Origin of the sequence: Streptomyces sp. NPDC052107 (assembly GCF_040680215.1) — a bacterium.
Taxonomy (GTDB): domain Bacteria; phylum Actinomycetota; class Actinomycetes; order Streptomycetales; family Streptomycetaceae; genus Streptomyces.
Map to the genome: position 1 here is coordinate 103,755 of NZ_JBFAWG010000007.1, position 113,779 is coordinate 217,533.

Below are 113,779 nucleotides of genomic sequence, written 5' to 3' on the forward strand. Positions count from 1 at the left end.
CCGGAGCCGACGTAGTCGACGGCGGAAGGGGATGCGGGCGCGGGAGAGGCCGAGGCGGGCTCGGGGTCGTGGGCGGGCGGTCCGGAGCCGACGTCATCGACGGCGGAAGGGGATGCGGGCGCGGGAGAGGCCGAGGCGGGCTCGGGGTCGTGGGCGGGCGGTCCGGAGCCGACGTCGTCGACGGCGGGGGGAGGCAGAGGTGCGGGCCAGACCGAATCTGGAAGCGAGGCGGCTGCCACAGGGGACTGTTCAGGGCGGTCGGACGCCGGTGCCGTCGGCAGGGAGGGGGCCGGGGGTGGCTGCCGGTCGGATGGTGCCGACGGTGTCGGGGCCGGTTCCGGGGGCCTGGGGGCCGGGGCGAACGTCGACGGGGTCGGGGGTGCGGCCGGCGGAGGCTCCCAGGGCGACCGCGGCCGGGGTGGCGCGCCGGTCGCCGCGCCGGGAGCGGGAGGCGGAGCGGAGGGAGTCGCCGGAGCCGGGGGGGCGGGCGGCGGGGTGACTGGTCGCGGGGTGACGGGGTCCTGGGCCGCGCGTTGCGTCGGCACCGCGGGCTCCCGGGACTCCGTTCCCCCCGCCCCTCCGGCACCTCGGTCCGCGCCCCCAGCGCCCGGGTCCGCGCCACCGTCGTCGTTCCGCCTGCCCCGCGCCGGATCTCGCAACGGCACCGGATCGCGCTGCGGCCCGGCCTCGCGGGGCGGTGTCGTGCCCGGCAGGTCCGTCACCGTGTGCTTCGCCGAGGCGAAGCGGTCGTCCAGGGAATCGGGCGCGGCCGCGGGTCCCGTGTCCTCAGTGGAGTCGTCGTACAGCTGTCCCCACCAGTCGTCCTCAGGACGGGCGGGCCTTCCCCCCTGCTGGCTCATGCCTCTGATTGTCCACCGCACGGGCCGTATGAAAACGGGGCATCAGGAAAATCCGGCGCACCCGGCCGCGTCGAACGGCGTGTCGGGTGAGGGAGTGAACAGCCGTACGAGAGAGGGCTGATGGTCGCCGGGCGGCCCCACCCCCCACGGGAGGACCGCCCGGCGACGTCCAGGTGACCCGGCCCCGGATCCCCTTCCCGTGGCTCGCACGCGTCCGGGCCCGGGCCACGGACCAGGGCGACCGGGCCGTGACGGGGCACCGGTCGGATGGCCGGATTGTGGCTTGGTTTCCTGGGACCCGGCCGTGAATCGAGAGAACTGCCCGAGTCCCGCGATGCTGCCACCTTGGCAGACCCGCCTCCGGTACGGCGATGATGTTTCGCGGCGGGTTTGCGCCGTGGCCGGTTTCCGCCAGGCCGGGCCCGTCGTGGTGGCTGGTTGGTGGCGGGTTCCGGGCCCTGGATTCCAGGCCGGTTCCAGGGGAGGGACGTGGGCCGATGCTGGCGGCGATAGGGCTGGACGACACGCACGAGGCGGCGTACCGGGCGCTGGTGTCCGTGGGCGCGGCCGACGTGACCGATCTGGCGCGGCGCCTGACGCTGTCCGAGCCGGACGCCGAGCGGGCGCTGCGCCGGCTGGAGCGGCAGGGGCTCGCCGCCCAGTCCCCGGCCCGGCCGGGCCGCTGGGTGGCGGCCCCGCCCGGGGTGGCGCTGGGCGCGCTGCTCACCCAGCAGCGGCACGAGCTGGAGCAGGCGGAGCTGGCGGCGGCGCTGCTCGCGGAGGAGTACCGGGCGGCGGCGGCCGAGCCCGCGGTGCACGACCTGGTGGAGGTGGTCACCGGTGCCTCGGCGGTGGCCCAGCGCTTTCTGCAGCTGCAGCTGGGGGCGGCCGAGGAGGTGTGCGCCCTGGTGACCGGCAATCCGGTGGTCGTGTCCGGCGTGGAGAACGAGGCGGAGGCGCAGGCGGCCGGGCGCGGGGTGCGCTACCGGGTGGTGGTGGAGCGCGCGGTGCTGGAGCCACCGCACGGGCTGACCGAGCTGACGGCGGCGCTCGGCCGGGAGGAGCAGGTGCGGGCGGTGGACCGGGTGCCGACGAAGCTGGTGATCGCCGACCGTGCGCTCGCGATGGTGCCGCTGACCTCGCGCACGGCGGAGCCGGCCGCGCTGGTGGTGCACGCCAGCGGGCTGCTGGAGCTGCTGGCCGGGCTGTTCGAGTCGGTGTGGCGGGAGGCGCTGCCGCTGCGGCTGGGGGCGTCGGGGGTGGTCGAGGAGCAGCCGGACGGCCCTGACGCCACCGATCTGGAGGTGCTGTCGTTGCTGCTGGCCGGGCTGACCGACGCGAGCGTGGCCAAGCAGCTCGACCTGGGCCTGCGGACCGTGCAGCGCCGGGTGCGGCGGCTGATGGAACTGGCCGGGGTGACGACCCGGCTGCAGCTGGGCTGGCACGCGTACGAGCGGGGCTGGGTCACGCGCTCGTAGGCTCCGGCCCGCCCGGCACCACCCGCCGTCACCCGCCGTCGCCTGCCCTCGCCCGCCTTCTCGGGCACTCTGGGCAGATGGGAGTGTGGGAACTCCTGCTGGTCGGTGTGGTCGTCGCGCTCGGCCTGTGCGGAGTGCTGGTGCCCGGGGTGCCGGGGTCGTGGCTGGTGTGGGCCGCGGTGCTGTGGTGGGCGCTGACGGATCCGCGGCCACTGACCTGGGCGGTCCTGACGGGGGCCAGCGCGGTGCTGCTGCTGTCGCTGGCGGTCCGCACGGCGCTGCCCCCGCGCCGGCTCCGCCAGAGCGGCGCCACACCGCGGATGGGGGTGTACGCGGGCGCCGGGGCGTTCCTCGGCTTCGTCCTGCTGCCGGTGCTGGGCGCGCTGCCGGGCTTTGTGGCCGGCATCTATCTCTACGAGCGGCTGCGCCTGGGCGGGCACGGCGAGGCGATGGCCGCCCTCCGCACGACGCTGCGCTCGGGCGGCTCCAGCGTGCTGACGGAACTGTTCGCCTGCCTGCTGATCGCGGGGGCGTGGCTGGGTGCGGTGCTGTGGGGTTGAGCGGTGACGCGGGAGCGGTCACGAGGGGGATTCGGCGAGCGCCCGCCGTACCGTCCCGGCCACCACGGTCATGCCGGTGTCGTTGAAGTGCAGGTGGTCGCCGGGATCGTAGGCGGGAAGGAGGCGGGTCGGGTCGGCCGTGTCGCGGAGGGCGGCGTCGGCGTCGGCGACCGCGTCGAAGGTGCCGCCGGTGCGGATGAAGGCGTTCACCCGCTGCCGTACCGCCTCGCGGGCGACCGTGTAGGCGGAGAAGCCCCGGTACGGGGTGAGGGTGACGCCGACGACCCGGACGCCCCGGACGTGGGCGCGGGCGACGAGTGCGCGGTAGGCGTCTGCGTAGGCCGTGACGTCGTCGGCCGTCGGTGTGCCCTTGATGTCGTTGATGCCCTCCAGGACCACCAGGACCCGTACCCCGGCCCGGTCCAGGGCGTCGGCGTCCAGGCGGGCGAGGGCGCGCGGTCCGGTGCCGTCGCGCAGCAGACGGTTTCCGGAGATTCCGGCGTTGAGGACGCCGAGCCGGTCCGCGTGCAGCTGTTCGGCGAGCCGGTCGGGCCAGCGGTGGTCGGTGTCGGGGGTGGAACCGTTTCCGTCGGTGAGGGAGTCGCCGAAGGCGACGATGCTGCCCGACGCGGCGCCGAGGACGTCGACGCCGGTGACGTAGTACCAGCTGCTGATGGTTCTGCTGTAGGCGGCGCCGTTCTCGTCGGCGGCCCGGCCCGCGCCGTCCCGGGCGACGTAGCTGGTCTGCAGGGCGGTCTGGTGGTAGGTGGCGGGCCCGCTGTCGTCGGGGGTGTACACGGTGACGAGGAGGTCGGCTGCGGCCGGGAGGGGCAGCGGCACCGGGTCGGTGACCGTGTCCTGGCCGGTCGGGACGGTGACCGTCCGGGCGCCGTGGAACGTGGCGGTGCGCAGGGTGCCGGGCACCGCGCTCGGGCCGGCCCCACGGCGCAGCGCGACGGTGACCGCGCCGAGCCGCAGGGGCGCGGTGCCGAAACGGTTGCCCAGCCGGATGCGGACGGCCGTGCCGCCGACGCTGAGGTGGACGACGTTGCGGATCGCGGCACCGGGCAGTGCGGAAGCGGTTCCCGACGGCGCGGTCTCCCAGCTGCCCGTCCAGGACGGCGGCGCCGGCTCCGCCACAGCCGGCGTGGTCGTGCCCGGCACCATCGCCAGCAGCAGCACCGCGAGGATCCGTCCGGCCCCGGCCATCTCCGCACCCGCCCTTCCCCGTTGCCCGTCCGAGCAGACCGTGCCACAGGGCCGGGCCGCACCACCGCACCCGCGACAGCGGTCCACCCGCTCGGCGCAACGGGGCGCGGGACGGCGGCCCTGGGACCGGTCGTCGAACTCCCCCCGCCTTCGGCCGGCACGCACCTGACGCCGCGGGGCCCGCCCTCCGGACGGACGACGGGCGTTCGACCACAGGACCTAGGACGCGGAGCCGATGTGCGGGGCGGCCCGGCGTGCTTGGCTGGCGTCATGACCGAATTCAGCGAGGCGGAGCGCACCTATCTGGCATCGCAGCGGCTGGGCCGCATGGCCACGGTCGACCCGCACGGCCAGCCGCAGGCGAACCCCGTGGGCTTCTTCGTCCAGGACGACGGCACGATCCTGGTCGGCGGCTACGCGATGGGTACGACGAAGAAGTGGCGCAATCTCCGGCACAACCCGAAGGTCGCCCTGGTCGTGGACGACATCGCGAGCATACGGCCCTGGCGGGTGCGCGGTGTCGACATCCGTGGCGAGGCAGAACTCCTCGTCGGTCCGCACGACTTGGGCCCGCACTTCAGCGAGGAGGTGATCCGCGTCCATCCCCGCAAGGTGCGCAGCTGGGGCCTGGAGGAGGAGCCTGGGACGGACGAGAGCTGAGCGAGCGCCGGCGGGCCGTGTCGGCCGGGCTCGGCATCAGCGTCCTGGCGGGCCGGTGCGACGCGGGGTCCGCCACCGCCGTCCTCGACTCCCACCGCCCTAACCGGTGAGCGCGCCCTCCAGGGTCAGCAGCCACACCTTGCGTTCGACTCCGCCCGCGTACCCCGTCATCGATCCGTCCGCGCCGATGACCCGGTGACACGGGCGCACGATCAGCAGGGGGTTGGCGCCGATCGCGCCACCGACGGCGCGAACCGCCGCGCGGGAGGCGCCGATCCGCGCGGCGATCTCCCCGTAGGTGACGGTGGCGCCGTACGGCACCGCGTCCAGCGCGGCCCACACCCGCTGCCGGAAGTCGGTGCCGTGCGGGCTCAACGGCAGCCGGAATTCCTTGAGTTCACCGGCGAAGTACGCGGCGAGCTGGTCCGCGGCGGCCCGGAACGGCCCGGCATCGTGCCGCCAGCCGTCCTGCACGCTCTGCCCGCCCTGCTGCCCGGGCACGGACAGCGAGGTGAGGGCCCCGTCCGCGTCGGCGGTGAGCAGCAACCGGCCCACCGGAGCGTCCAGTCGAGTCCAGTAAACGGTTGTCATCGGTCGTTCCACCCCCCTGCCACGCGCAGATGCTGGACGGCGTACGAGCGCCAGGGCCGCCAGCCGTCGGGCACCTCCGCCCCCGGCGGGGCGACGTCCGGATCGCCGAGCGCGCGGACGCGTACGGCGGCAGCTGTGGCCGGGTCCATCCCGGGCAGGGCACGCAGGGCCTCCTGCGCGTCGTCCCGGTCGGCGCCCGGGTCCAGCCGTACGGTGCCGTCGGCGAGGGCGGCGGCCAGCGCGCCCAGCGGCCCGTCCGGCTCGGCCTCGGCGAGGACGGCCGGCTCGGGGAAGAGATGGGTGAGGCTGCCGCAGGGCGCGTCGAGCACCTTGCCGTACCGCCGTACCAGCTCCCGAGCGCCTTCCTTCCCGACCAGAGCGCGTACGGCGGCCTCCGGCGGGTCCACGGCGCCGGGCGAGCGCAGCCCGGGCCGCGCGGAGACCAGCGGGCCCAGCCGGGAATCGGCGCCGAGCCGTTCGTCGACGGCGTACGGGTCGGCGTCGAGGTCGAACAGGCGGCGCAGCCGCTGCACCGCGGTGGTGAGGTCCCGGGGGTCGGTGAGGTGCAGCCGCGCGTCGAGCCAGCCGCCCGGATGGGTGCCGGTACCGGTCCTCGGCGCCCCGGTGCGCTCCTCGACGGCGACGATCCCGGTGCCGTACGGCAGCCGCAGGGTGCGCCGGTAGGTACGGCCGCCCGGCGCGCCGGAAACCTCCTCTACACCGGTTACCGCCTCCGCCGCGAGCTGGCCGAAGACGGCGGCGGCCTGGTAGGGGCCGCGGTAAGCGAGCCGTAGCGGTATCCCGGCGCCCGGAGCGGCCCGGCCCCGGCCCCGAGGGGCGGCGGCCCGCAGCTCGGTCGGCGTCGAGGCGTACACCTCCCGGACGGTGTCGTTGAACTGCCGCACGCTGGCGAACCCGGACGCGAACGCGATCTCGGTGACCGGCAGCTCGGTGGTCTGCAGCAGCACCCGCGCTGTGTGCGCCCGCTGGGCCCGGGCGAGCGCCACGGGCCCGGCGCCGAGTTCCGCGGTGAGCTGCCGCTGGACCTGCCGCGCGCTGTAGCCGAGCCGCGCGGCGAGCCCGGCGACGCCCTCGCGGTCCACGACGCCGTCGGCGATCAGCCGCATGGCCCTCCCGACGGCGTCCGCCCGCACGTTCCACTCCGCCGACCCCGGCACGGCGTCCGGCCGGCACCGCCGGCAGGCCCGGAACCCGGAGCCCTGCGCAGCGGCGGCCGTCGGGAAGAACCGCACGTTGTGCCGCTTCGGCGTCACCGCGGGGCAGCTGGGCCGGCAGTAGATCCCGGTGGTCTCGACGGCGAAGAAGAACACTCCGTCGAACCGCCCGTCCCGGCTCCGCACCGCCTCGTACCTGGTGTCTTCGTCCATCACATGTTCCAGTGTGGACCGGGGCGGGGGATGGGACTGGCGGAAATCGGACGTGGATCTGACGTTCGCTTTTGGGCTCGGGCCGGCAAGAACCAGCCCGTCCGGCTTTTGAGGACGAGGCCGTCAGGCCGAAGCGGGGGCACGGGGGCCGCAGCCCCCGGGCCCCCGCACCAGTACCGGGCACTACTGGAAACGCCCTCGCTTGGCCTCCATCGCCGCCCTCCCCTCGGCACCCTTCCTCCTCCAGTCCCGCCGAAGCTCCGCACGGACCCGCGCATCGGTCTTGGCCACGATCCACTGGTTCTCCCGCACCAGCTTCCGGTAGCTCTCCAGCCGTCGCCGAGGGAGCTCCCCGTCCTCCACGGCGGAGCGAACCGCGCAGTCCGGCTCAGTCTCGTGGGCGCAGTCGTGGAAACGGCACCGCTCGGCCAGTTCCTCGATCTCGGAGAACACCTGGCCGACCCCCGTCTCGGCGTCGTACAGGCCCACACCCCGCAGTCCGGGGGTGTCGATCAGCACCCCGCCCGACGGCAGGGCGAGCAGGTTGCGGGTGGTCGTGGTGTGCCGGCCCTTGCCGTCGACGTCCCGGGCTGCCCGTACGTCCATGACGTCCGCGCCGACGAGGGCGTTGGCCAGCGTGGACTTGCCCGCGCCGGACTGGCCGAGCAGCACGGACGTACCGGAGCCGACGAGCGCGACGAGGACGTCGAGCCCCTCGCCGTGCAGGGCGCTGACGGTGAGCACCGGCACACCGGGCGCGCTCGTCTCCACGTCCTGCACCAGGTGGGCCAGGGTGACCGGGTCCGGCACGAGGTCGGCCTTGGTGAGGACGACGACGGGCTGGGCGCCGGACTCCCAGGCCAGGGCGAGGAAGCGTTCGATCCGGCCGAGGTCGAGGTCGACGGCGAGGGACACGGCGACGACGGCGTGGTCGACGTTGGCGGCGAGGATCTGCCCGTCGGACCGCTTGGAGGAGGTGGAGCGCACGAAGGCGGTGCGGCGCGGCAGATACGCGCGGACGTATCGCGGGTCGCCGTCGGGGTCGACAGCGACCCAGTCCCCCGTGCACACGACCTTCATCGGGTCACGGGGCACGACGAACTCGGTGTCGGCACGGACGATCCCGTCGGCGGTGACGACGTCGCACTGGCCGCGGTCGACCCGGGCGACCCGGCCGGGCAGCAGTCCGTCGGCGGCGTGGGGCGCGAACGCGTCGGCCCAGGCCTCGTCCCAGCCGTAGGGAGCCAGCGCGGTGGAAACAGCAGAGGTGGAAGTCAAGGGAGACCCTTCACAAGGGTGGCCCCGGGCAGGCGCGTTCGGTGCGCGGTGGGTTCAGCCGGTGGCCACGGAGGTGGACTTGACGGATTCCTGGATGCGGGCAGCGCCCATCGCAATGACAGCCATCGGTCGACACCTCCTCGTCTCACTCGCGCATGCGCACACCACCTCGGCGTGCACGGAAACCGTAGCCCGCCGGAGGGGCGTCGCGTCAAACCATTTTCCGCGTGGCGCGCTTTCCGCGCCGCGTGTTTTCCGCGCCGCGTGTTTTCCGCGCCGCGTGTTTTCCGCGCCGCGTGTTTTCCGTACGGCGCGCTCAGTCGGCCGTGCAGGAGGCCCCGTTGAGCGTGAAACCGTACGGCGCCCGGTTTCTGCCCTGCCAGGTGCCGATGAACCCCACGGACAGCGTGCCGTGCGCGGCGACGGCCTTGTTGTAGTCGGCGGCGGTGGCGGTGACCCGGGCGCCGCTCTGGTGGACGGTGGCGTCCCACATCTGGCCGACCTGCTGGCCGTCGCGGAAGACCCAGGACAGGCTCCAGCCGTCGAGGGGCCGGGCGGTGGTGACGGTGACGGAGGCCTGGAAGCCGTCGGACCACTGGTCGACGAGGTCGTAGACGACGCGGCAGCCGGCCGAGGGGGCGCTGAAGCGGCCGGGGCCGGGGTGGTGCGCGGCCGAGGAGGTGCTGCCCTGGGGTTCGGGGTCGGGCTGCCTGAGGCCGGAGCCGGCCGTGGTCGGTGTCGCGGAGGGGGTGGCGGCGGGTGCCGTCGGCGAGCCGGACCGGGTGCTGGTGCTGGTCCGGGAGACGCTGGGGTCGGCGGCGACCGGCTGCCGGTCGTCGCGGGCGGCGGCGCTGTCCTCGCCGGAGCCGCCGAACGGCATCATCGACACGCCGAGCGCCAGCGCCGAGAGCAGCAGCACGGCGGCGGCGAGCAGGCCGCCGCGCAGGGCGCGGCTGCGACCGGTGCCCTCCTCCGGATCGCCGGCGGCGGGGTCGGCGCCGCCGGGGCGGCCCGCGCCGAGGCGGACCTCGGCGGCACGGCGGCGGCGTTCCAGGTAGGCGAGGCCGCCCCAGCCGATGACCCCGCCCGCCAGCGCGGCGGGCAGCCCGCCGCCGTGCAGGCGCAGACAGGCGGCGGCCTCGGCGCAGCGCACGCAGGTCGCGAGGTGCCGGGAGAGGTCGTCGGGGGTGTCGGCGGCCGGCGAGCGGGTGACCGCGTCCAGCAGGCGGGCGTAGGAGCGGCACTGCGCGTCCATCGGGGTGTCGAGGTGGGCGCGGTGGCAGCGGTCGCGGAACAGGGTGCGGACCTGGTCGAGTTCGTCGGCGACGGTGGCCGGGTCCAGGCCGAGCCGGCGGGCGACGGTGGGCAGGGGCAGCGCCTCCACCTCGGCCAGCCACAGCAGCGACGCGTCGGCCTCCTGCATGTCCCTGAGGCCGCGCAGCGCGACCGGGCGCTCCAGCGGCGGCCCCGAATAGCGAGCGGCCTTGGGGGAGTTGAGCCACAGCCGGAGGTCGGGGTCGAGCTTGTGGCCCTGCCCGTCGGCCTCCCAGGCGGCGGCGGTGTCGCGTACGGCGGTGAGCAGCGCCGGGATCGTGGGCAGCCGGGCGGTGCGGCGGCCCGCGCCGCGCACATGGGTGCTCGCGGCGGCGCGGACCTCACGCATGCCGAGCGTGAAGGCCTCGGTCGCCAGTTGATGAGCCGTCAGGGAACCGGAGGTGCACAGGTCCGCGTAGCTGAGCACTGCGTCCCAGCCCTCCGAGAACAGCGCTGACTCGGTGGCGTCCTTGGGGGTCGGCAGGTCGGGCATGGGACTCCTGCATCCACGAGCGAGGTCAACTCACCACAGAAGGAAGGGAGTTGCGGGGAACCTCGCGGCAGGGCACAGAGCCTTTCACGTCCTCGACACAACTGACAAGCGGCCTGTTCAGATCCGGTTACCGTTGGTGGCGGAGCGAATGCGTGACGCCACGAGCCCACAACTCCCACCTGAGTACGGATGCAGGCGCCGTTCCGCTCACCGTCCCGCCGGACCGGTGCGCGGAATCACACCTCGGCCGGCGCCTCCTCGGCGTCCACCGCCGACTCCTCCGCGGGCAGGCTGTCCATGAAGGAGCTGACGGAGAAGACCGCGCGGCCGGGTCCGGGCGGGCCGTAGCCGGGCGGGGAGGAGAGCCCGAAGTCCTCCATCGTCTGGCGATAGGCCTGGAGCAGCCGGATGTGGTACTCCAGCGGCGCGCCCTGCGGGTTGGCCTTGCCGAGCGGGGTGGTGGGCTCCGGGCACCAGGTGGTGAAGCGGGGCGTGATGCCGTGCGACATGAAGAAGCGCAGGCCCTCGGTGGTCGACGCGATCGCCTCGTCCACGGTCGCGAACCCGAACGGCTCGGCCATCTCCACGCCCGCCACGAAGTTGGGGATCACGTTGCGCGCGCCGAAGACCTCGGCGGAGTCCAGGATGCGCCTGTGCCACTCGTCGCGGCCGACGTAGCGCTCCTTGCCGGGGCAGTACAGCTCGAACAGCCGGCGGTCCCACACCTCGAAGTTGGGGTGGTAGATCTGCACGCCGTAGTCCTTGAACCGCTGCACGTCCGCCTTGGGCAGCGCCTGGGCGACGACCTTGCCGATCCAGCGGCCCGGGAAGCGCTCCTCGATGGCCTTGGCGTAGTGGCCGTAGAAGTCGGCCTCGTCCCGGCCGGCAACCGTTTTCGTAATCGCGCCGCCGGTCAGGGTGTAGGCGGTGGAGGCCTTCTGGGTGTCGTACCGGTCGATGATCTCCAGGGCCTCCAGCACCTCCTCGACGTCCTTCACGCCGGTGTACGGCCGCCCCGCCGCCTTGTGCTGGCGCCAGTTGTGGTTGATGTCGCAGTACTGGCACTCCTCCTTGGCACCGAAGTACTGGCAGACCCGGAAAACGGTGAGATAGATCAGGTAACCCCACTGGATGGTCGGGGCCACCTCCATCACGGACTTCCCGTTGGAGAGGGTGTGCCGGTAGTACTCCGGCATCGGCGGGACACCGACGTCCGCGATCCGCTTCCCGTCGAGGTAGAGCCCGAGCAGCCCCTCGTCGTCGGCGGCCACCCGGTACGGCGAGGCCGGGTTCACCCGTACGGAGACAACCGTACGCCGCAGGTCGTACGGCCCGCCGGTGAGGATGATCTCCTCCGGCGGGCGCCGCAGCGCGGCCTCGCCGAGCTCGGGCAGGGTGCCGTGGTCGAAGGAGAAGATGAAGTACGACTTCGGTTTGACCTCGCCGCTCTCGTTGTCGCTGAGGGCGGACGGGTCGAAGGCGACGCCGCCGCGGAGCAGATCCTCCTTGAAGACGGCTTCCCGTGGTACGTGCGGAAACCGCTCCATCAGATCCTCGACCAGCGCGGTACGACTGCCCATCCGTCTGTCTCCTCCCGGTTCAGGCGTACGTCTCACACCGTATGCCCCCGCCTGCGGCTCAGCCGTGCCGGGTCCCCGCACGGCGCGCGATGTGGTCCGGTACGGCGGTCCCGGCCGGCAGCGCCGGGTCGGGCTCCGGGGTGCCCCAGGCCGTGGTCAGCGGCAGGACCCCGGCCCACAGGCCGAGGGCCGCGTCGGGGCCGTCGCCGTCGTCCGGGGCGCCGGTGCGGATCTTGACGGAGGCCTCCTCCAGGGAGAGGGCGAGGAGGGTGGTGGCGGCCAGTTCCTTCCGGTTGGGGCGGCGGGCGTACGACCACTGGCCGGGCGCGGAGTGCTCGGTGAGCCGGCGCAGGCCCTCCAGCTTCTCCTCGGGGTCGGTGACCTTGCGAGCCGTGCCGTGGATCATGGCGCTGCGGTAGTTGACGCCGTGCTCGAAGACGGACCGGGCGAGCACGAGCCCGTCCACGTGGGTGACGGTCACGCACACCGGCGTGTCACCGGCGAGGCTGCGGCTGGCCACGGACCCGTGCAGATACAGCCACCGCTCGTCCCGCCCGTACACCGTGGGCACGACGAGCGGCCGCCCCTCGACCAGCACACCGAGATGACAGACGAAGGCGGCGTCGAGGATCGCCTCCAGCTCTGCCCGCTCCAGGCCGCCCTGCTCGCGCAGCCGGCGGTGACGGGTGCGGTCGGTGACGGGCAGGCGGGCGGGAAGCGGTTCCTGGGTCATGGATCGAAAAGGTATCGATATCGCAGTCTGCAGGCCAGCCAAATCCCGGATACGTTGATGAATACGGTTTCGGCGACGAAATCCGCAGATGGACTCCCCTCTGGGACACGGCGGATGAGAGGGTCGGCGTAGACGCACTCTCCGGGAGGGACGCAACTGTGGCAGGGACGGCCGAGACCGCCGGGACGGTCACCAACTGGGCGCGCACCGTCACCTACACCGCGCGCGAGTTGCACCGTCCGCGCACGCTCGACGGGCTCGCGGCGCTCGTGGCGCGCAGTGAGCGGGTGCGGGTGCTGGGCAGCGGGCACTCCTTCAACCGGATCGCCGACCCGGGACCGGACGGCGTGCTGCTGTCCACCGCCGGGCTGCCGCGGATGATCGACGTCGACACGGCGGCGCGCACGGTCCGGGTGGCGGGCGGGGTCCGCTACGCCGAACTGGCCCGCACGGTCCACGCGCACGGTCTCGCCCTGCCCAACATGGCCTCCCTGCCGCACATCTCGGTGGCCGGCTCGGTGGCGACGGGCACGCACGGCTCGGGCGTGGACAACGGCCCGCTGGCGTCGGCGGTCCGGGAGGTGGAGATGGTCGTCGCGGACGGCACGGCCGGGGCGATGGGCCGGGACGACCAGCGGTTCGACGGTGTCGTGGCCTCCCTCGGGGCACTCGGCGTCGTCACCGCGCTCACGCTCGATCTGGAGCCGGCGTACGAGGTGGAGCAGCGGGTCTACACCGAACTCCCAATGGAGGGGCTGGACTTCGATGCCGTGGCGGCTGCGGGGTACAGCGTGAGCCTGTTCACGGACTGGCGGAAGCCGGGCTTCAGGCAGGTGTGGGTCAAGCGGCGCACGGACCGGCCGGCGGTGGACTTCCCGTGGGCCGCGCCCGCCGCGGGCCCGCTGCACCCGGTGCCGGGCATGCCCGCGCAGAACTGCACCGAGCAGCTGGGCGTGCCCGGGCCGTGGCACGAGCGGCTGCCGCACTTCCGGGCGGAGTTCACGCCCAGCAGTGGGGAGGAGATCCAGTCGGAGTATCTGCTGCCGCGCTCGGCGGCCCTCGACGCGCTGTATGCGATCGACGGCATCCGGGAGACGGTCGCCGGGGTGCTGCAGACCTGTGAGGTGCGCACGGTCGCCGCCGACACGCAGTGGCTGAGCCCGGCCCACGGACGGGATTCGGTCGCGCTGCACTTCACCTGGGTGCGGGACGAGACGGCGGTGCTGCCGGTGGTGCGCCGGCTGGAGGAGGTGCTGGAGCCGTTCGACCCGCGCCCGCACTGGGGGAAGGTCTTCGAGATCCCCTCGTCCGTACTCCGCGGGCGGTACGAACGGTTCACCGATTTCCAGGCCCTGGTCCGCCACCTGGATCCTTCCGGCACGTTCACCAACGCCTTCCTGCGGGACCTCCTCGGCCTCCTGGACGACTGACGGCCGCTCGGACGAGGACTTTCTCCAGCCCCCTCTCCTTTCTCCAGCCCCTTTCCTAACCCCTTGTCGAAACCTCCTCCCAGCCCATAGCCTGGCGCCCGCGCCGGTGCCGATGCCGCCCCGGCCTGGTCCGGCTGGACGGGATGGGAGGGGCAGCCGCGTTGAAGCGCACATCACGTGACATCCGCACCGCGAACCGCTACGAGGTGCTGCGCCAGATCATCGCCGAGTCTCCCGCCTCCCGGCAGGAGCTGGCCGCCGCCACCGGACTGAGCCTGGCCACGGTCGCCACGCTTGTCGGCGAGCTGCTCGACCTCCGCATGATCACCGAAGTCGGGTTCGAGGACTCGGCCGGCGGCCGGCCCCGGGGCCTGGTGGCCGTCAACGCGTCGGGGGGCGCGTTGATCGGCGTCGACATCGCGGAGACGTACGTCCATGTCGAGCTGTTCGACCTGGCGTTGAACGTGCTGGCCCGCGCCGACGAGGACATGCGGCCCGGCGAGAGCCGCCCGGAGCAGGTGGTGGGGCATGTGGCCGCGGCCGTCGGCTCGGTGGTGGCACAGGCCGGGGTCGAGGCGGCCCGGGTGCTCGGCGTCGGGGTGAGCGTGCCGGGCCAGGTGGACCGGGACACCGGCCTCGCCGAGTACGCGCCCAACTGGGACTGGCACGAGGTGCCGTTGCTCGACCTGCTCGCCGAACACATCGCGTACCCCCTGTACTTGGACAATCCGCTGCGCGCCTGCGCGGTGGCCGAGCTGTGGTTCGGGGCCGCGCGGGGGCGCGGGGACGCGGTCGTGGTCAATCTGGGCACGGGGGTCGGCGCCGGGCTCGCCCTCGGCGGCGCGCTGCACCGGGGGGTGAGCAACAGCGCCGGCGAGTGGGGCCACACCACGCTCGTGCTGGACGGGCGGCTGTGCCACTGCGGCAATCACGGCTGTGTCGAGACGTACGTCGGCGCGCCCGGCATTATGCAGAACCTGCGCGAACTCAGCCCGCACTCCCCGCTGTTGCACCCCGAGGACCAGACCGCCACCATCGACGCCCTGGCCCGCGCGGTCGCCGCGAGCGATCCGGTCGCCCTCAAGGTGGTCCGGGACACCGCCCGTTATCTCGGCGCCGGCATCTCCGATCTGATCAACCTCCTCAACCCCGAAGTGGTCGTGCTCAGCAGCTGGGTTGCCGCCCGGCTGGGCGAGCCGCTGCTCGGCGAGGTCCGCCAGGCCGTGGCCCGGCACGCGCTGCGCCGGCCGCTGGCCGCCACCGAGATCGTCCTCTCCCCGATCCCCACCGACCCGGTGTCCCTGGGCGCGGCAACGTTCGCGCTGGAAGGGGCGCTGCAGTCCGTCGGGCAGAGGTCAGCACAACGCAGCAACGCAAGGAGCCGTACCGCACCGCCTTCATGACGACGGAAGGGATGCACGTGTCTCACCCCCGCAAGAGATTCCTGCTGCTGACAGCCTCCGCCGCACTGGCCGTCACCGGAGCCCTCCTCACCTCCCCGGCCGCGAGTGCCGACGCCGCCCCGGCCGCCGCCGAGGTCTCCCCCCACGCCGCCCAGACCATCGACAACATCGGCGCGTCCGGCGCCTGGTGGGTCAACGACCTCCAGCGCTTCGACCCGAAGGTCCAGGCCCGGGTCGCCCGACTCCTCTTCTCCCAGCAGGGGTTGGCGCTGAGCTCGTACCGCTACAACATCGGCGGCGGTGGTGTCGCGGTCACCACGCCGGCCCGCGCCGCCGAGGACTTCCTCGCCCCCGACGGCTCCTACGACTGGAGCAAGGACAAAGGTGGCCGGACCTTCCTGAAGTACGCCGCGCAGTACGGCGTGAAGGACCTGATCGGCTTCGTCAACAGCGCGCCGGCCCAGTGGACGACCAACGGCAAGAGCTGCGGCGGACAGCTGAAGGCCCAGAACGAGGGCGACTTCGCGAAGTACGTCGCCGACGTGACCGATCACTTCGCGCGGCAGGACGTGAAGCTGGACTACGTCAGCCCCTTCAACGAGCCGGACAACAGCTTCGCCGACTGCGGCCAGGAGGGCATGCCGGTGCCCGTCGGCCAGCGCGACGACATCGTGCGCGCGCTGGGCGCCGAGCAGCGGGCCCGGCACCAGAAGACGGGCCTCATCGCGGACGAGTCCAGCAAGACCACGCAGTTCACCAGCGAGGTCCCGCAGTGGATGGCGCAGCCCGGCACCGCGCAGTACGTGTCCAAGCTGGCCCATCACACGTACAACAACCCGGACGACGGCCAGCTCGGAAACGTTTACGAGACGGCGAAATCCGTCGGCAAGACGCCGTGGGCCACCGAGATCTGCTGCTTCGGCAAGGGCAGCACGGGCTGGAACCAGGAGTACGACCCCACCATCGACAACGCCCTGCTGATGTCGCGGATCATCCACAAGGACTTCGCGACCTCCCACGACTCGGCGTTCCAGTGGTGGGTGGCGCTCGCCAGCGGTTACGGCACCGATCCGAACACCAGGAACGACCAGGGCTGGAACGACGGCCTGATCTACTACGACCCCGGCTACGCGACGAACGGCAACCAGAGGCTGTACTTCACCAAGCGGTACTACGCGCTGGGCCAGTACAGCAGGTTCGTCCGGCCGGGCGCGGTCGCGCACAACGTGACCGGGGCTCCGGACGGCGTGGAGGTGTCGTCGTACGACCGGAACGGGCAGTGGGTGGTCGTGGTGAACAACCACAACACCACCGAGACCGCGCTGAACTTGCACTTCAACAGCAAGGCGCCGGTGCGGGCGACACAGGCGGTGCGGACCTCGGCGGACGAGAACTGGGCGAAGGTCGCCGAGCCGGCTGTCAGCGGCGGAACCGTTTCCACGACCCTGGCCGCCCGCTCCATCACGACCTACGTCCTCGACCAGCAGGACCAGGGCAGTACGGCGCTCACCGGCGCCCTGGCCGGCAAGCAGTCCGGCAAGTGCCTGACCGCCGACGCCTCGGGGGCCACGATCGCCTCCTGCACGGGCGCGCCGGGCCAGTCGTGGTCGTACGACGCCTTGGGCACCCTGAAGGACGCCAACGGCTACCTGACGGCGGGGAGTTCGGGCTTGACGGCGACCGCGGCCGCCACGGACGACGGCACTCAGCGGTGGCTGCTGAACGGCAACGGGCAGATCGTGAACGAGGCGTCGGGCCAGTGCCTGGACGTCAGCGGACAGGCGACCGCCGACGGCAGCAAGGTGATTCTGTACGGCTGCAACGGCGGCGCGAACGAGGCCTGGACCCGGCAGTAACCCCTGCTTCCGCTGACCGAGGGCCGCAGGCCACTCCCCTGACCCGGCGGCCCTCATCTCCCTTCCCCCTCCAGGTCGTTCGGAATTCCGAACTAGACACAACACTTCGAACAGAGCGGCGACGGTCAGTCCGGCGGCGGCCCGGAGTATCGAGGCTGCCGCCAAGCTCACCACCGGCAAGGTCAAGGGCGTGTACCTCGGCAACGACCTGCACGCCGTCGTCAACCCGCTGATCTGGTCCGCGGGCGCCGACACCCTCGACGACAAGAACCGGATCGCCTACCACACGCCCGCCGTCGCCGAGGGCCTGAAGAAGATGCGCAAGCTGTTCACCAGCGGCCATCTGCTCCTCGGCGCCCCCACCGACTACTGGGACCCCTCCTCGCTCAGCCAGGGCCTGTGTGCCATCCAGTTCTGCGGCATGTGGGCCATGCCGCAGTTCCAGAAGGCGCTCGGCGACGACCTCGGCGTCTTCCCCTTCCCGAAGACCGTCGACTCGGGCAAGCCCTCGGTCTACAACGGCGGCTGGTCGATGTTCGTCAACGCCAAGGGCGACAACGCCGACGCGGCCAAGGAGTACGTGAAGTGGCTGTGGATCGACCAGAAGAAGTACCAGGAGGACTGGGCGACGTCGTACGGCTTCCACATCCCGCCGCGCGCCTCGATCGCCGCGTCGGCCACCAAGCTCGAGTCCGGTCTGCCCGCGCAGGGTGTGAAGCTCTTCAACCAGTACGGGCACTTCGACAACATCGCCTGGACCCAGGCCATGATCAGCGCGTCGTGGGACGTCATGGCCGACTGCGTCCGCAAGGAAGGTGACCCGGAGGCGGCGCTCGACAAGTGCGACAAGGCCGTCAACCGCGAGCTCAAGAAGCTCTTCGGATAGGCCGGCGGACGGACCACGACATGTCGACGACCACCAAACCCGTCCTCGCGGGCCCCGCCCCGGCCAAGGCCGAACCGGCCCGGACCTGGCGGGGCCTGCGGGGCAGCCGCACGTTCAACTTCTGGCTCTTCCTCAGCCCCTTCCTCGTCGGGCTGATCGTCTTCATCTACGTGCCGATCGTCTGGAGCGTCTACCTCAGCTTCTTCGACGCGCGCTTCACCGTCACGCCGAGCAGGTTCATCGGCTTCGACAACTACACGTACATGCTGACGGACCCCAAGTTCGTCGACTCGCTCGGCACCTTCACGGTCTTCGCCGCGTTCATCGTGCCGACCACCTGGGCGGTGTCGCTGGGTCTCGCCCTGCTGGTGAACCGGCTCAGGTTCATGCGGGCGTTCTTCCGGTCGGTGTTCTTCCTGCCGACCGCGTGCAGTTATGTCGCGGCGTCGCTGATCTGGAAGATGTCCCTCTTCAGCGGCGTGCGCTTCGGCCTGATGAACACGGTCCTCGGCTGGTTCGGGATCGACAACATCGCCTGGCTGGCCAGCCCGGATCCACCCTGGTACTGGCTGGTCATCGTCTCGGCACGACTGTGGCTGCAGTCCGGTTTCTACATGATCCTCTTCCTGGCCGCGTTGCAGAACATCCCGGCCGAGCTGTACGAGGCCGCCGCCATCGACGGCGCCAAGCGGGGCTGGCAGACCTTCCGGCACATCACGCTGCCCCAGCTGCGCGCCACCTCGACCGCGGTGATCCTGCTGCTGCTCATCGCCGCCTACCAGGCCTTCGACGAGTTCTTCAACCTGCTCGACAAGACCACGTGGGGCCGGCCCCCGCTGGTCGAGCTGTACTACACCGCCCTGGGCCAGGAACAGGACTACGGCGCCGGCAGCGCGGGCGCCGTCATCCTGACCGCGCTCATCGTCGTCGTCACCCTGTTCCAGGGCAGGCTCATGGGCTTCGGAAGGGGGGACGAGTCCAAGTGACCGCCAAACGCGGGGGCGGGGTGATGGGCAACACCGGCCTCTACATCGCCACCGGTGTCGCCGCCGTCCTCTTCCTGGTCCCGTTCTACGTGCTGCTGCGCAACTCCCTGTCCACCGACGCCCGGATCACCGGAGAACACTGGGAGTTCCTTCCCACGCCCCCGCAGTGGGGCAACATCGGCGAGCTGTTCGACGACCCGGCGGTGCCGTTCGCCCGGTCGCTGCTGAACTCCGCGGTCGTCGCCGTCTCCATGACCGCCGGCATCCTGCTGGTGTGCTCGCTCGCGGGCTACGCCCTGGCCCGCATCCCGTACCGGCACGCCAACAAGATCTTCTACGTCGTGCTGGGCACCCTGATGGTCCCGACCTCGGTGACCTTCGTGCCCAGTTTCGTGCTGGTGTCGTCGCTCGGCTGGGTGGACACCTACCGGGGTCTGATCATTCCGGGGCTGTTCAGTGGTTTCACCTGCTTCCTGTTCCGGCAGTACTTCCTCGGGTTCCCCAAGGAGCTGGAGGAGGCGGCGCGCGTGGACGGGCTCGGCTACTGGGGCGCGTACTGGCGGGTCGTCGTCCCCAACTCGCTGAACTTCTTCGCGGCGATCGCGACGATCACGTTCATCAACGGCTGGAACGCCTTTCTGTGGCCGCTGGTCATCGGGCAGGACCCCAACTCGTGGACCGTCCAGGTCGCGCTCTCCTCGTACATCACCAACCAGACCGTCGTCTTCCACCAGATCTTCATGGCGGCCGCCATTTCCATCCTGCCGCTGCTGTTCGTGTTCCTCTTCCTCCAGCGCTGGCTGGTGCAGGGGATCGCGCAGACCGGCATCAAGGGCTGAGCTAGGAGACCGATGTCGTTGAGCACCCACACCGTCACCGATTACGTCGAGGACGTCTCGCCGGGCTCCGGGGCGCTGCCGCCCCGCGCCTGGTACACATCCTCCGACGCCAAGTCCCTTTCCCTGAACGGCAGCTGGCGTTTCCGGCTGTCGCCGACGGCCGACGCCGAGGACGACTCCTTCGCCGAGGAGGGATACGACGCCACCGGCTGGGCGGAGATCCCGGTCCCCGGCCACTGGGTCCTCCAGGGCCACGGCTCCCCGATCTACACCAACCACCTCTACCCATTCCCGGTCGACCCGCCACGGGTGCCGACCGAGAACCCGACCGGCGACCATCTGCGGGTCTTCGACCTGCCTCAGGACTGGCCGTCGGACGGGGGTGCCGTGCTGCGCTTCGACGGAGTGGAGTCCTGCGCCCGGGTGTGGCTGAACGGCACGGACCTCGGCGAGTTCAAGGGCTCCCGGCTGCCGCACGAGTTCGCCGTCGGCCATCTGCTGAAGACTGTCGACAATGTACTGGCGGTCCGCGTCCACCAGTGGTCGGCCGGCTCCTACCTGGAGGACCAGGACCAGTGGTGGCTGCCGGGCATCTTCCGTGACGTCACCCTGCTGCACCGCCCGGCGGGCGCCGCCCTCGACTTCTTCGTGCACGCCTCCTACGACCACCGCGCCGGCACCGGCACCCTGCGCGTCGACTCCGACGTGGACGGCCGGGTGACCGTGTCCGGGCTCGGCATCGACATCGCGACCGGCGAGAGCGTGACCGTGCCGGTCGAGCCGTGGTCGGCGGAGACGCCGAGGCTGTACGAGGGCACGCTCGCCACCCAGGGCGAGCGGGTGCCGCTGCGCATCGGTTTCCGTACCGTGGAGCTGGCGGACGGCCTGATCAAGGTCAACGGCAGGCCCGTGCTGTTCAAGGGCGTCAACCGGCACGAGTGGCATCCGGAGAAGGGCCGCGCGCTGGACCTCGCCACCATGCGCGAGGACGTGCAGCTGATGAAACGGCACAACGTCAACGCCGTCCGCACCTCCCACTACCCGCCGCACCCGGCCTTCCTCGACCTGTGCGACGAGTACGGGCTGTGGGTGATCGACGAGTGCGATCTGGAGACCCACGGCTTCACCGAGCAGGGCTGGCGGGACAACCCCGTCGACGATGACCGCTGGACCCCGGCCCTGCTGGACCGGGCGTCCCGCATGGTCGAACGGGACAAGAACCACCCGTCCGTCGTCGTCTGGTCGCTGGGCAACGAGGCCGGCACCGGCCGCGGCCTGACCGCGATGGCCGAGTGGATCCGCGGCCGGGACTCCTCCCGCCTGATCCACTACGAGGGCGACCACACCTGCCGTGACACGGACATGTACTCGCGGATGTACGCCGGCCACGCCGAGGTCGAGCGGATCGGCCAGGGCCTGGACGGCGGCAGCCTCAAGCGCCGCCGGCTGCCCTTCATCCTCTGCGAGTACGCGCACGCGATGGGCAACGGACCCGGCGGACTCGCCGACTACCAGCGGCTGTTCGAGTCGTACGACCGGCTGCAGGGCGCCTTCGTGTGGGAGTGGATCGACCACGGCATCGCCCATCCGGAGCTGGGCTACGCCTACGGCGGTGACTTCGGCGAGGAGCTGCACGACGGCAACTTCGTCTGCGACGGCCTGCTCTTCCCGGACCGGGAGCCCTCCCCCGGCCTGGTCGAGTTCAAGAAAGTGGTCGAACCGGTCGGCATCGCCGGCGACTTCGGCGACGGCACGGTCCGGGTCACCAACAAGCAGAACTTCGCCGGCCTGTCGGCGCTGGCATTCTCATGGTCGTACGAGGTCGACGGGGAGGCGGTGGAGTCAGGCACGCTATCGGTGCCGGCGCTGGCGCCCGGCGAGTCCGCCGACGTCAAGCTGCCCGCGCCACCGGCCGGGGCGCCGGCCGGCGAGGCCCTCTGGACGGTCCGGGCGGCGCTCGCGGCGGACACCGCCTGGGCGCCGAAGGGCCATGTCGTGGCCTGGGGCCAGGTCCCGGCATCCGAGCGCCGGGTGCCCGCGGTCGCGGCGACCGCCCGACCGGTGTCCGGCGACGGGGTGATCACCCTCGGCCCCGGCACCTTCGACGCCCGCACCGGCGCCCTCACGGCCGTCGGCGACGTGCCTGTCTCCGGGCTGCGCCTGGACGTGTGGCGGGCCACCACCGACAACGACGACGGTGCCCCCTGGCAGCCCGACCTGCGCTACGGGCTGCTGTGGCGGGGGCTCGGCCTGCACCGGATGCGGCACCGGCTGGACGCGGTGGAGACCGGCGAGCGCACCCTGACGGTCCGCACCCGGGTGGCTCCGGCCGCACGGGAGCTGGGGCTGTCGACCGTATACCGCTGGACCTCGGACGGAGACCGGCTGCAGTTGACCGTACGCACCGCCCCCGAGGGCGACTGGACCGTCCCTCTGCCCCGACTCGGCATCCGCTTCGGACTGTCCGCGGCCGACCGTGTGCAGTGGTACGGCGGCGGCCCAGGCGAGGCGTATCCGGACACCAGGACGGCGTCGGCGATCGGCCGTTGGCAGTCGACGGTGGACGGTATGCAGACGCCGTACGTCCGTCCCCAGGAGAACGGCGCCCGCATCGACGTCCGCTGGGCCGAGCTCGGCGGCCTGCGCATCGAGGGTGCCCCGGCGTTCTGGCTCACCGCCCGCCGCTGGACCACGGAACAGCTGGACGCCGCCGCGCACCGCACCGATCTCACCCCCGGCGACACAGTGTGGGTCAACCTGGACCACGGCCAGCACGGCATCGGCTCCCAGTCCTGCGGTCCGGCCCCGCTGCCCCAGTACCGCCTGCGGGCCGAACCGGCCGAGTTCTCCTTCGTGTTCTCCCCCGCCCCGGGCCCGGAGACCAGCTGACCGCCACGCTCCCGACACCCACCGCGGCCGGCCGGTTTCCACCCGGCCGGCCGCGCCGGCGTCGACCAGGTCCAACGCCCACGATCAAGATGCTCCGCCAGATCCCACTGGCGGAGCGGGTCGGGCCGTGCGGATCGGGGTGAGGAGGGCGGTGAGGGCGAGCAGGACGCAGGCGGTGCCCGCGGTCAGGGCGGCCGGTGTGGTGCCCCAGCGTTCGGCGGCCCAGGTGAGGAGGGCGGCGCCGACGGGGGCGGCGGAGTACTGCAGGGTCCAGTAGGCGGAGGTGACCCGGCCGAGCAGGTGCTCGGGGGTGACCTCCTGGCGCAGGGACATCGAGCAGGTGCCCGCGATGCCGACACCGGCCAGGAAGCCGGCGGCGAGGACGGCGACCGCGGGCACGGTACCGGCCCGGCCGAGGCCGGCACAGGCCAGCCCGCACAGCGCGGTTGCGCCGATCCAGGCGGTGCCGAAACCGAACCGGCCGCGGATCCTGGCGACGAGCAGGGACCCGGCGATGGTGCCGAGCGCACCGGCGGCCATGACGGTGCCGACCGTGCCGTCGTCGTGGCCGAGGTCGTGCTTGAGGTGGTAGATGACCAGGTCGTTCAGGCCCAGGGTGAGGAAGCTGAAGCCGAACAGCAGGGCTGTGAGCGAGCGCAGCAGGGGGTTGCGGTACAGGAAGGCGATTCCGGCGCGCAGGTCCTGCCGTACGGTACTGCGGCCGGGCGCCGGGGTGTCGTCGCCGGCCCGGGGGCGCAGTCGTACCCAGCGCATACAGACGGCGGAGGCGGCGAAGCTGGCCGCGTCGACGGCGACGGCGGCGGCCGGCCCGGTCCAGGCGGCGACCAGCCCCGCGCCCACCGGTCCGAGCACCCCGGCCGCCGCGGCGGTGGCGTTCAGCCGGCCGTTGGCCTCGGTGAGCCGGCCGGTGCCGACGAGGCCGCGGACGACCGTGACGTAGCCGACGGCGAAGAACATGCCGACGGCCTCGCAGACCGGCAGCACCGCGTACAGCAGCCAGATTCGCGGGCCGAAGGCCCACACGAGCGGGATCAGGCCGTACAGGACCATGCGGACGAGGTCACACGTGATGAGGAGCCGGCGTCGGTCGACGCGGTCCACCACGGTGCCCGCGAAGACGGCGGCGAGGACGGCGGCGGCCCCGCCGACCGCGGTGAGCAGCCCCATCCTCGCCACGGATCCAGTGGCCTCCAGGACCAGCAAGGGCAGCGCGATCAGGGCGAAGGAGTCGCCGAGGACGGAGAGGGTCTGGGCGGCCCAGAAGACCACGAAGTCCGGTCTGCGCCAGAGGGGTTGGGCCTCCTCGAGCTCGTCCGCGGCCCTGCGGCTGTGCCCCTTGCGTGTCTTGCGTCCCACCGCCCCCTCCCCGCGTCCGCCCACCCTACGCCGCAGCGCCTGGGCGGGCCGGTACCGGATCGGCCGTGTGCAGGGTGCGGATGGCCGGGATCGGCGACCGCAGCAGCCACAGCACGCACAGCGCTCCGCCGACGGCGGACACGGTGATCGTGCCCCGCAGTCCGACGAGGGTGGCGAGGCCGCCGCCGGCCAGCGCGCCCAGGGGCCGTACGCCGTAGTTGACGGTGGCGTGGGCGCCGGCGATCCGGCTGCGGAGGTCGTCCGAAGTCACCGCCGCGGTCAGGGAGTTGAGGTTGATGTCGAAGAGCATGACGCCGAGCGAGGACAGGAACTCGATGGCGGCCAGGGCCCCGGCACGGGCCCACAGCGGGCCGTCGGCGAGCCAGACGAGGGCGTAGGGCGCCGGGAAGAGGACGGCGCCCACGACCACGCTGCGGCCGACGCCGATCAGCCGTGAGACGGCGGGCGCGGCGACCGCGCCGAGGAGTCCGCCGACCGCCCCGATCCCGAAGACGACCCCGATCAGGCCGGGTGACAGCGTCAGTTCCCGCTCGGCGAACAGTACGAGCAGGCCGGTGCCGGTCAGGAAGGTGAAGAAGTTGACGGTGGCGGCGCAGCCGAGCGCGGCCCGCAGCACCGGGTGGCGCAGGAGGCGGGTGAGGCCCTCGCGGGCGCTGTGCAGCAGCCGGGGCGGGGCGGACCGGGTCGAGGGCAGTCCGGCGGCGGGCAACGGCCCGATGAGGAGGGCGCAGACGAGGAAGGACAGCGCGTCGGCGGCGACGGCGAGCGGTGCGCTCAGCACCTGGACCAGCCAGCCGCCGACCGCGGGGCCGGCGACGAAGGACACCGAACGGCTGGCGCTGAGTTTGCTGTTGGCGTCGATGTACGACGCCGGGGGCACGAGGTGCGCGAAATAGGACGGGTATGCGGTTCCGAACGCCACCGAGGCCAGGCCGGTCAGCACCGCCACCGCGTACAGCTGGGCCAGGGTGGGCGTGCCGAGCAGCGCGGCGGCCGGGACGGTGATCAGGAGGGCCGCGCGGACGAGGTCGGCGGCGACCATGACGGCCCGTTTCTCCTTCCGGCGGTCGACCCAGGAGCCCAGCAGGAACGCGAGGAGATTGGGCGTCCACACCAGCGCGGTCAGCCAGGACACCTGCACGGCGGAGGCGTGCAGGGTGGAGACCGCGAGCAAGGGTAACGCCAGTTCGGTGACGCGGTCGCCGAACTGGGAGACCGTCTGGCCGGCCCAGAAGCGACGGAAGGGGCGGTCCCGCCACAGGGTTCCGCTCACGTTTCCTGCTCCGGCTCCGCGCCGTCCGCCTCCGCTGTTTCCGCTGTTTCCGCTGTTTCGGGAAGCGCATACAGCAGCAGTCGTACCCCTCGGCTTCCCGCGGGCCGTTCGGCCGGGTCGCGGTTGATGTACCGGGCGAGGGCTTCCTCCAACGCATCGCGCAGGGCCGCCAGTTCGTCGGCCGACACCACGATGCGGGTGTCGGCCGTGCCGAGGGCGTGGATCCACTCCGGCTCCAGGGCGGGTGCGGTCTCGGTCAGCCAGCGCAGCGGGACTTCGGCGGCGCGCGCGAACATCTCGCCGGTGAGCGCCCGGGAGGCCGCCTGTCCGTCCTCGTCGGCCGGGTCGGTGGGGATGACGAAACGGAAGCCGCGGCCGACCGCCTCCCAACGCCGCTCGCGCCGGTCCGTCCCGCCCTCGGCGTCCCGGACCAGGCCGAAGCCCGCCAGATGACGCAGATGCCAGCTGGTGACGGACGGGGTGGCGCCGACGCGCGGGGAGAGCTGGGTCGCGGTGGCGGGGCCGTACCGCCGCAGCCGTTCGAGGATCGCGAGCCGCACCGGGTGGGCGAGGGCCCGCATGGCCTTGGGATCGGATATCTCCACATCGCCGAAGGGGTTGCCGGTCTCCATGGCGTGAGAGTGTTCTCTCAGAAGATGCGAGAGTCAACTCTCATGTAATCCATAAATGTTGAACAGTTTTCTCAACCATCCCCCGACGCCCGGCGGACCGCTTCAGCCCGGGACGGTTTCCTGGTATATCTAGTTTATAACCTAGAGAGCCTAGGTAACAGGGAGAGGCAGGATCCCATGGCCCGAGCGGGCCTCACCGTCGACCGTGTCGTCGCGGCCGCCGCCGAACTCGCCGACGAGGCGGGGTTCGAGAACGTCACCCTGTCCGCGCTGGCGCGCCGCTTCGGCGTGAAGGACGCGAGCATGTACTCGCACGTCCGGGGCCTCGCGGACCTGCGCACGCGGCTGGCGCTGTACGCGGGCGGCGAGCTGATCGACCGGATCGCGGTGGCCGTGGCGGGCCGCGCGGGCAAGGACGCGCTGGCCGCCTTCGCCGGCGCCTACCGTGCCTACGCCCTGGAGCACCCCGGCCGCTACGCGGCCACCCAGATCCGTATCGACCAGTCCCTGATCGCCGGCTCCCCGGCGATGCGCCGCACCGCCGAGATCACCTGCGGCATGCTGCGCGGCTACGGCCTTGAGGAACCCGACCTGACCGACGCCGTACGCCTGCTGCGCAGCACCTTCCACGGCTACTGCGCCCTGGAGTCCTCCGGCGGCTTCGGCGCGGACCGGGACGTACGGGCCTCCTGGGACAAGGCCGTCGACGCCCTTCACCTGGCCCTGACCCACTGGCCCCGGGAGACGAGGAACGATGACTGAACCGCTTCACTACGACGTCACGGGCAGCGGTCCCGTACTGCTGGTCCTGCCGGGCGGGGCCGGGCATCCGATGGGGCTCGGGCCGCTGACCGAGCGGCTGGCCGCGCAGTTCACCGTGGTGACGTACGACCCGCTGGGCCTCGCCCACGGCCGGCTCGGCCTGCCGGTACCCGAGCAGCGGGTGGCGGACTGGAGCGAGGGCGCGCGCCGGGTGCTGGAGACGGTGCTTCCGGAGGGCGGGTCCGGCTACGTCTTCGGGACCAGCTCCGGCGGCATCGCCGCCCTGGACCTGCTCGCCCGGCACCCCGGGCGGCTGGCGCACGTGGTCACGCACGAACCGCCGTGCGTGACGGTGCTGCCGGACGGGGAGGAGCGGCGGGCCGAGCTGATCGGACAGCTGGACGGCCCCGGACGCCCGCCCGCGGAAGGGGAAGCGGCCACACCGTACGGGGTCTTCCTGGCGCGCGTACTGCGCCCGTTCACGTCGTACCTGCCGTCCTTCACCGCTTCCCCGGGCGGTCTCACCCTCGCCGCCGGCACCGACTCGCGCGGCGGGTCGCTGTACCGGACGAGTGTGTCGCTCGCCGAGCGGCTGGACGGTGCGTTCGTCGAGTTCCCGGGCGGACACCTGGGCACGGTGGATCACCCGGTGGCGTTCGCGGACCTCCTCGCCGACACGCTGCGCTCCAGTGCGCGGACCTCGGCGTAGCCGGGGGTGGTTCCGTCCGGGGCGCGCCCGGCGGCGATGCCGACCGCCGCGTCCAGGGCCGCGCCGAGCGCCCGCCGGTAGAGCAGCGAGCCGAGGCTGATACGGCGGACGCCGAGGTCGGCGAGGTGGGACACGGTGGGGCCGGTGGGCGAGTAGAGGATGTTGAGCGGTGCGTCGAGGTGCCGGACGAGGGTGGCGATCCGCTCGGGGTCGGTGAGTCCCGGCACGAAGGCCCCGTCGGCTCCGGCCTGTTGGTAGGCGTCCAAGCGGCGCAGGGTGTCCGTCTCGTCGCCATCGCCCAGCCAGTAGGTGTCCGTACGGGCGTTGACGAACAGGCCGGGCACGGCCGCCTTCACCGCGGCGATCTTCGCGGCGTGCCGGTCCATGGGCCCCAGTCCGTCCTCAAGATTGATGCCGGCCGCTCCGACCGTCCACAACTCGCGGGCCAGCGCCGCCACTTCGTCCGGGTCGTCGGCGAACCCGTCCTCGGCGTCGACCGACAGCAGGTAGGGCTCCGAGCCCAGGGTGAGGGCGAGGCGCAGGGTGTGCTCGCGGGTCGCGCCCTGGCCGTCGGGCAGTCCCACGGCCGCAGCCACCGCGAGACTTGTCGTACCGATCGCGGGGAAGCCGTGCGCCGCGAGGGCGGCGGCCGAGGCATGGTCCCAGGCGTTGGGCAGGAGGAGCGGCTCGCCGGGGCGGTGATGAAGTCCGGCGAAGGTCACCATGGCGTCTGCGGTCATACGACCAGGCTGGGCCCGGATCACTTCGGCGCCGGCCGAACCATGCCGGCGTCGGGGTCCGGGGTGGAGCCCCCAGGCCCCGACACGGTGGTGCGCGCGGATCACCCGTGCCACCGCGGCGCCCCAGGACGGCACCCCACCTGGGCCTACGCGCCCGTCACCCCGTCCTACGCCACTCCTCTCACGGCCTTGCGAACCCGCCTGAAGCCTTGAGAACCGGTCCGTCCGCAGCCGTGAAGCCGAAGACACTTTCCGCACCGGACGCCCAGCGGACGCTCACCTCGTGCTCCTCCTCACCCACCCGCACGGACACCAGTTCCACGAGGGGCCGGGGGTCGGCCTCGCCGGTGAGCCGGGCGAGCGCCACGAACAGCGTGGCCTCGCCCGCCCCGGTCTGCCCCGTCAGCTCCTCCGACAGGCCCGACACCGGCAGGAGCTCGGCGCGCAGCCCGTCGGGGGCCGACCACGCCGTGATCCGCACCGGTGTTCCGGGCTCCGCCCCGGCCACGAGATGGGCGCGGACCTCCACCGCGCCCTCGGCGAGCACGAGGCTGGTGACGGTGATGCCGTCGCACACGGTGTGCCGGGAGGCGATCCACCCCTTGCCCGTGCCGAGCGGCTCGATCCCGGCGCGGCTCGGATCGCCGCCGACGATCACGCTGTTGTCGTACGACGCTCGGTCGGGCGTGGTCGCGGTCGAGTAGGCGAGCCGGGTGTAGTAGGGGTCGTAGCGGACGTCCTCGCTGCCGTGGTTGTGCAGCCGGACCAGTCCGTCCGAACGGGTGGACTGCAGCAGCCAGTTGGGCGCGTGGACGGGCCGCACCTCGTCGGCGCGGTCGACCGGGCCCGGTTCCTCGGTCGCCGTCCACACCTCGTGCTCCGCAGGCAGCAACAGGCCGAGAAACCCTTTACTGGCCCAGTACGGGGAGGCCGGGCCCGAGTAGTTCTGCACGAGCGACTCGTCGGGGCCGAGCCAGCCCAGGGGGAGCAGTCCGCGCTCGTCGACCGCGCCGCCGTCGAGGAAGTATCGGAGCGCACCGGATGCGAGGCGCCGCGTCTCCCCAGGGGTCAGGGGGGTCTGTCCGATCAGTGCGCCGAGCCAGAGCGGGGCGGTCGTCGCGAAGCGGTAGGTGAGGGAGCGGCCCTGGTGCAGGGGGGCGCCGTCGCCGCCGAACAGGCGGGCGTAGTCGGCGAGATGGCGTGACAGCCGTCGACCGTATACAGAAAGCAGTTCGCTGTCGTCCGCCAGCCATGCGTGCAGGACTGTATACAGGTGCATGGCCCAGCCGTTGTAGTAGTCGAACTTCCGGCCGTCGCCGTCGGTGTACCAGCCGTCTCCGAGGTACCAGCCCTCGATCCGCTCCAGACCGCGGTCGATCGCCTTGCGTGCCGCCTCCGGTCGGTGCCCGATCTCCGCCAGGAAGCCGCCGACGGTGACGGGGAACAACTCCCAGTTACACGGCCAGGGTTCGGCGGTGAGCGCGTCCGCCAGCCAGTCGGCGGTGCGCTGCCGTACGGAGTCGTCGAGCCGGTCCCACAGCAGTGGCCGGGTCAGCCGCAGGGCGAGCGCGATGGACGCGGCCTCGACGAGCGGCTGACCGCGGTCCTCGATGCGCGGCCACACCCCGCCGGGACCGGCGGCGAGGCCGTCGGCGTAGCGGCCGAGCGCGGTCTCCTCGCGGCGGAAGCCGGCCAGCAGCAGCGTACGGGCGTATCCCTCCAGGCCATCGGAGAGGTGGCCGGAATGGCTCACGTGGTCGCCGGGGAGGCGGTAGAGGGCACGGTCGGGGGTCACGTAGGGCTCGACGGCGGCCAGCAGGGCGTCGGCGGCGGCCTCCCAGTGGGCGCGGGTGTAGCCGGTGCACGGGCTCGACAGGCGGTCGTCGGCGGGCAGTTCGATCACGGCGGTGGCTCTTCCTGGCGGGGCCTGGGGCGCCCCGGTTCCGGTCGGGGCACCCCAGGGGCTCATCCCACCCGCACGGCGCCCTCGGGCACCAGATGCAGGGCGAGAAGCGCGTCGCGGACCAGGCCGGCGTAGACGGTGGCGCCGCTCTCGGAGGTGTGCGTGGTGTCGCGCTTCTCGTTGTAGAGGTAGATCGCCTTGGAGCCCTCCGGGCCGAGCGACTCCACCAGCGCCTTGGTCTTCGCCGTGAGGTCGATCAGCGGGACGTGTCCGGCGGCGGCGACGGACCGGACGACGGCCGGGAGGTCGACGCCGAGACCGTTCACCAGCAGGGCGGTGTTGTTGTCCAGGGTGCCGTCGGCATTGAACCAGCGGCGGACGACGGGCGTGACGAGCACCGGCTCGCCGCCCTTGTCCCGGATGCCCGCGACCAGGGTCTCCAGGTTGGCCCGGTAGGTGGCCTCGTCGGTGATCTTGTCGTTGTGGGCGAGCTGGACCAGCACGAGGTCGCCGGGGCGGACGAGCGGCCGGACGGTGGCCCTGAACTGGGGATTGGCCAGGTAGGTGACCGTACTCTCGCCGGAGTCGGCGTAGTTGGCGACGGACAGGCCCCTGGGCAGGTACCGGGGCAACTGCCGGCCCCGGCCGGAGTAGGGGTCGGCGGGCTGGTCGCAGACGGTGGAGTCGCCGATCAGGATGATCCGGCGGGCATGCCGGGACGGGGTGACCCGGATGCCGGCGAGGGCGGGGTCGGAGCCGCCGATCGTCAGGTCCAGGCCGGCAGTTCCGTCGGGGCCGGTCGGTTCGCCCTCGGGGGTGCGGACGTTCACGGTGAAGCTGCGGGTGGGGTGTTCGCCGGCCGGCACGGCGGTCTCCGGGAGCAGGGAGCGCCGGGTCTCCCCCGTGACGCCGGTGCTGGACGCCGTCTCGCCGCCGAGCCGGACTGTCACGTCGTACGTGCCCGGGGGGACGTCGAAGTGGCAGGCGGCCGCGGTGCGGTTCTCGATGCCGAGGGGACGGACGCCGTGGGCCAGGGCCGGGGTCGCGGTCAGCGTGGCACCCAGGGCGACCGGCGGCAGCGCGGCGGTTCCGACACGTCTCATGCGCGGCTCCTCCATCGATCCCATCGGCCGACCCGAGACCGTACCGGTTCGGGCAAGCGCTTTCTAGACCTAGACCCAAAATTCACTGGATTACTGAGTTCTCAACGACGCAAGGCCTTTCGCGAAGTGCATTCGACGGTCACTCTGCCAACGCCCGTAAACTTTCGGGGGCTCCGCGGCTTTGCCGCGCCTCGGAGCAGGGTTCCCGTGTTTCCGGGCGGGTTTCCGTTGATTCGGGGTTTTCACGGTTTTCGGTACATCGGGAAGCGGTGTGGCCATTCCGCTCGGGCCAGACGGACGTCCCCGTCGCGAGATACCGCTTTCCGCAGGTCGGGGCACAGGGCGGCGGGACGCTCACCACCCGGACACCGCGGTCCGTCGGCGTTCGGCTTCGACTAGCGTCGTGACATGACCAGCGACACCTCCCTCAGCCTCGCCGACGCCCTCGCCGCCGGGACGGTCGTGCTCGACGGCGGCATGTCCAACCAGCTGGAGTCGGCCGGGTACGACCTCAGCGACGAGCTGTGGTCGGCCCGGCTGCTCGCCGAGCGGCCGGAAGCGGTGACGCAGGCGCATCTCGCCTACTTCCGGGCGGGCGCGGACGTGGCCATCACCGCCGGCTACCAGGCCACCTTCGAGGGCTTCGCACGGCGCGGGATCGGCCATGACGACGCCGCCCGGCTGCTCACGCTGAGCGTGGACCTCGCGCGCGAGGCCGCCCGGCAGGCCGAGGACGAGGGCATCGACCGGCCGCTGTGGGTGGCGGCGTCGGTCGGGCCGTACGGCGCGATGCTCGCGGACGGCTCCGAGTACCGGGGCCGGTACGGGCTGAGCGTGGACGAGCTGGAGCGCTTTCACCGGCCGCGCATCGAGGTGCTGGCCGCCGCCGCGCCGGACGTCCTCGCGCTGGAGACGGTGCCGGACGCCGACGAGGGCGCCGCGCTGCTCAGGGTGGTGCGCGGGCTGGGGGTGCCGGCGTGGCTGTCGTATACGGTCGCCGGTCGGCGCACGCGGGCCGGGCAGCCGCTGGAGGAGGCCTTCACCCTGGCCGCCGACGTGGACGAGGTGATCGCGGTGGGCGTGAACTGCTGTGCGCCGGAGGACGTGTTGCCCGCGGTGGAGATCGCGGCGCGGGTCAGCGGCAAGCCGGTCGTGGTCTATCCGAACAGCGGCGAGGCCTGGGACGCCGAGGCGCGTGCCTGGACGGGGCGGACGAGGTTCACCGCCGGGCAGGTGAAGACCTGGCAGGACGCGGGTGCGCGGCTCGTCGGGGGGTGCTGTCGGGTGGGGCCGGAGGCGATCGCGTCGATCAGGCAGGCGTTGGGCACGGTCTGAGCGGCGCCCCGTCGTCGCCGAGGCCACCCGCAGGACGGCCGGACCGCCTCCGGTCGGGGCGGACCGGCGACGGCATGCCGACGACCATCCATCGTCGACTGACGACAGTCACCGGCGCCGCGCCCCCACCGACCGCCGCAAGCGCCGTACCGCCGCCGTCAGCTCCGCTCCCGGTGCACGGATGTCCGAGGCGGGGCCGGCTTCCCGGACGGTGGGTGCGGTCGACCAGAGGCCGATTTCCGCGTCCTGCGGACCGTATGCGGTATGCGGTGCGCCGTCGCCGAAGATCCGCACCGGATGCGACGCGTCCCAGGCCTGCCAGCCCGGATCCCCTGTCGTCGCGAAGCGTACCCAGGCCGCGTGCATCGCCTCGGCCAGTTCCTGCGGGGCGCCCTCACCCGCCAGTTTCTTCGCCTCGGGCAGATCACCGGAGTCGAAGACGAAACCGAGTTCCAGGGCGTGGCAGGCGCCGAGGCCGGGGAGGCGGGACGGCCAGGCGAACTCGTAGAGGTGGGAGGTGCCGGGGCGGGCGTCGGCGAGGCGGTGCAGCGGGAGGCGCAGCAGGTGGTCGGTGACCATCTGGCCGACGATCTCGGCGGTGCCGGCGTCGGGGTGCAGGGCGCGGTAGCCGCGGGGCACCTCGTGCCCGGCGCGGCAGCGGGCCATGGCTCCGGCGAGGGCGACGGGACCGAGCCGGTCGACGTGCTCCACCAGCCCGCCGGGCACGAGCCAGAGCCGGTACTCGTCCCGGGTCCAGCCCATCAGCAGCTCGACGCCCTGGGCGGCGTCGCCGTCGATCAGGGCCTGGAGGGGGTCGCGGCGCACGAGGTCGCCGTCCACGACGATGCCGAACGCGGGTCCGCCCAGGACCGGGCTGCTGAGCCGGCCGACCTCGGCCTGGGTGCGCAGCAGCAGGTCGCGGTCGACGGCGGCGAAGGCTTCGGCGGTGGCGGGGATCTTCAGCCGGGTGGCCATGCGGCGCACCATCCGCCGTACCTTGTCCCGTTCGGACGCCTCCGGGGCGCCGCTCTGCAGCACCGCGCGCCGGATCAGGCCCTGGGACGCGGGTGCGGCGAGCAGGGCGCCGACGCTGATGGCGCCGGCCGACTGGCCGCACAGGGTGACCTGGTCCGGGTCGCCGCCGAAGGCGCCGATCGCGTCGTGCACCCAGCGCAGGGCGGCGAGCTGGTCGCGCAGGCCGGGATTGGGCGGTGCGTCGGGGAACAGGCCGTAGCCCTCGACGCCCAGCCGGTAGTTGACGGAGACACAGACGACGCCGTCCCGGGCGAAGGTGGCGCCGTTGTAGACGGGCACGGCGGAGGATCCCCTGGTCAGGGCGCCGCCGTGAAGCCAGACGAGGACCGGGAGGCGGGCGCCGGGGTCCGGTTGCGGCGTCCACACGTTGAGGTTGAGGCAGTCGTCGCCGGCAATCTCCGGGTCGGACAGGTACTGCCCGAACGCCTCGGAGTACGGCGGTTTCGGCGCGGTGGGGCCGAAGGCACCGGCGTCGCGCACCCCGTCCCAGGGCTCGGGCGGCACGGGCGGGCGGAACCGCCGGGGGCCGAAGGGCGGGGCGGCGTACGGGATGCCGCGGAAGACCGCGACGCCCTGCTCGTACCGGCCCCGTACGGCCCCGTACGGCGTTCTGACCACGGGGTTCGCCTGGTCTGCCGTCATCGCTCACCAGCCCTTCGCCGCGCGCTCGTGCACCGTGCACCATCAGAGCACCACAAGAGCGCCCCGTATTCCGGCTGCACGGGCGCGCGGGAGGGCCGTTCGGGCTACCCCGGGACGGTGGGTGCCGGGGCGGTCACTTTCAGGACGACGGTTACTTGGCGTACATCAGGGTGCCGAAGCCGAGCTGGTCGTAGCCGCCGATGGTGGAGCCGTAGTCACCACCGCCGCCCTCGGGGGCGACGAGGTCGTCGTACATGGCGGAGATGTACTTGTCGTCGAGGTACAGACGGCGGTTGTAGTGGAAGTGGAGCATCGCCCACACCGGGCGGATCTGCCCGCGCGAGCCGGAGCCGATCGCCGTCTGCGACTGCTGGGCGCAGTTCTGGCCGCTACCTCAGGTGTAGGTCGTGTAGGGGACGTCCTGGCCGGTGTTGTACTTCGCGACGTACTGGGCGGCCTTCATGAAACGACGATCGTCGTACGAGTACAGGTCGTCTCCCTGGTTCCAGGCCATCTCGCACGGGCGCCCATCTGGCCCATGCCCATGATGGTGTGCCCCTGGTCGCGGCCGGACTCCTGCCACTGGCCGAGGGCGTAGCCGTCCGCGTCGGTGTACAGCTACGGCACCGCGTGCGCGATGGAACCGTTTCCGGCACCGGACTTGAAGTAGGTGACGGCCTGGTCGTACTTGGCGGCGGCGTCGGTGAGGATCCCGATGGCCATGGTCGAGGCCAAGGTGCACAGGTCCCAGTTCGCCCAGTAGTTGGTGATGCAGGCGTCGTTGTGGTTGGTCAGGAGGCTGTTGTTGAGCGGGTAGAGAACGCTCACCATCATCTCCTGGAAGGCGGCGAGGTCGAACCCGTCGTAGTCCCGCATGAGTTCGGCCGCGTCGGCGAACTCCCAGCCGTAGATGCCGGTGGCGAGGAAGCGGTCGGCGTTCCCGGTGACCGTGGTGAGGGTGGACGACCAGGCGACCGCCAGACCTGACTACGGAACGGCGCTCGAATCGTTCCGCGTGCGATCCTGTCCCGTCCCGCCGACGGCTTGGTAACCGATTTCCACTGACAGGCCGCCAACGTGAGCACGTCTCCATGCCGGCCTCCCCCGCAGTGCGCATACCCACCAACACCCGCCCAGCCGACAGCCGATTGACCGCCCTTTCCCGGCAGACATACGATAGAAGGCGCTTTCTGAAACTGTTTCCATCCCGCACCACACTCCCTCCCCCATCCCTCCCAGGAGAGCCATGCCCCGCCCTCAACCGCCGCGGGCCGTGTTCGCTATGGATCCGGTACACCTGCCGCAGCTGTTCCCCCCGCCGCTCATGGCCCGGCTGAGGCGGACGTCCGACATCGACGGCGAGCTCGTCGTACGGGACTTCGCCGATCCGGCGGCGGCCGAAGCCCTGGCCCAGGCCGAAGTACTGATCACCGGCTGGGGCTGCCCGCATCTGGATGCCGGAGTCCTGGCCACGGTCCCGAAGCTGCGTGCCGTCCTGCACGCCGCGGGCTCGGTCCGTTCCCTGGTCGGCGAGGCACTGTGGAAACACGGCATCACCGTGTCCAGCGCGGTCACCGGCAACGCCCTGCCGGTGGCCGAGTACACGCTCGCGATGATCCTGCTCGCCGGGAAGGACGCCTTCGCCCACCGCGAGCGCTACCGCCGCACCCACGCCGGCCCGCCCCTCGCCGAGACCGCGGGCACCGGCAACCTGGGCCGCCGCGTCGGGGTCGTCGGTGCCTCCCGCGTGGGCCGCCGGCTCATGGAGCTGCTGCGGCCGTTCGACCTCACGGTCCTGCTGCACGACCCCTACGTGAGCCCGGCCGAGGCCGCCGCCCTCGGGGCTGAACTGCTGTCACTGGAGGACCTGTTGCGGCGCAGCGACATCGTCAGCCTGCACGCTCCCGACATCCCCGAGACCCACCACATGCTCGACCGGGCCCGGCTCGCCCTCATCCGGGACGGCGGTGTGCTGATCAACACCGCGCGCGGTGCACTGGTCGACCACGAAGCGCTCACCGAGGAGCTGGTCTCGGGACGGCTGCGCGCGGTCCTCGACGTCACCGAGCCCGAGCCGCTGCCCACCGATTCCCCGCTGTACCGGCTGACCAACGTCTTCCTCACCCCGCACATCGCGGGATCATTGGGCAACGAACTGGAGCGGCTGGGCACGATCGTCGTGGAGGAGGTGGAGCGGCTGGCGGCAGGCCTGCCGCCCCTGCACGAGGTGCTGCACGCGGATCTGGCCCGGGTCGCCTGATGCCCGCGAGCGTGATGTGCGGAGCCGGTTCGGGCGCGGACGGTGACGGCACCCGGCGCGGCATCGTTCCCCGGGCATGAACCTCACCACGCGCACCGCAGCGGCCCTCGCCGTGGCCGCAGTCGCCCTGGTCACCGCCTACGGCACGGCCCACGCCGCCTGCCACACGCTCGCTCCGGGCCCGCACCGGGCCACCGTGACCGCACCCGGCGACGAGCACGACCCGAAGGATGACGTGGAACTCGACGAGAACGGCCGCCCCGACCTCGGCGAGGACTGAGGCACGAAGCACGGTAGGGCACTGGGGCACGAAGCACGGCGAGGACCGAGGCACGGAGCACGGCGGCGGCCGGGCACCTCGTGCGGGAGGTCCCCGGCCGCCGCCGTATGCGGGGGCGCGCCGGTGAGCGCGGTCAGTCCGCGACCCCGTGTCGGTGCGCGGCGCCCACGAGGGCCTCGACCACGTCCACGGCGCTGCCGTCGTGGTCGCTGCCGGCCGTGCCGCTGCCCGTCTGCACATTCGCCGCGCGGTCGACCTCCAGCCAGGAGTCGGCGTGGGAGTTGTCGACCACGGTGATCAGACTGCCGGACGCAACCGCCGGTGCCGCACCGGCCCCCAGCACGGCGACGGCGACCGCCGCCGCCCTCCCGAGCCGGGGTACGGCGCCGGTCACACGCCCACGCCCTCGGGGGTGAGCCGCTCGGGGGCGATGTTGCGCTCCAGCAGGCTGGTGGAGGCCTTCACGCCGATCCCGCTCGCGGGATCAACCTCGGGCAGCCGGCCGTCGGCCGCCTTCAGGCCGGCGAGCGCGGAGTCCATCGCCTCGTGTGCCGCGAACAGGCACGGGGTGCTGTAGATCGCGACGTCGACGCCGAGGTCGGACAGCTCACCGAGGGACAGGCGGGGCGACTTGCCGCCGGCGATCTGGTTGAACAGCAGCGGTTTGTCTCCGACGACCTCGCGGATGCGTTTGATCCACTCGACGCTGCGCACCCCGTCGACCAGCACCACATCGGCGTCGGTCGCGCCCAGCCGCTCGGCGCGGTGCAGGATGTCGTGCTCGTCGGTGGCGTCCGTACGGGCGACGACGACCAGGTCCTTGCGGGTCTCCAGGACCTTGTGCAGCTTCTCCAGGTACTCCTCCAGCGGCAGCACCTGCTTGCCGTCGGCGTGGCCGCAGCGGCGGGGCCGCTTCTGGTCCTCCAGGATCACTCCGGACGCACCGATGCGCTCCAGCCCCTCGACGACGTGGCAGGCGACCTCGGGGGCGACATACCCGTCGTCGATGTCGACCAGCAGGTGATGGTGCGGGAACGCGCCCCGCAGCCGCTGAACGAAGGCCACCATGTCGGGCCAGGCGATGAAACCGATGTCCGGCAGCCCGTAGTACGAGGCCGCGAAGCCGAAGCCCGAAACGAACATCCCGTCGTAGTGCTTGGCCGCGATCGACGCCGAGTACATGTCGTACACGCCGATCAGCGGTGTGGTCCCGGGCCCGGCGATGCGCTCGCGCAGCTTCTTACCGTAAGTCAAGGTCCGGCTCCTCCTGTGGGTGGGTGACGCGAGGCCGGATGGCCGACGCGTCTCGACGCCCTTTACCAAGACAAGAGCATGTCTAGATACCCACGTGACTCTCTATGTGCGCGAGCTTTGCTCACCCCAATGGTGGAACCGGTTCACCACAGAAACGTCACGATGGAAGCCGTCCCGCCCAGCGGAGCCCGCCGTCCAGGTGGGCCAGAAAGGTCGGATCGCGGTAGGCCTCGGCGGCGTGACCGAGTGCCGTGTAGAAAACGCGACCACCGCCCGCCCCGTCCTCACGGCACCAGGCCAGCGGATGGTCCGCGCCCATCCCGCCACCCTCGTACGACGTCTCGTCGGCGCTCAGCAGCACCCGCGCCCGGCCCCGGGGGCTGGCGTCGAAGTCGTACCACTCGTCGGTGAAGTCCCAGACGGCCGGCAGCCGTCGGGTCGCGGGGTGACCGGGATCCTCGACCACGGCCCGGCCCGGCTGGAAGGCGGGGTGCCGTACGAAGCGGGCGCCCAGGAGTTCCCCGTAGTACGGCCAGCCGTACTCGGTACAGGCCGCCGCGTGCACCCCGGCGAAACCGCCGCCCGAGTCCACATACCGCACGAGCCGCTCCCGCCCGGCCGGGGTCAGCACCTCGCCGCTGGTGGAGAGGAAGGCGACGACCGCGTACCCGTCCAGCGGCTTCTCGAGGTCCGCGGGATCCTCGGTGTGCTCGACGGCGAATTCCCCGAGCGCGCGCACGGCGGCGACGGCGTCGGGTATGGAGTCGTGGCGGTAGTCCGTGGTGCGGGTGTAGAGCAGCAGTCGCGCGGCCATACGACGACCCTAGGCCGCGGCGCCCCGCGTCCGCTTCAACCCCCTTGAAGCGCAGGCCCGCTGACCGTAGCCTCGCCGGGCATGAGCGCCGTACCCCCGTTCCTGGACCATCTCGTCCTCGCCACGCCCGACCTGGCGGCGACCGTCGCCGAGTTCGCGCGGCGGACCGGGGTGACGCCCGTGCCCGGTGGGGTGCATCTCGGCCTCGGCACGCGCAACCATCTGGTGGGGCTGGGCGGTCGGAGCTATCTGGAGATCCTCGGCCCCGACCCCGAGCAGCCCGAACCCGCCGCGCCGCGGCCGTTCGGGGTCGACCGGCTGACCGGGCCGCGCACGCTGACCTGGGCGATCAGCCCGCCCGACCTGGACGCGGCGATCGCGGCGGCCCGCGAGCGGGGCTACGATCCCGGGCCCGTGCACCCGATGAGCCGCCGCACTCCGGACGGCACCGTACTGCGGTGGCGACTGACCGACAGCGGCCATGCGCATCCCTCCGGCCTGGTGCCGTTCCTGATCGACTGGGGCGAGTCCCGCCACCCTGCGGCCTCGGGACTCCCGGTCACCCCGCTACTGGAGGTGTCCGGGGCGGTGCCGGACCCGGAGGGACTGCGCGGCCCGCTCGCGGCCCTGAACACCGGCCTGACACTCACCACGGGACCGGCCACGCTGTCCTTCACCGTGGACACACCCAACGGGCCCGTGACCTTCGGCTGAGGCGGGAACGCGGGGCGGGGGGAGGGGAGGGGAAGACAGGGCGGGGGCACGCGGGGAGCGGGAACGCGTCATGACGGGGTCTGTGCGCCATGAGTGGCCGATTTCTTCAAGACCGGCCGGCGACCGCCCGCCTACGGTGACGCCATGACTCCACGATTCGCCGTGATCGGCGTGGTGGCATCCGACATGGCCGCCGCGCTCGCCTTCTACCGTCGCCTCGGACTCGTCTTTCCCGAAGGGTCCGAAGAGCAGCCGCACGTCGAGGCCGAGCTGCCCGGCGGGCTGGTCTTCGCGCTGGACACCGAGGAGACCGTCCGTTCCTTCCATCCCGGCTGGCAGCCGCCCGGGGGCGGCGGCCGTGTCGGGCTTGCCTTCCGGTGCGACTCGCCCGCCGAGGTCGACGCCCTGTACGAGGACTTGGTGGCCGCCGGGTACCAAGGGGAGCTGAAGCCGTGGGACGCGTTCTGGGGGCAGCGGTACGCCACCGTGCACGACCCCGACGGCAACGGCGTCGACCTGTTCGCCCCGCTAGCCGCCGCCGAGTAGCTGCCCGAGCGGCATACCCGTCAACTCCCGGACCTCGCGGGCTAAATGGGGCTGGTCCGCGTACCCGGCGCGGACGGCCGTCTCGGCGTACGGCGTCCCGGAGCGCGCCAGCGCCAGCGCCCGTTGCAGACGCAGGATGCGGGCCAGGGTCTTCGGTCCGTAGCCGAACGCGCCCAGGCAGCGGCGGTGCAACGTCCTTGTGCCGATGCCGAGTTCGGCGGCCGTGGCCGACACCGGGCGGCCCTCGTCCAGGCGCCGCACCAGCCGGTGCAGCAGCGGGTCGGGGGCCGTGGTCCGCGCTGCCCGGTCCAGGGCGATGTCCTCCAGTGCCGTCGCCGGGTCGGGTGCCGCCTCGACACGCTCGCGCAGCCGCCGGACCCGGGCGGCGGGCCACAGGTCGGCCAAGTCGACCCGCAGGTCGCGCAGTTCGTGCGCGGGGACGCCGAGCAGGGCGGGCGCGGTGCCGGGGAAGAAGCGGACGCCGGCCCAGGAGCGGGGCGGACCCTCGGGGACGTACGGGCGGGTGTCGGGGCCCGCGACCAGCAGTCGGTCCTCGCTCCACAGCAGGTCCATGCAGCCGTCGGGCAGTACCGGCCCGCCCCCGGTCCCCTCCGGGGTGTTCGTCCACACGACCGCGCCGGTCAGCCGGGACGCCCGCTCCGTGTACACGGGTGCAAGCCTACGTCGCCGACGGCGCCCGACGTCTGCTCCCGATCAGGTCGGACGCCGTGCCCGGGGGCGCGACGACTCCCGAGACGCCAGAGACGCCAAAGACGCCGGGGTGCGTATGCCCCCGTTCCGCGCCGGCTGCCGTTCCCCGGCGGGATCGGCGGTGCCGCCGGCGAAGTCGGGGGCGCCGAGGAGCGGGACGCCGTGGCGGGTGCGGAGGCGGCGGGCGTAGGCGGCGGTGGCCGCGGCGGTCAGGGCCGGCAGGAGCAGCGAGAGGACGCACGGCGCGCTGTGCCTCCATCTGATTGCCTTGCGGCACCGGGCCTGCCCGCCCCGCTTACGGAAGACGCTGGGTGCGAGGCGGTGCCGGGCGGATCGGAGCACGGGTGGAGGGCCGGGTGGAAAGCAGGTGGACGGCAGCCCCACTCACCGGGTGGAGAGGACTGGGTGGAGTCCCTTGCCTGGGGATGTGCGGGCCCTCAGGAGCGGACCCCGCCACGACCAGCCCGGTGGTCCTGCGGGCTCACGCCGTACGCGCGCTTGAAGGCGGTGGATAGGGCGAAGGCGCTGCCGTAGCCGACCTGGCGGGCGATGGTGTCGAGGGTGAGGTCCGTGTCGCGCAGGCGGTCGGCGGCGAGGGCGAGCCGCCAGCCGGTCAGGCAGGACATCGGGGGTTCGCCGACGAGGTCGGTGAAGCGGCGGGCGAGGGCCGCGCGGGAGACGCCGGCCTTGGCGGCGAGGGCAGCCACCGTCCACGGGTGTGCCGGGTCGTCCTGCAGCAGGCGCAGCGCGCGGCCGACGACCGGGTCGGCCCCCGCCCGGTACCAGGCGGGGGCCGCCGCCTCCGGGCGGGAGAACCAGGCCCGCAGGGCGCTGATGAGCAGCAGGTCCAGCAGGCGGTCGAGGACGACCTCCTGGCCGGGTTCGTCGCGGACGATCTCCTCCGCCAGCAGGGGCGTGCGCGGGCAGGCCCACACGTCGGCGGGGAGCGTCAGCAGGGGCGGCAGGGCGTCGAGCAGGCGTCCGCTGATCTCGCCGCGCATCAGGTAGGTGCCGATCAGCATGATCGTGCCGGCGTCGGGGCGGTCGCCCCAGGTGCGCACGCCGAGGTCCATGGAGCCGTTCAGCGAGGTGCCGCCGGGGTAGCGGCACTCGCCGCAGGGCAGGATGAGCGCCTGCGGGGCGGTGTCCGGCTCGTCGCCACAGGTGTACGGGTCCGGGCCGCGCGTGATCGCCAGGTCCCCGGGGCCGAGGCGCACCGGCACCCCGTCGCCGTCCGGGGTGATCCAGGCCGAACCGCGCGCCATGAGCATCACGGTCAGCGGAGCCTCGTCCTCCACTCGCACGACCCACGGCGGGTCGAAGCACGCCCGGATCAGGAAGGCGCCGCGCGCGCGTCCTGCGAGTGCACCTATAGCACACAGAACACCCAGAACACTCGGAACCCACAGAACTCGCAGATGACGCAGAACACGCAGACGACGAGGACGCCTACAGCGGAGACCACGGACAGCGGGCACCGGACGGCGGACCCGGCGATGTCGACCCTCGTGGTGACCGGTGCGTCCGGCCGTACCGGAAGCCGGGTCGCGGCGGCGGCGCGGGCGGCGGGCCCGACGGTCCGCGCCGCCTCCCGCTCCGGGGGGTTCGACCGGTGTTTCGACGGCAGGACCGGTCGACCTGGAAGCCGCTGCTGCGCGGCGCCGACACGGCCTACCTGGTGCACCCGTCGGACGTGGGCGCGCCGGACGCGCCCGAGGCGGTCGGCCGGCTCGCCCGTGCGGCGGTGGGACTCGGGGTGCGGCGGCTGGTGCTGCTGTCGGCCCGGGGCGAGGAGCAGGCCCTGCCGACGGAGCGGGCGCTCGCGGAGTCGGGGGCGCAGTGGACGGTCGTACGGGCCGCGTGGTTCGCGCAGAACTTCAGCGAGGGGCCGCTGCCGGAGGAGCTGCGTGTGGACGGGGAGCTGGTGTTTCCCGGCGGGGCGGTGCGGGAGCCGTTCGTCGGTGTACGGGACATCGCGGACGTGGTGGTGGCGGCGCTCACCGGCGGCGACAGGTGGGTGCGGCGGACGCTGGAGGTGTCCGGGCCGCGGCTGCTGACCTTCGGCGAGGCGGTCGCCGAGGTCGCGGCGGCGACGGGGCGGGAGTTGGCGTACCGGGCGTGTCGGCGCGGGACTACGGCGAGCGGCCGGCCCGGTTCGGGGTGCCGGCCGAGGAGGCGGAGTGCCTGGTCGGGCTGTTCGCATCCCTGCTCGACGGGCGGAACGCGCACGTCTCGGACGGCGTACGGCAGGTGCTGGGCCGGGCGCCGCGTGACTTCGGGGACTTCGCCCGGGAGGCGGCGGCAGCCGGGGCGTGGAAGGCCTGACCCCGGTGAGCGGGACCTCGGAAGGCCGGTCTCCCCCACGGCCCCCACGGCCTCAGGTCACTTCTCGTGCCGCGCCGGCCCTTCGTCCCCATTGGCCCCGTTCACCCCGTTGGCAGCCCCATCGCCCCCGTCAGCCTCGTGCGAAGGCCGGCCATTCGCCTTGTGCGCGTGGTGGGGGTGCTTGGCGTGGGTGCGCAGGCGGGCCGTGACGTCCTCCGGGGGCAGGAAGCGGGACCAGCGCTCGGGGAACTCGGAGGGCATGTCGGGGTCGTCGGGGTCGGATTCGCGGGCCACCGCCGCCCGGGCGACGTACTCGGCGACCTGGGCCTCGCGGATCCGCTCGTTCGCGGCGCGGGCGGCGGCCGTGGCGGCGGCGGGCCAGACCCGGTCGATGGCGGCGTTCACGGCCGCGCCGACGAGGACGGCGAAGGCCGCCACGCCGATCCACAGCAGGACGGCGACGGAGGCGGCGAGCGAGCCGTAGATGGTGGCGCCCTCGATGGTGTGCACGACGTAGATGCGGAGCAGGAAGCTGCCGAGGACCCACATGGCCAGGGCGACGAGAGCGCCGGGGACGTCCTCGATCCACGGGGAGCGGACCGGCACGGACACGTGGTACAGGGTCGTCAGGAAGGCGATGGAAAGGACGATGACGACCGGCCAGTACAGGACCTGCACCACCGTCTCCGACCAGGGCACCACCCGCACCACCGCGTCGGGGCCCGCCACCATCAGCGGCAGGGCCACCGAGCCGATCAGCAACGCCACGATGAACAGCAGGAACGACATCACCCGGGTCTTGACGATGCCCCGGACGCCGTCGAGGCCGTACATGACGGTGATGGTGTCGATGAACACGTTCACCGCGCGGGAGCCGGACCACAGGGCGAAGAGGAAGCCGATGGAGATGATGTCGGGGCGGCCCTTCATCACGTCGTGCAGGATCGGTTCGGTGATCTCCTTCACACCCTTGTCGGACAGGACCGTCCGCGAGGCCTCGAGGATGTTGGTCTCGAGGCTGCTGATGGTGTGTGCGCCGGTCCAGGTGTCGACGTAGGCGAGCAGCCCGATGAGGCAGAGCAGCAGCGGCGGCACCGACAGCAGCGTGAAGAACGCCGCCTCGGCCGCCAGGCCCAGGATGCGGTACTCCATGCAGGAGTTGACGGTGTCCTTGAGCAGCAGCCAGGCCGTCCTGCGCTTGGAGACGTTCCGGTAGAGGGCTCTGGCCCGGTGGAGGCGGCCGGCGGGCCGCTCGGGGGGTTCACTTGCTGGCTGCACGACCCAAAGGTATCCGCAGCACCGGGCCGCCCTCACCTTCCGGGCCGGGCGAGCGCATCCGGCGCGCCCGGTGGGGCCGCTGTGCCACTCTGGAGACCATCACCGTCGCTGTCCCGGTAGGTTCGCAATCATGGCAGGCACCTCCACCCACACCGTGACGAACCAGCCGCCTCCCCTGGTCGGCTATGACGTCTTCACCGCCGACCGGGCCCTCGTGGGGGCCGTCGAGCGGCACACCGGTCCGGACGTGCTCGACGAGGTGCGGTCGGAGCTGTCCGCGCTGGGCCACGCCGCGGGCTCGGCACAGGTGCAGGAGTGGGGGGTGCAGGCGAACGAGCACCCGCCCCGGCTGCGCACCCACGACCGCTACGGCCACCGGATCGACGAGGTCGACTTCCACCCGGCCTGGCACCGGCTGCTCGGCAAGGGGGTCTCGGCGGGTCTGACCGGCGCCTGGACCCGGCCGTCCGGGCACGTCCGCCGGGCCGCCGCCTTCCTGGTCTGGACGCAGGTCGAGGCGGGCAACTGCTGCCCGCTGTCGATGACGCACGCGGCGGTGCCGGCGCTGCGGACCGACCCCGTGCTCGCCGCCGAGTGGGAGCCGCGGCTGACGTCCACGGTCTACGACCGGGAGCTGCGGCCCGCCGTGCGCAAGCCCGGCGTGCTCTTCGGCATGGGCATGACCGAGAAGCAGGGCGGCAGCGACGTCCGCGCGAACACCACCGAGGCCCGGCCGCTCGCGGAAGCGGGCGCGTACGAGCTGACCGGGCACAAGTGGTTCTGCTCGGCTCCCATGTCGGACGCCTTCCTGGTGCTGGCGCAGGCCCCGGACGGCCTCACCTGCTTCCTGGTGCCGCGCGTCCTGCCGGACGGCACCCGCAACGTCTTCCTCATCCAGCGGCTGAAGGACAAGCTGGGCAACCGGTCCAACGCCTCGGCCGAGGTGGAGTTCGCCGGCACCTGGGCGCGCCGGGTCGGCGAGGAGGGGCGCGGGGTGCGGACGATCATCGAGATGGTCGCGGCGACCCGGCTGGACTGCGCGCTCGGCTCGGCGGGCCTGATGCGGCAGGCGGTGGTGCAGGCGATCCACCACTGCACCCACCGCGAGGCGTTCGGCGGGAAGCTGATCGACAAGCCGCTGATGCGGAACGTCCTCGCCGACCTCGCCCTGGAGTCGGAGGCGGCGACCGCGCTCACGCTCAGGCTGGCGGCCGCCTACGACGACGGCGGTGACCAGGAGCGCGCCTTTCTGCGGCTGGCGGTACCGGCCGCCAAGTACTGGATCACCAAGCGCTGTGCGCCCCTTGCTGTCGAGGCCGCGGAGTGCCTGGGCGGAAACGGTTACGTCGAGGAGTCGGGCCTGCCCCGGCTGGTACGGGAGTCACCGCTGAACTCGATCTGGGAGGGCGCCGGAAACGTCCAGGCGCTGGACGCACTGCGGGCGCTGCAACGGGAGCCGGGCGCCCTCGACGCCTGCCTGACCGAGATCGGCCGCTCACACGGCGCCGATCACCGTCTCGACCGCGCCGTGAAGGACCTCTTCACCGAACTCGCCGACCTGGACGCCGTCGAGGGCCGGGCCCGGCGGGTCGTGGAACGCCTCGCACTGGTGCTCCAGGGTTCACTCCTGGTCCGGCACGCCCCACCAGAGGTGGCGGACGCTTTCTGCGCCTCCCGCCTGGGCGGAGACCACGGAGCATCCTTCGGCACCCTGCCAACGGTCTCGGACTGGGCGTCGATCGTCGAACGGGCCCGCCCGGCACTCTGAAACACACGGCCCGCACCCGTCAACGCACCGCCACCACGCACCCTCTGCCGCGAAACCGGCCGAACCCCCGGTGGGAGTGGTGCTGCGCCGACACGGCACCACCCCCACCCCATGGGCCCGTTGAAGCCCGCGGACGCGAGATACCGCGTCGGGGTCAAGTCTCGGCCACCCTCCGACGGTCCACCAGGGTTGCAGGGGGTTGCAACTTGTGGGGGCACGTGCGCGGAGTGTGTGCCTCCGGCCTGCCCGGAGCGGCAGTATGAGAGGTACAGCCGGACCGGAAACCGCCGCCAGGACGGCTTGACAAGTATGCTCGAGCCCTAATCCGGGAGGCCCCCGTGGTGAACCCGCCGATGAACGTGGCGCGTCTGGCCGCCGTGGACGCGGCACAGGCGGCACGGCTGCTGAGCGAGGTACGTGACGCCACCCTTGCCGGTCAGCGCGCGAGAATCGCGCCCCGGCCGGTGATCGAGCAGTCCTGGGGACGGATGCTGCGCAGCGGTGTCGATCCCGACCACGACTTCAGGTCCGGGCTGCTGCCATCCGACGAAGTGCTGCGCCGCCGCGAGGAGTCACCGCTCCGGCATGTGCTGCCGGTGCTGCGGCAGGGTCTGCTTTCGGTCGCCGACGTGGCCCAGCACATCATGGTCGTCGCGGACGCCGACGGTCGGGTGCTGTGGCGGGAGGGGGCCTCACCGGTGCTGCGCAAGGCGGACGGCCTCGGCTTCGAACTCGGCGCGGACTGGCGGGAAGACGTCGTCGGCACCAACGGGGTGGGCACCCCGGCGGTCGTACGACGGCCCGTACAGGTCTTCGCCGCCGAGCACTTCGTCCGCTCGCACACCTCCTGGACCTGTACCGGCGCGCCGATCACCGATCCCAGGGACGGCCGGCTGATCGGTGTGGTGGACGTCAGCGGCCCACTGGAGACCATGCATCCGGCGACCCTCGCCTGGGTGGACTCGGTGGCCAAGCTGGCCGAGGCGCGGCTGCGGGAGCTGCACCGGGACTCGCTGGAGCGGCTGCGGTCGGTGGCGGCGCCGGTGCTGGCCCGGCTGGACGGTCAGGCGCTGGTGGTGGACCGGGACGGCTGGTCGGCGGCGGTGTCCGGGATGCCGTACGTACGGCGTGTCGCGCTGCCCAAGTCGCTGGCGCCGGGCAGTCGGTGGCTGCCGTCACTGGGGTTGTGCGCGGTGGAGCCGCTGGCCGGGGGCTGGCTGCTGCGGGCGGCCGAGGAACCGGTCGGCACGGCTCCGCGGATCGTGCTGGATCTGGCCAGGCCGGGACGCAGTACGCTGACGGTGTCCGGTGCGGCGGGGTCCTGGTCGCACGAACTCAGTCCCCGGCATGCCGAGTTGCTGTATCTGATCGCCGCGCACCGGGCCGGACGTGGGGCGGCGGCCCTGGCCGAGGATCTGTTCGGGGACTCTTCACGCACGGTGACGGTACGGGCGGAGATATCCAGGATCCGGAGGTACTGCGGGGAACTTCTGCAGCATCGGCCGTATCGTTTCCGCGAGAACGCGGAGTTCGAGGTGCTCCTCCCCGCTGACCCCCGTGACCTGCTGCCTTACTCGACGGCGCCGGCGATCACGCGGAGACGGACGGCCGGGCCGTCCGGCGGTCCCGCGGACCGGTGAGTGTGTCTTCCGCATATTTGCGGGGTCTTCGCCCTGCGCGGGCCGTTGCTGCCGTAGCATCCCTTGAGGGCCTTCCCAGCCGCTTCTCGCGTCAACATATGGATCATCAGGCGCAGTTGGCCCGTCACCGGGCGGCGCGCCCCGGCGGCGAAGGAGCCCTGGAGAAGGGGACGAGATGAAGCATCGCGGCAGACACCGCCGACGCAGGCGGGGCGCTGCACTGCGCGCGGTCCTGACCGGGGCCGCGCTGGCGCTCACCGCGGCCGCCACCCTGATCAGCGCGTCCCAGGCGGACGTCACCGACAGCCCCGGCGCGCTCAAGCCGCTCTCCTCCCCCGCGGACACCGGCCGGCTGCGGCTCCAGGAGCAGTTGGTCCCCGCCCGCGCGCTGGACCGGCTCTCCGCCGCGATGGGCCGACCGGTCGGCGTGGACGCCGTGCTGGCGAGCGCCGACCTCGTGATGCGCGCGTCCGCCGACTGCTCCTCCGCCGACCGCGCCTCCCTGCCCGTCACTCCGACCGCCACGCGCGCCTACTGCTGGGATGCGACCGACTCCGCCGGCACCGCCTGGCGGCCGGCGTCGGTGACCACCTCCGGGGACGCCGACGACGACGGAGTCTGGGGCACCCACCGGGTCGTGCTCGCCGGCTGGACCCACAGCACCTCCACCGGGCGTGCCGCCGAGCGGGGGCTGGCCAGGGTCGCGTTCGTGAACGCCGACGGCCCCGCCCGCCTCGCCTACCGCTGGGTGCTGCTGGTGGTGCCGGTCGACGGCGGCCGTGACTACAGGGGGCTGACCTCCGGGATCTCCGGGATGGTCTGGTACCAGGACAAGCTGCTGGTCACCGCCAGGACCGGCAGCGCCGACGCGCTGTACGTCTACGACCTCGACCGGATCCAGCGCGCGGACGTCGACGGGCCCGCGATCGGCCGGGTGCCCGGCGGCTGGTCGGCCGACGGCTACCGCTATGTGATGCCCGCGATCGGCTCGTACCGCTTCACCGGGGGCCGCTGCGGCCGCTCCGGACCGCCCTGTCCCGGCGCGCTCGCCCTGGACCGGGGCACCGTGCCGGACAGTCTGGTCGCCGCGGAGTGGACCGCACCGGACGGCGAGCGGAGCGCCCGGCTGTGGCGGTATGCGTTCAGCACGTCTCCGGCACGCGGGGGTCTGCTCGCCACGGACGCGGCGGGGAGAGTGGCGCCGTCGGAGGAGTACCGGACCCGCGCTGCCGGGATCCGGGGCGTGCTGTCGTACCAGCCGCCGGGCGCGGAGGACACGTCCTGGTATGTGGGACGCCTGCCCGGCTCACAGGACGGACACGGCGGGCTGTGGCGGCAGGACGTCGGCGGGGCGAAGGCGGCACACTGCGGCGCTGACGGCTCCCACCGCTGCTGGGCCGAGGCGGCGGGCTCCCTGTCCTACTGGCAGGAGACGGGAGAGGTGTGGTCGCTGTCGGACCGGATGCTGTTCGCCCTGCCTTTGGCGGAGCTGGACAGGTCCATGGGGTGACCCCCGCCGCCTCTGCAGGGTGACCCGGTCGATCGACAGACCGGGCGGCGGGATGATTCCCTGGCCCGCATGAGCAGCGTCCCTGTCACCACCTGGTCCCTGGAGCAGACTTCGCCGGCCGACCTCCTGCCCGCCGCCGCGCCGGAGGGCGATGTCCGGGTCGTCCGTGCCGAGCTTCCCTCCCCCGAGTTCAGCCGCTTCCTGTACGCCTCGGTCGGCGGCGACATCCGCTGGACCGACCGGCTGGGCTGGACCTACGCCCGGTGGCAGGAGCATCTGGAGCGGCCCGGGGTGGAGACCTGGGTGGCCTACGACCGGGGCACCCCGGCCGGCTATGTGGAGCTGGAGCCGCAGGACGAGGGCGTGGTCGAGATCGTCTACTTCGGGCTGATCCCCGCCTTCCGCGGCCGGCGCATCGGCGGCCATCTGCTGTCGTACGGCACGGCGCGCGCCTGGGACCTGGCCGAGCGGTGGCCCGAGCGGACGCCGACGAAGCGGGTGTGGCTGCACACGTGCAGCAAGGACGGCGAGTTCGCCATGGACAACTACCAGCGGCGCGGCTTCACCCTGTTCGACACCGAGGTCGAGCTGGAGCCGGATGTGCCGACGCCGGGGCCCTGGCCCGGCGCACACCCGGCCTGATACCCCGCCCGACCTGCCGGGACAAGCCTTCCCACAGGTCATGTGAGCGACGACACCCTTGTCTCATATTCCGGGACAAGGGTGTCCGCATGGTGGATAAAGCTGGACTGTGTCCAGATCGCCGTGACACGCTTCCGTCATGTCTGGAACTGGAATTGCCTTGGTGAGTCGGCGGCACGTCGACCTCGGCCGCATGTCCAGCGCCATCTGTCCGGCGAGCTGACCGCCCCAGCACCGCCGCGAACCCCTTCCTGATTCTTCCCTGCGCAAGGACGCGCGCGCCTGTCCGCGTGCGCGCATCCGTGCAGTTCAGAGACGATTCCCACCGGTCCCGAAGGACGTAGAACCATGGCCGCCACTCCGCCGAACCCCGCCGCCTCCGCGCCCCGCCGCAAGGTGAGCCGTCACCGTGGTGAGGGTCAGTGGGCGGTGGGCCACTTCACCCCGCTCAACGGCAACGAGCAGGTCAAGAAGGACGACGACGGTCTCAACGTGCGGACACGCATTGAGACGATCTACTCCAAGCGCGGTTTCGACTCGATCGACCCCAGCGACCTGCGCGGCCGGATGCGCTGGTGGGGGCTGTACACCCAGCGCAAGCCCGGGATCGACGGCGGCAAGACCGCGGTGCTGGAGCCGGAGGAGCTGGACGACCGCTACTTCATGCTGCGGGTGCGCATCGACGGCGGCGCGCTCACCACCCAGCAGCTGCGCGTCATCGGCGAGATCTCCCAGGAGTTCGCGCGCGGCACCGCGGACATCACCGACCGGCAGAACGTGCAGTACCACTGGATCCGGATCGAGGACGTGCCCGAGATCTGGGACCGGTTGGAGGGCGTCGGCCTGTCCACCGTCACCGCCTGCGGTGACACCCCGCGTGTGATGATCGGCTCCCCGGTGGCGGGCATCGCCGAGGACGAGATCATCGACGGCACGCCGGCGCTGGAGGAGATGAAGCGCCGCGTCCTGAACAACAAGGCGTACTCGAACCTCCCCCGCAAGTTCAAGACGGCCATCTCGGGTTCGCCACTGCTGGACGTCGTGCACGAGATCAACGACGTGGCGTTCGTCGGCGTGCGGCACCCCGAGCACGGTCCGGGCTTCGACGTGTGGGTGGGCGGCGGTCTGTCCACCAACCCCAAGCTGGGCGTGCGGCTGGGCGCCTGGGTGCCGATCGACGAGGTCCCGGACGTCTACGAGGGCGTCATCTCCATCTTCCGTGACTACGGCTACCGCCGGCTGCGCACCCGCGCCCGGCTGAAGTTCCTCGTCGCCGACTGGGGCGCGGAGAAGTTCCGTCAGGTGTTGGAGGACGAGTACCTGGGGGGGCGCAAGCTGATCGACGGGCCCGCCCCCGAGCAGCCCGTGCAGCAGTGGCGCGACCACATCGGTGTGCACCGGCAGAAGGACGGCCGTTACTACGTCGGTTTCGCCCCGCGTGTCGGCCGTGTCGACGGCGCGACGCTGACGAAGATCGCCGACCTCGCGGAGGCGCACGGCTCGGGCCGGGTGCGCACCACCGTCGAGCAGAAGATGATCGTCCTCGATGTCGAGCAGGACAAGGTCGACTCGCTGGTCGAGGGCCTGGAGGCACTGGACCTCACCGCCCGGCCGTCCTCCTTCCGGCGCGGCACCATGGCCTGCACCGGCATCGAGTTCTGCAAGCTCGCCATCGTCGAGACCAAGCAGCGCGGCTCGTCGCTGATCGACGAACTGGAGCGCCGCCTGCCGGACTTCGACGAGCCGATCACCATCAACCTCAACGGCTGCCCGAACGCCTGCGCCCGTATCCAGGTCGCGGACATCGGCCTCAAGGGCCAGCTGGTCCTCGACGACAAGGGCGAGCAGGTCGAGGGCTACCAGGTGCACCTCGGCGGCGCGCTCGGCCTGGAGCCGGGCTTCGGCCGCAAGGTGCGCGGACTGAAGGTCACCGCGGAGGAGCTGCCCGACTACATCGAGCGGGTCCTGAAGCGGTTCCAGGCCGAACGCGAGGACGGCGAGCGGTTCGCCACCTGGGCCGCGCGCGCCGGCGAGGAGGCACTGTCATGAGCGAACGTGCCGCACCTTTCTACTGCCCCTACTGCGGCGACGAGGACCTGCGTCCGCACGAGCAGAGTCACGGCGCCTGGGAATGCGGGGCGTGCAACCGCGCCTTCCAGCTGAAGTTCCTCGGACTGCTCACCCGGGGTCTGCAGCGAGCCGACCACGGAGGGGACGACGGGATATGACGACGGCTCAGCACGACCGTACGACGGAGGAGTTGAAGGAGCTCGCCGAGCAGGCGGGCCGCGACCTGGAGGACGCCTCCGCCCTGGAGATCCTCCGGTGGTCGGTGGACACCTTCGGCACGAAGTTCTGCGTCACCTCGTCCATGGAGGACGCCGTCGTCGCCCATCTCGCCTCGCGCGTCATGAAGGGCGTGGACGTCGTCTTCCTCGACACCGGCTACCACTTCCCGGAGACCATCGGCACCCGCGACGCCGTCGAGGCCGTGATGGACGTCAACGTCATCACCCTCACGCCGAAGCAGACGGTCGCCGAGCAGGACGCGGAGTACGGCCCGAGGCTGCACGACCGCGACCCCGACCTGTGCTGCGCGCTGCGCAAGGTCAAGCCGCTCGAAGAGGGGCTGATGGGCTACCAGGCGTGGGCGACCGGCCTGCGCCGCGACGAGTCCCCGACCCGGGCGAACACCCCGGTCGTCGGCTGGGACGAGAAGCGGCAGAAGGTCAAGATCTCCCCGATCGCCCGCTGGACGCAGGACGACGTGGACGCCTACGTCACCGAACACGGCGTGCTCACCAACCCGTTGCTGATGGACGGCTACGCCTCCATCGGGTGCGCCCCCTGCACCCGCCGGGTCCTGGAGGGCGAGGACGCGCGGGCCGGCCGCTGGGCGGGCCGCTCCAAGACCGAGTGCGGGCTGCACGGATGACGACGAACACAGCCGCTCACACGGCAGCCACAGCTCCCGCTGCCACTGCTGTGACGGAAGCGAACAACGCGACCCAGGAGAACCACGTGACCACCGGAGCCACCGTCTGGCTCACGGGTCTGCCGAGCGCCGGCAAGACCACCATCGCGTACGAGCTGGCCGGTCGGCTGCGTGCCGAGGGCCACCGCGTCGAGGTGCTCGACGGCGACGAGATCCGCGAGTTCATCTCGGCGGGCCTCGGCTTTTCCCGCGAGGACCGGCACACCAACGTGCAGCGCATCGGTTTCGTCGCCGAACTGCTCGCGCGTAACGGTGTCAAGGCTCTGGTGCCGGTGATCGCTCCGTACGCGGACAGCCGGGACGCGGTGCGGGGGCGGCACGCGGCGAACGGGACGTCGTACCTGGAGATCCATGTGGCGACCCCCGTCGAGGTGTGCAGCGTGCGCGATGTGAAGGGGCTGTACGCCAAGCAGGCCGCGGGCGCGCTGACCGGGCTGACCGGCGTCGACGACCCGTACGAGGAGCCCGAGACGCCCGATCTGCGGATCGAGTCGCAGCACCAGACCGTGCAGGAGTCCGCGGCGAGCGTGTACGCCCTGCTGAGCGAGAGGGGACTGGCATGACGACCGTGGCCAAGGTCGAGGACGGTACGGACAGCCCGTACGCCCTGTCGCACCTGGACGCGCTGGAGTCCGAGGGGGTGCACATCTTCCGCGAGGTGGCGGGCGAGTTCGAGAACCCGGTGATTCTCTTCTCCGGCGGCAAGGACTCGATCGTCATGCTGCACCTGGCGCTCAAGGCGTTCGCCCCGGCGGCCGTGCCGTTCTCGCTGCTGCACGTGGACACCGGGCACAACTTCCCCGAGGTTCTGGAGTACCGCGACCGTACGGTGGCCCAGCACGGGCTGCGGCTCCATGTGGCCTCCGTCCAGGACTACATCGACCGCGGTGTGCTGAAGGAACGTCCCGACGGCACCCGCAACCCGCTGCAGACGCTTCCGCTGACGGAGAAGATCCAGAGCGAGAAGTTCGACGCCGTGTTCGGCGGCGGGCGCCGGGACGAGGAGAAGGCCCGCGCCAAGGAGCGGGTGTTCTCGCTGCGGGACGAGTTCTCCCAGTGGGACCCGCGCCGCCAGCGCCCCGAGCTGTGGAACCTGTACAACGGCCGGCACGCGCCCGGTGAGCACGTGCGGGTGTTCCCGCTGTCGAACTGGACCGAGCTGGATGTCTGGCAGTACATCGACCGTGAGGGCATCGAGCTGCCGCAGATCTACTTCGCGCACGAGCGCGAGGTGTTCAAGCGCAGCGGCATGTGGCTGACCGCGGGCGAGTGGGGCGGCCCGAAGGACGGCGAGACCGTCGAGAAGCGCCAGGTCCGCTACCGGACCGTCGGTGACATGTCCTGCACCGGCGCCGTCGACTCCGACGCCACCACGCTGGACGCCGTGATCGCCGAGATCGCCGCCTCCCGGCTCACCGAGCGGGGCGCGACCCGCGCCGACGACAAGCTGTCCGAGGCCGCGATGGAAGACCGCAAGCGCGAGGGGTACTTCTAAGCATGAGCACGACCACGACCGAGGCGCTCTCGGCCACCACGCTGCTGCGGTTCGCCACCGCCGGCTCCGTCGACGACGGCAAGTCCACACTCGTCGGACGGCTGCTGCACGACTCCAAGTCGGTCCTCACCGACCAGCTGGAGGCCGTGGCGCGGGCCTCCGCGAGCCGTGGCCAGGACGGCCCGGACCTCGCGCTGCTCACCGACGGCCTGCGCGCCGAGCGGGAGCAGGGCATCACCATCGACGTGGCCTACCGCTACTTCGCCACCCCGCGGCGCCGGTTCATCCTGGCCGACACCCCGGGCCATGTGCAGTACACCCGCAACATGGTCACCGGCGCCTCCACCGCCGAGCTGACCGTGATCCTCGTCGACGCCCGCAACGGCGTGGTCGAGCAGACCCGCCGGCACGCGGCGATCGCGGCCCTGCTGCGGGTCCCGCACGTCGTCCTCGCGGTCAACAAGATGGACCTCGTCGGGTACGAGGAGTCCGTGTTCGCCGCGATCGCCGAGGAGTTCACGGCGTACGCGACCGACCTGGGCGTGCCCGAGGTCACCGCGATCCCGATCTCGGCGCTCGCCGGTGACAACGTGGTGGACCCGTCCGCCAACATGGACTGGTACGGCGGCCCGACCGTCCTGGAACACCTCGAAACCGTTCCCGTGAGCCACGACCTGGCGCACTGCCACGCCCGGCTGCCCGTGCAGTACGTGATCCGGCCGCAGACCGCCGAGCACCCGGACTACCGGGGTTACGCGGGCCAGATCGCGGCCGGGACCTTCCGGGTCGGCGAGGAGGTCACCGTCCTGCCGTCCGGGCGGACGACCCGGATCTCCGGCATCGACCTGCTGGGCGAGCCGGTGGACGTGGCGTGGACGACGCAGTCGGTGACGGTCCTGCTCCAGGACGACATCGACGTCTCGCGCGGCGACCTGATCGTGCCCACGAAGGACGCGCCGGCCACCACCCAGGACGTGGAGGCGACCGTCTGCCACGTGGCCGACGCCCCGCTGACCGTCGGCCACCGCGTGCTGCTCAAGCACGGCACCCGCACGGTCAAGGCGATCGTGAAGGACATCCCGTCCCGGCTCACGCTCGACGACCTGTCCCTGCACCCGCACCCGGGACAGCTCGTCGCCAACGACATCGGCCGGGTGAAGATCCGTACCGCCGAGCCGCTGCCGGTCGACTCCTACGCCGACTCGCGGCGCACGGGCTCCTTCATCCTGATCGACCCGAGCGACGGCACCACGCTGACCGCGGGCATGGTCGGTGAGTCGTTCGCCTCCCCCGAGCCGGTCAAGGACGAGTCCGAAGACGACGGCTGGGACTTCTGAGCATGAAGACGACCGACGTCTACGCGACGTTCGCCAAGGAGGGCGGCCGTATCGGCAGCGGCTCCCTCGGCAGCGGACAGGGCGGGGTGGCGCGATGTGTGCGCTGACGTACGCGCACCGCATGCGCGCCCTCACCCCCCACCCGACGTCCCGGAAGCGACGAAGACCCTTTGCCGATCTCCCGGCCACGACCTGAGAGACCGTGACGCCGGGCCAACGAGAGGAATCCCTCCCGTGCCTGCCATCCTCCCCCATTCTCGACTTCGCTCGAACGGGGGCGCCCCCATGAAGCTTTTCCGAGGCGGCATAGCCGCGCTCGCCGCTCTTCCCCTGCTCACGCTCGCCGCCTGCGGTTACGGCTCCGAGTCCAAGAACGACGAGACCACGAAGGTCGCCGCCGGCGCCAAGAAGATCGACGGACTCGACTCCGTCAAGATCGGCTACTTCGGCAACCTGACCCACGCGACCGCACTGGTCGGCCGGGAACAGGGCCTGTTCCAGAAGGAGTTGGGCGCCACCAAGGCGGACTACGCCACCTTCAACGCCGGTCCCTCCGAGATCGAGGCGCTCAACTCCGGCTCCATCGACATCGGCTGGATCGGCCCCTCCCCCGCGATCAACGGCTACACCAAGTCGAACGGCAAGAGCCTGAAGATCATCGGTGGTTCGGCGTCCGGCGGGGTGAAGCTGGTCGTGAACCCGGAGAAGATCTCGTCCCTGAAGGACGTCAAGGGCAAGAAGATCGCCACCCCCCAGCTGGGCAACACACAGGACGTGGCGTTCCTCAACTGGGCGGCCGAGCAGGGCTGGAAGGTCGACCCGCAGAGCGGCAAGGGTGACGTCACGGTCGTCCGCAGCGACAACAAGGTGACCCCGGACGCGTTCAAGGCCGGGTCGGTCGACGGCGCCTGGGTGCCGGAGCCGACCGCGTCCAAGCTGGTCGCCGAGGGCGGCAAGGTGCTGCTGGACGAGTCGACGCTGTGGCCGGACAAGAAGTTCGTGATCACGAACATCATCGTGCGGCAGGCCTTCCTGAAGGAGCACCCGAAGGCGGTCGAGGCGGTGCTGAAGGCCTCGGTCGAGGCCAACAAGTGGATCAACGCCAACCCCGGCCAGGCGAAGGCGGCGGCGAACAAGCAGCTGGCGGTCGACTCCGGCAAGGCGCTGCCGGCGAACGTCCTGGACCCGGCGTGGAAGTCCATCCAGTTCACCGACGACCCGCTGGCCTCCACCCTCGACACCGAGGCGGCGCACGCGGTCAAGGCCGGCCTGCTGGACAAGCCGGACCTGAAGGGCATCTACGACCTGACGATCCTCAACAAGGTCCTCAAGGCCTCAGGTGACAGCCCGGTCGACGCCGCCGGTCTCGGCACCAGCTGACGCCCGTTCCCGATGAGTTCCCAGGAGGTGACGACCATGGCCACGACTCTCGCCAAGGCCGCCGAGTCGGTCGAGTACGCCGCACGCCTCGAGCATGTCTCGAAGTCCTTCGCGACACCCGGCGGGCAGCAGCTCGTCCTGGACGACATCAGCCTCGGTGTCGCGCCCGGCGAGTTCGTCACCCTCCTGGGGGCCTCGGGCTGCGGCAAGTCCACCCTGCTGAACCTGGTGGCGGGCCTGGACCGGCCCACCGCCGGGTCCATCACCACGGACGGCCGCCCGGCCCTGATGTTCCAGGAGCACGCCCTGTTCCCGTGGCTGACCGCGGGCAAGAACATCGAACTCGCCCTGAAGCTCAGGGGGGTACCCAAGGCCGAGCGGCGCGACAAGGCCGAGGAGCTGCTCGAACTCGTCCGGCTGAAGGGCGCGTACGGCAAGCGTGTGCACGAGCTGTCGGGCGGTATGCGGCAGCGGGTGGCGATGGCCCGCGCGCTGGCGCAGGAGAGCAGTCTGCTGCTGATGGACGAGCCGTTCGCGGCGCTGGACGCCATCACGCGGGACGTGCTGCACGACGAGCTGACCCGTATCTGGTCGGAGACCGGGCTGTCCGTGCTGTTCGTGACGCACAACGTGCGCGAGGCGGTGCGGCTCGCGCAGCGTGTCGTACTGCTGTCCTCCCGTCCGGGCCGGGTGGCCCGGGAGTGGGAGGTCGACATTCCGCAGCCGCGCCGCATCGAGGACGCGCCCGTGGCGGAACTGTCCCTGGAGATCACCGAAGTACTGCGTGGGGAGATCCGCCGCCATGGCCAGCACTGAGACGACGACCTCGCGCGAGAGTGGGAGCGTGGAGGCGGGCCTCGACGCGCTGGAGACCGCGCAGCCGGGCCGTACGCCGTTCCGCAAGACCTTCGTCGACAAGATCGTCCCGCCGATCACCGCGATCATCGTGGTCCTGGTGGTCTGGCAGGGCCTGATCACCCTGAAGATCGTCGACGATCCGACCAAGCTGCCGTCCCCGTCGGCCGTCTGGCAGGCGGTCCGGAAGGACTGGCTGGAGGGCAACCTCCTCGGCTACATCTGGACCAGCATCTCGCGCGGTCTGCTCGGCTTCTGCTTCGCGCTGCTGATCGGCACCCCGCTGGGTCTGCTGGTGGCGCGGGTGAGGTTCGTGCGCGCGGCCATCGGCCCGATCCTGTCCGGTCTGCAGTCGCTGCCGTCGGTGGCGTGGGTGCCGCCCGCGGTGATCTGGCTGGGCCTGAACAACTCGATGATGTACGCGGTGATCCTGCTCGGCGCCGTGCCGTCCATCGCCAACGGTCTGGTGTCCGGCGTGGACCAGGTGCCGCCGCTGTTCCTGCGGGCGGGCCGCACGATGGGCGCCACCGGCCTGAAGGGCACCTGGCACGTCACGCTGCCGGCCGCACTGCCCGGGTATGTGGCGGGCATGAAGCAGGGCTGGGCCTTCTCCTGGCGCTCCCTGATGGCCGCGGAGATCATCGCCAACTTCCCCGACCTGGGCACGGGCCTGGGCCAGCTGCTGGAGAACGCGCGCACCGCCGGCGACATGGCCATGGTGTTCGAGGCCATCCTGCTCATCCTGTTCGTCGGCATCGCCATCGACCTGCTGATCTTCAGCCCGCTGGAGCGGTGGGTGCTGCGCAGCCGCGGTCTGCTGGTGAAGGGCTGAGGCACACGATGCACCGTCCGGTTCTCCTCGTCATCGCCCACGGCAGCCGCGACCCACGGCACGCGGCGACCGTGCACGCCCTGGTGGAGCGGGTACGGTCGCTGCGGCCGGAGCTGCGCGTGGAGACCGGTTTCCTGGACTTCAACGTGCCCTCCGTGCAGGGCGTGCTGGAGTCCCTCGCGGCGGAGGAGGTGCGGGACGTCGTCGCCCTGCCGCTGCTGCTGACCCGTGCCTTCCACGCCAAGGCCGACATCCCCGCCGTGCTGCGGGAGGCACCGGCCCGGCTGCGGATCCGGCAGACGGACGTGCTGGGTCCGTCGCCGCTGCTGCTGTCGACGCTGGAACGACGGCTGTACGAGGCGGGGTTGAGCCCCGCCGACAAGTCCTCGACCGGGGTCGTGCTGGCCTCGGCGGGGTCCACCGACCCGGAGGCGATCGCGGTGATCGCAGAAATCGCGCGGGAGTGGCGGCACACCGGTTGGTGCGCCGTGCGGCCTGCGTTCGCCTCCGCTGGTTCTCCCGCGGGGTTCCCCCGCACCGAGGACGCCGTGGCCGAGCTGCGCGCCCTCGGGTGCGAGCGGGTCGCCGTCGCGCCGTACGTCCTGGCCCCCGGCTTTCTGCCGGACCGCATCACGCGGGGCGCGGCCGGGGCGGACGTGCTGGCGGACGTGCTGGGCCCCGCGCCGGAGGTGGCGCGGGTACTGCTGGAGCGCTACGACACGGCACGCCGGCCGGCGCTGACGGCCCTGGGCGCCTGACCGTTCCCCCGCCTTCCCGGCGTTCCCGGGGTCACAGGCCGAGCGCGTGCAGGAGGTGCTGGGTGAAGGTGAGGCTGGCGGTGCCCGCGCCGGCCGTGATGGCGACGTTCTCCAGTGCGGTGCGGATCCGGCCCCGGTTGGGCGGCAGGCCGTCCTCCGCGGACAGGGCCAGCTCCGCCTGGACGACCTCCCCGTTCCCGGCGATCCCCGGGTACTCGGCCCGCAGTGCCTCGGTGAGCCGGTCCGCGACGTCCATGAGGGTTTCGAGGTCCGGTGCGCCGTTCCTGGGGTCGATACGGGCGAAGTCGATGGGCCCGTTCCCGAAGTTGTAGGTACTCATGTCCTGTCCTCGCTTGTGATCCGAAGGAGCCTTCGGGGTTGGGGGGTGGCTACGGCTTCGGCGCGGGCGACCAGGCTCTGGTTGCCGAAGGTGCTGGTGCGGCTGACGTTACCGACGTTCCGTGCCGGCGCCCGGCGGCCGCGGGCCGCCCTGCACCAGGCCGGGAGCGGTGACGCGCGAATACGGTGTCGAGTAGGCCGAAAATCGCCACCCATCCGGGTGACCGGTGCCCGTTGACCGGGCCCGGAGGGGTACTTGGGGCGAGAGGGGTACGACCGTTTCCGGGTGCCCCGGCGCATACGGCCGGTCCCCGGCGACCCGGTCGACGCGGTGGGCGAAGACGCCGTCGGGGTACCCCGGGGCGCCCGGTCGCCAGGACGCTCCGTTCCCGCGGTGCCCCGCCGGCGCCGGAGACGGCCCGCCGGCGCGGCACCGCGGCAGTGCCCGTGATGCCCCGCCCGTCACGCTCATCGGTGCCCCTCGTCCCTTCTGGCCGTCTGCGCGCATCACCCTAGGGACAACGGGATGAGTTTGTCGCGAGGTTCGGCGAGGGCTGGCCTCGTGGGGCGGGCACGTGGTAGAGGGCCGCCGGGGTCCGGCGCTCCCCTGTGACGTCGGACCGCGGCGGCTCTTCGTTCTGCGTCCGTCACGGCCCGCATGTCACACGAGCGGCCGACTCGACGCGAGCGAGCGACGTTTATCGGCCAGCCCGTTTCCCGGTCAGTCGAAGCGGAGGGCGCCGGTGCGGGTGCGCTTGAGTTCGAACAGGTCCGGGTGGCGGGCCAGCACCCGGAAGCTGTCGAAGAGTTCGGCCGCCTCCTCGCCGCGCGGAACGGCGCGCAGCACGGGACCGAACCACACCGTGCCGTCGATGTGCAGGGTCGGCGTGCCCACATAGGCACCCGTCTCCGGCTCGACGCCGGCCTCGTGACTGCGGCGCACCGCGTCGTCGTACGACGGATCGTGGGCGGCGGCCGACAGGTCGGCGGGCAGCCCGAGTTCGGCCAGGGACTCGGCGATCACCCGGTCGAAGTCCTCCGTCCGGCCTTCGTGGATCCGGGTGCCGAACGCGGTGTACAGGTCGCGCAGCACCTTGTCGCCGTGCCGTTCGGCGGCGGCCACGGCGACCCGCACCGGGCCGATCGAGCGGTCCACCAAGTCCCGGTACCAGTCCGGGAGTTCGTTGCCGACGTTGTGAAGGTACAGGCTCATCGCCCGGAACCGGAGGTCGAGCGGGCGCAGGCGCTCGACCTCCAGCAGCCAGCGGGAGGTGATCCAGGCGAAGGGGCAGGCCGGGTCGAAGAAGAAGTCGACCCGGGTCGGGGCGGGCTCGGTGGCGGTGTCGCGGTACGTCATGGCAGCGACGCTAGTGCCGCATTGGTCCAGTGTCCCGGCCCAATCCGCTCTCGATTCACTGATCCAATCCTTCGATGGCGCCACCGGCCCCGGTCTGCCCCGGGTCCACCACCGAGATCTCCGTCCCGCGCAGGCGTTCCGGTTCCGCCACGACGCCGATCCGGGTGATCCGGCCGTCCGTGCCGAAGGCGAAGGCCAGGACCAGGCGCGGGCGCCCCCGCTCCGCCATGACCAGGCCGAACTCGCCGTCCAGCAGGGCCAGTCCGGTGATCCGGGCGCGCGCCATGGCGGCCATGGCGCCCCGGGCGACGGGCTCGGCGCCCCGCACGGTGATCGGTTCGGGCGTGGGTACGACCAGCGCGTCGGCGTGCAGCACCACGTCCGGGGCGAGCAGCGCGACCAGGGCCGTGAAGTCGCCGCCACGGGTGGCGGCCAGGAACGCCTCGACGGCCCGGCGCCGGCGTACGGCGTCGGCGGCGGGCGCGGGCGGCCGGCCCTGGACGCGGCGGCGGGCCCGGCTGGCGAGCTGCCGGGTGGCGGCCGGCGTCTTCTCGATCAGCGGGGCGATCTCCTCGAAGGGCACGGCGAACATGTCGTGCAGCACGAAGGCGACCCGCTCGGCCGGCCCGAGGGTGTCGAGGACGACCAGCAGCGCGACCCCGACCTGGTCGGCCAGCAGTGCCTCCCGGGCCGGGTCGCCGGCCTCGGCGGAGACCGCCGGGGTGCCGTGGGCGTTGTCGTAGGCCTCGAGGAACTCCTCGCGCCGGTTGCGGCGGGCCCGCAGCAGGTTGAGGCAGACCCGGGTCACCACGGTGGTCAGCCAGCCGGTGAGGTTGTGAATCCCGTCGAGGTCGGCGTCCCGGGTCCGCAGCCAGGCCTCCTGCAGCGCGTCCTCGGCCTCGGCGGCCGAGCCGAGCAGCCGGTAGGCCACGGCCGTGAGATGCGGCCGGTCCGCCTCGAACCGCTCCGCGAGCCGCTGCCCGGCGTCCTGCGTGACGTCGTCCGCCCGGGTCCCGTCCGTGAACTCGTCCACCGCTCCCCCGCCCCTTCGTGCGTACGGTCCACGCCCTGCGAAACGCCGACCACGTCCTACGAAACGCCGAACCGGCCGGAAGATCAACTGCCGTTCGGTGCAAGGGAGTCGACCGGCTCCGACCCCTCGGCCGCGTCGGCCGTCCGCACCAGTTCCGCGACCGGCAGCGACCCGGCGGCCAGGCGCTCCCGTGCGAACCGGTTGGCGAGCCGCTGGAGCAGTTCGTTCAGCGGGGCCGGTACGCCGTGCAGCCGGCCGAGGAGCACGATCTCCCCGTTGAGGTAGTCGGCCTCGATGGTGCCGGTGCCCCGGACGAGGGACTGCCAGGAGGAACCGCCGCCGCGCGGAGCCCCGTCAAGCGGCACCAGGGTGACCTTGTCACCGCGGGCCGCGCGCTGCTCCCCGGCGCTCGCCCAGACGATGCCGGCCGCGTCCAGCACGGCCTCGCCCTCGGCCCGCACGCGCGCGTACAGCGCCTCGGCGACCTCGCCCGTGACGGGCCCGCTCACCGCTTCCAGGGCGTTGCCGAGGTTGCCGAGCAGCTTGGCGTACTGCCAGCGGGCCACGTCGGGCACGACCGGCGCCTCGAAGTGCGCGTCCGCCAGGTCGGCGGCGATCCTGTGGGCGGTGTCGTCGGTGCCGTGCGGCAGCCGGCCGAGGTGCAGGATGCCGGTGAGCGGACGGCCTGCGGCGGAGACGACGCCGGGCTCCACGAAGGTCGAGGGCAGCCAGACGCAGACGCCGTACACGTGCCGGAAGCGGCGCAGCGCGAGCCGGCCGCTCTCGACTCCGTTCTGCAGCAGGACGAGCGGCAGCCGCTCGGCCGCCGTGCCCCCACCGGCCACGGGCACGTCGGCCCAGGCCTCAAGGGCGGCCACGGTGTCCTGTGTCTTCACGGCGAGGACGAGGACGTCGTCGGCGCGCAGTTCGCCGAGCGGGCCGGGCCCGTCGACGGCGGGCAGCCGGTGTGTCGACTCCCCTTCCGGCGCCCGCAGTCGCAGCCCGTGTTCCGCCAGTGCCGCCAGATGCTTGCCGCGTGCCACGAGGACGACCTCACGCCCGGCCTGGGCCAGCCGCCCGCCGACGGTCCCGCCGACCGCTCCGGCTCCGATGATGATGTAGCGCATGGGCAGAGCGTCGCACACGCGTACGTGGCACTGCCCGTCAGCCTCCGAGAAGCCCCGCGTGCTTGACCTTGCCCCTGGGGCAAGGTCGAGCGTGCGGAGCATGGACGACTTCTACCTGCGGCAGACGCCGTACAGCGATCCGGGCGACCTGGACGCCACCGCCCTGCCCCGCGATCCGCGCCGGCTCACCGGGCTGGTGCGCGGGCTGATCCTGCACCGGCTGGAGGGCGAGCGCTTCGGATGCGCCATCCCCGAGGAACGGCTGCACCACGACGCCGAGTCCCGGTACGTCACGGAGATCCTGCGCATCCTGCGCGAGCGCGGGTCCGGCCCGCTCACCGAGGAACGGCCGTACGAGCAGCGGTTCGTGGGCACCTGCCGCGACTACGCGCTGCTGCTGTGCTCCCTGCTGCGCGCCACCGGGACCCCGGCCCGCGTCCGGGGCGGGTACGCCGCCTACTTCGTCGCCGGCTTCCACGACGACCACTGGGTGACCGAGTACCAACTCCCGGGCGGCGGCTGGCGGTTGGCCGACCCCCAGGTCCACGACGACCGCTACGGCGTGCCGTTCGACCCGCTGGACGTGCCCCGGGACCAGTTCGTCGTGGCCGGGCGGGCGTGGCGGGCCTACCGGGCCGGGGAGGCGGACCCTGACACCTTCGGCGTCTGGGACGTACCGGAGCTGCGGGGTCTGCGGATGGTGGCCCACAGCGTGGTGCTCGACCTGGCCTGTGTGGCCGGCACCGAGACGCTCCCCTGGGACGGCTGGGGGCCATGGGACGCGGAGCACCCCCTCACCCCGGACGAACTCGCGCTGCTGGACACGGTGGCCGCCGCCGGCACCGTCGAGGAGCAGCGCCGTCTGCACGCGGACCCGAGGCTCGCCGTACCCCGTGAGATCGTCGCGCACACGACCTTCCTCGGGCGGCGGTCCGTCACGCTCCCGGAACGGTCAGCTCGACCAGTTTGACCACCGTGTTCCAGTTCCGGCTGGTGGCGATCAGGCCCTTGGTGCGGGGGCGGCGGGACAGCACCTCGGCGAGCTTGGAACGGCCGAGGCCCTCGGGGGCGTACAGGTACAGGCAGCGGTCGCCGAGGCGGAACTCCTCGGGGAGGTGGGCGGCCGGGTCGATGTCCGCGAAGCGGTCCGGGGTGACCGGTGCGGAGAAGTACGTGATGTGCAGCTGCCTGGGCTCCAGGTCGGCGGCCGGGAACGGGCAGGCCTCGGCGACCGCCTTCAGATAGGCGTGGTCGCGCACGATCACGTCGACCGGGAAGCCGAACCGCTCCTCGATCGCCCGGCTCAGCTCCGCCGCGAGCGACTCCTCGTCGCCGCGGCCGGTGGTGAACACGGCCTGGCCGCTCTGCAGATGGGTCCGTACGCCGGTGTGGCCGAGGCCGGTCAGCAGCGTACGGAGGTCGGCCATCGGCAGCTTCTTGCTGCCGCCGACGTTGATTCCGCGCAACAGCGCCGCGTAGGTCGTCACCCGGCCAGCCTAGAACGGCCGTCGTGCCCCGTGGGGGTGGGCACGACGGCCGGGCCCGCGCGGGGCGGGGCTGCGCGAAACTCTCGCCGATCGGCGGGTGGCGGATCAACCTCTGCACGCAGCTGTGACTTGTTCAACAAGGTTTCGTAATCACAAACCGCCGCGCCGGCGGCAGAACGGACAACCCATGTCCGACGGCCTGCGCAACAGGCTGCCGGAACCCCGAGAAACGCCCCCGAGAAGCCCGGATAGATGTAAGGGGCCACTGTCCTCCCCAGTACTGACCGGCAAGTCGCCGAGTTCACCGGGCAGCACGACGAGACGCGTTTACCCGGCTCATACGGTCGTAGCGGAGCAAGCGCAGACGTGGCGACAGGGGGTCGCCGCCGCACACGAGGGGGTAGGACCCGCGATGGGGAACAGGGACGTGCCGGTGCGGGGGCTGGCCGCCCGCGCCGGCGGCTGGAGCGCCCGGCACCGCTGGGCGGCCGTGGGCATATGGGTGCTGTTCGTCGTGCTGGCCATGGGGCTGGGCTCGGCGGCGGGCCGGGTCGACGTCGACGAGAACAACCAGCTCAAGGGCGAGACGCACACCGCCGCCCAGATCATCGACGACGCGGGGATCAAGGAGCCGGCCGGCGAGACCGTGCTGATCCAGTCCAAGGACGCCGAAGTCACGGCGACCGGCGCCGAGTTCCGGGCCGCCGTCGCCGACGTGGTGAAGGCCGTCCAGGGCACCGGGAAGGTCACGGCCGTGACCTCGCCGTACGACACGCACACCGTCTCCCGGGACGGCCGCAGCGCACTGGTGCAGTTCGACATCCGCGGGGACGCCAAGACGGCCGTCGACCGGGTGGAGCCGGTGCTGAACGCGGTCGCCGGAGTGCAGAAGGCGCACGGCTCGCTGCGGATCGAGGAGATCGGCGGCGCCAGCATGCAGAAGCAGTACAAGGACGCCTTCGGGGACGACTTCAAGCAGGCCGAGTACTCGGCGGTGCCGGTGGCCCTTGGCATCCTGCTGATCGCCTTCGGGGCGCTGGTGGCCGCGCTGCTGCCGGTGGCCCTCGCGATCACCGCGATCATGGCGACGATGGGTCTGATGGGCCTCGTCAGCCATCTGCAGCCGATGAGCGACACCGCCAACTCCGTGATGCTGCTGGTCGGTATGGCCGTCGGCGTCGACTACTGCCTGTTCTATCTGCGCCGTGAGCGCGAGGAGCGGGAGGCCGGGCGGGACCCGGGCACCGCTCTGCGGATCGCCGCCGCCACCAGCGGCCGGGCGGTCATCGTCTCCGGCGTCACGGTGTGCGTCGCGATGGCGGGCATGCTCTTCACCGGGCTCGCCGAGTTCGAGGCGATGGGTCTGGCCTCGCTGATGGTGGTCGCGGTCGCCATGGTCGGCTCGGTGACGGTCCTGCCGGCGCTGCTGTCGCTGCTCGGCGAGCGGGTGGAGAAGGGCAAGATCCCGTTCCTGAGCCGCCGGAACCGAAGCCGGGAGCGGACCGCCGGCGAGGGCAGCCGGGTCTGGACCACCGTCCTGCGCGCGGTGCTGGCCAGGCCGCTGGTCTCCGTCGTCGTGGCGGCCGGTGCGCTGCTGGCGGTGGCCGCGCCCGCGCTCGGTATGAACACCCAGCAGCTCACCCTGGACCAGGAGTTCGGGAAGTCGCTGCCGATCGTGCAGACGTACAACCGCGTCAACGACGCCTTTCCCGGCGGCAGTGAGCCGGCCCAGGTCGTCGTCAAGGCCAAGGACATCAACGCCCCCGATGTACGGCAGGCGCTGGCCGACTTCAAGCGGCAGGCGATCTCCTCGGGCGCCTCGCGCGGCCCGGTCGACATCCGGGTGCACGACGCGCAGAACGTCGCGCTGGTCTCCGTGCCGCTGGTCGGCGGCTCCGACATGGACCGGGCGGTGAAGAGCCTGGGCAAGCTGCGCGACGAGGTGCGGCCCGCCACGCTCGGCAAGCTGGACGGCGTGCAGGCGCCGATCACCGGACAGGTGGCCGGCAACCACGACTTCAACGACCAGTTGCTCGGTTCCGTCGTCCCGGTCTTCGCCTTCGTGATCGTCTTCGCCTTCCTGCTGATGCTGCTGTCGTTCCGCTCGTTGACCGTGGCCATCACGTCGATCGTGCTCAACCTGCTGTCGGTGGGCGCCGCGTACGGGATCCTCGTCGCGGTCTTCCAGCACGGCTGGGGTGCCTCGCTGGTGGGCGCGGAGGGGGTCGGCGCGATCGTGACCTGGCTGCCGCTGTTCCTGTTCGTGATCCTGTTCGGGCTGTCGATGGACTACCACGTGTTCGTGGTGTCCCGAATCCGCGAGGCCCGCACGAACGGCCGTACGACGAAGGAGGCGATCCGGCACGGCGTGGTCACCACGGCCGGCGTCGTCACCAGCGCCGCCGTCATCATGGTCGCCGTGTTCGCGATCTTCGGCACGCTGTCGATGCAGTCCATGAAGCAGATGGGCGTGGGCCTCGCCGCCGCGGTCCTCATCGACGCGACGGTCATCCGCGGTGTGCTGTTGCCGGCCGTGATGGCCCTGCTCGGCGAGCGCAACTGGTACCTGCCGAAGTGGCTCCACTGGCTGCCGGACCTGACGCACGACGAGACGCCGGCTGTGGTCGCCTCCCGGCCGGTGCGGGAGGAGGGGGAGCGGCTGCCCGTCTGATTCCGGGGTCCGGAGGGGTGCCCACCCGGCGGGGCGGTCGAGACCGTGCGCGAGTGCGGGGCGTGGGGAGCTGGTCGCGCGGCTCCCCACGCCCCTTTCGGGGCGCTGCAGTGCGGTGGGCTCCGGCCCGCCGGCGCGGGCAGGCGACCCAGCCCCCGCCCGGCCCGGCCCAGCGGGCCGGTGAAACGCGGGGCCAGGTGACCTACTCCCCCACGCGTGCCCGCAGTTCGGCCTCGATGAGGTCGGCCGCCCGAAGCGTGCCCCCCTCCTCCGCCATCGCCGCCTGGATGTCCTTCAGGCGCCGCGCCACCTCCGGGTCGTCCACCAGGGTGAGCGCGGTCTCGCGGAGGCGGTCGGCGGTGGCCTCCTCGGTGTCCAACCGGCGGGCGACACCGAGGGACTGGAGCATGTCGGCGTTGCCGAACTGGTCGACGGCCTGCGGTACGGCGATCATCGGCGTGGCGGTGGCCAGCCCCTCCTGGCTGCCACCCGCCCCCGCGTGCGTGACGAACAGGTCGGCCTGCCGGAGGATCGCCAACTGCGGTACCCGGCTGTGCACTTCGACGCCCTCCGGTACCTCGCCCAGCTCGGCGGGGTCCACATGGCGGCCGACCTGCAGGACCAGGTGCCAGCCGGGCAGGTCTGCGAAGGCGCGGACGCACTCGCGGTAGAACGCGGGCTGCTTGGTGAAGGCCGAGCCCAGCGACACCAGCACGACCTTCCCGGCGCCGGCGGGCCGCTGCCAGTCGCCCTGGTCGGCACGGTCGCCCTGGCAGGCGCCGACGAAGGTGTGGACGCGTTCGTCGACCCGGTCGGCGTGCGGCTGCAGCGCCTTCGGTATGAGGACGAGCGAGCGGGCCGGGCGGCCGGCGAAGGAATCCGGGTCCTGGGTGATCCCGTTCTCCGCCAGCCACGCCGCGAACCGGGCGTAGTACGCCTGCCCGCGCGGGGTCTTCCTCGGCTCCGCCCACATCGGCTCGGCCACCTCCTCCTCGTAGCCCTCCCAGGCGACGAGGTTCGGGGAGAGGGAGATCGCCGGGACGCCCCAGCGGTGGGCGAGGACGCGGGCCGGGTAGGAGGCGATGTCGTGCAGCACGAGGTCGGGTTCGTCACCCGCGTAGGCCTCGACGAGCCGCGGGAGCGCCTGGATCGCGTCCGCGAGGAACGGCTCCACGTTGTCCAGCAGCGTGGTCCCCCAGGCCTCCGGGTCGGCGTCGGGTCCGGGCAGCGTGGAGGTGTACGGCACGGGCCGGGCACCGGTGGCGGCCACCTTCTCGGCGAACACCGGCGGGATGGCGTACGTCACCCGGTGGCCCCGGGCCACGAGTTCACGGATCACCTCCAGACTGGGGTTCACATGGCCGTGCGCGGCGATGGAGAACATGGCGACATGGGCGGGCGTGGTCATGGGGTCGAGGGTAAACGAGACGAGACGTCTCGTTCAAAGTGATTACCCGCCTGGCTCGGCAAGGGCCCCGCGATCAGGTCGCGGTCGGCCGACCTGTGCGAATGCGAGACTGGCCGGAGCGACCCGACCGGAACCGGCACGTGTCCGGCACCCGCACGGCGGCGGCCGGGTCCGCTCAGGGCACGGGACGACGGCGCTGCACGGAGGCACGATGGACGAGGCACGGGCACGGGACGTACTGGCCACGGCGGGAGTGCTGCCGGGTCCGACCCGGGACGCGGCTCTCCTCGCCCTCGGCGAGAACGCGGTGTTCGCCGCCGGTGATCTGGCGGTGAAGGTGGGCCGCGACGCCGAGCTGCTCGAGCGGGCCCGGCGCGAGCTGGACATCGCCGGCTGGCTGGCCGAGGCGGGCGTGCCGGCGGTACGGGCGGCGGAGCCGAAGCCGCGGCTGGTGGACGGGCACCCGGTGACGGTGTGGCACCGGCTGCCGGATCCGGTGCGGCCCGCCGAGCCGCGCGATCTGGCGGAGCTGCTGCGGATCGTGCACGCACTGCCCTCTCCTCCTTTCGCCCTGCCGCCCCGCGAGCTGCTGGGCGGTGTGGAGCGGTGGCTGCGGCTCGCGGGTGACGCGATCGATCCGGCGGACGCGGCGTATCTCCGCGAGCGCCGGGACGGGTTCGCGGCGGCCGCGGCCGCGCTGACGCCCCATCTGCCGCCGGGCCCGATCCACGGCGACGCGCTGCCCCGCAATGTGTACGTCGGCCCGGACGGCCCGGTCCTGGTCGACCTGGAGACCTTCTCCGCGGACCTGCGCGAGCACGACCTGGTGGTCATGGCCCTCTCCCGCGACCGGTACGGGCTGCCGGCCGAGGCGTACGACTCCTTTGTCGAGGCGTACGGGTGGGATGTGCGGGAGTGGGAGGGATGCGGTGTGCTGCGCGGGGCTCGGGAGACGGCCAGCTGTGCGTGGGTGGCCCAGCATGCGCCGAGCAATCCGAAGGCATCGGCTGAGTTTCGGCGGCGGGTGGAGTCGCTGCGGGACGGGGATGAGACGGTGCGCTGGTACCCGTTCTGACGCTGTTTCGCGCCTCTGAGGGGCATGGGGCTGTGTCGACAGCGGCACCGCCGCGTGGGCGCGACCAGCCACTCACTCACCCGCAGCCGAAAACGGCTCCCGGACTAAGCGGGCTGGCTCTGCGTCAGCTCCCGCAGCGGCCACACCCCGTCCACCACGGCCCCCGCATCCCCCTTGCGCCGCAGGAACGCCTGGAAGTCCGCCGCCCACTGCGCGTACCACTCGATCTGCCGTTGGTGGAGTTCGGCCGGGCTCAGGGATGCGATCTTCGGGTGGCGGTCGGCTATCGCGGAGGCGAGTCGCGCGGCGGCGAGGGCGTCGGCCGGGGCCGTGTGGGCCGCGTCGAGGGCTATGCCGTACTCGGCACAGACCGCTTCCAGGTTCCGTTTGCCGCGGCGGTAGCGGTCGACCCAGCGGTCGATGGTGTAGGGGTCGATGACCGGGGCCGGGGCGGCGCCGCCCAGGCGGTCGGCGAGGGACGGCAGGGCGTGGCGGCGCAGCTCGGCGGAGAGCAGGGTGAGGTCGAAGGCGGCGTTGTAGGCGACGACCGGGACGCCCGCCTTCCAGTAGGAGACCAGGACGTCGGCGATGGAGTCGGCCACTCGGTCGGCCGGGTGGCCCTCGGCCGTCGCCCTCTCGTTGCTGATGCCGTGCACCGCCACCGCGTCCGCCGGGATCTCCACGCCCGGATCGGCCAGCCACTCCTTGCGTCCCATGGGCTCACCGGCCCTGACCTCGATCACCGCGCCGGTGACGATGCGCGCCTCGCGCGGATCGGTCCCGGTCGTCTCCAGGTCGAAGCCGATCAGCAGCTCCCGGTGCCAGCCCATGGGCGGCCCCCCTTCTTGGTGGTGCTTTCCCCCAGTGGCCTCCACCATCGCACGCGGCACTGACAATCAGAGGATCGCGTTCCGCTTGCCGTCACGGACAGTTCAGGACACCGGGCGCGAATCCGCCCAGGCCAGCTCGAATTCCTCGCGGTATGTGGAAAAGAGGCCCGATTCGCCGACGTCGTCCGACTTGACCAGCTTGCTGCCGTTGCGCAACACCAGCACCGGCGACTCCATCCCGCGCGCCCCGCGCAGATAGGACTGCACCACGGCGATGCCGTCGGCGCCGTCGCCGTCCACCAGGTAGGCGGTGAAGCGCGGTGTCTCGTCGTAGACCTGGATCTCGAAGGCGCCCGGGTCGCGCAGCCGGGAGCGGACCCGGCGCATGTGCAGGATGTTCATCTCGACGGAGCGGCTCAGTTCGCCCCGTTTCATCCCGAGTTCGCGCTCGCGGCGCTTGACCGAGCTGGAGGCCGGGTTGAGGAAGAGCAGCCGTACCCGGCAGCCGGTCTCGGCGAGCCGGACCAGACGGCGGCCGGAGAAGTTCTGCACGAGCAGGTTGAGGCCGATACCGATGGCGTCGAGGCGGCGGGCGCCGCCGAAGAGGTCCTCGGCGGGGAACTGGCGCATCAGCCGCACCCGGTCGGGGTGGACCGCGACGACGTCCGCGTACCGGTCGCCGACCAGGTCCTCGACCGCGTCCGCCGGCAGCCGGCGCGCCGAGGGGACGTCACCGCCCGCGCCGAGCATCTCCAGCAGCCGGGCGGAGGCCCGCTCGGCCTGGCTCAGGACCGCCTCGGACAGCGCCCGGTTGCGGGAGACGACGTTGCGGGTCACCTCCAGCTCGTCCAGGGCGAGTTCGAGGTCGCGGCGCTCGTCGAAGTACGGCTCGAAGCACGGCCAGTGCTGCACCATCAGCTCGCGCAGCTGGGGAAGGGTGAGGAAGCTGAGCACGTTGTCGTCGGCCGGGTCGAGCAAGTAGCCCTTGCGGCGGCTGACTTCACGGACGGCGACCGCGCGCTGCACCCACTCCTGCCCGGCCGGCCCGGCCGCGGCGACCACCCACTCGTCCCCGTGGACGGGTTCGTAGACGGGGCGCAGTACGGCGGCCACGACCGCGCGCAGCCGCTGTTCGACGAGGTTCAGCCAGATGTAGGCCCGGCCGGCCCGCTGGGCACGGGTGCGCACCTCGCGCCAGGCGTCGGCGTCCCAGTCCAGCTCCGGCCCGATGGCCCCCGGGTCCATCGGGCGGGCCAGGGACACCGCGCCGGGCGGGACGTCTGTGGAGCTCCCCTCGTGACCTTCGTCACCAGGGGGCAGCTCCAGGCCTCCCGAGCCCACCCGTGCACCGCCTTCCGATCCCCCGGGCCTTTCCCGTCTCAACGATCAAGGAAGGGTACTCCGCGAGGGGTGGGCGGTGCAGCCGGATGGACAGGTCGGTTTCTCAACTGTTTTCCTCAACTACGCGGTGCCCAATGGCCGTTCTGCCATTCCAGGTCACGCGGAGTGAGCGGATTCATAGCGGTGACGTCCCGGGGGACGATGGCGAAGCCCTGCCAGTGCACCGGCATGGGCTGCTGGTCCTCGTCCCGCGCGATGTGGTGAAAACCGACGTTCATCCAGATCACCGGGTGCGTCAGGGTCTGTCCGCCCACCCACTGGTCGACGGACGCGGGGTGCCCGTGGCCGCACTTCGGGTTGTCGCTGGCGAACAGTTCGCACGGGTCGTACTCGGTGACGTAGAGGTCGTGCTTGGTGAAGCTCCGGCCGAGGTATTTGGTGGTGGGCCCGGGGACGATCTCGTACGAACGTGCGTGCCCGTCCTTGTTCCTGCCGGTCGCGCTGACCACCCGCCACCAGCGGTAGTCCTTCAGGTCGCCCGCCATTTCCCTGGTGACCGTGGTGCGGGTGGTCTTCGTGGTCGGGCCCTGCTGCCGGCCGGTGCGCGGGCTGACGGCCGAGTCGTACTGCTCGGCCTTCGTCCTGGAGGAGCCGTCGAGGCCGAAGTCCAGCCGCCAGAACACGTTGTGGCTGTGGCTGGTGGCATAGGCCTTGGCGCCCTTGCCGATGGGCCAGCCGCGTCCGTCACCGGAGTCGTAGTCGTCCCAGGAGAGGCTGCCGGTCGCGCCGACGTTCATGGCGATCGTGCCGTCGTCCTGGAAGCGCCACTCGGTGATGTACTCGTACCAGCCGACCTGGTTGACGGTGTAGACGAGGAAGTCCTTGCCCTGCGCCTGGTAGACCTTGCCCGTGCCGAGGTCGTCGTGCATGCGGTAGGCATGGCCGCGGGCACGGGTGGTCGTGCACAGGCCCTGGACGTCCGGGTGCTCCGGGTCCACGGCGTCCGGCACCTTGACGGTCCTGATGGTGCCGCCGGGGCACTCGGCGGGCGAGAGGTTCATCAGGAACTGGGCGTAGTCCTCGCCCGTCAGGTCGCTGTACTCGTGCTGTCCGTCGTCGTAGGGGACGTGGATCTGGGCGAGTCTCGCGCTGTTGAGGACCCTGATCTGTTTCGGTTCGCCCTTGGGCTGGTAGCTGATCTTCTCCAGGACGAGACCGGCCTTGCTGTCGTAGTGCCAGCACATGCGCCAGGTCGTGCCGGTGGAGAGCTTCTGTTCGATGCGGTAGGCGGCACTGCAGTCGGCTGCGGGCGCGGCGGTGGCGGCCGCTTCCGGGCGGGCGGCGGCCGGTCCGGCGGCGGTCGTCGCGCCGGCGGCCAGCGCGGCCACGGTCAGGCCGGCGGCCGCTGCCCTGCGGGCACGGCGGATTCCGTACTCGGGCATGACGAAATGGCTCCCTTTCAGGAGGTACGGGTCTGCGGGAACGTTCGGTCAGCCGCGGTCGAGGGCGGCGGCCTTGCGGGCACTCAGATCGATCACCAGGGACCGGGTGTCGATCCAGGGCCCGTTCCTGACCTTGGTGAACAGCCGGACGCACCGGTGCACGCCGCACTGGTCGAGGATTGCCGGCTGGGCGCCGGGAGCGGCCCGGTAGATGCCGCCGCTCAGCAGCAGCTGGTCCGGGGAGGTGAGCTCCTTGCCGGTGGCGTCCTTGTAGTCCGCCTTCAGGCCCGCGCCGAGGGGGGAGGCGATCAGGAGCCGGGCGGCCTCGGCGTTCTCGTCCCGGCTCGGCGGCGGCTGGACGCCGCGCTGGGTGCCGGTCCGCTCGACCTTGCCGGTGTCCAGGTCGACGGTCTTGGTGACGAGGGTGTCGTTCTTGTAGTCGTAGAAGGCGATGTCGGCCCGTCGCGGCGCGGCCGGGGCGTCCGCCTCGCCGGGCTCGGGTTCGGCGAGGTCGACGCTCAGCCGCTGCGGTCCGCGGCCGCCGTCCACGTTCTCGCCCGTGGTCAGCAGCTGCCGGTTCAGGGCGATCTTCTCGGCCCGCCGGATCTCGTCGTCGGTCAGCGGATCCCGGCCGGTGCCCTTGCCGCCCTCGGCGGGCGCCTGTTCGACGACACCGGGCCGGACCGCGTCCGGGCCCTCGCCGGCCCGCGTACCGCCGCCGCGCGCTCCCGCCGAGGTGTCCGCCCCCGCCGTGCCCGGCAGGGTGATCGCGACCATCGCGGCGGTCCCCACCGTCGCGAGGGCCACTCCTGCCACTAACTTGCCCAGATGGCGGTGCACTGTCTCACGCACATTGTCCCCCTGCTCCCCATGGTCGTCCGGGAGTACGTGTTGCCCCACTGGTTCGGCACACGGCGGGTACGAGAGCCGCCGTGCGCGCTGGTCGGTGGGTAAGAGGGACGCAAGACACGGGAGGTTCCGTCAATTCGATGCGACTCGGGGGCCAACGCGGCCCCGGGGCGGCGGCACACCTGGGAGAGTCGTAGCCATGCAGGTCTGGCCTGGAGAGGCGTATCCGCTCGGCGCCACCTATGACGGCGCCGGAACCAACTTCGCGGTTTTCACGGAGGCCGCGGACCGAGTAGAGCTGTGTCTGCTGCACGACGACGGCTCGGAGACGGCGGTGGAACTCCGCGAGAGCGACGCTTTCGTGCGGCACGCGTACGTGCCGGGCGTGATGCCGGGACAGCGGTACGGGTTCCGGGTGCACGGCCCGTACGACCCCGGGCGCGGGCTGCGCTGCAACTCCGCGAAGCTGTTGCTCGACCCGTACGCCAAGGCGGTCAGCGGCACGGTCCGGTGGGGCGAGGAGGTGTACGGCTACCACTTCGACGCTCCGGACAGCCGCAACGACCTGGACTCGGCCCCGCACACCATGGCCTCGGTGGTGATCAACCCGTACTTCGACTGGGGCGACGACCGGCCGCCGCGCACCGAGTACCACCACACCGTGATCTACGAGGCCCACGTCAAGGGCCTGACCATGCGTCACCCGGAGCTGCCGGAGGAGCTGCGCGGCACCTACGCGGCGCTCGCGCATCCGGCACTGATCGAACACCTGACCAAGCTCGGGGTGACGGCCCTGGAGCTGATGCCCGTCCACCAGTTCGTGCACGACCACCGGCTCGTCGACATGGGCCTGAGCAACTACTGGGGCTACAACACCATCGGCTTCTTCGCCCCGCACAACGCGTACGCCTCCTGGGGCGACCGGGGCCAGCAGGTGCTGGAGTTCAAGTCGGCGGTCCGGGCGCTGCACGAGGCCGGGATCGAGGTCATCCTGGACGTCGTCTACAACCACACCGCCGAGGGCAACCATCTGGGCCCGACGCTGTCCTTCAAGGGCATCGACAACCGGCAGTACTACCGCCTCACCGACGACCCCCGCTACTACATGGACACCACGGGCACCGGGAACTCGCTGCTCATGCGGTCCCCGCACGTGCTCCAGCTGATCATGGACTCGCTGCGGTACTGGGTCACCGAGATGCATGTCGACGGGTTCCGTTTCGACCTCGCGGCGACTCTGGCCCGGCAGTTCCACGAGGTGGACCGGCTGTCGTCGTTCTTCGACCTGGTGCAGCAGGATCCGGTGGTCTCCCAGGTGAAGCTGATCGCCGAGCCCTGGGACGTGGGCGAGGGCGGCTACCAGGTGGGCAACTTCCCGCCGCTGTGGACCGAGTGGAACGGCAAGTACCGGGACACGGTACGGGACCTGTGGCGGGGCGAGCCGCGGGCGCTCGCGGAGTTCGCCTCCCGGCTGACCGGCTCCTCGGACCTCTACCAGGACGACGGCCGCCGCCCGCTGGCCTCGATCAACTTCGTGACCTGCCACGACGGCTTCACGCTGCACGACCTCGTCTCGTACAACGACAAGCACAACGCGGCCAACGGCGAGGACAACCGGGACGGCGAGAGCCACAACCGGTCCTGGAACTGCGGCGCGGAGGGCGAGACCGACGACCCGGACGTGCTCGCGCTGCGCACCCGTCAGATGCGGAACTTCATCGCCACGCTGATGCTGTCCCAGGGTGTGCCGATGATCAGCCACGGCGACGAGTTCGCCCGCACCCAGAGCGGCAACAACAACGCGTACTGCCAGGACAGCGAGCTGTCGTGGGTGCACTGGCCGGAGTCCGCGGAGGGCGACCTGCTGGAGTTCACCCGCGCGATGGTGTGGCTGCGCCGTGACCACCCGGCCTTCCGCCGGCGCCGTTTCTTCCACGGCCGTCCGGTGGAGGGCACCCACGACGATCTGTCCGACATCGCCTGGTTCACTCCGGAGGGCGCCGAGATGACCCAGCGGGACTGGGACTCGGCGCGGGCCTCCGCGCTGACGGTGTTCCTGAACGGCAACGCGATCTCCGAGCCCGGCCCGCGCGGGGAGCGCATCACCGACGACTCGTTCCTGCTGATGTTCAACGCCTCCCCGGGACCGCTGGACTTCCTGGTGCCCGTCGACCACGGCCGGCAGTGGCAGGTGGTCGTCGACACGGCCCGTCCGGAGGGGGTGCCACCGGGATCCGGCCCGAAGATCGAGGCGGGCGACCGCCTCACCCTGCCCGACCGAAGCCTGACGGTGCTGCAGCGGCCTACGTAGCCGGGGCGGGAGCTTGTGGCGGCCTCGTGGGCGTGGCTCTGGTGGGTGGGGGGTGGCGGGCCGGGGCGTGGGGTGCACGGCGAAGGCGGTGCCGCGGACGGCCGGCGGTGCCGTCGCTGCGGCCGTCGCGTAGGCCGGATGGGTCTCCTGTTGTCCCCTTCGCTCGAAGCCGGGCACGCGTGCGTGCGTCCGTGCCGGGACCGATGACACGAAAGGCGGCGGGCTGGGTACGTAGGTTTCCATGACTTCTGCGCGCCCCGGACCGGAGGTGCCCACGGCAACCTACCGGCTGCAGCTCCAGCCCGCGTTCCCGTTCGCCGCCGCCGCCGCGGCCGTACCGTACCTGGCGTCGCTCGGCGTCTCGCATCTGCACCTGTCCCCCGTCCTGGAGGCCGTGCCCGGCTCCCTGCACGGCTACGACGTGGTCGACCACGCGCGCGTACGCGAGGAACTGGGCGGCGAGGAGGGCCTGCGGTCGCTGGCGCGGACCGCGCGGGAGCACGGTCTGGGCCTGGTGGCCGACATCGTGCCGAACCACATGGCGATGGCACCCCGGTACAACCACGCCCTGTGGGAGGTGCTGCGCGAGGGGCCCGACTCGCCGTACGCCCGCTGGTTCGACATCGACTGGGAGGCGCAGGACGGGCGCGTGCTGCTGCCGGTGCTGGGCGGTCCGGTCGGTTCGCAGCTGGAGCATCTCGTGGTCGACGGCGACGTGCTGCGCTACCACGAGCACGCCTTCCCGCTCCGCGAGGGCACCCACGACCTGCCGCTGCCGGAGCTGCTGGGCGCCCAGTGGTACCGCCCGGTGTGGTGGCGGCTGGCCCGCACCGAGCTGAACTACCGGCGGTTCTTCAGCATCTCGGAGCTGATCGGGCTGCGCGTGGAGGATCCGGAGGTGTTCGACGCCACCCACGCCAAGATCCTCCAGCTGCTGCGCGAGGCCGTGATCGACGGGCTGCGCCTCGACCACCCCGACGGGCTCGCCGACCCCGACGGCTACCTCGCGCGGCTGCACGAGGCGACCGGCGGGCGCTGGACGGTGGTGGAGAAGATCCTCGGCGACGGCGAACATCTGCCGGCGTCCTGGCCCGTCGCGGGCACCACCGGCTACGACGCCCTCCGTCAGGTGGACGGCCTGTTCACCGACCAGACGGGGGCGTACGAACTGCTGGGCCGCTACCGGGCGTTCGCGGCGCCGCAGACGGACCGGGGCGGCAACTGGGACGCGACGGCACGGCGGGCCGCCTACAAGGTGCTCACGCACGAGCTGGCCGCCGAGACCGACCGGCTCACCCGGGTGGCCACCCGGGTGTGCGCGTCCTCGCCGGACCTCGGCCTGCGCGACCGGGCTCCCTGGGCGCTGCGCACGGCCGTGGAGGAGCTGCTGGTGCGGATGCGGGTGTACCGGCCGTACGCCTCCGGTGACGCGGCCGCCGTCGTCACCGAGGAGGCCGCCGAGGAGGCCCGGCTCGCCTTCGTGGTGCCCGAGGAGGCGGAGGCCGTCGGCATCGTGCGCCGGCTGCTGGTGGAGCCGCCCGCCGGCCCGGCGGCGCCGGACCACGCGGACCGGGTGGAGTTCCGCACCCGGTTCGCGCAGACCGCGTCGGCGCTGCGCGCCAAGTCGGTGGAGGACACGGCGTTCTACCGCTACGTGCCGCTGCTGTCGGCGACCGAGGTGGGCGGCGATCCGGGCCGGCCGGGGGTGTCCCCGGAGGACTTCCACGCGTACTGCGCGCGTGTGCAGCGCGACTGGCCGGTCACCGGCACGGTGGTCACCACGCACGACACCAAGCGCAGCGCCGACGTACGCGCGGCGCTGGCCGTGCTCACCGAGTGCCCCGACCGGTGGGCGGAGTTGCTGGCCGAGGTGAACCGGCCCGAGGAGGGCGTGGGCGTGCCGGACGGGCAGCTGGCCTGGGCGGCCTGGCAGACGGTGTTCGGGCTGGGGCCGGCGGAGGAGGAGCGGGTACAGCGGGCGCTGCTGAAGCATGTGCGCGAGGCGGGCATGTACACCAGCTGGACGGAGCAGGAGCCGCCGTACGAGGAGGCGGTGGCCGCGTTCGTCACCGCAGGGCCGTGCGGGCCGCCCGGTGAGCGTGTGGCGGCCTTCCGCAAGTCACTGGAGCCGTACATCCGGGCCAACGTCCTCGGCACCGCCCTGGTCCATCTGACGATGCCGGGAGTGCCGGACGTGTACCAGGGCACGGAGGGCGAGTGCCGGTCGCTGGTGGACCCGGACAACCGGCGTCCGGTGTCCTTCCCGCCCGAGGTGCCCGGCGAGAAGGACACGCTGACGGCGGCGGCGCTCCGGCTGCGCGCCCGCCGTCCCGGCGCCTTCGGCGCGGCCGCGTCGTACGGTCCGCTGACCGCCGAGGGCCCGGCGGCCGGGCACTGTGTGGCGTTCGCGCGCTCCGGTGAGGTGGTGGCGGCGGTGACCCGGCTGTCGCTGCGGCTCGCGGAGGCGGGCGGCTGGCGGGAGACCCGGCTGACGCTGCCGCCCGGGCGGTGGGCGGACGTGCTCGCCCCGGAGCGGGAGTTCACCGGCGACGCGCGCGTGGCGGACCTTTTCGACCGGCTGCCGGTGGTGTTGCTGGAGCGGGTCGGGGAGGGGTGAGGACCGGGACGGGCCGGGCGCGTCCAGGGGGCTCAGCCGGCGGCGGGCATGTCGAGTGGCTCGCCTTCCTCGTGTCCCTCGTGCGGCCGGGCCGGTACGGCGGGCGGCGCGGGCAGGGTTCCCGGGGCGGGCCAGGTGGTGCGCAGGAGGTCCGTGAAGGCCTCGGCGGCGCCGATGGGCGGCACCCGCGCGTAGACGGCCAGAGGGCGCTTCCAGGCCGGGTCGGGAGTGAGGATCACGCAGTCCTCGCCCACCGCCCCGCGCACGACGTCGGCCGACGCGGCGCACACTGGTGGCCGTCGGGCGGGCGCCGGTCGCCGAGGGCCTGGGCCTGGCGGCGGCCGGCCTGACGACGGACGAGCGGGGGTTCGTCGCACCGGCGGACTGGAACCGTCTGGAGACGGCCGTGCCGGGCATCCATGTCGTCGGGGACCTGCTGCCGCCGCCCTCGCTGGGCCTCGCCCACCCCTCGTTCGCGGAGGGCCTGCTGGTCGCCGAGACACTGGCCGGGCTGCCGTCGGCGCCGGTGGACTACGCGGCCGTGCCCCGGGTGACGTACTCCGCGCCGCAGACCGCCTCGGTGGGACTGGGCGAGACGGAGGCACGCGCGTGTGGGCGGGATGTCGAGGTGAACACGATGCCGCTGACCGCCGTGGCCAAGGGCATGGTGCACGGCCAGGGCGGCATGGTAAAGGTCGTCGCCGAGGCCGGAGGCGGGCAGGTGCTCGGCGTGCACCTGGTCGGCCCGAACGTGTCGGAGATGATCGCCGAGAGCCAGCTGATCGTCGGCTGGGACGCCGAGCCCTCGGACGTGGCCCGGCACGTGCACGCGCACCCGACGCTGTCGGAGGCGGTGGGCGAGGTGTTCCTGACGCTCGCGGGACGCGGCCTGCACCAGCACTGAACGCGCGGCACGCACCGCCCGCGCCGCGCCCCCGCGATTGAGTCCGGGCGCCCCGGTCACCTCCCCCGCCGGATGCTTGACAGTTCACCCGTCCCGTGCGGCACTTGGAGGGCTAAGCCGGGCAGAACAAGTCGGGGGTGAGTCTTCTGCCGGAGCTGCGCTATCCCAGCGTTCCCGAACTGGTCGCCTCCGCACAGGCGTTGGCCGCTCAGGAACCGGGTCTGTGCTCGCTCAGGCAGGTGGGCGTCTCACGCGCGGGAAGACCCCTGCACCTGCTGTCGGTGGGGCACGCCCGGCGGGCGGTGCTGGTGGTCGCCGGCGCCCACGCCAACGAGCCGACCGGGGGCTCCACCCTGCGGGTGCTCGCCCAACGAGTGCTGGCCGAGCGGGAGTTGCGGCCAGACACGTCCTGGCACTTCCTGCTGTGCGCGGATCCGGACGGCGCGAGCCTGCACGTGACGCCGGCGCCGCGCAGCCTGCTCGACTACCACCTCGGCTTCTACCGGCCGACGGGCGCGGAGCAGCCGGAGTGGTCGCCGTCCGTGCTGCCGCCGGACCGGCTGCCGCCCGAGACCCGGGCGCTGACCGGGGTGATCGACGAGCTGCGGCCCTACCTCCAGGTGACCCTGCACGGCACCGATCTGGGCGGCAGCTGGGTGCAGTTGACCCGGGACGTGCCCGGGCTGGCCGAGCCGTTCGCCAAGTCCGCCGCACAGCTGCACATCCCGGTGGAGACGGGCGCCTCGGACGCCGCCGGCTGGCCGGCCTCAGGCCCCGGCGTGCATGTCATGCCCGGCCCGGAGACCGGCGCGGCCTACCCGAGCATGCCGGACGACGCGCGCCACAGCACCTGGTACCACGCGCACCGGTACGGCGGTCTGACGGCCGTGGTGGAGGTGCCGATGTGGGCCAGCGACCTGGTGGACGATCCGGCGCCGCACCCGGCACCGGCTGCGGCGATGCAGCGCCTGGCGCGGCGGCTGCTGCGGGACGCGCTGGAGGTGGAGCGCGTGCTCACCGACGCACTGCCCCGCCTCGACGGCGTGGACGGTCCGCTGCTGCGGGCGGCTCGCTGGGCGCTGGAGCTGATACCGGGCCTGGCCGAGGACTGGACCCACACCCCGCCGGCCGGTTCGACGATGGCGTACGTCGGCAGTGTGGACGCGTTCGGGCGACGGCTGCCGCTGCGCGCGGCCGCGATGCTGCTGCGGGTGTTGCGGGAGACGGACGACCGGGCGGCGCCGCGGCTGGAACAGCTCGTCACCGACTGGTGCGATGCCTTCGCGGCGCGCTTCCGGGCCCGCTGGGTGCCGATGGAGCATCAGGTGGAGCACCAGTCCCGGACGGTGCTGGTGGCGGCGCAGCAGGCCCGGGAGCGGGAGGTGTGAGCCACGCCGGCGCACGTCCGCCCCGGCCTTCCTGTCCACACCGGCCCACGCACGCCTTCCCCACCGCCCTGTCCACGCCGGCTCACCACGCACCACCCCGTCCACGCCTGCGGCCGCCCGGCCGGCTGTCAGTCCTCCAGGGCGAACACCGCGCCGGTCCGCGCGTTCATGACGCACGTGTTGGTGTAGGTCTCCTGGAAGTCGACCGGCCGGCCGTTCCACCGGCCGGCCGCGTGGGCGGTCACCGGGGCGTAGATCATCGGGCAGAAGACGTCCTTGGGCGGGATGCGGCCGATGTCGCCGTCGGCGGCGGCCAGTTCGGCGCAGGCCTCGGCCGCGTGCGGGTGGCCCAGGGGCGGATCGCACAGCAGCAGGGTGCCCCGGGCATAGCTCGAGCTCGCCTCGCCCTTGGTGACGGTGAGGTAGAGCCAGTTGCCGGGGAAGTGGTCGCGGGACGCCGCGTGGGCCGGGACCGCGGCGAGGAGCCCGGCGGCCGCCAGCAGGGCGCCACCGGCCGCTGTCGCTCTGGTGAGGTACGTCATGCCCCCTTCCATCGGCACGCCGGCCCGCGTTCCTCAGCCCGTTTCACCCGATCGGGACGGCACGCGCGCGCCGGGAGCACCCGTTCGAACGGGACCGGCCGGCGATCTCAGCTCGCGGCGAGCCGGAACGCCACCCTGCCGAAGGCGACCTGGTCGCCCTCGCTGACGACGACCGAGCCGGTCACCCGGCGGCCGTTGACGGTGGTGCCGTTGGTGGAGCCGAGGTCCCTGAGGACCCACATGCCGCCCTGGCGGCGGAGCTCGGCGTGCACGCGGGAGACGGTCTCGTGGTTCAGGCGCAGCCCGTTGGCCGGGTCGCGGCCGATGCGCAGCGGATGGGTGTGCGCCGGGTGCGGCAGCAGCAGCTTGGGCAGCCGCTCGGCCTGCCAGGCCCGGCGCAGCCGTACGGTGAACCCGGAGACCGCCTCGACGGTGCCGAGGACCGCGCGGGAGAAGCGGTTCTCCCGGGGCAGGTCGGCGACGAGGGCGGCCAGTTCGTCGGCGCGGCGGGCGGCCAGCGCCAGCTCCATGCGGCGCACGAACGTGTCGTGCGAGAGCCGGCCCATGGCGACGCCGTCACGCAGCACCTGCAGCGCCTTGTCGCGCTCCGCGTCGGAGAGCCGCGCGGGGTACGTGGAGAACTCGAAGGACGACGTCACGCTGGTGATTGTCGGGCAGTGAACCCCGGGTGTCCAGAAAACGGGGAATCGACGCCGATCTGCGGGTACTTCCACGACACCCACCGGGAAAGGACGGATTCGAAAGCGGATTGATCGTCCCGGCGGGCACGATGGGGGCGCGGGACATCACGGTGAGCAGGCGAGACATCACAGGCGCAATCCATCACAGACGAAGGGGAACCGTCCGTGCAGTTCGAGGTGTGGGCACCGCAGGCAGACCGAGTGACGCTCCATTGCGAGGGCGGCACGCGCGCGTTGGCGCGCGATCCGGAGCGCGCGGGCTGGTGGACGGGGGAGGTGGAGGCCGGGGACGGCGCCCGGTACGGCTTCGCGCTGGACGACGGCCCCGTGCGGCCCGACCCGCGCTCGCGCCGCCAGCCGGACGGACCCGACGGGCTGAGCGCGGTCGTGCACCACGGGCGCCACGCCTGGCGCACCGGGTGGGCGGGTCGGGGGCTGCCCGGTGCCGTGCTCTACGAGATGCACGTGGGCACCTACACCCGGGAGGGCACCCTGGACGCGGCGGCGGCCCGGCTGGAGCACCTGGTGGAACTGGGTGTCACCCATGTGGAGTTGCTGCCGGTGTGTCCGTTCCCGGGGCGGCACGGCTGGGGCTACGAGGGGGTGTCGCCGTGGGCGGTGCACGAGCCGTACGGCGGCCCGGAGGCCCTGAAACGGTTCGTGGACCGGGCGCACGAACTCGGCCTGGGTGTCGTCATGGACGTCGTGCACAACCACTTGGGCCCGTCCGGGAACTATCTGCCGCTCTTCGGGCCGTACTTCACCGATGCCCACCACACGCCGTGGGGCTCGGCGGTGAACCTGGACGGGCCCGGCTCGGACGAGGTGCGCGCGTTTTTCGTCGGCAGCGCGCTCGCGTGGCTGCGGGACTACCGGATCGACGGGCTGCGGCTGGACGCGGTGCACACGCTGTACGACACGCGCGCGTGCCACTTCCTGGAGGAGCTGTCGACGGCCGTGGACGCTCTCGCCGAGGAGCTGGGCCGGCCGCTGTTCCTGATCGCCGAGTCGGACCTGAACGACCCACGGCTCATCACCGCGCGCGCGGAGCACGGCCTCGGGCTGCACGCGCAGTGGAACGACGACTTCCACCACGCCCTGCACACCGCGCTGACCGGTGAGTCGCAGGGCTACTACGCGGACTTCGCGCGCGCCCCGTTCGCCGCGCTCGCCAAGACGCTCACCGGCGGCTACTTCCACGACGGCACGTACTCCAGCTTCCGCGGGCGGCACCACGGCCGGCCGCTGGACCGCGCGCGGGTGGCCGGGCACCGGCTGCTCGGCTACGGCCAGACCCACGACCAGGTCGGCAACCGCGCCCAGGGCGACCGGCTCGCCGCCCGCCTCTCCCCCGGGCTGCTGGCCTGCGCGGCGACACTGACGCTGACCTCGCCGTTCACGCCGATGCTGTTCATGGGCGAGGAGTGGGCGGCGGGCACGCCCTGGCAGTTCTTCACCGACCACACCGATCCGGAGCTGGCCGAGGCGGTAAGGCGCGGCCGGCGGCGGGAGTTCGCGGCGCACGGCTGGGCCGAGGAGGACGTACCGGACCCGCAGGATCCGGCGACCCGCGAGCGGTCCTGCCTGGACTGGTCGGAACCGGAACGCGAACCCCACGCGCGCGTGCTCGCGTGGTACCGCCGGCTGATCGCCCTCCGGCACGAGCAGCCGGACCTCACCGACCCCGACCTGGCCGACACGAAGACGGCGTACGACGAGCAGGCCCGCTGGCTGGCCTTCCGGCGCGGTGACGTACGGGTGGCGGTGAACCTCGGCAAGGAACCGGCGGCGATCCCGCTGGGCCCCCGCCCCGCGACGGTCCTGGCGGCCTGGGAGCCGGTGGAGCTTCCGGGACCGGACGGGCTGCTCCAGGTGCCCGGGGAGTCGTGCGTGGTGCTGGCGCAGCCCTGAGCGGGGCTGCGCCCGATCCGCGGCTACCGCCGCGTGGACGCCCCCGGCATGCCCCCGCGGTGGGCCGGAGTCGGTGCGCTACGGCTCCGGCCCGTCCTCCTTGAAGTCCGACAACCGCTCCAGCAGGATCGGCTCCCAGGCGCGCCGCAGCTGGGTCCGGAGCAGCGCCGGGGAACCGCCCGCGCGGCCTCCCAGGTGGTCGGTGAGGTGGATGACGGTGTCGCAGCGGGCGAGCCACAGGCCGCGCAGGCAGGGGCGGGCACCGTAGCCGGCGAGGGTGGCGGCGCGGACGGCCGCCGGGGAGCCGACGGCGACGGCCAGGCCGGCGATGTCCTCGGCGGGGTCGCCCAGAGACGCCCGGGTCCAGTCCAGGATGCCGCGCACCCGGCCGTCTGCGCTGACCACCACGTGCTCGCCGGTCAGGCCGTGGTGGGTGAGGACGGCGGTGCCGGGCTGCGCGGCGAGCTGCGCCGCGCCGGGCGGGGTCAGCTGGTGCAGCCGGGCGGCGTCGAACTCGTCGGCGGCGGCGAGCCGTTCGGCCGCGTGCACGGCCATGCGGCGCAGCGCCTCCAGGGAGCGCGGGGCGGTGCGCGGCACGCCGAGCGCCTCGGCCTGCCGTGCGGGCACCGCGCGCAGCCCGGTGAGCAGCGCGGCGAGGTCGGCCTCGCCGACGGCGGACACGTCGTGCTCGTCGGCGGTGCCGCCGGGCACCTTGATGTCCAGGGTGTAGGCGAGGCCGGGCGCCCAGTCGCCGTGCGCGACGCTGGTGGGGACGGCGACGGGCACCTGCGGCCGGACCAGGTCGCGCAGGCGCAGCTCCCGGCGGCGCAGTACCGAGGCCTCGCGGTCGGGGGCGAGGCGCAGCACGTGGCGGGTGCCGACCCACCATGTGTACGCGCGGCCCTCCGTCACGGGTCGCACATCGGGGCCCGCGGTGTCGGCGCCGCCCTCCTTGAGCAGCGAACGGACCAGTCTGCGGACGGTGTCCGCGGTGGGTGTCGATGCCTGGGTCATGGGTCGCGCGTCGCCGTTCCTGGATGTCGTCGAGGGTGTGTCCCCTGGGTCGCCTCAGCGGTCTCTCAGTCCACTATGACCATGTCGCGCGTGGTGTTGTTGAGGCGGCGGCCACCGTCCTCGGTCACCGTGACGATGTCCTCGATGCGCACCCCGAACCGGCCGGGCAGGTAGATGCCGGGCTCGACGGAGAAGCACATCCCGGGCACGAGGGGCTGTTCCTCGCCCTCGATCATGTACGGCGGCTCGTGCGTGGTGACGCCGATGCCGTGCCCGGTGCGGTGGATGAAGTACTCGCCGTACCCGGCGTCGGTGATCACCGCGCGGGCGGCACGGTCCACGTCCTGGCAGGCCGCCCCGGGCCGTACCGCCTGGTAGCCCGCCTCCTGGGCCTCGCGCACGATGTCGTGCACCCGGCGCTCCTCCTCGGTGGGTTCACCCACATGGACCGTACGGGTGGTGTCGGAGCCGTAGCCGTCCTTCAGGCCGCCGAAGTCCAGGACGACCATGTCGCCGCGACGGATGACGCGGTCGCCGACCTCGTGGTGCGGGTTCGCGCCGTTGGGGCCGGAGCCGACGATGGTGAAGTCGACCTGGGAGTGGCCGAAGCGGCGCAGCAGGCCGGCGAGGTCCTGGCCGACGTCGGACTCGCGGCGGCCGGCGAAGGGGACTTTGCGGATCTCCTCGAACGTCGCATCGGCGGCCGCTCCGGCGGCGGCGAGGAGTTCCAGTTCCGCGGCGTCCTTGACGGCGCGCAGCATGGGGAGGGCGTCGGTGAGAGAGGCGTAGGAGGTGTCCGGCAGGGCCCGCTGGAGGCCCAGCAGGTGCATGGCCCAGGTGTTGTCGCTGATGCCGAACCGGCCGTGGCCGTCGAGGAGGGCGGCGGTGACGGCGTAGGGGTCCTTGCCGTCGGTCCAGTCGCGCAGGGTGAGCGCGGTCGCGCCGGCCGCGTGCTCGGCGTCGGGGGCCTCCAGGGTGGGCACGACGAGCACGGGGTCCTGGCCGGGGGTCAGGACCAGCACGGTGAGCCGTTCGGTGACGGCGGTGGGCGTGTAGCCGGTGAGCCAGACCATGTCCGGTCCCGGCGCCACGAGCAGCCCCGCGAGGCCGGTGTCGGCCGCGGAGCGCGCGGCACGCTCCATGCGGGCCCTGTAGTCGGCGGCGGTGAAGAGCGCGGGCGTACTACCGGTCATCCGGGCCTCCGGGCGCGGGTGGGGAAACGGGCATCGGCGTCTCGGGCAGCATCCTGCCCGGCCGGACAGGGTCACGCGAGCCGATCGCCGGTGCTCCCCGCAGGGCGCCGTCGGCTCGGAAGGGACTCGGCATGGGGCCATCATGGCGCGCGGTGCGGACGGTGACCAGCGGGTTTCCCGGGGTGCCCGAGACGTCGGGCGGCGGGGCCCGCGCCGGCCCGCTGAAGCGTCGTGCGGCAGGGCCCACGTCTCACGTCACCACGCCTGGTACGACCGTCAACTGCTGGTAGCCCCCGCCGCTGTGACGCACGGTGAGGAGCACCTGCTTCCCGGGGCGGGCCTGGCCGACGGCCCGGGCGAGGTCGGCGGCGGTGTCGACACGCGCGGAGCCGAACTGCAGCAGCACGTCCCCGCGGACCAGGCCGGCCGCATAGCCGGGGCCGGGCACGTGCACGCCCACGACCAGCGCGCCCGCCTTGTCGGCGTCGACGGCCTCGACGCCCAGGGTCGCCCCGGTCGCGGCGGCGGGAGCGGCGCTCGGGGTGGCGGCAGGGGTACCGGCGGGGGCGGTGGGCGTGGCCCCGGCCGGGGGTGCGGCCGGCGGGGCCTGGCGTTGCAGCTCGGCGAGCTTGCTCATGCCGATGACCGTGGCGCCGACCGTGCCCATGCCGACGCCGGACAGCACCAGCAGGGTGCCGGTGCACAGGACGAACAGCAGGGTCCGCAGCCGCCGTCCGCGCCGTGGCGCGGCGTGCGGGCGGTGGGGTGGATCGGCGGTGCCGCCCTCCCCCCGGTCCTGACCGGGCATCGGCTTGGGACGCAACACAGTCTGTTCCATGGTTCGCTCGCCTCCGGCTGGTGCTCTACCCGGGGCGCCCGGCCGCGACGAGACACGAAAGAGTGAGACTGGCCGGAGCGTCGCGGAGGGTAGCCATAGCCCGAAGGGGCGGGCGCCGGGGCGCGCCCGGACCCCCACGCCCCCGGCGCGACGGGGTGGTCACACCGCTCCCACCAGCCTCCGCACCACCTCCTGCCCCGCTCCTCCGGGACTCCCGCCGTGGACGAGTTCCGTGCGGTGGACGACCCGGGGTGCGGTGAGCGGGACGGCGACCGTGCCGGGTACGGCGGTGGCGGCCGAGCGGGGCAGCAGGGCGAGTCCGTGCCCGGCGGCCACGAGGGCGGTGAGGGTGCGCTGGTCGGTGCCTTCGTAGCGCAGCGCGGAGCGGAACGCGCGGCCGCCGGTCGCGGCGCGCAGCTGGCCGAGCGGGAGGGCCGCGTCGGGCGCGTCGAGCCAGCGGGCGTCGGCGAGGTCGCCGAGGCGCAGGCCGGTCCGGGCGGCGAGGGGGTGCCCTGCGGGCAGCAGGACGCTCACGGGTTCCTCGGCGAGGCCGTGCGTGGTCAGCGGCGCCACGTCCGGCAGGCGCAGCGGATCGCTGGGTGCGGCGAGCCCGTCGAGGAGGCCGAGGTCGGCGGTGCCGGTGGCGACGGCGGCGGGGATCTCCGCGCGGGTGAGGACGCGCAGGGTGACACCGGCCGGCGGGAGGGCGGCGAGGACGCCGGCGCCGAGCGCGGTCGAGGTGGTGGCGAGGGTCAGGCCCCGCTGGGGTGCGGCGGCCATGCGGAGGATGTCGGCGCGGGCCGCGTCCAGCCGCAGCAGCAGCGGGCCGGCGTGCTCCAGCAGCCGGTCGCCGGCCGCGGTGGGCGCGACGGGCCGCCGGCTCAGCAGGGGCGCGCCCAGATCCTGTTCGAGCGCGGCGATGTGCTGGGAGACCGCGGACTGGGTGTAGCCCAGCTCGCGGGCGGCCTCCGAGAAGGAGGCGAGGCGGGCCACGGTGACGTACGTGCGCAGCAGGTGCGGGTCCATGCGGCCCAGGATCCCAGCACCATCAGCTCCGCTTATCGACGGTGCAGGAATCATCGTTGGACGTGAACTGACGGTGGCCCGGAGGATGAGGGGCATGACGAACACAGCCACTGTCGCCCTCGTCGGCGACCGCTCGCCCCATGTCGTTTCGCACACGCGCGTGCCGCTTCTGCTGGAGGCCCTGGCCGAACGCGACGGGCTGGTCCTGGACGCGTACTGGGTCCCTTCCGCGGACGCGGAGGCCGAAGCCGCGGTCCGGGGCTTCGACGCCGTGTGGGTGCTTCCGGGCAGCCCGTACCGCAGCGAGGCGGGTGTCCTCGCGGCCGTGCGCACGGCGCGCGAGGAGGGCATTCCGTTCCTGGGCACATGCGGCGGCTTCCAGCACGCGGTGCTGGAGTTCGCCCGCAACGTGTGCGGGCTGACCCGGGCGGCGCACGCCGAGAACGACCCGGACGCCGCCGACCCGCTCATCGAGCCGCTGGCCTGCTCGCTGGTGGGCCATGAGGCCGCCGTGACGATCGAGCCGGGCTCGCTGGCGGAGTCCGTGATCGGCGCGCCACGCACGGTCGAGCGGTACTTCTGTGCCTACGGCCCCGCCCGCCACCTCGACACGCTCCGCGCCCACGGGCTGCGGTTCTCCGGCCACGACGAGGACGGTCAGGTACGGCTCGCCGAACTGCCCGGCCATCCCTTCTTCCTGGCCTCCCTGTTCCAGCCGGAACTGTCCGGCGACCCCTCGCGCCCGCATCCGATGATCCGCGCCTTGGCGCAGGCCGCGGTCGACCACGCGGCTACCGAACTCACCCACCCGGCCTGACAACCGCCGCCCCTCGGAACACCGGCCCTCGGGCGGCCCGCCCGCCGTGACTCCGGCCGCTCGCCACCCGGTCAGGGCCGGACACCCCGTGTGTGCGTGGTCTGTTGTTGCCCTTGCTTCGCACGACTCACGAGGGCTCACCGAAGTTCCCAGAATGCCCGATTCCGTACGAGAAGATTCCGCGACCGTCAGCCGAGCGACAGGGCCGGCGCGGCGGGCGCCCGGTCGGGCAGGAAGCCGTGTGAGCGGCGGCCCAGCCACTCGGCCTTGTAGCGGTCCACGGTCCGGTGCCAGTTCAGGATTCCGGCCATCCAGTTCTGCAGGTCGAGGACATAGCCGTCCATCGCGGCCCGCCCCGCCTCAGAGAGCTCGAAGTCGCCGTAGAGCACGGGCAGTTCGTGCTCTACGACGTGCTCGAACTGCTGCATGCGCTGGGTCGTCAGGTCGCGTACGACACGGAGGGCGGCCGGGTAGTCGACGCCGAAGAAGTTCTGCACCACGAGGACGGAGTTGTGGATCTCGCCCTCGTACTCGATCTCCTTCTGGTACGAGAAGATGTCGTTGAGCAGACAGGCGTAGTCGATGGCGGCGTTCTCCAGGGAGCGGACCGGGCCGCTGCGGTACACCTCCGGCGGGACGGCGGGGCCGTGGCCCATCCGGCACAGGCTCAGGGTGAGGTCGGAGCCGAAGGTGGCGCGCCGCATCTCCAGGTAGTCGACCGGGTCGGGAATGCGGTTCTGCAGCTGGTTGGACAGCTCCCACACCCAGCTCTCGGTCATGGTGTCCACGGCGGCCTTCAGGCTCCGCCGCTGGTCGGCGGTCATGCCGGCCGTCGTCCGCGCCCACAGGTCCATCATTCCCCGCTCCATCGCGTTGGCCGGGACGAGGGCCGGCTCGCCCTCGACGGGCATGCACTGGGACAGCCGGGCCGTGGTCAGCCGGGCGGCGGCGAGGTCCCGGCGGTGGCCGTGGACCAGCGGGTAGTAGTCGTCGCCGTAGGTCCCCCAGGCGAGCCACTGGGCGCTGAGGTCGAGCGCCTCGGGGGTGGCGTCCGGGTCCAGGCCGGCCGAGCACAGCGCGAGGTCGTAGGCGGCGAGTTTGTCCTCGTCCCAGACGCCCTCCTCCAGGATGCCCATGCGGTGCGACCAGCCCATGAGGTTGCGGCGCGCGTCGTCGAGGTGGGGGCTCAGTTCGAGCCGGTACGGCATGTGGAACTCGGGCAGGATGGACGGGCCGACCTTCTGGTACGGCAGATGGGTGCAGGCGCGCAGGCGTTCCTGCGCGGCCGCGGCGAGGAGCGCACCGACGTCGGCGGCCGAGACGCCGGGGCCGCTGGGCAGCTGCCAGGGCGAGTCGGGTCGCGCTCCCTCGTTCATGTAGCGGCTGGAGCGCATGTGCCATTCGTGGCCGCCGGACTGCCAGTCCTGCAGTCCCTTGGTGTAGGCGGCGACCGCTGCGGCCTGGTCCGGGCTGAGGCCCTGCTCCACCGCCACGGCGGGGACTTCGGTGAGCGCGGTGTGCTCGAACTGGTGCAGACGTGAGGTGAGGATGTCGTTGACGGTCTCGGCCGCCTCCTGGGTCGTACAGCCGAAGAAGGTCTCCAGCACCAGCACGCCGTTGCTGTTCTCGCCCTCGTCCTCGACCTCGCGCTGATAGGAGAACAGGTCGTTGCGCAGGTGGACGGCGTCGGAGAACGTCTCCATGAGGACCCGCAGCGGCCGGGTGCCGGCGACGGCGGCGGGCACCTCGGCGGTCGCGTACTCCACGAGCCCGGCCGACCAGGGGGCGCCGCCCACCTTGCGGCGCATCTCGATGTACTCGACGGGGTTGGCGATCCGCCCCTCGTTGATGTTCGACAGCTCCCACATCGACTCGTGGAGCAGATGCTCGGTGGCCACGGAGAAGCGGCGGCGCCAGTCCACGGACATCGACGGCACCGTACGCGCCCACAGGTCCTTCAGCCCCGCCTCGACGGGATTCTCCGGCTCCGGCACGGGGGTTGCCGGGTCGAGCGGCATGAACACGGGCAGGCGGTCCAGATGGGCCTTGCCGGCGGCGCGGTCGGGGGTGCGCTTGTACATGTCGAGGAAGTGGTCGTCGAAGAAGAACACCCACACATACCAGTCGTTGATCAGCGAGAGGGCCGGTCCGTCGCAGTCGGGGTGGGTGTAGGCGCACAGGAGCCCGTAGTCGTGCGCCTCCAGGTCGGCCTGCTCCCAGATCCCGGAGCCTTCCAGCATGCCCATCTCGCGTGCCCACTCGGTCGAGTGGGCACGGGCCTCGTCGAGGTGCGGGTTGAGCCGCGCGGGATACGGCATGTAGAAGTGCGGGAGTTCGAACGGCTGCGTCATGGCCGGGCCCTACCCGTGGCCTCCAACGCCCATCCGCCGCACGGGACATGATCACACCATCGCGTGAACCGCCGCGGAATCGGGGAACTTCCGGGCTCGGACGAGCAGCGTCGCGAGGCCCACCGGTATGCCCCGTCCGCACCCTTGCCGTACCCCCGCGGGCGGGCCACGGTAGGCGCATGACCTCCTTTGTGCTGCCCCATGAGGTGCACGGCGACGGCGCCCACAAGGTGTTCGCCGTGCACGGCTGGTTCGCCGACCGGTCCGCCTACGCCACCGTCCTGCCGGATCTCGACCGCACCTCCTTCACCTATGCGCTGGTCGACCTGCGCGGTTACGGCGAGGCCCGGGACGCCACGGGCGCGTACACGACGGCCGAGGCGGCCGGGGACCTGGTGGAGCTGGCCGACCGGCTGGGCTGGGACCGGTTCTCGGTGATCGGGCACTCGATGGGCGGCGCGGTGGCACAGCGGCTGGCCGCCGCGGTCCCGGACCGGCTGCGCCGGATGGTCGGTGTCTCCCCGGTGCCGGCCTCGGGGGTGCCGCTGGCCGGCGAGCAGGCCGCGCTGTTCACGGACGCCGCGCACAAGCCCGAGAACCGGCGCGCGATCATCGACTTCACCACCGGGGGCCGGCGTCCCGCCGCCTGGCTGGACCGGATGGTCGCGCGCTCGCTGGAGCGCAGCGACGCCGAGGCGTTCCGGGCCTGGCTCGGCTCCTGGGCGGTGGAGGACTTCCACGCCGACGTCGAGGGCAGCGAGGTGCCCGCGCTGGCCGTGGCCGGGGAGCTGGACCCGGCCCTCCCGCCCGAGGTGATGCGCCTGACCTGGATGTCCTGGTACCCGCGTGCCGAGCTCGTGGCCCTGCCGTTCGCCGGGCACTACGCCATGGACGAGTCCCCGCTGGACCTGATCCGCGTCGTCGAGGATTTCCTGCGAGCGGACGCCGAGAAGCCGGCCGGCGCCGAGAATCCGGCGGCCGTGGCCGCTGTCGGCGAGAGCGAGCCGGTGTGAGTGTGCGCGAGGCCCGGCCGGTGCCCGACGTGTTCGACCCGCGCCGGTACGCCGTCGGTGTGCCCCACGACGACTACCGCCTGCTGCGCGACCGTCACCCGGTCGCCTGGCAGGAGGAGCCGGAGGTGCTGGGCTGGCCGGCCGGGCCGGGATTCTGGGCGGTGACCCGGCACGCGGACGTCGCCCGGGTGCTGAAGGACGCCACGACGTACTCCTCCCACCTCGGCGCGACCCAGATCCGCGACCCGGACCCGGAGGACCTCCCCTTCATCCGTCGCATGATGCTCAATCAGGACCCGCCGCAGCACGGCCGGTTGCGGAGGCTGGTGAGCCGGGCGTTCACGCCGGGCCGGGTCGACCGGTTCGCGGCCGTCGCCCGGGAGCGGGCGCGCACCCTGCTCGCCGGGGCGCTTCGGCAGGCACGGCCAGGGGACGGCTCGGTTGATCTGGTGGGCACCGTCACCGACGAGTACGCCCTGCTCAACCTGGCTGATCTGCTGGGCGTGCCGGAGAGCGACCGGCGGCTGTTGCTGCACTGGACGCAGCGGGTCATCGGCTACCAGGACCCGGACGAGGCCGGTCCGGCGGTGCTGGACGGGACGGGGAAGCCGGTCAATCCGCGTTCCCCGGCGATGCTCAAGGACATGTTCGCGTACGCCGATCAGCTGGCCGCATACAAACGCCGGTATCCGGCCGACGACATCATGACGACACTCGCCCACGATGCCGAACTCGCTGCCGGCGAACTGGAGATGTTCTTCTTCCTGCTCACCGTCGCCAGCAACGACACGGTGCGCAGCGCGGCCCCCGGCGGGCTGCTGGCCCTGGCCGAGCACCCGGAGGCCTACGCGTCGTTGCGGGCCGGCAAGGTGGAACTCGCCACCGCCGTAGAGGAGTTGCTGCGCTGGCATCCGCCCGTGCTGACCTTCCGCCGGACCGCCGCGCGGGACACGGAGCTCGCGGGGCAGCGGATCCGGGCCGGGGACAAGGTCGTGGTCTTCCACGCCTCGGCCAACCGGGACGAGCGGGTCTTCACCGATCCCGCCCGGCTGGACCTCGCCCGCTCCCCCAACCCGCACGTGTCCTTCGGTGACGGCCCGCATGTCTGCCTGGGCGCCCACTTCGCACGGCTGCAACTGCTGCTGCTCCACGACGAGGTGCTGCGCGTGCTACCCGAGCCGCGGCTCGCCGCGCCGGCCGGGCGTCTCGTGTCGAACTTCATCAATGGCATCAAGTCCCTGCAGATTCAGGTTACTTGACGCCGATGTTGGAGACCTGGATCAGCGCGTGCGTGCCGCTGGTGCGCCAGCGCCCGTCCTCGGCCGCCACCAGCGCCGCCTCCGTCGCCGCGGACAGGCCGGTGATCACGTCCGACTTCAGGGTGCGCAGCGCGGCGACCGGGCCGGGGAAGTAGGCGGTCGTCTCCTGGAAGGGCATGGTCGGCGGCCAGAGCCGGTCGCCCACCAGACGCCGGTAGTTGAGGTCGCCCTTGAAGACGGTCAGGGTGGCCGCTGCGAACTCGGCGCGCAGGTCGTCCGGCATCTGCGGGTACGGCAGTGGGGCGCAGGAGAAGGGGTGGGCGCGCACGGTGAGGCGGCCGTCGGCCATGGCCGACCAGAGCACGCGCGCGTACTCGGCGGCCGCGCCGGACGCCGCGCGCAGCCGGTGCAGCGCGTCGACGACGTCGGCGGGGGTGGCGTCGGAGACGTAGTACGGGTACGGCTTGACGTGCAGCACCGTCCGCGCGGCTCGGCCCTCGGCGAGGAGATGGGCGATCAGCAGCAGGTCCGGGACGAGTTCGCGGCCCGCGTTGTCCGCGACCAGGACGAGCGTGGCCGTGCCGTCTGGCGGCAGCAGCGACCACAGGGCCGCGCTGTCGTCGGCGACCAGCGCGGGGGCCGGCTGCCGGGCCTCGGCGCCCTCGGCGGAGAGCCGGAAGCCGAGGTCGGCGCGGTTGCCCCACAGCGAGCCGTGCAGCAGGGCACGCGCCCGCTCCTCCTCCGGCAGGCCGGGCAGGCCGTCCAGTGCGGCCAGTTCCTCGTCCGTCTCCGGCGCGTCGAGTTCGGCGCCCTTGAACGGGCGGAAGGGGTCGATGCCCTGCCAGGCGCCGGGGCCGAACCAGCCGACGGCCTCCAGCAGCCGGCGGTAGAAGTAACTCTCGGACCACAGCCACGGCACGTCGTACCAGGAGCTCCCGGCACAGCCGTCCAGGCCCCACCCCTGCCACCGGTCCCGGTCCGGGGCATCGGCGGGCAGCGGCTCGACCGTCCCCTCGGTGCAGCTCTTCAGCAGCTCCTCCAGCGCCCGGTGCTGCCCGGGGCCGTACGGGAGGGCGTTCCGTACCCGGCTGATGATCGCGGGGTGCCGCTCGGCCAGCACGCTGTGCGGGAACGAGCCGGGTTCGTTGCCGAGGATCACGGGTGCGAACGGGGTGGAGGGCATGTCCGTCACCGTATCGCGCGGATCAGGCGGTTCTGATCTCCCGCTCCAGCTGCGTGGCGAGCGTGACGTAGCGGGGGCGGCGGTGCACCGGGACCAGGCCCCGGATCAGGAGGTGCCACATCTCGGCGACCCGGCGCGGAAGCCGACCTACCGGTTCGAGCGAGCGGCCGGCGACCCGGGTGCCGACGAAGAAGGAGACCAGGGAGTGCGCGACGATGCCGACGTCGAGATCGCCGTGCACATCGGACTCCCTGACGGCTCCGGTGAACTTCCGGGTGGCGAACTCCAGCCACTCGGTGAACGGGTGCCGCAGGGGCGGCCGTACGGTGACGTCGGCGGTGGCGAGGCGGAGCGCGGCGCGCGGCACCGGGTCCTCCACGGCGAGTCTGGCGATCCCGAACGTGGTGCGCATCAGACCTTCCAGCGAGGAGCAGCCACGGCTCTCGACCTCGGCGACGAGCGCCTTCGCGGCGCCTGCGTTGAGCTCCAGGATGACGTGGGCGAGGTCCTCCTTGGCCGCGAAGTGGAAGTACAGCGCCCCCTTGGTGACCTTCGCGTGCGCGACGATGTCGCTCAGGCTCGTGGACTCGTAGCCCTGCCGGTCGAACAGATCGGCGGCGGCCGTGATGATCGTTGCCCGGGTCTGTTCGGCGCGTAACTGCCTCGCCATCCTGGGACCCCTCCTCGCGACTCGTACGAACGGGACATGCGGTTTGTTTTTAACCCCTTGCACACGATAACTCACCGAGTGGCAACGGCAGTCCGGGGTGCGGGCCGGCGCCGGGACACGTGTCACCGGCGGATCCGGCGTCGGACGGGCTCTCGGCGGCCCGTGAACGACGAGACCAGGACGCATCCCCCCTTCCTTGCCCGGCTGCTCCCGGCAGCCGCGGGGCGGCGGGTGCCGAACCCATGATCGCCACGATACGAGGACGACCGCCGGCTCCTCAACGGGATCTTGAAGGAGGCGCGAAACCTCCGTACCGGTCGGCGCTTTCGCGCCCCCCCGGATCATCGATCCGCCGGTTCGGCTGAACGCACGGAACGCCTCCGCCGTACTGGACCGCGCAGAGCCCGTTCCCGCGCCCGCCGAGGAGACATCCCGGATGACCCGGACGACCGCCCGCCTGAGCGTCACGGCGGCCGCCACCGCGGCCCCGCTCCTGCTCCTGTCGTGGGCGGCGGGGCCCGCCCAGGCGCACGGGGCCCCCACGGATCCGGTCAGCCGGGTCTACGCCTGCTCCCCCGAGGGCGGTGAGGCCGGCCGCTCGGCGGCCTGCCGGGCGGCGGTCGCGGCGAACGGCGCTCCCTTCACCGCGTGGGACAACCTTCGTGTGGCAGGGGTGAACGGCCGTGACCGGCAGGTGATTCCGGACGGCAGACTGTGCAGCGGGAACCTTCCGGCGTACCGGGGCCTGGACCTCGCGCGGCCGGACTGGCCGGCGACCCGGCTGACGCGCGGCGGCAGACTGACGATGACGTACGCCTCGACGATCGCGCACACGGGCACGTTCCGGCTGTATCTGACCAAGCCCGGCTACGACCCGGCGAAACCGCTCACCTGGTCCGATCTGCCGGAGCGGCCCATAGCGCAGGTCACCGATCCGCCGCTGCGCGACGGGGCGTATCACATCACCGCGACACTGCCGAAGGACCGGACGGGGCGTCAGGTCCTGTACACCGTCTGGCAGAACAGCAGCACGACGGACACCTACTACTCGTGTTCCGACGTGGTCTTCGCGGAGAAGGGCGAGAAGGGCGAGAAGGGGGCGGGGAAGACGAAAACCGGACCTGCCGTGTCGGCAAGTCCGGCCTCAGCCGCGGGCGGGCAGGTCACCCTGGACAAGGGCCCCTCGGCGCCCGTGCTGGCGGGCGGCGCCGCCGCGGTGCTGGTGCTCACCGGGGGCACCGCCCTCGCCATGCGTCTACGACGACGTTGAACTCTACGAACTGCCCGCCCAGTCGGCCGCTCAGTTGACGTAGACCGGGGTGCCGCCGTCCGTCACGGGCGCGTACTTGGCGGTGAAGTATCCGCTGGCGAAGCACAGCGACGAACCGGAGGTCTTGGTGAACTGCTGGTTGGTGAAGCTGATGCTGTTGTCGGCGTTGTCGGCCTTCCCGGTCAGGGAGGCCGCCTGGTAGACGCAGGTGATGGAGCCCAGCAGGGTGCGCAGCCTGACCGTGGTCTGGATGGTGGAGCCGCTCGCCGGCGAGACGGTGAGGGTGTCGTCGGAGGCGACCGTCGCCGTGTAGGGCAGGTTGTCGACGGTGATGCTGCTGACGCCGAGGACGCCGGTGACGTTGCTGGTGCAGGAGCCGCTGTCGAAGGTGTGCCCGGTGACGGACTCGGTGGCCGTGCCGGGGGCGGTCGGGTTGTCGGTGACCGCGGCGGTGAACTGGGACGACTTGCAGGTGACACCGCTGGTGCCGGTCGCGCTGGAGTAGAGCGTCGCGGATGTGCCGGTAGCCAGCGGCGCGGTGAGGGTGTCACCGGTCGCTACGGCGGTGCCGCCCGCGCTGCCGGTGGTGAGGACGGCGCTGCCGTCGGCGGAGGCGGGTGCGGCGACCGCGAGGGCGAGCGCGGTGGCGGTGCCGGCGAGGGCGAGAAGGGATCGCGTACGCATGCGGGTGCCTCTTCCCTGGGTGGGGTCCGGGTGAGGTGAGGTGGGGGATGGCAGTTGGTGGGAGGTGGCAGTTGGTGGGGGGTGAATGGTGCGTGGGTGGCGAGTGACGCCGTATCGGCGTGGTGCGCTCAGGTGCCCGGTGCGGTGATGTGCGCGGTGCGGTCATGCGAGCGGTGCCGCCGGCGCAGGGCCGTGCGCCTTCTCCGTACGCGACGGTCCGGCGACGGCGGCGGTACAGGCACCGGCCGAAGGCCCGGGGGAAGGCCTTCGGCCGGGCCGGCAGGGGGCGGCCGGGCACGGCCAGGGGGGAAGCAGCCACGCGGCGCCGCACTGATGTGAACGGTTTCTGTCGGCCGAGGTGAGCGGTCGGCGTGAGAGGCCGGGAAACACATCCGGTGCCGCTCGTCGGACCCGGCGCCACGGATCCGTGGAAACAGGGGAAGTTGTAGACCTGATTAACCGTCAACGTCAACCGTGGTAAAGGGAGTTGTGGACTGCGATCGCAGCTCGCACACATCCGGCACCCTTTTTCCACAACCACCTTGACCCCCCGAAGTAACCGGCGGTAACTTCCTCGCAGGCTACTGCCGCGTAACGAGAAAGCCCTTGCTCCGCCGGGGTGCGAGGAGGCATACGCGACAGTCGCTGTCCGCGCCAGGACACCGCGCCGCTGAAGCCCAACCCGCAGATACATGCCCATGGGAGCAGACATGGCCTCGTCCCCGGACGTCCCGTCCGTCGGCAACACCCCCGAGAACCCGGGAAACGGTTCACCCTCGGAAGCCTCCGAAGCCTCCGAAGCCTCCACAGCTTTCGAAGCACTGCACGCCGCCGGGACCGCAGGCGGCGACAGACGGGGCCGGGTCCGGGCCCGCCGGGCCGCGGTGATGGCGGTGCCCGCCACCCTCGTCGCCGCCGGTCTCGCGGTGCTCACCGCCCAGGGGGCGCTGGGCGTGCAGTTCGCGATCTCCGGCATGCCGTTCACGGTCACCGCGACGGAACTGAACGGAACCGGTTTCGAGCAGTTCGGCGGCCTCGACAACATGGCGGACGGCAGCCCGAACGCCGGGGACACCGGCGGTCAGGTGCTGGTAGTGACCTCCGCGATCAAGAACGCCACGCTCGACCATCTGTGCCAGAGCGTCGACCTCGGCGGCACCAACCTGCTGATCACGGCGGGCGGCGGTGCGGACAAGGTGCAGGCGAGCGATCTCACCACGGACTCCACGGAGCTGTCCGGCAACGCGGCGTTCAACAACATCGAGATCGGCAACGACGCCAGCACGCTGACCAAGGCGGGCGTGAAGGGCCCGATCGGCGTCTTCAGCCAGCAGGCCGACACAGTGCACATCGCCAATCTGCGGCAGACCAACTACGCGACGACGGCTGGTGTGTTCAAGCTGCCCGGTCTCAAGCTCCGCTTCAGCGACTCGGGTTGCTGAGCGCGGTGGCCGACCGTCCACGCCGGGTGGCGCGGGCCGCCTTCCGTGACTGGCGGGCCCGCCGGCCGTTCTGGGGCGGGCTGCTGCTGGCGCTGGCCGGCGGCGAGATCCTGCTCACCGAGAAGGCCTCGCTGAAGGTCGTGATGCACATAGGCATGCAGGGGGTGGCCGGTTACCTGCTGCCGACACTGATGGCACTGCTGGGCCTGCTGATCCTCTTCAACCCGGCCCAGCGGCTCTTCTACTCCCTCACCGGCGTCCTGCTCTCCCTGGGCACCTGGGTCACGTCCAACCTGGGCGGCTTCCTCATCGGCCTCCTGCTGGGCGTGACCGGCAGCTGCCTCACCTTCGGCTGGCTCCCCGACCAGGAGCCGCGCGTCAGCCGCCGCAGGCGCCGCGCGCAGGCGAAGGCGGCGGCACGTGCACGGGCCGAGGACTCCCAGGGGGCGGAGGGCCTGGCTCCTGACGGCCCGATGACGCACGGAACCCGCGCTCTCCGGGACAAGGCGGACGCCCCCGCCTCCGTGGCCGTACGCTCGGCCGCCGGCGAGCGGACCTCGCTCGCGGCCACGGCCTGCGACGGCTCGACGACCGGCGTGCCGACGGCGCCCGGCGCGCCGCTGTCGTCCTTCATCGCCTTTGCCACGCTCTTGAGGGTGCGCATGGACTTGCCCGGCGCTCGCGCGGTGTCCGGGAGCTTCCGGGAACCGAACAGCACGAGGAACACGATCGCGACGATCTTGTCGAGGCGCCGCAGCACCTGAGGGGACGTGCCGCTCACCGGGCCCGTCGGGGACTCAGAGGCCAAGGAGGCGGCGGGCCGGAACCGGTGCGGCCGCGGCCCGTTCGGCGAGCCGGCCGACGAGGAGGCGTACGACGTCGACGACGGCGGCCTGCCCTGCGGCGTCCACGAAGTACACCTGGCGGCGGCCCTCGCGACGGGAGCGGACGAGCCCGGCGAGCTTCAGCTTGGTCAGGTGCTGGCTGACGGCGGGCAGCGCGCCGCCGACCCGCTCGGCGAGCCCGGTGACGTCGCTCTCCCCCTGGATCAGCGCCCAGACGATGTGCAGCCGGGCGGGCGAGGCGAGCAGCCCGAAGGCGGCGGCCGCCTCGGTGAGCACCTCGGCGGAGGGGTCCTGGTAGCCGGTGCCGGGCGCTGTCGCCACTGTCGCCTTCCCTCCGCGTCGTCCTGTGTCCGGTCTGTTCCGTCTCTGAGCGGGGATTCAGTCTGGCAGGAACTTCCCGGCGGTCTCAGGAGTTTCTACGGTGCTGGATTTTCTACGGTGCTGCAGAGGTTGCGGCCGATGCGCCGGGGGACCGCCCGGCCGTGGATCACGAGTGACACGAGGAGTGCGCATGGCCCTGTGGGACCGCATCAAGGAGTCGGCGTCGCAGATGCAGACCCAGTTGGAGGCGAAGAAGAACGACCTGAAGAGCGGCGCGTTCCGCGACGCGAGCATGGCGATGTGCGCGCTCGTGGCCGCGGCGGACGGGACCGTGGATCCGTCGGAGCGGCAGCGGGTGGCCCAGCTCATCGCCACGAACGAGGTGTTGCAGAACTTCCCGGCGGACGATCTCAGGCGCCGCTTCGAGGAGAACCTCAACAAGCTGACGACGGACTTCGCCTTCGGCAAGGTGAGCGTGCTGCAGGAGGTCGCCAAGGCGAAGAAGAAGCCGGCCGAGGCGCGGGCCGTGATCCAGATCGGCATCGTGATCGGCGGCGCGGACGGCGACTTCGACAAGACGGAGCAGGCCGTGGTGCGCGAGGCGTGCTACACGCTGGACCTGCCGCCGCACGAGTTCGACCTCTGAGTCCACGGGTCCGCCGAGGACGGGGGCATGCTCGACGTCCTCGACCGTGCCCTCGTCCGCGCCCGGCCGAGGACGCCGCCAACCGGGCTCGGAAGACGCCGAGTTGCCGGTCGCGCTCGCCCTGGCCGGTCGCGCCCACGCGGCGGAGCCGCACATCAGACACAGCCCCGTGGCCTTCGACGCGTGGCGCGGATGCTCCCGGTGTCCCGGGGGCACCCGCGTCGGCGTGTACGCGGTCGTACCCAGCGGGCGGACGTCAGGCGAGACCGGCGGACTTCAGCCAGGCCTGGGCCACGTCCAGCGGGTCCTTGTTCTGGGTCTGCACCTGGGTGTCCAGGTCCAGCAGGGTCGCGGTGTCGAGCTTGGCAGAGACCGCGTTGAGCGCGTCGACGCCCTTCTGGGACAGGGCGCTCTTGTAGACGAGCGGCTGGACGTTCTCGAAGCCGAAGAGGTTCTTCGGGTCCTGCAGGACCACGAACTTCTCCTTGGAGATGGTCGGGTCCGTGGTGAAGATGTCCGCGACCTGCACGGCGTTCTTCTGCAGCGCGGCCTGGGTGAGCGGGCCGCCCGCGTCCAGCGCCTTGAACGACTTGAACTGAAGGCCGTAGACCGACTTCAGGCCCACCAGGCCCTGCTGCCGGGTCTGGAACTCCGGCGAGGCGCCGATGACCAGGTCCTTCGCGATGTCCTTCAGGTCGGCGATGGTCGACTTCTCGGTGAGGTGGTACTTCTTCGCGGTCGCCCCGTTGACCGTGACCGAGTCCTTGTCCTCGGCCGGCGAAGGCTTGAGCAGGGTCAGCTTGGAGTCCAGCTTGGCCTCGATGGCCGTGGTGGTGGCGTCGGCCGTCTTCGGCGTGGCCTTCGGGTCGAGGTAGGCCAGCAGTGCGCCGTTGTACTCGGGCAGCACCGAGAGGGAACCGTTCTTGATCAGCCCGTAGGTGGTCTCGCGGCTGCCGATGTTCGGCTTATAACTGACCTTGATTCCCTTGGCCTTGAGGGCCTCGCCGTAGATGTCGGCGAGCAGGGTGCTCTCGGGGAAGTTGTTGGATCCGACGACCACGGTGTCGCCGCTCGCCTTGCTGTCCGTCAGCGGGTTGCCGCCGGATTTGTCGTTGGAGGAACAGCCCGCCAGCAGAGCCGTCGCCGCCGCGAGGGCGACCACCGCCGCGCCTCGGTTCCTCCGGATGGACCTGCTGATGCGGTTGGTGGAAGTCACTCACCGATCCAATCCAGCCGCATCTCGGTCAGTCAAGGGGCTCCGGATCACCGATTGGCCTCGATCCGTGGTCAGTTGTGACGCCTCCGTACTGCGCAGAGGCTCATCGATGGCCTCTGGGCCATCCCCCAGTCCGGTCGTGGTCTTCGACGGACGGGAGCGCGGCTCGGTGCGGGACGCGCTCGTCGTCCTCGAACAGGCGCCGGCCCGCACCGGCCGGCAGACCTCAGCCGCTCCGCCGTACCCCCGCCGAGACCGTGATCCGGGAGGCCGCCCAGAACACCACGAGGGTGGTCAGGGCGAGTCCGGCGACCAGGGTGGCGCCGCCGACCACCTTCTCGTAGTTCTTCTGGTAGAGACCGTCGATGATGTAGCGGCCGAGGCCGCCGAGGCTGACGTAGGCGGCGATGGTGGCGGTGGAGACGATCTGGATGGCCGCCGTGCGCAGGCCGCTCAGGATGAGGGGGAGGGCGACCGGCAGTTCGACCTGGAACAGCACCCGCGCCTCGGGCATGCCCATGCCCCGGGCGGCGTCGACCGGCGAGGGGTCGACGGAGCGGATCGCCTCGTAGGTGGTGACCAGGATCGGCGGTACGGCGAGCACGACGAGCGGGATCATCACCGGCAGCAGACCGAATCCGATCCAGATGAACATCAGGACCAGGAGACCGAAGCTGGGCAGGGCCCGGCCCGCCGTGGCGATCAGCGCGAGGGCGTTGCCGCCGCGGCCGTAGTGGCCGGTGACCAGGCCGACGGGCAGTCCGATCAGCGCGGCGAACAGCAGCGCCTCCAAGGAGTACTTCACGTGCTCGGCGAGCCGGGTGGGAATGCCGTCGTAGCCGTGCCAGTGGGCGCCGTCGCTGAAGAAGGCATGTACGAAGTTCAGGACGTTCACCGGGTGGCACCCTTCCTCGGCATCCAGGGGGTGAGGAGGCGGCGGACGAGCACCAGCAGCGCGTCGGCGAGGATGCCCAGCAGCGCGGTCGTCAGCACCGAGTTCACGGCCAGGGCGGGCCGGTGATAGGTGGTGGCGTCGTTGAGCATGTTGCCGAGCGCGCCCTGGTTGCCGATGAGCATGCCGACGCTGACCAGGGAGAGGCTGGAGACGACCGCCACTCTCAGGCCCGCGACGATCGCGGGGGCGGCTATGGGCAACTGCACCTGGAGATAACGGCGTACGGGGCCGAAGCCCATGGCCTGCGCGGCGGCCAGGGTCTCCGGCGGCACCGAGCGGACGCCGTCCACGATGCCCGGCACCAGCACCACCAGGCTGTAGACCGCGAGCGGGATCATCACCGTCGTCTCGCTCTGCCCGAAGTAGTCGATGAGCACGACGAAGAAGGCCAGCGACGGGATGGAGTACAGCACGGTGGTGATGCCGAGGACGGGTGGGTAGACCCAGCGGAAGCGTACGCAGAGCTGGGCCACGGGCAGCGCGACGAGCAGCGCGGCCAGCACCGGCAGCAGGCCCTCGCGCACATGCAGGCCGACGAGCCCGAGGTAGCTGTGCTGGAGGTCGCTCGGGAGGTCGAAGAAGCCGTTCATCGGGCGGCCTTGAGGTCGGCGTCGCCGTCCGTGCCCTGGCCGGGTACGGCGCCGGTGCCGTCCGCGGCCTCGCCGGGTACGGCGCCGCTGCCGTCCCCGGCCCGTCCCGGTGCGGCATCGGTGTCGTCCGCCGCCTCGCCGGGTACGGCGCCGGTGTCGTCCGCAGGCCGGGCGCGCTCGGCGTCGGTGCCGTCCGCGACCCGGCTGTGGGCGGCGCGGATGGCCTCGCCGATGACCTGCTGGGAGACGACGCCCACGGCGCGTCCCTCGCCGTCCACGGCGACGGCCCAGCCGGTCGGCGAGAGCACCGCCCCGTCGAGCGCGGTGCGCAGCGAGTCCCTGCCGGGCACGAACGGCCGTCCGTGGTCGAGGAGTCGATCCGGGTCGACGGCCCCGGCGGTGAGCCGGTCCGGCTCGCTCCAGCCGAGCGGCCTGCCGTCGGCGTCGGTGACGAGGAGGTAGGGGGCGTCGGTGCGGGCAGCTAGCCGGTCGGCGTCGGCGTCGATGCCCACGATCGGCTCGGTCCGCAGCTCCAGGCCGGTGGAGGGGAAGAACGACAGCCGGCGGATGCCGCGGTCGGCGCCGAGGAAGTCCTCCACGAAGGAGTCGGCGGGCGCGCTGAGCAGGTCGGCGGGCGGGGCGAACTGGGCGAGCCGGCCGCCGGTGCGCAGCACGGCGACCATCGTGCCGAGCTTGATCGCCTCGTCGATGTCGTGCGTGACGAAGACGATGGTCTTGCCCAACTCGCCCTGGATGCGGAGCAGTTCGTCCTGGAGCCCCTTGCGCACCACGGGGTCGACGGCGGAGAACGGCTCGTCCATCAGCAGCACCGGCGGATCGGCGGCGAGGGCCCGGGCGACGCCGACGCGCTGCTGCTGGCCACCGGAGAGCTGGTACGGGTACCGCTTGGCGAGCGTGGCGTCGAGCCCCACCCGCTCCATCAGCTCGGCGGCTCGCGCGCGGGCCTTCTGCTTGCTCCAGCCGAGCAGCCTGGGCACGGTGGCGATGTTGTCGAGGATGGTGCGGTGCTGGAAGAGTCCGGCGTTCTGGATGACGTACCCCATCGAGCGGCGCAGGGTGTTGACCGGCTGCTGCCGGATGTCCGTGCCGTCGAGGAGGATGCTGCCCTCGGTGGGCTCCACCATCCGGTTGATCATCCGTAGGGTCGTCGTCTTGCCGCACCCGGAGGGCCCGACGAGGACGGTGATCGCGCGGTCCGGTATCTCCAGCGACAGCCGGTCGACCGCGACCGTGCCGTCCGGATACCGCTTCGTGACTGACTCTATCCGTATCAAAACGCCGAATACCCTTCGGGTTTGGCGGATTTCCGCCCGCTTTCGGCCACGGTCGTCGATGCGCAGGCCATTGCGGGGAGAGTCTAGACCGCAAATGTTGCGGCGCTTTGGCGGGCGAACGCCGGCTAGGCCGCCACCGGCAGCCCCGGTGTGCGGACCACACTGCGTGCGGCGTCGACCGCGAACACCTCGCAGCCGGGGCGGGCGGCGGCCCAGGCCGGCCCGTCGGCGCCCAGCGCGAAGGCGGCCGTGGCGGTCGCGTCCGCCTCGGTCAGGGTCGGCGCCACCACGGTGAGGCTGAGCAGCCCGGTCGCGGGGCGTCCGGTGCGTCCGTCGACGATGTGGTCACCGCGCTCGTACCGCCCGGAGGTCGCCACCGCCGCGTCGGTGACCGCCAGCACGGCACAGAGCCGGTCGGCCTGTTCCGGATGCCGTACCCCGACCCGCCACGGCCCGCCGGACGCGACCACGTCACCGCCCGCGTTGAGGCAGAACCGGCGCGCCCCGGCCGCCGCCAGCAGCCCGGCCGCCCGCTGCACCGACCAGCCCTTGACCACCGCGCAGGGATCGAACCCCCGGCCGGGCAGCCGTACGTCGAAGGCACCGCCGGTCGCGGCCCGGTACCGCTCGCACAGGCCGAGGACCTCTCTCAGGTCCGCGCTCAGCTCGGCGTCCGCCAGCTCCCCGCGCCCGTACCGGGACACCTCGCTCCCGGCCTTGAACGGGCTGAAGCGGGTGTCCACTTGGCGCAGCCAGGCGAACACCTCGTCCGCGGCCGCGCCGAAGTCGCCCTCGTCGTCGATCCGCAGCGAGACCGGAAACCCCATGACGTGCTCGACACGTCGCACGTCAGGAGCCCTTGGCGTCGAGCGCGGCCTGGAGGGACTCCCGGTATCCCTGGCTCGTGATCGTGGCCCCGGACACCGAGTCGATGTGGGCGCTCTGCGCCTTGAGCGTCTCCGCGACCAGCTCCGGTACGGCCCACCGGGTCTGCGGATGGTGCGGCGCCTGCAGCATCCGCACGGAGGCGATCCGGTCGCCCCGGAAGGTCACCTCCACCTGGAAGACACCCTTCGTGGTGCTCACCGCGGTGCCCGGGACGACCTTCGAGGAGGACGCGGAGAACGAAGCGGCGGAGGAGGACGGCACCGTGGCCGGCGTCGCCGCGGGCTGTGCGGTCTCGACGGTCCCGGTCGACGGGTGGTAACGCCACACCGGGATGAGACCGGCGACGGTCAGGACGAAGACGGGGATGGCTCGCTTCACGGTCGGACGCCCTCTCTCACCCGGCGAGGCTGAAGCGCTCGAAGTGGATCTGCCGCTTGTGGACGCCCAGGTCGGCCAGACTGCGCAGCACGGCGGTCATCATGCCGGGCGGGCCGCACAGGAAGACGTCCCGCTCGCCGATGTCGGGGACGAGCCGCGCCAGCTCGATCGGGGCGAGCTTGTCCGGGGCGATCGGTCCGGTCACCAGGTGCAGTTCGGCGCCCTTGGTGAGGGCGAGGTCGCTCAGCTCGTCGTAGAGGACGGCGTCGCGGTCGGTCGCCACCCGGTAGATGACGACGGCGTGGCCCCGAAGGTCCTCCAGCAGTGCCCGGATGGGCGTGACGCCGACGCCGCCGGCGATCAGTACGGACTCCGGGCGGGTGCGGTGCAGCGTGGTGAAGGCGCCGTAGGGGCCCTCGGCGAAGACGCGGGTGCCGGGCTTGAGATGCCGCAGTGCGGCGCTGCCGTCGCCGGACGCCTTGGCGGTGAGGCGCAGGGTGCGGCCGTCGGGGGCGGCGGACAGGGAGAACGGGTTGGCCTGCCACCAGCGGTCCCGGGTGAGGAACCGCCAGAGGAAGAACTGGCCGGCCTGCGCGGGCAGCCGGTCCAGGTCGCGGCCGGTGACATAGACGGAGACGGCGTCGTCGGACTCGTGTACGACCGCCGAGACCCGCAGCCGGTGCCGCAGGTTGCGCCACAGCGGCAGCACCAGCCGGCCCAGGAACACCGAGCCGAGGGCGCCACCCCACACCGCGTACCAGTACGTCCTCGCGACGGGCGAGGAGGTGAAGGTCGTACCGGCCGCGACCTGGTGGGTGAAGGCGAGGACCACGGCGGCGTAGGTGTACAGGTGGATGAAGTGCCAGGTCTCGTAGGCGAGTCGGCGGCGTGCCCAGCGGGCCGAGACGGCGCCGACCACGACGATCAGCGCGAGCGCGACGATGGCGCGCAGCACGCCCTCCACGGTCTCGGCGAGGTTCACGAGCTGGTTCACCGGGTCCATCGAAGACGCCTGGGCGTAGCCGAAGGTGATGAACACGGCGTGCGTGAGCAGGGTCCACAGGATGCCGAAGCCGGTGCGGCGGTGCCAGGAGGTCAGCCGGTCCATGCCGATCCGGCGGTCCAGCCAGGGCAGCCGGGCCACCAGCAGCAGCTGGAAGGCCATGAGGAGGGCGCCGCTCAGTCCGGCGAGGCGGCCCAGCACGATCAGCGTGTTCGAGGCGAATCCGGCCCGGACGAAGAACCAGGCCACAACGGCCGCGTTGCCGGCCAGCAGGGCGTAAAGGCCGGTGCGGGCCACGACCCGGGGGCGGATCGTCGGGGGTGCAGGACGTGTCTGGAGGGTCGTCACGGACACAGCTCCTTGATCGGGTCCTGGATGACGAGCTTCGCCCGTGGTTGCTGTCGTTTTTCTGTCGGACGACTGTCACTTGAGTATCGATGTGGCCTGGGGGGCCGGCAGCCCGGGCGGGGCCGAACGGGTGCACGAGGATGGGCGGGTGCAGAAAGTGCGACTGCTGGTCGTGGACGACGACCCGCCGATCGCCGACCTGGTGGCCACGGTCGCCCGCTACGAGGGCTGGGAGGCGGTCACCGCGTACTCCGGGGAGGAGGCGCTGGCCCGGGCCGCCGAGTTCGGGCCGGACATGGTCGTCCTCGATCTGATGCTGCCCGACGTGGACGGCTTCGGCGTGCTGGACCGGCTGCGCCGCTCGGTCACGATGGTGCCGGTCGTGTTCCTCACCGCGCGCGACGGCGTCGCCGACCGGGTCGCGGGCCTGACCCGGGGCGGCGACGAATCCGGCTGGCCGCGGAGGACGGCTTGACGGCGTTCACGCTACGGCTGCCGGTGACTGCGACTCCTTGAAGGGGCGCGGGGCTCCGTTCGACATGCGGCTCCACCGCATGCGGCGCGAGCAACCACCCCCGGACGGTCGGCCGGCAGACCACCTGCACCCCTACGACGAGAGGCCCTGTCGGCTATGGGTCCGGCAGGCCATCGCGGCGACGTCGTCCTCCGCATGCCGCGCGTCCGTACGGCTGAGGATGGTGTCCAGAACGTCGTCCAGCCCCTCCCCGCCGGGAAAGCGGACCGTGGCCAGCCGCTCCAGAGACCGGTCGATGTCCTCTCCCCGGCGCTCCACCAGCCCGTCGGTGAACAGCACGAGCGTCTCCCCCGCGGCCAGCGGATGCGTGGCCATCTCATAGCCACCGAGCCCGGTGCCCAACGGCGGTCCGACGGGGACCGGCACGATGGATGCCGAGCCGTCCGCCGCGATGCGCACCGGCGGCAGATGCCCCGCGCTGGCCAGCGCGACCTGGTGGCGCCCCGGGTCGACGCGGGCGAGCAGGCAGGTGGCGGGCCTGAGCTCCGCCTCGCGGGAGGCGATGTCGTCCATCTGCCGCAGCACCCGGTGCGGGGGAAGGTCGGCGGAGGCGATGTAGCGCAGGGAGGAACGGTAGACGTTCATGTCGACGGCGGCCTCCAGGCCGTGACCCATCACGTCGCCGACGACCAGCAGGGTCCGCCCGAAGTGCAGCCGTACGGTCTCGCACCAGTCACCGCCGACCAGCACGCCGCCGCCGGCCGGCAGATAGCGGACGGCGATGTCGAGGTTGGGATGCGGGCGGCCGGGCTCGGCGAGCAGGGCGCGCTGCAGATCGCCGGCGGTGCGGTTGATGCTCGCGTAGGCGCGGGCGTGCCGGATGTGGGAGGCGGCGCGCTCGGCGAGCATGCTGAGCAGCTCGGCCTCCGCGCGGCGCAGCGGCTGCCCGGAGCGGGCCCACACGAGGATGCCGTACCCGTCCGCGCCGCTGGTCAGCGGCGCGCACAGCGCCACCCGGGTCGAGGTGGCGCCCGCGTACTCCAGCCAGGGCTCCGGCTGTGCGTCGAGCGCCGGTGTCTCCGCCTCGCGGGCCGCCGCGGTGGCCCACCGGGCGTCGGGCAGCGCGTCGGCGTCCCCCGTGATCGCCTCGTACCCGGACATGGTCTGCCCGGTCCGGCGCATCACGGCGGCCGTGCCACCGGCCAGTCGTACGGCCTGCCGGGTCAGCTCGGCACAGGTCATGTCCTCGTCGAGGGTCGTACCGATACCGGCCAGCGCCTCCCGCAGCACGCCGAGCGGCGCGCCGGCCGCCATGGCATCGGTGGCCGGCAGGCCCTGCGCCGCCTCCACCGAGCTCGCGGCAGCGGCGGAGTCCTCGGACCGCGCGGATATCGCCGTCGCCTCGTGCCCGCCGTCGTCCTCGCGGTGGTGGCCGCTGTCGGCGGGCACGGGCCTGCGACGGGACTGGATCCAGCGCGCCACACCCAACACCCTCACAGAATCTCAAACCGGAGCGAGTGGGGCACCAGCCTCATCCGTCCCAGCGCCCTCGGCAGGCCCAGCACAGGCCTTGAGTCGCACTCCGGTGTCCGATGGCGTTCATCTTCGACCGGACGAGCCCTGTCGAGGACGTCTTTTGCCAGATTCGGAGTGTCGATCGTTTGAGGAGGGTCTCAGTCCTCGGCCGGCGTCAGCCGCAGCGAGATCGAGTTGATGCAGTAGCGCTGGTCGGTCGGGGTCGAATACCCCTCCCCCTCGAAGACATGCCCCAGGTGGGAGCCGCAGCGGGCACAGCGTACCTCGGTGCGGACCATGCCGTGGGAGCGGTCCTCGACCAGTTCCACCGCGTCGGTGTCCTTCGGGTCGTAGAAGGACGGCCAGCCGCAGTGCGACGCGAACTTCGTGTCGGAGGTGAACAGTTCGGCGCCGCAGGCCCGGCAGGAGTAGACGCCCTCGGTCTTGGTGTCGGTGTACTCACCGGTGAAGGCCGGCTCGGTGGCGGCCTGGCGCAGCACGGCGTACTCGGCGGGGTTCAGCTCCGCGCGCCACTGCTCGTCCGGCTTCTCGACGTCGTACGACATGAGCCTCAGCCCCTTTACTGCGACAGGCGGTCCAGGATCAGCGGGCCCAGGTCGGTCACGTCGCCCGCGCCCATGGTGAGAACGAGATCGCCGGGCTTGGCCATTCCCGCGATCACCGAGGGGATCCCGTCCTTGTCGTGCACGGCGGTGACGTCGGCGCCGGCGGCGCGCGCGGCCTGGATGATCAGCTCGCTGGTCACGCCCGGGATCGGGTCCTCGCGAGCCGGGTAGATGTCGAGCACCACGGAGGCGTCGGCGAGGGCGAGGGCCTGGCCCATCTCCTTGCCCAGTTCCTGGGTGCGGGAGAACAGGTGCGGCTGGAAGACGACGAGGATGCGGGAGTCGCCGGCGGCGGCGCGCATGGCCTCCAGATCGGCGGTCATCTCGGTGGGGTGGTGGGCGTAGGAGTCGATGACCTGTACCCCGGCGGCCTCGCCCTTGAGCTGCAGGCGCCGCTTGACGCCGGTGTAGGCGGCGAGCGCGGGCGCCAGGTCGGCGGCCGGGATGCCCAGGGCGGCACCGGCGGTGAGCGCGGCGACGGCGTTGAGGGCGTAGTGGCGGCCGGGCACGGAGACGGCGAAGGTCAGCTCCTGCCCGTCGAGGACCACGGTGACCTGGCTCTTCAGCCCCTGCGGGACGATCGACAGCACCCGTACGTCGGCGTCCTCGGCCTCGCCGTACGTCACCGTCTGTACCGACCCCGCCAGTCGCCGGGTCAGCTCCCGCGCGCCCTCGTGGTCGGCGGAGATCACCAGCGTGCCGCCGGGGACGATCTTCCCGGCGAAGGTCTCGAAGGACTCGTAGATCTCGTCCATCGAGGCGTAGTTGGCGTGGTGGTCCAGCTCGACGTTGAGGACGATGGCGACCTCGGGCGCGTACTTGTGGAAGCTGCGGTCCGATTCGTCCGCCTCGGCGACGAAGACGTCGCCCTCGCCGTGCAGCGCGTTGGAGCCGGGCGCGTCCAGGTCGCCGCCGATGGCGTACGACGGCTTCAGGCCCAGCTCGGTGAGGGAGACGGCCAGCATCGAGGTGGTCGTCGTCTTGCCGTGGGTGCCGGCCACGGCGATCGGGCGCAGCCCCTCCATCAGCGCGGCGAGGGCGTCGGAGCGGTGCACCACCGGGATGCCCAGCTCGGCCGCGCGGGCCAGCTCGGGGTTGTCCTTGCGGATCGCCGAGGACACCACGACACAGCTCGCGTCGTCGGCGAGGTGCTCGGCGGCGTGCCCGATGTGCACGGTGGCACCGAGCGCCCGCAGCGCCTCGGCGGTCGCCGACTCCTTGGCGTCGCTGCCGGCGACCTCGGCCCCGCGCTGGGCGAGAATCTTGGCGATGCCCGACATCCCGGCGCCGCCGATGCCGATGAAGTGCGGTCGGTCCATGGCGGCAGGAAGGCCGGGTGCCATGTGGTTCTCCCCAGAGACGGTATGTGCGAGCGGCCCTAGCCTATGCGCTGCAGCATCGGGCTCGCTGCAGCGAGGGGCAAGGCTGTCGACCTGAGGGGCGCGGGGCCGTATCGATGTGCGGCTCCGCCGTGCGGGCGCGAGCAACCACAACGCACCGGCACCCGCGAACGCACCGCACCCCCGACGGCGCTCATCGGCCGAACCAGCGGAGCGACTACGCCTTGCTGTGCGAGAACAGCTTCAGCACCGGCACGCCCACCTTGTGCCGCGCCCGGGAAGCCCAGTCCCGGTGGAAGAACTCCTCCACGTAGTGGGGGTCGGTGAGCACGATCACCTCGTCCGCGCTCACCTCGGCGACCAGGGACTTCAGCGCGTCCAGCGGATGGTCCTCCACCATCTGTCCCGCCGCCTGGCTCCCGGCGGCCAGCAGCGCCTGGACCGACACGTCCAGGGCCTGCTGTCCGACGCTCCTGGCGTCCTCTCCCTCGGGCGTCTCGTGTTCGCGGACCGCCTCGTCGAGTTCGCCGAGCGCGATGTCGTCGATGGCCCGCAGCAGGCGGTCCGCCTGGTCGCCGCGCGGCTGGAGGAGCACATGGAAAGCGACCGGCTCGTCTCCGTGCAAGGTCGTGACGAACTCCACGTCGGCGGACGTCAAAGCCTTCTCGATCATCAGAACGCTGGTGAACACAGAACGCCTCTTCTCCTCCGTGGGCCCCGACCAGGCCCCTGCGGAAACCATCCTGCCTCGTGATCGCACGGGTTGTGCCGGACTAAGTCTGCCCTCCGGAAGCTAAACGGAACGACACATTCCACTAATTTCAGGACCGCCGGTAGCGACCGAACAGAAATCCGGCGTCTTCGAGGAGGGACACGAGTTCGAACCGGTGCGGCACGGCGACCGACGGCCCCCCGGCGATGCGCTGTGCGTCGCCCGCGGTGAGCATGGGCGACAGGGTCAGGCACAGCTCGTCCAGCACCTCGGCCGCGACCAGCTGGCCGAGCAGCCGGGGACCGCCCTCGGTGAGCAGCCGGGTGTGGCCGAGCCCGGCCAGGGCACGCACCGCCCGCACGGGGTCGACGCCGCTGCCCTCACCGGCGATCACCACCTTGGCGCCGGCCTTCTCGGCGGCGGCGACGCGGTCGGGGGCGGCCGCGGATCCGGTCAGGACCAGCGTGGGCACCAGGGGCGAGGTGAACAGCGGGAGCGAGAAGTCCAGATCCAGGCTCGCGGTGACGACCGCGATCGCCGGCGCCGGGCCCTGTCCGGCGGCCTCCCGGGCCTCGGCGAACTCCGCACGCGCGCGTGCGGGCCGGTACCCCTCCTGGCGTACCGTTTCCGCGCCCACCACGATCACGTCCGCGAGCGCCCGCAGCGTGCCGAAGATCCGCATGTCGGCGGCGCTGGAGATGGGCTGGGACCGCCCCTCGTGCTGGGCGGCGCCGTCGAGCGTGGAGACCATGTTGGCCCGCAGCCACGGCCGCGGGGCGCCCGGCGGCTCCGGGTAGGCGTACGCGGCGGCCAGCTCGGCGAGGCTCCACTCACGGTCGACGTGGGCGTCGTGGTCCACGTGGACGCCATGGTCGACGTGGCCGCCATGGTCGACGTGGCCGCCGGCACCACTGGGCGCATGGGCCACCCTGGTCCCGGCAACCTTGGTCGCCCCCTCCCTCTCGGCCGTCCCGCCGGAGGCCTGGGCTGCTGTTTCGTCGGTCACAGGGAACAGGCGTCGCATGTCGTGCAGTGTGACACGGCGCTTAGCATGGACAACCGTGTCGTCCTCCACCACCGCCCCCGGATCCAGCCCTCTGACCGACGCGGGCCCCCTCTCCCTGTGCGCCCGCGAGCCGCACGTGCCCGCGGACCGGCTGGTCGCCGAGATGGT

The 113,779-nt window shown here is 72.3% G+C and carries 98 protein-coding genes and 10 pseudogenes (1 of these 108 running past the window's edge); 51 read left to right on the plus strand and 57 right to left on the minus strand.

Annotated elements, in window-relative coordinates:
- Positions 1-239, minus strand: a pseudogene (locus AB0M27_RS10055) (hypothetical protein); the annotation flags it as partial.
- 1,118 nt (positions 240-1,357) lie between these two features.
- On the opposite strand from AB0M27_RS10055, the gene AB0M27_RS10060 reads away from it, so the two are divergent.
- On the plus strand, positions 1,358-2,338 hold the full coding sequence (locus AB0M27_RS10060) for a helix-turn-helix domain-containing protein (protein WP_365719873.1): 981 nt from the start codon (positions 1,358-1,360) through the stop codon (positions 2,336-2,338).
- A gap of 77 nt (positions 2,339-2,415) precedes the next feature.
- Complete coding sequence (locus AB0M27_RS10065) at positions 2,416-2,898, plus strand: DUF456 domain-containing protein (RefSeq protein ID WP_365719875.1); 483 nt, start codon at positions 2,416-2,418, stop codon at positions 2,896-2,898.
- Between the two features lie 18 nt (positions 2,899-2,916).
- Here AB0M27_RS10065 and AB0M27_RS10070 read toward each other — a convergent pair whose 3' ends face one another.
- Positions 2,917-4,107 (minus strand): GDSL-type esterase/lipase family protein, encoded by a 1,191-nt coding sequence (locus AB0M27_RS10070; protein ID WP_365719877.1) that lies wholly within the window; start codon positions 4,105-4,107, stop codon positions 2,917-2,919.
- 270 nt (positions 4,108-4,377) lie between these two features.
- On the opposite strand from AB0M27_RS10070, the gene AB0M27_RS10075 reads away from it, so the two are divergent.
- On the plus strand, positions 4,378-4,767 hold the full coding sequence (locus tag AB0M27_RS10075) for a PPOX class F420-dependent oxidoreductase (RefSeq protein ID WP_365719879.1): 390 nt from the start codon (positions 4,378-4,380) through the stop codon (positions 4,765-4,767).
- A gap of 99 nt (positions 4,768-4,866) precedes the next feature.
- Here AB0M27_RS10075 and AB0M27_RS10080 read toward each other — a convergent pair whose 3' ends face one another.
- The 6 genes from AB0M27_RS10080 to AB0M27_RS10105 all read right to left on the minus strand — a co-directional run bounded on the left by AB0M27_RS10080 (position 4,867) and on the right by AB0M27_RS10105 (position 12,144).
- Positions 4,867-5,358, minus strand: coding sequence for a methylated-DNA--[protein]-cysteine S-methyltransferase (locus AB0M27_RS10080; RefSeq protein WP_365719881.1), 492 nt, complete (start codon positions 5,356-5,358; stop codon positions 4,867-4,869).
- Positions 5,355-6,746, minus strand: coding sequence for an AlkA N-terminal domain-containing protein (locus tag AB0M27_RS10085; RefSeq protein WP_365719883.1), 1,392 nt, complete (start codon positions 6,744-6,746; stop codon positions 5,355-5,357). Before AB0M27_RS10085 ends, AB0M27_RS10080 begins: the two co-directional genes overlap by 4 nt.
- Positions 6,747-6,929: 183 nt before the next feature.
- On the minus strand, positions 6,930-8,024 hold the full coding sequence (gene rsgA / locus AB0M27_RS10090; protein ID WP_365719885.1) for a ribosome small subunit-dependent GTPase A: 1,095 nt from the start codon (positions 8,022-8,024) through the stop codon (positions 6,930-6,932).
- 316 nt (positions 8,025-8,340) lie between these two features.
- Positions 8,341-9,831 (minus strand): cellulose binding domain-containing protein, encoded by a 1,491-nt coding sequence (locus AB0M27_RS10095; protein WP_365719887.1) that lies wholly within the window; start codon positions 9,829-9,831, stop codon positions 8,341-8,343.
- Positions 9,832-10,067: 236 nt separating this feature from the next.
- Positions 10,068-11,411, minus strand: coding sequence for a radical SAM protein (locus AB0M27_RS10100; RefSeq protein ID WP_365719889.1), 1,344 nt, complete (start codon positions 11,409-11,411; stop codon positions 10,068-10,070).
- Positions 11,412-11,469: 58 nt separating this feature from the next.
- A complete protein-coding gene (locus tag AB0M27_RS10105; RefSeq protein ID WP_365719891.1) occupies positions 11,470-12,144 on the minus strand; it encodes a pyridoxamine 5'-phosphate oxidase family protein in 675 nt (224 codons plus the stop codon).
- Between the two features lie 158 nt (positions 12,145-12,302).
- Here AB0M27_RS10105 and AB0M27_RS10110 point away from each other — a divergent pair, with 158 nt between their 5' ends.
- The 7 genes and pseudogenes from AB0M27_RS10110 (at position 12,303) to AB0M27_RS10140 (ending at position 22,433) form a co-directional block, all read left to right on the plus strand.
- Positions 12,303-13,574, plus strand: coding sequence for an FAD-binding protein (locus AB0M27_RS10110; protein WP_365719893.1), 1,272 nt, complete (start codon positions 12,303-12,305; stop codon positions 13,572-13,574).
- Between the two features lie 161 nt (positions 13,575-13,735).
- Complete coding sequence (locus AB0M27_RS10115; protein WP_365719895.1) at positions 13,736-14,977, plus strand: ROK family transcriptional regulator; 1,242 nt, start codon at positions 13,736-13,738, stop codon at positions 14,975-14,977.
- A gap of 11 nt (positions 14,978-14,988) precedes the next feature.
- Positions 14,989-16,833: a glycoside hydrolase gene (locus AB0M27_RS10120; RefSeq protein WP_365720159.1), complete on the plus strand. Its 1,845-nt coding sequence runs from the start codon at positions 14,989-14,991 to the stop codon at positions 16,831-16,833.
- 148 nt (positions 16,834-16,981) lie between these two features.
- Positions 16,982-17,719: pseudogene (locus tag AB0M27_RS10125) on the plus strand (extracellular solute-binding protein); the annotation flags it as partial.
- Positions 17,720-17,739: 20 nt separating this feature from the next.
- Positions 17,740-18,705 (plus strand): sugar ABC transporter permease, encoded by a 966-nt coding sequence (locus AB0M27_RS10130; RefSeq protein ID WP_365719897.1) that lies wholly within the window; start codon positions 17,740-17,742, stop codon positions 18,703-18,705.
- A gap of 23 nt (positions 18,706-18,728) precedes the next feature.
- Entirely contained in the window at positions 18,729-19,544 is an 816-nt protein-coding gene (locus AB0M27_RS10135; RefSeq protein WP_365720161.1) for a carbohydrate ABC transporter permease, read from the plus strand.
- A 12-nt stretch (positions 19,545-19,556) separates the two neighbouring features.
- Positions 19,557-22,433, plus strand: coding sequence for a glycoside hydrolase family 2 TIM barrel-domain containing protein (locus AB0M27_RS10140; RefSeq protein ID WP_365719899.1), 2,877 nt, complete (start codon positions 19,557-19,559; stop codon positions 22,431-22,433).
- Positions 22,434-22,517: 84 nt separating this feature from the next.
- On the opposite strand, the gene AB0M27_RS10145 is transcribed toward AB0M27_RS10140, so the two are convergent.
- Genes AB0M27_RS10145 through AB0M27_RS10155 form a run of 3 tightly spaced genes read right to left on the minus strand, consistent with a single transcriptional unit; the run spans position 22,518 to position 25,736 of the window.
- Positions 22,518-23,810 carry an MFS transporter gene (locus AB0M27_RS10145; RefSeq protein WP_365719901.1) on the minus strand — a complete coding sequence of 431 codons (1,293 nt, stop codon included), beginning with the start codon at positions 23,808-23,810 and terminating at the stop codon, positions 22,518-22,520.
- Between the two features lie 25 nt (positions 23,811-23,835).
- On the minus strand, positions 23,836-25,104 hold the full coding sequence (locus AB0M27_RS10150; protein ID WP_365719903.1) for an MFS transporter: 1,269 nt from the start codon (positions 25,102-25,104) through the stop codon (positions 23,836-23,838).
- Complete coding sequence (locus AB0M27_RS10155) at positions 25,101-25,736, minus strand: helix-turn-helix domain-containing protein (RefSeq protein ID WP_365719905.1); 636 nt, start codon at positions 25,734-25,736, stop codon at positions 25,101-25,103. Before AB0M27_RS10155 ends, AB0M27_RS10150 begins: the two co-directional genes overlap by 4 nt.
- A 177-nt stretch (positions 25,737-25,913) precedes the next feature.
- On the opposite strand from AB0M27_RS10155, the gene AB0M27_RS10160 reads away from it, so the two are divergent.
- Both AB0M27_RS10160 and AB0M27_RS10165 read left to right on the plus strand, forming a co-directional pair.
- Positions 25,914-26,498 carry a TetR-like C-terminal domain-containing protein gene (locus AB0M27_RS10160; protein ID WP_365719907.1) on the plus strand — a complete coding sequence of 195 codons (585 nt, stop codon included), beginning with the start codon at positions 25,914-25,916 and terminating at the stop codon, positions 26,496-26,498.
- Positions 26,491-27,207, plus strand: a complete 717-nt coding sequence (locus AB0M27_RS10165; protein ID WP_365719909.1) for an alpha/beta hydrolase — start codon at positions 26,491-26,493, stop codon at positions 27,205-27,207. The genes AB0M27_RS10160 and AB0M27_RS10165 overlap by 8 nt, the downstream gene beginning before the upstream one ends.
- Here the strand turns inward: AB0M27_RS10165 and AB0M27_RS10170 are convergent.
- The 3 genes from AB0M27_RS10170 to AB0M27_RS10180 all read right to left on the minus strand — a co-directional run bounded on the left by AB0M27_RS10170 (position 27,141) and on the right by AB0M27_RS10180 (position 30,953).
- Positions 27,141-27,947, minus strand: a complete 807-nt coding sequence (locus AB0M27_RS10170) for an isocitrate lyase/phosphoenolpyruvate mutase family protein (protein ID WP_365719911.1) — start codon at positions 27,945-27,947, stop codon at positions 27,141-27,143. The two genes, AB0M27_RS10165 and AB0M27_RS10170, sit on opposite strands and share 67 nt — an antisense overlap.
- A gap of 181 nt (positions 27,948-28,128) precedes the next feature.
- Positions 28,129-29,847, minus strand: a complete 1,719-nt coding sequence (locus tag AB0M27_RS10175) for a DUF2264 domain-containing protein (RefSeq protein ID WP_365720163.1) — start codon at positions 29,845-29,847, stop codon at positions 28,129-28,131.
- Positions 29,848-29,912: 65 nt separating this feature from the next.
- A complete protein-coding gene (locus tag AB0M27_RS10180; RefSeq protein ID WP_365719913.1) occupies positions 29,913-30,953 on the minus strand; it encodes a rhamnogalacturonan acetylesterase in 1,041 nt (346 codons plus the stop codon).
- A 408-nt stretch (positions 30,954-31,361) separates the two neighbouring features.
- Here AB0M27_RS10180 and mmuM point away from each other — a divergent pair, with 408 nt between their 5' ends.
- Positions 31,362-32,288: a homocysteine S-methyltransferase gene (mmuM, locus tag AB0M27_RS10185; protein ID WP_365719915.1), complete on the plus strand. Its 927-nt coding sequence runs from the start codon at positions 31,362-31,364 to the stop codon at positions 32,286-32,288.
- A gap of 108 nt (positions 32,289-32,396) precedes the next feature.
- Here mmuM and AB0M27_RS10190 read toward each other — a convergent pair whose 3' ends face one another.
- Together AB0M27_RS10190 and AB0M27_RS10195 are read right to left on the minus strand one after the other, a co-directional pair.
- Positions 32,397-33,965, minus strand: coding sequence for a carboxylesterase family protein (locus tag AB0M27_RS10190; RefSeq protein ID WP_365719917.1), 1,569 nt, complete (start codon positions 33,963-33,965; stop codon positions 32,397-32,399).
- Positions 33,966-34,116: 151 nt separating this feature from the next.
- A pseudogene (locus AB0M27_RS10195) lies at positions 34,117-34,937 on the minus strand (alginate lyase family protein); the annotation flags it as partial.
- A gap of 274 nt (positions 34,938-35,211) precedes the next feature.
- Between AB0M27_RS10195 and AB0M27_RS10200 the strand changes: the two are divergent.
- Together AB0M27_RS10200 and AB0M27_RS10205 are read left to right on the plus strand one after the other, a co-directional pair.
- Entirely contained in the window at positions 35,212-36,225 is a 1,014-nt protein-coding gene (locus AB0M27_RS10200) for a hydroxyacid dehydrogenase (protein WP_365719919.1), read from the plus strand.
- A gap of 76 nt (positions 36,226-36,301) precedes the next feature.
- The gene (locus tag AB0M27_RS10205) at positions 36,302-36,505 is read left to right on the plus strand and encodes a hypothetical protein (RefSeq protein WP_365719921.1); all 204 of its coding nucleotides are present in this window, start codon (positions 36,302-36,304) and stop codon (positions 36,503-36,505) included.
- A 133-nt stretch (positions 36,506-36,638) separates the two neighbouring features.
- On the opposite strand, the gene AB0M27_RS10210 is transcribed toward AB0M27_RS10205, so the two are convergent.
- The 3 genes from AB0M27_RS10210 to AB0M27_RS10220 form a co-directional block, all read right to left on the minus strand.
- Complete coding sequence (locus AB0M27_RS10210) at positions 36,639-36,899, minus strand: hypothetical protein (protein WP_365719923.1); 261 nt, start codon at positions 36,897-36,899, stop codon at positions 36,639-36,641.
- Positions 36,896-37,759 carry an isocitrate lyase/PEP mutase family protein gene (locus tag AB0M27_RS10215; RefSeq protein WP_365719925.1) on the minus strand — a complete coding sequence of 288 codons (864 nt, stop codon included), beginning with the start codon at positions 37,757-37,759 and terminating at the stop codon, positions 36,896-36,898. The genes AB0M27_RS10210 and AB0M27_RS10215 overlap by 4 nt, the downstream gene beginning before the upstream one ends.
- A 157-nt stretch (positions 37,760-37,916) precedes the next feature.
- On the minus strand, positions 37,917-38,573 hold the full coding sequence (locus AB0M27_RS10220) for a ThuA domain-containing protein (protein ID WP_365719927.1): 657 nt from the start codon (positions 38,571-38,573) through the stop codon (positions 37,917-37,919).
- 81 nt (positions 38,574-38,654) lie between these two features.
- Here AB0M27_RS10220 and AB0M27_RS10225 point away from each other — a divergent pair, with 81 nt between their 5' ends.
- Together AB0M27_RS10225 and AB0M27_RS10230 are read left to right on the plus strand one after the other, a co-directional pair.
- Complete coding sequence (locus AB0M27_RS10225; protein ID WP_365719929.1) at positions 38,655-39,287, plus strand: VOC family protein; 633 nt, start codon at positions 38,655-38,657, stop codon at positions 39,285-39,287.
- A gap of 144 nt (positions 39,288-39,431) precedes the next feature.
- On the plus strand, positions 39,432-39,833 hold the full coding sequence (locus tag AB0M27_RS10230; RefSeq protein ID WP_365719931.1) for a VOC family protein: 402 nt from the start codon (positions 39,432-39,434) through the stop codon (positions 39,831-39,833).
- On the opposite strand, the gene AB0M27_RS10235 is transcribed toward AB0M27_RS10230, so the two are convergent.
- The gene (locus tag AB0M27_RS10235; protein ID WP_365719933.1) at positions 39,816-40,502 is read right to left on the minus strand and encodes an AraC family transcriptional regulator; all 687 of its coding nucleotides are present in this window, start codon (positions 40,500-40,502) and stop codon (positions 39,816-39,818) included. The two genes, AB0M27_RS10230 and AB0M27_RS10235, sit on opposite strands and share 18 nt — an antisense overlap.
- Positions 40,503-40,981: 479 nt before the next feature.
- Entirely contained in the window at positions 40,982-41,926 is a 945-nt protein-coding gene (locus AB0M27_RS10240; protein ID WP_365720165.1) for an AraC family transcriptional regulator, read from the minus strand.
- A gap of 114 nt (positions 41,927-42,040) precedes the next feature.
- Here AB0M27_RS10240 and AB0M27_RS10245 point away from each other — a divergent pair.
- Positions 42,041-42,869, plus strand: a pseudogene (locus AB0M27_RS10245) (NmrA family transcriptional regulator).
- A 57-nt stretch (positions 42,870-42,926) separates the two neighbouring features.
- Here AB0M27_RS10245 and AB0M27_RS10250 read toward each other — a convergent pair.
- Positions 42,927-44,147: a YihY/virulence factor BrkB family protein gene (locus AB0M27_RS10250; protein WP_365719935.1), complete on the minus strand. Its 1,221-nt coding sequence runs from the start codon at positions 44,145-44,147 to the stop codon at positions 42,927-42,929.
- A 130-nt stretch (positions 44,148-44,277) separates the two neighbouring features.
- Between AB0M27_RS10250 and AB0M27_RS10255 the strand changes: the two genes are divergently transcribed.
- From AB0M27_RS10255 to AB0M27_RS10325, 15 genes are all read left to right on the plus strand, one after another.
- Entirely contained in the window at positions 44,278-45,915 is a 1,638-nt protein-coding gene (locus AB0M27_RS10255) for an acyl-CoA dehydrogenase family protein (RefSeq protein ID WP_365719937.1), read from the plus strand.
- Between the two features lie 338 nt (positions 45,916-46,253).
- A complete protein-coding gene (locus tag AB0M27_RS10260) occupies positions 46,254-47,555 on the plus strand; it encodes a GAF domain-containing protein (protein ID WP_365719939.1) in 1,302 nt (433 codons plus the stop codon).
- Positions 47,556-47,730: 175 nt separating this feature from the next.
- Entirely contained in the window at positions 47,731-49,065 is a 1,335-nt protein-coding gene (locus AB0M27_RS10265; protein WP_365719941.1) for a hypothetical protein, read from the plus strand.
- A gap of 69 nt (positions 49,066-49,134) precedes the next feature.
- Positions 49,135-49,707, plus strand: coding sequence for a GNAT family N-acetyltransferase (locus AB0M27_RS10270; RefSeq protein ID WP_365719943.1), 573 nt, complete (start codon positions 49,135-49,137; stop codon positions 49,705-49,707).
- A 139-nt stretch (positions 49,708-49,846) separates the two neighbouring features.
- Positions 49,847-49,930, plus strand: coding sequence for a putative leader peptide (locus AB0M27_RS10275; protein WP_309486338.1), 84 nt, complete (start codon positions 49,847-49,849; stop codon positions 49,928-49,930).
- Positions 49,931-50,055: 125 nt separating this feature from the next.
- On the plus strand, positions 50,056-51,756 hold the full coding sequence (locus AB0M27_RS10280; RefSeq protein WP_365719945.1) for a nitrite/sulfite reductase: 1,701 nt from the start codon (positions 50,056-50,058) through the stop codon (positions 51,754-51,756).
- Entirely contained in the window at positions 51,753-51,935 is a 183-nt protein-coding gene (locus AB0M27_RS10285; protein ID WP_365719947.1) for a hypothetical protein, read from the plus strand. Before AB0M27_RS10280 ends, AB0M27_RS10285 begins: the two co-directional genes overlap by 4 nt.
- Positions 51,932-52,642, plus strand: a complete 711-nt coding sequence (locus tag AB0M27_RS10290) for a phosphoadenylyl-sulfate reductase (protein WP_365719949.1) — start codon at positions 51,932-51,934, stop codon at positions 52,640-52,642. Before AB0M27_RS10285 ends, AB0M27_RS10290 begins: the two co-directional genes overlap by 4 nt.
- Before the next feature lie 50 nt (positions 52,643-52,692).
- Positions 52,693-53,265 carry an adenylyl-sulfate kinase gene (gene cysC, locus AB0M27_RS10295; RefSeq protein WP_365719950.1) on the plus strand — a complete coding sequence of 191 codons (573 nt, stop codon included), beginning with the start codon at positions 52,693-52,695 and terminating at the stop codon, positions 53,263-53,265.
- Positions 53,262-54,197 (plus strand): sulfate adenylyltransferase subunit CysD, encoded by a 936-nt coding sequence (gene cysD / locus AB0M27_RS10300; RefSeq protein WP_365719952.1) that lies wholly within the window; start codon positions 53,262-53,264, stop codon positions 54,195-54,197. Before cysC ends, cysD begins: the two co-directional genes overlap by 4 nt.
- A gap of 2 nt (positions 54,198-54,199) precedes the next feature.
- Positions 54,200-55,534 carry a GTP-binding protein gene (locus AB0M27_RS10305; protein ID WP_365719954.1) on the plus strand — a complete coding sequence of 445 codons (1,335 nt, stop codon included), beginning with the start codon at positions 54,200-54,202 and terminating at the stop codon, positions 55,532-55,534.
- Positions 55,535-55,819: 285 nt separating this feature from the next.
- Positions 55,820-56,914: an aliphatic sulfonate ABC transporter substrate-binding protein gene (locus tag AB0M27_RS10310; protein WP_365719956.1), complete on the plus strand. Its 1,095-nt coding sequence runs from the start codon at positions 55,820-55,822 to the stop codon at positions 56,912-56,914.
- A 12-nt stretch (positions 56,915-56,926) separates the two neighbouring features.
- Positions 56,927-57,730: an ABC transporter ATP-binding protein gene (locus AB0M27_RS10315; protein WP_365719958.1), complete on the plus strand. Its 804-nt coding sequence runs from the start codon at positions 56,927-56,929 to the stop codon at positions 57,728-57,730.
- Positions 57,717-58,601: an ABC transporter permease gene (locus AB0M27_RS10320; RefSeq protein WP_365719960.1), complete on the plus strand. Its 885-nt coding sequence runs from the start codon at positions 57,717-57,719 to the stop codon at positions 58,599-58,601. Before AB0M27_RS10315 ends, AB0M27_RS10320 begins: the two co-directional genes overlap by 14 nt.
- Before the next feature lie 8 nt (positions 58,602-58,609).
- A complete protein-coding gene (locus tag AB0M27_RS10325) occupies positions 58,610-59,359 on the plus strand; it encodes a sirohydrochlorin chelatase (RefSeq protein ID WP_365719962.1) in 750 nt (249 codons plus the stop codon).
- A gap of 31 nt (positions 59,360-59,390) precedes the next feature.
- Here the strand turns inward: AB0M27_RS10325 and AB0M27_RS10330 are convergent, their stop codons facing one another.
- From AB0M27_RS10330 to AB0M27_RS10345, 4 genes are all read right to left on the minus strand, one after another.
- A complete protein-coding gene (locus AB0M27_RS10330; RefSeq protein ID WP_356308937.1) occupies positions 59,391-59,699 on the minus strand; it encodes a hypothetical protein in 309 nt (102 codons plus the stop codon).
- 720 nt (positions 59,700-60,419) lie between these two features.
- Entirely contained in the window at positions 60,420-61,055 is a 636-nt protein-coding gene (locus tag AB0M27_RS10335; protein ID WP_365719964.1) for a DsbA family protein, read from the minus strand.
- Between the two features lie 55 nt (positions 61,056-61,110).
- Positions 61,111-62,088, minus strand: coding sequence for a sigma-70 family RNA polymerase sigma factor (locus AB0M27_RS10340; protein ID WP_365719966.1), 978 nt, complete (start codon positions 62,086-62,088; stop codon positions 61,111-61,113).
- A gap of 83 nt (positions 62,089-62,171) precedes the next feature.
- Positions 62,172-63,215, minus strand: coding sequence for a 2-dehydropantoate 2-reductase N-terminal domain-containing protein (locus AB0M27_RS10345; RefSeq protein ID WP_365719968.1), 1,044 nt, complete (start codon positions 63,213-63,215; stop codon positions 62,172-62,174).
- A 100-nt stretch (positions 63,216-63,315) separates the two neighbouring features.
- Between AB0M27_RS10345 and AB0M27_RS10350 the strand changes: the two genes are divergently transcribed.
- On the plus strand, positions 63,316-64,185 hold the full coding sequence (locus AB0M27_RS10350) for a transglutaminase domain-containing protein (protein ID WP_365719970.1): 870 nt from the start codon (positions 63,316-63,318) through the stop codon (positions 64,183-64,185).
- On the opposite strand, the gene AB0M27_RS10355 is transcribed toward AB0M27_RS10350, so the two are convergent.
- Positions 64,151-64,702 carry a DUF1697 domain-containing protein gene (locus tag AB0M27_RS10355; protein WP_365719972.1) on the minus strand — a complete coding sequence of 184 codons (552 nt, stop codon included), beginning with the start codon at positions 64,700-64,702 and terminating at the stop codon, positions 64,151-64,153. The two genes, AB0M27_RS10350 and AB0M27_RS10355, sit on opposite strands and share 35 nt — an antisense overlap.
- Positions 64,703-65,114: 412 nt before the next feature.
- Between AB0M27_RS10355 and AB0M27_RS10360 the strand changes: the two genes are divergently transcribed.
- The gene (locus AB0M27_RS10360) at positions 65,115-67,373 is read left to right on the plus strand and encodes an MMPL family transporter (RefSeq protein WP_365719974.1); all 2,259 of its coding nucleotides are present in this window, start codon (positions 65,115-65,117) and stop codon (positions 67,371-67,373) included.
- Between the two features lie 202 nt (positions 67,374-67,575).
- Here the strand turns inward: AB0M27_RS10360 and mgt are convergent.
- Positions 67,576-68,824, minus strand: a pseudogene (gene mgt / locus AB0M27_RS10365) (macrolide-inactivating glycosyltransferase).
- Positions 68,825-68,992: 168 nt separating this feature from the next.
- Between mgt and AB0M27_RS10370 the strand changes: the two are divergent.
- On the plus strand, positions 68,993-69,856 hold the full coding sequence (locus AB0M27_RS10370) for an aminoglycoside phosphotransferase family protein (RefSeq protein WP_365719976.1): 864 nt from the start codon (positions 68,993-68,995) through the stop codon (positions 69,854-69,856).
- A 104-nt stretch (positions 69,857-69,960) separates the two neighbouring features.
- Here the strand turns inward: AB0M27_RS10370 and AB0M27_RS10375 are convergent, their stop codons facing one another.
- The 4 genes from AB0M27_RS10375 to AB0M27_RS10390 all read right to left on the minus strand — a co-directional run bounded on the left by AB0M27_RS10375 (position 69,961) and on the right by AB0M27_RS10390 (position 74,321).
- Positions 69,961-70,686 carry a 3'-5' exonuclease gene (locus AB0M27_RS10375; RefSeq protein ID WP_365719978.1) on the minus strand — a complete coding sequence of 242 codons (726 nt, stop codon included), beginning with the start codon at positions 70,684-70,686 and terminating at the stop codon, positions 69,961-69,963.
- A 102-nt stretch (positions 70,687-70,788) separates the two neighbouring features.
- Positions 70,789-72,027: an SAV2148 family HEPN domain-containing protein gene (locus AB0M27_RS10380; RefSeq protein ID WP_365719980.1), complete on the minus strand. Its 1,239-nt coding sequence runs from the start codon at positions 72,025-72,027 to the stop codon at positions 70,789-70,791.
- 116 nt (positions 72,028-72,143) lie between these two features.
- Positions 72,144-73,469, minus strand: a complete 1,326-nt coding sequence (locus tag AB0M27_RS10385) for a copper amine oxidase (RefSeq protein WP_365719982.1) — start codon at positions 73,467-73,469, stop codon at positions 72,144-72,146.
- 48 nt (positions 73,470-73,517) lie between these two features.
- Positions 73,518-74,321: a Tat pathway signal sequence domain protein gene (locus tag AB0M27_RS10390; protein ID WP_365719984.1), complete on the minus strand. Its 804-nt coding sequence runs from the start codon at positions 74,319-74,321 to the stop codon at positions 73,518-73,520.
- A gap of 196 nt (positions 74,322-74,517) precedes the next feature.
- Here AB0M27_RS10390 and glgX point away from each other — a divergent pair, with 196 nt between their 5' ends.
- Together glgX and treY are read left to right on the plus strand one after the other, a co-directional pair.
- Positions 74,518-76,629, plus strand: coding sequence for a glycogen debranching protein GlgX (gene glgX / locus AB0M27_RS10395; protein ID WP_365719986.1), 2,112 nt, complete (start codon positions 74,518-74,520; stop codon positions 76,627-76,629).
- A gap of 241 nt (positions 76,630-76,870) precedes the next feature.
- Positions 76,871-79,246, plus strand: a complete 2,376-nt coding sequence (treY, locus tag AB0M27_RS10400) for a malto-oligosyltrehalose synthase (protein WP_365719988.1) — start codon at positions 76,871-76,873, stop codon at positions 79,244-79,246.
- A 32-nt stretch (positions 79,247-79,278) separates the two neighbouring features.
- On the opposite strand, the gene AB0M27_RS10405 is transcribed toward treY, so the two are convergent.
- Positions 79,279-79,485 carry a hypothetical protein gene (locus AB0M27_RS10405; protein WP_365719990.1) on the minus strand — a complete coding sequence of 69 codons (207 nt, stop codon included), beginning with the start codon at positions 79,483-79,485 and terminating at the stop codon, positions 79,279-79,281.
- 41 nt (positions 79,486-79,526) lie between these two features.
- On the opposite strand from AB0M27_RS10405, the pseudogene AB0M27_RS10410 reads away from it, so the two are divergent.
- Positions 79,527-80,150: pseudogene (locus AB0M27_RS10410) on the plus strand (dihydrolipoyl dehydrogenase); the annotation flags it as partial.
- Positions 80,151-80,287: 137 nt separating this feature from the next.
- Positions 80,288-81,538, plus strand: a complete 1,251-nt coding sequence (locus AB0M27_RS10415; RefSeq protein WP_365719992.1) for a M14 family zinc carboxypeptidase — start codon at positions 80,288-80,290, stop codon at positions 81,536-81,538.
- Positions 81,539-81,666: 128 nt separating this feature from the next.
- On the opposite strand, the gene AB0M27_RS10420 is transcribed toward AB0M27_RS10415, so the two are convergent.
- Together AB0M27_RS10420 and AB0M27_RS10425 are read right to left on the minus strand one after the other, a co-directional pair.
- Complete coding sequence (locus tag AB0M27_RS10420) at positions 81,667-82,080, minus strand: SSI family serine proteinase inhibitor (RefSeq protein ID WP_365719994.1); 414 nt, start codon at positions 82,078-82,080, stop codon at positions 81,667-81,669.
- Between the two features lie 107 nt (positions 82,081-82,187).
- Positions 82,188-82,739: a DUF1707 and FHA domain-containing protein gene (locus AB0M27_RS10425; protein ID WP_365719996.1), complete on the minus strand. Its 552-nt coding sequence runs from the start codon at positions 82,737-82,739 to the stop codon at positions 82,188-82,190.
- Between the two features lie 207 nt (positions 82,740-82,946).
- Between AB0M27_RS10425 and treZ the strand changes: the two genes are divergently transcribed.
- Entirely contained in the window at positions 82,947-84,692 is a 1,746-nt protein-coding gene (gene treZ, locus AB0M27_RS10430) for a malto-oligosyltrehalose trehalohydrolase (RefSeq protein ID WP_365719998.1), read from the plus strand.
- 78 nt (positions 84,693-84,770) lie between these two features.
- Here treZ and AB0M27_RS10435 read toward each other — a convergent pair whose 3' ends face one another.
- The 4 genes from AB0M27_RS10435 to AB0M27_RS10450 all read right to left on the minus strand — a co-directional run bounded on the left by AB0M27_RS10435 (position 84,771) and on the right by AB0M27_RS10450 (position 88,763).
- Entirely contained in the window at positions 84,771-85,706 is a 936-nt protein-coding gene (locus tag AB0M27_RS10435) for an aminoglycoside phosphotransferase family protein (protein WP_365720000.1), read from the minus strand.
- A 65-nt stretch (positions 85,707-85,771) separates the two neighbouring features.
- A complete protein-coding gene (locus AB0M27_RS10440) occupies positions 85,772-86,899 on the minus strand; it encodes an aminopeptidase P family protein (RefSeq protein ID WP_365720002.1) in 1,128 nt (375 codons plus the stop codon).
- A 250-nt stretch (positions 86,900-87,149) separates the two neighbouring features.
- Positions 87,150-87,737, minus strand: coding sequence for a PDZ domain-containing protein (locus AB0M27_RS10445; RefSeq protein WP_365720004.1), 588 nt, complete (start codon positions 87,735-87,737; stop codon positions 87,150-87,152).
- A 159-nt stretch (positions 87,738-87,896) separates the two neighbouring features.
- A complete protein-coding gene (locus AB0M27_RS10450) occupies positions 87,897-88,763 on the minus strand; it encodes a LysR family transcriptional regulator (RefSeq protein WP_365720006.1) in 867 nt (288 codons plus the stop codon).
- A gap of 94 nt (positions 88,764-88,857) precedes the next feature.
- On the opposite strand from AB0M27_RS10450, the gene AB0M27_RS10455 reads away from it, so the two are divergent.
- A complete protein-coding gene (locus AB0M27_RS10455; protein ID WP_365720008.1) occupies positions 88,858-89,580 on the plus strand; it encodes a hypothetical protein in 723 nt (240 codons plus the stop codon).
- 188 nt (positions 89,581-89,768) lie between these two features.
- Here AB0M27_RS10455 and cyc2 read toward each other — a convergent pair whose 3' ends face one another.
- A complete protein-coding gene (cyc2, locus tag AB0M27_RS10460; protein ID WP_365720010.1) occupies positions 89,769-91,931 on the minus strand; it encodes a germacradienol/geosmin synthase Cyc2 in 2,163 nt (720 codons plus the stop codon).
- Positions 91,932-92,110: 179 nt separating this feature from the next.
- Between cyc2 and AB0M27_RS10465 the strand changes: the two genes are divergently transcribed.
- Positions 92,111-92,944 (plus strand): alpha/beta hydrolase, encoded by an 834-nt coding sequence (locus tag AB0M27_RS10465; RefSeq protein WP_365720012.1) that lies wholly within the window; start codon positions 92,111-92,113, stop codon positions 92,942-92,944.
- Complete coding sequence (locus AB0M27_RS10470; protein WP_365720014.1) at positions 92,941-94,203, plus strand: cytochrome P450; 1,263 nt, start codon at positions 92,941-92,943, stop codon at positions 94,201-94,203. The genes AB0M27_RS10465 and AB0M27_RS10470 overlap by 4 nt, the downstream gene beginning before the upstream one ends.
- On the opposite strand, the gene AB0M27_RS10475 is transcribed toward AB0M27_RS10470, so the two are convergent.
- Both AB0M27_RS10475 and AB0M27_RS10480 read right to left on the minus strand, forming a co-directional pair.
- On the minus strand, positions 94,196-95,386 hold the full coding sequence (locus tag AB0M27_RS10475) for a damage-control phosphatase ARMT1 family protein (RefSeq protein WP_365720016.1): 1,191 nt from the start codon (positions 95,384-95,386) through the stop codon (positions 94,196-94,198). The genes AB0M27_RS10470 and AB0M27_RS10475 overlap by 8 nt on opposite strands.
- Positions 95,387-95,408: 22 nt before the next feature.
- Positions 95,409-96,056 carry a ScbR family autoregulator-binding transcription factor gene (locus tag AB0M27_RS10480; RefSeq protein WP_365720018.1) on the minus strand — a complete coding sequence of 216 codons (648 nt, stop codon included), beginning with the start codon at positions 96,054-96,056 and terminating at the stop codon, positions 95,409-95,411.
- Positions 96,057-96,492: 436 nt separating this feature from the next.
- On the opposite strand from AB0M27_RS10480, the gene AB0M27_RS10485 reads away from it, so the two are divergent.
- Complete coding sequence (locus AB0M27_RS10485; protein WP_365720020.1) at positions 96,493-97,326, plus strand: lytic polysaccharide monooxygenase; 834 nt, start codon at positions 96,493-96,495, stop codon at positions 97,324-97,326.
- A gap of 30 nt (positions 97,327-97,356) precedes the next feature.
- Here the strand turns inward: AB0M27_RS10485 and AB0M27_RS10490 are convergent, their stop codons facing one another.
- The gene (locus AB0M27_RS10490; RefSeq protein WP_365720022.1) at positions 97,357-98,010 is read right to left on the minus strand and encodes a Tat pathway signal sequence domain protein; all 654 of its coding nucleotides are present in this window, start codon (positions 98,008-98,010) and stop codon (positions 97,357-97,359) included.
- Positions 98,011-98,720: 710 nt separating this feature from the next.
- Between AB0M27_RS10490 and AB0M27_RS10495 the strand changes: the two genes are divergently transcribed.
- Both AB0M27_RS10495 and AB0M27_RS10500 read left to right on the plus strand, forming a co-directional pair.
- Positions 98,721-99,452, plus strand: a complete 732-nt coding sequence (locus AB0M27_RS10495) for a DUF6230 family protein (RefSeq protein ID WP_365720024.1) — start codon at positions 98,721-98,723, stop codon at positions 99,450-99,452.
- 5 nt (positions 99,453-99,457) lie between these two features.
- A pseudogene (locus tag AB0M27_RS10500) lies at positions 99,458-99,868 on the plus strand (DUF6114 domain-containing protein); the annotation flags it as partial.
- 263 nt (positions 99,869-100,131) lie between these two features.
- On the opposite strand, the pseudogene AB0M27_RS10505 reads toward AB0M27_RS10500, so the two are convergent.
- Both AB0M27_RS10505 and AB0M27_RS10510 read right to left on the minus strand, forming a co-directional pair.
- Positions 100,132-100,233, minus strand: a pseudogene (locus tag AB0M27_RS10505) (twin-arginine translocase TatA/TatE family subunit); the annotation flags it as partial.
- Between the two features lie 16 nt (positions 100,234-100,249).
- Positions 100,250-100,618 (minus strand): metalloregulator ArsR/SmtB family transcription factor, encoded by a 369-nt coding sequence (locus AB0M27_RS10510; RefSeq protein ID WP_365720027.1) that lies wholly within the window; start codon positions 100,616-100,618, stop codon positions 100,250-100,252.
- A gap of 190 nt (positions 100,619-100,808) precedes the next feature.
- On the opposite strand from AB0M27_RS10510, the gene AB0M27_RS10515 reads away from it, so the two are divergent.
- Positions 100,809-101,264, plus strand: coding sequence for a TerB family tellurite resistance protein (locus tag AB0M27_RS10515; RefSeq protein ID WP_365720029.1), 456 nt, complete (start codon positions 100,809-100,811; stop codon positions 101,262-101,264).
- 256 nt (positions 101,265-101,520) lie between these two features.
- Here the strand turns inward: AB0M27_RS10515 and AB0M27_RS10520 are convergent, their stop codons facing one another.
- Positions 101,521-102,480 carry an ABC transporter substrate-binding protein gene (locus tag AB0M27_RS10520; protein WP_365720031.1) on the minus strand — a complete coding sequence of 320 codons (960 nt, stop codon included), beginning with the start codon at positions 102,478-102,480 and terminating at the stop codon, positions 101,521-101,523.
- Between the two features lie 133 nt (positions 102,481-102,613).
- Here AB0M27_RS10520 and AB0M27_RS10525 point away from each other — a divergent pair.
- Positions 102,614-102,697 (plus strand): annotated as a pseudogene (locus AB0M27_RS10525) (ATP-binding protein); the annotation flags it as partial.
- Positions 102,698-102,706: 9 nt separating this feature from the next.
- Here the strand turns inward: AB0M27_RS10525 and AB0M27_RS10530 are convergent.
- The 6 genes from AB0M27_RS10530 to AB0M27_RS10555 form a co-directional block, all read right to left on the minus strand.
- Complete coding sequence (locus tag AB0M27_RS10530; protein ID WP_365720033.1) at positions 102,707-103,375, minus strand: ABC transporter permease; 669 nt, start codon at positions 103,373-103,375, stop codon at positions 102,707-102,709.
- Positions 103,372-104,025, minus strand: a complete 654-nt coding sequence (locus AB0M27_RS10535; protein WP_365720035.1) for an ABC transporter permease subunit — start codon at positions 104,023-104,025, stop codon at positions 103,372-103,374. Before AB0M27_RS10535 ends, AB0M27_RS10530 begins: the two co-directional genes overlap by 4 nt.
- A complete protein-coding gene (locus tag AB0M27_RS10540) occupies positions 104,022-105,320 on the minus strand; it encodes an ABC transporter ATP-binding protein (RefSeq protein ID WP_365720037.1) in 1,299 nt (432 codons plus the stop codon). The genes AB0M27_RS10535 and AB0M27_RS10540 overlap by 4 nt, the downstream gene beginning before the upstream one ends.
- A gap of 125 nt (positions 105,321-105,445) precedes the next feature.
- Complete coding sequence (locus tag AB0M27_RS10545; RefSeq protein WP_365720039.1) at positions 105,446-106,168, minus strand: FAD:protein FMN transferase; 723 nt, start codon at positions 106,166-106,168, stop codon at positions 105,446-105,448.
- 1 nt (position 106,169) lies between these two features.
- Positions 106,170-106,586, minus strand: a complete 417-nt coding sequence (locus AB0M27_RS10550) for an FMN-binding protein (RefSeq protein ID WP_365720041.1) — start codon at positions 106,584-106,586, stop codon at positions 106,170-106,172.
- 16 nt (positions 106,587-106,602) lie between these two features.
- On the minus strand, positions 106,603-107,937 hold the full coding sequence (locus AB0M27_RS10555) for a ferredoxin reductase family protein (protein WP_365720043.1): 1,335 nt from the start codon (positions 107,935-107,937) through the stop codon (positions 106,603-106,605).
- 148 nt (positions 107,938-108,085) lie between these two features.
- On the opposite strand from AB0M27_RS10555, the pseudogene AB0M27_RS10560 reads away from it, so the two are divergent.
- Positions 108,086-108,385: pseudogene (locus AB0M27_RS10560) on the plus strand (response regulator); the annotation flags it as partial.
- 159 nt (positions 108,386-108,544) lie between these two features.
- Here the strand turns inward: AB0M27_RS10560 and AB0M27_RS10565 are convergent.
- The 5 genes from AB0M27_RS10565 to AB0M27_RS10585 form a co-directional block, all read right to left on the minus strand.
- Positions 108,545-109,894, minus strand: a complete 1,350-nt coding sequence (locus AB0M27_RS10565; RefSeq protein ID WP_365720045.1) for a PP2C family protein-serine/threonine phosphatase — start codon at positions 109,892-109,894, stop codon at positions 108,545-108,547.
- Between the two features lie 191 nt (positions 109,895-110,085).
- Positions 110,086-110,493 (minus strand): peptide-methionine (R)-S-oxide reductase MsrB, encoded by a 408-nt coding sequence (gene msrB / locus AB0M27_RS10570; protein ID WP_365720047.1) that lies wholly within the window; start codon positions 110,491-110,493, stop codon positions 110,086-110,088.
- Positions 110,494-110,507: 14 nt separating this feature from the next.
- Positions 110,508-111,896 carry a UDP-N-acetylmuramate--L-alanine ligase gene (gene murC / locus AB0M27_RS10575; RefSeq protein ID WP_365720049.1) on the minus strand — a complete coding sequence of 463 codons (1,389 nt, stop codon included), beginning with the start codon at positions 111,894-111,896 and terminating at the stop codon, positions 110,508-110,510.
- A gap of 214 nt (positions 111,897-112,110) precedes the next feature.
- Positions 112,111-112,584, minus strand: coding sequence for an indole-3-glycerol phosphate synthase (locus tag AB0M27_RS10580; protein WP_365720051.1), 474 nt, complete (start codon positions 112,582-112,584; stop codon positions 112,111-112,113).
- A 130-nt stretch (positions 112,585-112,714) separates the two neighbouring features.
- Positions 112,715-113,629 (minus strand): pyrimidine reductase family protein, encoded by a 915-nt coding sequence (locus tag AB0M27_RS10585; protein ID WP_365720053.1) that lies wholly within the window; start codon positions 113,627-113,629, stop codon positions 112,715-112,717.
- 37 nt (positions 113,630-113,666) lie between these two features.
- Between AB0M27_RS10585 and zapE the strand changes: the two genes are divergently transcribed.
- On the plus strand, positions 113,667-113,779 hold the 5' end (the start) of the coding sequence (zapE, locus tag AB0M27_RS10590) for a cell division protein ZapE (RefSeq protein WP_365720055.1). The gene runs 991 nt beyond the window's last position; the window shows 113 of its 1,104 coding nt (coding positions 1-113); it begins with the start codon at positions 113,667-113,669; the stop codon falls past the right edge of the window.

Bases quoted from the DNA above. Each gene is read 5' to 3' on its own strand.
- AB0M27_RS10060 (WP_365719873.1), top strand. From the start codon at position 1,358: ATGCTGGCGGCGATAGGGCTGGACGACACGCACGAGGCGGCGTACCGG.
- AB0M27_RS10065 (WP_365719875.1), top strand. From the start codon at position 2,416: ATGGGAGTGTGGGAACTCCTGCTGGTCGGTGTGGTCGTCGCGCTCGGC.
- AB0M27_RS10070 (WP_365719877.1), bottom strand. From the start codon at position 4,107: ATGGCCGGGGCCGGACGGATCCTCGCGGTGCTGCTGCTGGCGATGGTG.
- AB0M27_RS10075 (WP_365719879.1), top strand. From the start codon at position 4,378: ATGACCGAATTCAGCGAGGCGGAGCGCACCTATCTGGCATCGCAGCGG.
- AB0M27_RS10080 (WP_365719881.1), bottom strand. From the start codon at position 5,358: ATGACAACCGTTTACTGGACTCGACTGGACGCTCCGGTGGGCCGGTTG.
- AB0M27_RS10085 (WP_365719883.1), bottom strand. From the start codon at position 6,746: ATGGACGAAGACACCAGGTACGAGGCGGTGCGGAGCCGGGACGGGCGG.
- AB0M27_RS10095 (WP_365719887.1), bottom strand. From the start codon at position 9,831: ATGCCCGACCTGCCGACCCCCAAGGACGCCACCGAGTCAGCGCTGTTC.
- AB0M27_RS10100 (WP_365719889.1), bottom strand. From the start codon at position 11,411: ATGGGCAGTCGTACCGCGCTGGTCGAGGATCTGATGGAGCGGTTTCCG.
- AB0M27_RS10105 (WP_365719891.1), bottom strand. From the start codon at position 12,144: ATGACCCAGGAACCGCTTCCCGCCCGCCTGCCCGTCACCGACCGCACC.
- AB0M27_RS10120 (WP_365720159.1), top strand. From the start codon at position 14,989: ATGCACGTGTCTCACCCCCGCAAGAGATTCCTGCTGCTGACAGCCTCC.
- AB0M27_RS10130 (WP_365719897.1), top strand. From the start codon at position 17,740: ATGTCGACGACCACCAAACCCGTCCTCGCGGGCCCCGCCCCGGCCAAG.
- AB0M27_RS10135 (WP_365720161.1), top strand. From the start codon at position 18,729: ATGGGCAACACCGGCCTCTACATCGCCACCGGTGTCGCCGCCGTCCTC.
- AB0M27_RS10140 (WP_365719899.1), top strand. From the start codon at position 19,557: ATGTCGTTGAGCACCCACACCGTCACCGATTACGTCGAGGACGTCTCG.
- AB0M27_RS10155 (WP_365719905.1), bottom strand. From the start codon at position 25,736: ATGGAGACCGGCAACCCCTTCGGCGATGTGGAGATATCCGATCCCAAG.
- AB0M27_RS10160 (WP_365719907.1), top strand. From the start codon at position 25,914: ATGGCCCGAGCGGGCCTCACCGTCGACCGTGTCGTCGCGGCCGCCGCC.
- AB0M27_RS10165 (WP_365719909.1), top strand. From the start codon at position 26,491: ATGACTGAACCGCTTCACTACGACGTCACGGGCAGCGGTCCCGTACTG.
- AB0M27_RS10170 (WP_365719911.1), bottom strand. From the start codon at position 27,947: ATGACCGCAGACGCCATGGTGACCTTCGCCGGACTTCATCACCGCCCC.
- AB0M27_RS10180 (WP_365719913.1), bottom strand. From the start codon at position 30,953: ATGAGACGTGTCGGAACCGCCGCGCTGCCGCCGGTCGCCCTGGGTGCC.
- mmuM (WP_365719915.1), top strand. From the start codon at position 31,362: ATGACCAGCGACACCTCCCTCAGCCTCGCCGACGCCCTCGCCGCCGGG.
- AB0M27_RS10190 (WP_365719917.1), bottom strand. From the start codon at position 33,965: ATGACGGCAGACCAGGCGAACCCCGTGGTCAGAACGCCGTACGGGGCC.
- AB0M27_RS10200 (WP_365719919.1), top strand. From the start codon at position 35,212: ATGCCCCGCCCTCAACCGCCGCGGGCCGTGTTCGCTATGGATCCGGTA.
- AB0M27_RS10205 (WP_365719921.1), top strand. From the start codon at position 36,302: ATGAACCTCACCACGCGCACCGCAGCGGCCCTCGCCGTGGCCGCAGTC.
- AB0M27_RS10220 (WP_365719927.1), bottom strand. From the start codon at position 38,573: ATGGCCGCGCGACTGCTGCTCTACACCCGCACCACGGACTACCGCCAC.
- AB0M27_RS10225 (WP_365719929.1), top strand. From the start codon at position 38,655: ATGAGCGCCGTACCCCCGTTCCTGGACCATCTCGTCCTCGCCACGCCC.
- AB0M27_RS10230 (WP_365719931.1), top strand. From the start codon at position 39,432: ATGACTCCACGATTCGCCGTGATCGGCGTGGTGGCATCCGACATGGCC.
- AB0M27_RS10255 (WP_365719937.1), top strand. From the start codon at position 44,278: ATGGCAGGCACCTCCACCCACACCGTGACGAACCAGCCGCCTCCCCTG.
- AB0M27_RS10265 (WP_365719941.1), top strand. From the start codon at position 47,731: ATGAAGCATCGCGGCAGACACCGCCGACGCAGGCGGGGCGCTGCACTG.
- AB0M27_RS10270 (WP_365719943.1), top strand. From the start codon at position 49,135: ATGAGCAGCGTCCCTGTCACCACCTGGTCCCTGGAGCAGACTTCGCCG.
- AB0M27_RS10275 (WP_309486338.1), top strand. From the start codon at position 49,847: ATGTCTGGAACTGGAATTGCCTTGGTGAGTCGGCGGCACGTCGACCTC.
- AB0M27_RS10280 (WP_365719945.1), top strand. From the start codon at position 50,056: ATGGCCGCCACTCCGCCGAACCCCGCCGCCTCCGCGCCCCGCCGCAAG.
- AB0M27_RS10285 (WP_365719947.1), top strand. From the start codon at position 51,753: ATGAGCGAACGTGCCGCACCTTTCTACTGCCCCTACTGCGGCGACGAG.
- AB0M27_RS10290 (WP_365719949.1), top strand. From the start codon at position 51,932: ATGACGACGGCTCAGCACGACCGTACGACGGAGGAGTTGAAGGAGCTC.
- cysD (WP_365719952.1), top strand. From the start codon at position 53,262: ATGACGACCGTGGCCAAGGTCGAGGACGGTACGGACAGCCCGTACGCC.
- AB0M27_RS10305 (WP_365719954.1), top strand. From the start codon at position 54,200: ATGAGCACGACCACGACCGAGGCGCTCTCGGCCACCACGCTGCTGCGG.
- AB0M27_RS10310 (WP_365719956.1), top strand. From the start codon at position 55,820: ATGAAGCTTTTCCGAGGCGGCATAGCCGCGCTCGCCGCTCTTCCCCTG.
- AB0M27_RS10315 (WP_365719958.1), top strand. From the start codon at position 56,927: ATGAGTTCCCAGGAGGTGACGACCATGGCCACGACTCTCGCCAAGGCC.
- AB0M27_RS10320 (WP_365719960.1), top strand. From the start codon at position 57,717: ATGGCCAGCACTGAGACGACGACCTCGCGCGAGAGTGGGAGCGTGGAG.
- AB0M27_RS10325 (WP_365719962.1), top strand. From the start codon at position 58,610: ATGCACCGTCCGGTTCTCCTCGTCATCGCCCACGGCAGCCGCGACCCA.
- AB0M27_RS10330 (WP_356308937.1), bottom strand. From the start codon at position 59,699: ATGAGTACCTACAACTTCGGGAACGGGCCCATCGACTTCGCCCGTATC.
- AB0M27_RS10335 (WP_365719964.1), bottom strand. From the start codon at position 61,055: ATGACGTACCGCGACACCGCCACCGAGCCCGCCCCGACCCGGGTCGAC.
- AB0M27_RS10345 (WP_365719968.1), bottom strand. From the start codon at position 63,215: ATGCGCTACATCATCATCGGAGCCGGAGCGGTCGGCGGGACCGTCGGC.
- AB0M27_RS10350 (WP_365719970.1), top strand. From the start codon at position 63,316: ATGGACGACTTCTACCTGCGGCAGACGCCGTACAGCGATCCGGGCGAC.
- AB0M27_RS10360 (WP_365719974.1), top strand. From the start codon at position 65,115: ATGGGGAACAGGGACGTGCCGGTGCGGGGGCTGGCCGCCCGCGCCGGC.
- AB0M27_RS10370 (WP_365719976.1), top strand. From the start codon at position 68,993: ATGGACGAGGCACGGGCACGGGACGTACTGGCCACGGCGGGAGTGCTG.
- AB0M27_RS10375 (WP_365719978.1), bottom strand. From the start codon at position 70,686: ATGGGCTGGCACCGGGAGCTGCTGATCGGCTTCGACCTGGAGACGACC.
- AB0M27_RS10385 (WP_365719982.1), bottom strand. From the start codon at position 73,469: ATGCCCGAGTACGGAATCCGCCGTGCCCGCAGGGCAGCGGCCGCCGGC.
- glgX (WP_365719986.1), top strand. From the start codon at position 74,518: ATGCAGGTCTGGCCTGGAGAGGCGTATCCGCTCGGCGCCACCTATGAC.
- treY (WP_365719988.1), top strand. From the start codon at position 76,871: ATGACTTCTGCGCGCCCCGGACCGGAGGTGCCCACGGCAACCTACCGG.
- AB0M27_RS10420 (WP_365719994.1), bottom strand. From the start codon at position 82,080: ATGACGTACCTCACCAGAGCGACAGCGGCCGGTGGCGCCCTGCTGGCG.
- AB0M27_RS10435 (WP_365720000.1), bottom strand. From the start codon at position 85,706: ATGACCCAGGCATCGACACCCACCGCGGACACCGTCCGCAGACTGGTC.
- AB0M27_RS10440 (WP_365720002.1), bottom strand. From the start codon at position 86,899: ATGACCGGTAGTACGCCCGCGCTCTTCACCGCCGCCGACTACAGGGCC.
- AB0M27_RS10445 (WP_365720004.1), bottom strand. From the start codon at position 87,737: ATGGAACAGACTGTGTTGCGTCCCAAGCCGATGCCCGGTCAGGACCGG.
- AB0M27_RS10450 (WP_365720006.1), bottom strand. From the start codon at position 88,763: ATGGACCCGCACCTGCTGCGCACGTACGTCACCGTGGCCCGCCTCGCC.
- AB0M27_RS10455 (WP_365720008.1), top strand. From the start codon at position 88,858: ATGACGAACACAGCCACTGTCGCCCTCGTCGGCGACCGCTCGCCCCAT.
- cyc2 (WP_365720010.1), bottom strand. From the start codon at position 91,931: ATGACGCAGCCGTTCGAACTCCCGCACTTCTACATGCCGTATCCCGCG.
- AB0M27_RS10465 (WP_365720012.1), top strand. From the start codon at position 92,111: ATGACCTCCTTTGTGCTGCCCCATGAGGTGCACGGCGACGGCGCCCAC.
- AB0M27_RS10475 (WP_365720016.1), bottom strand. From the start codon at position 95,386: ATGCCCTCCACCCCGTTCGCACCCGTGATCCTCGGCAACGAACCCGGC.
- AB0M27_RS10480 (WP_365720018.1), bottom strand. From the start codon at position 96,056: ATGGCGAGGCAGTTACGCGCCGAACAGACCCGGGCAACGATCATCACG.
- AB0M27_RS10485 (WP_365720020.1), top strand. From the start codon at position 96,493: ATGACCCGGACGACCGCCCGCCTGAGCGTCACGGCGGCCGCCACCGCG.
- AB0M27_RS10490 (WP_365720022.1), bottom strand. From the start codon at position 98,010: ATGCGTACGCGATCCCTTCTCGCCCTCGCCGGCACCGCCACCGCGCTC.
- AB0M27_RS10495 (WP_365720024.1), top strand. From the start codon at position 98,721: ATGGCCTCGTCCCCGGACGTCCCGTCCGTCGGCAACACCCCCGAGAAC.
- AB0M27_RS10515 (WP_365720029.1), top strand. From the start codon at position 100,809: ATGGCCCTGTGGGACCGCATCAAGGAGTCGGCGTCGCAGATGCAGACC.
- AB0M27_RS10535 (WP_365720035.1), bottom strand. From the start codon at position 104,025: ATGAACGGCTTCTTCGACCTCCCGAGCGACCTCCAGCACAGCTACCTC.
- msrB (WP_365720047.1), bottom strand. From the start codon at position 110,493: ATGTCGTACGACGTCGAGAAGCCGGACGAGCAGTGGCGCGCGGAGCTG.
- murC (WP_365720049.1), bottom strand. From the start codon at position 111,896: ATGGCACCCGGCCTTCCTGCCGCCATGGACCGACCGCACTTCATCGGC.
- AB0M27_RS10585 (WP_365720053.1), bottom strand. From the start codon at position 113,629: ATGCGACGCCTGTTCCCTGTGACCGACGAAACAGCAGCCCAGGCCTCC.